Annotated in this window: 85 protein-coding genes (2 of these 85 only partly in view); 34 read left to right on the top strand and 51 right to left on the bottom strand. The window is 75.0% G+C overall.

What is annotated here, in order from left to right; translation table 11 throughout:
• From NRO40_RS23480 to ngcE, 5 genes are all read right to left on the bottom strand, one after another.
• A protein-coding gene (locus NRO40_RS23480; RefSeq protein WP_058941396.1) for a substrate-binding domain-containing protein crosses the window boundary here: on the bottom strand, window positions 1-752 show its 5' portion. 349 nt of this gene lie to the left of the window's left edge; the window shows 752 of its 1101 coding nt (coding positions 1-752); the start codon lies at window positions 750-752; its stop codon lies beyond the left edge, outside the window.
• 122 nt (window positions 753-874) lie between these two features.
• Window positions 875-2086, bottom strand: a complete 1212-nt coding sequence (locus NRO40_RS23475) for an ROK family transcriptional regulator (RefSeq protein ID WP_058941397.1) — start codon at window positions 2084-2086, stop codon at window positions 875-877.
• Between the two features lie 211 nt (window positions 2087-2297).
• On the bottom strand, window positions 2298-3194 hold the full coding sequence (locus tag NRO40_RS23470; protein ID WP_058941448.1) for a carbohydrate ABC transporter permease: 897 nt from the start codon (window positions 3192-3194) through the stop codon (window positions 2298-2300).
• 65 nt (window positions 3195-3259) lie between these two features.
• On the bottom strand, window positions 3260-4183 hold the full coding sequence (locus NRO40_RS23465) for a carbohydrate ABC transporter permease (protein WP_058941398.1): 924 nt from the start codon (window positions 4181-4183) through the stop codon (window positions 3260-3262).
• A gap of 211 nt (window positions 4184-4394) precedes the next feature.
• Window positions 4395-5882: an N-acetylglucosamine/diacetylchitobiose ABC transporter substrate-binding protein gene (gene ngcE / locus NRO40_RS23460; protein ID WP_079046929.1), complete on the bottom strand. Its 1488-nt coding sequence runs from the start codon at window positions 5880-5882 to the stop codon at window positions 4395-4397.
• Between the two features lie 422 nt (window positions 5883-6304).
• Between ngcE and NRO40_RS23455 the strand changes: the two genes are divergently transcribed.
• Entirely contained in the window at window positions 6305-10153 is a 3849-nt protein-coding gene (locus NRO40_RS23455; protein ID WP_257375496.1) for a GH92 family glycosyl hydrolase, read from the top strand.
• 173 nt (window positions 10154-10326) lie between these two features.
• On the top strand, window positions 10327-10941 hold the full coding sequence (locus NRO40_RS23450; RefSeq protein WP_058941399.1) for a DUF4291 domain-containing protein: 615 nt from the start codon (window positions 10327-10329) through the stop codon (window positions 10939-10941).
• Between the two features lie 99 nt (window positions 10942-11040).
• Here the strand turns inward: NRO40_RS23450 and NRO40_RS23445 are convergent, their stop codons facing one another.
• Window positions 11041-13881, bottom strand: a complete 2841-nt coding sequence (locus NRO40_RS23445) for an aconitate hydratase (protein ID WP_058941400.1) — start codon at window positions 13879-13881, stop codon at window positions 11041-11043.
• Window positions 13882-14350: 469 nt separating this feature from the next.
• Here NRO40_RS23445 and NRO40_RS23440 point away from each other — a divergent pair, with 469 nt between their 5' ends.
• The 3 genes from NRO40_RS23440 to NRO40_RS23430 all read left to right on the top strand — a co-directional run bounded on the left by NRO40_RS23440 (window position 14351) and on the right by NRO40_RS23430 (window position 16848).
• On the top strand, window positions 14351-14680 hold the full coding sequence (locus NRO40_RS23440) for a putative quinol monooxygenase (RefSeq protein WP_058941401.1): 330 nt from the start codon (window positions 14351-14353) through the stop codon (window positions 14678-14680).
• 133 nt (window positions 14681-14813) lie between these two features.
• Entirely contained in the window at window positions 14814-15752 is a 939-nt protein-coding gene (locus NRO40_RS23435; protein ID WP_058941402.1) for a UbiA prenyltransferase family protein, read from the top strand.
• A 7-nt stretch (window positions 15753-15759) separates the two neighbouring features.
• Window positions 15760-16848: a polyprenyl synthetase family protein gene (locus tag NRO40_RS23430; protein ID WP_058941403.1), complete on the top strand. Its 1089-nt coding sequence runs from the start codon at window positions 15760-15762 to the stop codon at window positions 16846-16848.
• A 624-nt stretch (window positions 16849-17472) separates the two neighbouring features.
• Here the strand turns inward: NRO40_RS23430 and NRO40_RS23425 are convergent.
• From NRO40_RS23425 to NRO40_RS23410, 4 genes are all read right to left on the bottom strand, one after another.
• Window positions 17473-19059 carry a hypothetical protein gene (locus tag NRO40_RS23425; protein ID WP_058941404.1) on the bottom strand — a complete coding sequence of 529 codons (1587 nt, stop codon included), beginning with the start codon at window positions 19057-19059 and terminating at the stop codon, window positions 17473-17475.
• Between the two features lie 189 nt (window positions 19060-19248).
• On the bottom strand, window positions 19249-20490 hold the full coding sequence (locus tag NRO40_RS23420) for an RNA polymerase sigma factor (RefSeq protein WP_058941405.1): 1242 nt from the start codon (window positions 20488-20490) through the stop codon (window positions 19249-19251).
• Window positions 20491-20506: 16 nt separating this feature from the next.
• Complete coding sequence (locus tag NRO40_RS23415; protein WP_079046931.1) at window positions 20507-20869, bottom strand: YciI family protein; 363 nt, start codon at window positions 20867-20869, stop codon at window positions 20507-20509.
• Window positions 20870-21120: 251 nt separating this feature from the next.
• On the bottom strand, window positions 21121-23553 hold the full coding sequence (locus NRO40_RS23410; RefSeq protein WP_079046932.1) for an MMPL family transporter: 2433 nt from the start codon (window positions 23551-23553) through the stop codon (window positions 21121-21123).
• Window positions 23554-23957: 404 nt separating this feature from the next.
• Between NRO40_RS23410 and NRO40_RS23405 the strand changes: the two genes are divergently transcribed.
• Together NRO40_RS23405 and NRO40_RS23400 are read left to right on the top strand one after the other, a co-directional pair.
• The gene (locus NRO40_RS23405) at window positions 23958-25487 is read left to right on the top strand and encodes a helix-turn-helix domain-containing protein (protein WP_058941407.1); all 1530 of its coding nucleotides are present in this window, start codon (window positions 23958-23960) and stop codon (window positions 25485-25487) included.
• Between the two features lie 271 nt (window positions 25488-25758).
• Complete coding sequence (locus NRO40_RS23400; protein ID WP_058941408.1) at window positions 25759-25959, top strand: cold-shock protein; 201 nt, start codon at window positions 25759-25761, stop codon at window positions 25957-25959.
• A 320-nt stretch (window positions 25960-26279) separates the two neighbouring features.
• On the opposite strand, the gene NRO40_RS23395 is transcribed toward NRO40_RS23400, so the two are convergent.
• Together NRO40_RS23395 and NRO40_RS23390 are read right to left on the bottom strand one after the other, a co-directional pair.
• A complete protein-coding gene (locus NRO40_RS23395) occupies window positions 26280-27098 on the bottom strand; it encodes an SGNH/GDSL hydrolase family protein (protein ID WP_058941409.1) in 819 nt (272 codons plus the stop codon).
• Window positions 27085-27654: a PadR family transcriptional regulator gene (locus NRO40_RS23390; protein WP_058941410.1), complete on the bottom strand. Its 570-nt coding sequence runs from the start codon at window positions 27652-27654 to the stop codon at window positions 27085-27087. The genes NRO40_RS23395 and NRO40_RS23390 overlap by 14 nt, the downstream gene beginning before the upstream one ends.
• Before the next feature lie 428 nt (window positions 27655-28082).
• Between NRO40_RS23390 and NRO40_RS23385 the strand changes: the two genes are divergently transcribed.
• The 5 genes from NRO40_RS23385 (at window position 28083) to NRO40_RS23365 (ending at window position 33675) form a co-directional block, all read left to right on the top strand.
• Window positions 28083-29918 (top strand): alpha/beta fold hydrolase, encoded by a 1836-nt coding sequence (locus NRO40_RS23385; RefSeq protein ID WP_058941411.1) that lies wholly within the window; start codon window positions 28083-28085, stop codon window positions 29916-29918.
• Between the two features lie 383 nt (window positions 29919-30301).
• Window positions 30302-30820 (top strand): toxin-antitoxin system HicB family antitoxin, encoded by a 519-nt coding sequence (locus tag NRO40_RS23380; protein ID WP_058941412.1) that lies wholly within the window; start codon window positions 30302-30304, stop codon window positions 30818-30820.
• 80 nt (window positions 30821-30900) lie between these two features.
• Window positions 30901-31743 (top strand): DUF4097 family beta strand repeat-containing protein, encoded by an 843-nt coding sequence (locus NRO40_RS23375; RefSeq protein WP_058941413.1) that lies wholly within the window; start codon window positions 30901-30903, stop codon window positions 31741-31743.
• Window positions 31744-31858: 115 nt separating this feature from the next.
• A complete protein-coding gene (locus NRO40_RS23370) occupies window positions 31859-32887 on the top strand; it encodes an ATP-binding cassette domain-containing protein (protein WP_058941414.1) in 1029 nt (342 codons plus the stop codon).
• Window positions 32884-33675 (top strand): ABC transporter permease, encoded by a 792-nt coding sequence (locus NRO40_RS23365; protein ID WP_058941415.1) that lies wholly within the window; start codon window positions 32884-32886, stop codon window positions 33673-33675. Before NRO40_RS23370 ends, NRO40_RS23365 begins: the two co-directional genes overlap by 4 nt.
• A 180-nt stretch (window positions 33676-33855) precedes the next feature.
• On the opposite strand, the gene NRO40_RS23360 is transcribed toward NRO40_RS23365, so the two are convergent.
• The 8 genes from NRO40_RS23360 to NRO40_RS23325 form a co-directional block, all read right to left on the bottom strand.
• Complete coding sequence (locus tag NRO40_RS23360) at window positions 33856-35484, bottom strand: flavin-containing monooxygenase (protein WP_257375495.1); 1629 nt, start codon at window positions 35482-35484, stop codon at window positions 33856-33858.
• Between the two features lie 136 nt (window positions 35485-35620).
• On the bottom strand, window positions 35621-36256 hold the full coding sequence (gene phzG / locus NRO40_RS23355; protein ID WP_058941416.1) for a phenazine biosynthesis FMN-dependent oxidase PhzG: 636 nt from the start codon (window positions 36254-36256) through the stop codon (window positions 35621-35623).
• Between the two features lie 26 nt (window positions 36257-36282).
• Window positions 36283-37146, bottom strand: a complete 864-nt coding sequence (locus NRO40_RS23350) for a PhzF family phenazine biosynthesis protein (protein ID WP_058941417.1) — start codon at window positions 37144-37146, stop codon at window positions 36283-36285.
• Complete coding sequence (locus tag NRO40_RS23345; RefSeq protein ID WP_058941418.1) at window positions 37146-39260, bottom strand: anthranilate synthase family protein; 2115 nt, start codon at window positions 39258-39260, stop codon at window positions 37146-37148. The genes NRO40_RS23350 and NRO40_RS23345 overlap by 1 nt, the downstream gene beginning before the upstream one ends.
• Window positions 39257-39880, bottom strand: coding sequence for an isochorismatase family protein (locus NRO40_RS23340; RefSeq protein ID WP_058941419.1), 624 nt, complete (start codon window positions 39878-39880; stop codon window positions 39257-39259). Before NRO40_RS23340 ends, NRO40_RS23345 begins: the two co-directional genes overlap by 4 nt.
• Before the next feature lie 248 nt (window positions 39881-40128).
• Window positions 40129-41301: a 3-deoxy-7-phosphoheptulonate synthase gene (locus NRO40_RS23335; RefSeq protein WP_058941420.1), complete on the bottom strand. Its 1173-nt coding sequence runs from the start codon at window positions 41299-41301 to the stop codon at window positions 40129-40131.
• A gap of 110 nt (window positions 41302-41411) precedes the next feature.
• On the bottom strand, window positions 41412-41900 hold the full coding sequence (locus NRO40_RS23330) for a PhzA/PhzB family protein (RefSeq protein WP_058941421.1): 489 nt from the start codon (window positions 41898-41900) through the stop codon (window positions 41412-41414).
• A gap of 339 nt (window positions 41901-42239) precedes the next feature.
• Window positions 42240-43454, bottom strand: coding sequence for a ParB N-terminal domain-containing protein (locus NRO40_RS23325; protein ID WP_079046934.1), 1215 nt, complete (start codon window positions 43452-43454; stop codon window positions 42240-42242).
• Window positions 43455-43950: 496 nt separating this feature from the next.
• Between NRO40_RS23325 and NRO40_RS23320 the strand changes: the two genes are divergently transcribed.
• The 8 genes from NRO40_RS23320 to NRO40_RS23285 all read left to right on the top strand — a co-directional run bounded on the left by NRO40_RS23320 (window position 43951) and on the right by NRO40_RS23285 (window position 51820).
• Window positions 43951-44343 (top strand): ArsR/SmtB family transcription factor, encoded by a 393-nt coding sequence (locus NRO40_RS23320; RefSeq protein ID WP_058941422.1) that lies wholly within the window; start codon window positions 43951-43953, stop codon window positions 44341-44343.
• Window positions 44340-44987 (top strand): SRPBCC family protein, encoded by a 648-nt coding sequence (locus NRO40_RS23315; protein ID WP_058941423.1) that lies wholly within the window; start codon window positions 44340-44342, stop codon window positions 44985-44987. Before NRO40_RS23320 ends, NRO40_RS23315 begins: the two co-directional genes overlap by 4 nt.
• A 123-nt stretch (window positions 44988-45110) precedes the next feature.
• A complete protein-coding gene (locus tag NRO40_RS23310; RefSeq protein WP_058941424.1) occupies window positions 45111-45464 on the top strand; it encodes a DUF3099 domain-containing protein in 354 nt (117 codons plus the stop codon).
• Window positions 45465-45765: 301 nt separating this feature from the next.
• On the top strand, window positions 45766-46986 hold the full coding sequence (locus NRO40_RS23305; protein ID WP_058941425.1) for an FAD-dependent monooxygenase: 1221 nt from the start codon (window positions 45766-45768) through the stop codon (window positions 46984-46986).
• Window positions 46987-47059: 73 nt separating this feature from the next.
• The gene (gene qcrB, locus NRO40_RS23300) at window positions 47060-48691 is read left to right on the top strand and encodes a cytochrome bc1 complex cytochrome b subunit (RefSeq protein WP_058941426.1); all 1632 of its coding nucleotides are present in this window, start codon (window positions 47060-47062) and stop codon (window positions 48689-48691) included.
• Window positions 48692-48926: 235 nt separating this feature from the next.
• A complete protein-coding gene (locus tag NRO40_RS23295; protein WP_058941427.1) occupies window positions 48927-50453 on the top strand; it encodes an FAD-dependent oxidoreductase in 1527 nt (508 codons plus the stop codon).
• 26 nt (window positions 50454-50479) lie between these two features.
• On the top strand, window positions 50480-50875 hold the full coding sequence (locus NRO40_RS23290; RefSeq protein WP_058941428.1) for a VOC family protein: 396 nt from the start codon (window positions 50480-50482) through the stop codon (window positions 50873-50875).
• A 3-nt stretch (window positions 50876-50878) separates the two neighbouring features.
• Window positions 50879-51820, top strand: a complete 942-nt coding sequence (locus NRO40_RS23285) for a M56 family metallopeptidase (protein ID WP_058941429.1) — start codon at window positions 50879-50881, stop codon at window positions 51818-51820.
• 56 nt (window positions 51821-51876) lie between these two features.
• On the opposite strand, the gene NRO40_RS23280 is transcribed toward NRO40_RS23285, so the two are convergent.
• The 7 genes from NRO40_RS23280 to NRO40_RS23250 form a co-directional block, all read right to left on the bottom strand.
• Complete coding sequence (locus tag NRO40_RS23280) at window positions 51877-52548, bottom strand: GntR family transcriptional regulator (protein WP_058941430.1); 672 nt, start codon at window positions 52546-52548, stop codon at window positions 51877-51879.
• A gap of 50 nt (window positions 52549-52598) precedes the next feature.
• Window positions 52599-53600 carry a proline racemase family protein gene (locus NRO40_RS23275; protein ID WP_058941431.1) on the bottom strand — a complete coding sequence of 334 codons (1002 nt, stop codon included), beginning with the start codon at window positions 53598-53600 and terminating at the stop codon, window positions 52599-52601.
• Between the two features lie 18 nt (window positions 53601-53618).
• The gene (locus tag NRO40_RS23270) at window positions 53619-54512 is read right to left on the bottom strand and encodes a dihydrodipicolinate synthase family protein (RefSeq protein WP_058941432.1); all 894 of its coding nucleotides are present in this window, start codon (window positions 54510-54512) and stop codon (window positions 53619-53621) included.
• Window positions 54513-54526: 14 nt separating this feature from the next.
• A complete protein-coding gene (locus NRO40_RS23265; RefSeq protein ID WP_079046935.1) occupies window positions 54527-56155 on the bottom strand; it encodes an NAD(P)/FAD-dependent oxidoreductase in 1629 nt (542 codons plus the stop codon).
• Window positions 56139-56459 carry a (2Fe-2S)-binding protein gene (locus tag NRO40_RS23260; RefSeq protein ID WP_058941433.1) on the bottom strand — a complete coding sequence of 107 codons (321 nt, stop codon included), beginning with the start codon at window positions 56457-56459 and terminating at the stop codon, window positions 56139-56141. The genes NRO40_RS23265 and NRO40_RS23260 overlap by 17 nt, the downstream gene beginning before the upstream one ends.
• 170 nt (window positions 56460-56629) lie before the next feature.
• Window positions 56630-57886, bottom strand: coding sequence for an NAD(P)/FAD-dependent oxidoreductase (locus NRO40_RS23255; protein WP_058941434.1), 1257 nt, complete (start codon window positions 57884-57886; stop codon window positions 56630-56632).
• A 57-nt stretch (window positions 57887-57943) separates the two neighbouring features.
• Window positions 57944-60412, bottom strand: coding sequence for a collagenase (locus NRO40_RS23250; RefSeq protein ID WP_257375494.1), 2469 nt, complete (start codon window positions 60410-60412; stop codon window positions 57944-57946).
• A gap of 202 nt (window positions 60413-60614) precedes the next feature.
• Between NRO40_RS23250 and NRO40_RS23245 the strand changes: the two genes are divergently transcribed.
• On the top strand, window positions 60615-62006 hold the full coding sequence (locus NRO40_RS23245) for an aminopeptidase P family protein (RefSeq protein WP_058941436.1): 1392 nt from the start codon (window positions 60615-60617) through the stop codon (window positions 62004-62006).
• Between the two features lie 183 nt (window positions 62007-62189).
• On the opposite strand, the gene argF is transcribed toward NRO40_RS23245, so the two are convergent.
• The 12 genes from argF to NRO40_RS23185 form a co-directional block, all read right to left on the bottom strand.
• Entirely contained in the window at window positions 62190-63209 is a 1020-nt protein-coding gene (gene argF, locus NRO40_RS23240) for an ornithine carbamoyltransferase (protein WP_058941437.1), read from the bottom strand.
• Between the two features lie 400 nt (window positions 63210-63609).
• The gene (locus NRO40_RS23235) at window positions 63610-64842 is read right to left on the bottom strand and encodes an arginine deiminase (RefSeq protein ID WP_058941438.1); all 1233 of its coding nucleotides are present in this window, start codon (window positions 64840-64842) and stop codon (window positions 63610-63612) included.
• A gap of 245 nt (window positions 64843-65087) precedes the next feature.
• A complete protein-coding gene (locus tag NRO40_RS23230; protein ID WP_058941439.1) occupies window positions 65088-68387 on the bottom strand; it encodes a hypothetical protein in 3300 nt (1099 codons plus the stop codon).
• Window positions 68387-70468: a hypothetical protein gene (locus NRO40_RS23225; RefSeq protein WP_257375493.1), complete on the bottom strand. Its 2082-nt coding sequence runs from the start codon at window positions 70466-70468 to the stop codon at window positions 68387-68389. The genes NRO40_RS23230 and NRO40_RS23225 overlap by 1 nt, the downstream gene beginning before the upstream one ends.
• Window positions 70465-73215 carry a hypothetical protein gene (locus NRO40_RS23220; protein WP_058941442.1) on the bottom strand — a complete coding sequence of 917 codons (2751 nt, stop codon included), beginning with the start codon at window positions 73213-73215 and terminating at the stop codon, window positions 70465-70467. The genes NRO40_RS23225 and NRO40_RS23220 overlap by 4 nt, the downstream gene beginning before the upstream one ends.
• Window positions 73212-76676, bottom strand: a complete 3465-nt coding sequence (locus tag NRO40_RS23215; RefSeq protein WP_079046936.1) for a tubulin-like doman-containing protein — start codon at window positions 76674-76676, stop codon at window positions 73212-73214. Before NRO40_RS23215 ends, NRO40_RS23220 begins: the two co-directional genes overlap by 4 nt.
• Before the next feature lie 45 nt (window positions 76677-76721).
• Entirely contained in the window at window positions 76722-79208 is a 2487-nt protein-coding gene (locus tag NRO40_RS23210; RefSeq protein WP_079046937.1) for a vWA domain-containing protein, read from the bottom strand.
• Between the two features lie 8 nt (window positions 79209-79216).
• Window positions 79217-79702, bottom strand: coding sequence for a Pycsar system effector family protein (locus tag NRO40_RS23205; RefSeq protein WP_232791007.1), 486 nt, complete (start codon window positions 79700-79702; stop codon window positions 79217-79219).
• Complete coding sequence (locus NRO40_RS23200) at window positions 79699-81336, bottom strand: hypothetical protein (protein WP_198549296.1); 1638 nt, start codon at window positions 81334-81336, stop codon at window positions 79699-79701. Before NRO40_RS23200 ends, NRO40_RS23205 begins: the two co-directional genes overlap by 4 nt.
• Window positions 81333-83690: an nSTAND3 domain-containing NTPase gene (locus NRO40_RS30615; protein WP_079046939.1), complete on the bottom strand. Its 2358-nt coding sequence runs from the start codon at window positions 83688-83690 to the stop codon at window positions 81333-81335. The genes NRO40_RS23200 and NRO40_RS30615 overlap by 4 nt, the downstream gene beginning before the upstream one ends.
• Window positions 83687-84601, bottom strand: a complete 915-nt coding sequence (locus tag NRO40_RS23190; protein WP_079046940.1) for a hypothetical protein — start codon at window positions 84599-84601, stop codon at window positions 83687-83689. The genes NRO40_RS30615 and NRO40_RS23190 overlap by 4 nt, the downstream gene beginning before the upstream one ends.
• A gap of 330 nt (window positions 84602-84931) precedes the next feature.
• Window positions 84932-85660, bottom strand: a complete 729-nt coding sequence (locus tag NRO40_RS23185) for a Crp/Fnr family transcriptional regulator (protein ID WP_058941443.1) — start codon at window positions 85658-85660, stop codon at window positions 84932-84934.
• A gap of 551 nt (window positions 85661-86211) precedes the next feature.
• On the opposite strand from NRO40_RS23185, the gene NRO40_RS23180 reads away from it, so the two are divergent.
• Both NRO40_RS23180 and NRO40_RS23175 read left to right on the top strand, forming a co-directional pair.
• Entirely contained in the window at window positions 86212-87840 is a 1629-nt protein-coding gene (locus NRO40_RS23180) for a 3' terminal RNA ribose 2'-O-methyltransferase Hen1 (RefSeq protein ID WP_079046941.1), read from the top strand.
• The gene (locus tag NRO40_RS23175; protein ID WP_058941444.1) at window positions 87837-90422 is read left to right on the top strand and encodes a polynucleotide kinase-phosphatase; all 2586 of its coding nucleotides are present in this window, start codon (window positions 87837-87839) and stop codon (window positions 90420-90422) included. The genes NRO40_RS23180 and NRO40_RS23175 overlap by 4 nt, the downstream gene beginning before the upstream one ends.
• Window positions 90423-90717: 295 nt before the next feature.
• On the opposite strand, the gene NRO40_RS23170 is transcribed toward NRO40_RS23175, so the two are convergent.
• Entirely contained in the window at window positions 90718-91641 is a 924-nt protein-coding gene (locus NRO40_RS23170; protein WP_058941445.1) for an LLM class F420-dependent oxidoreductase, read from the bottom strand.
• Between the two features lie 175 nt (window positions 91642-91816).
• On the opposite strand from NRO40_RS23170, the gene NRO40_RS23165 reads away from it, so the two are divergent.
• On the top strand, window positions 91817-92041 hold the full coding sequence (locus tag NRO40_RS23165; RefSeq protein ID WP_058941454.1) for a hypothetical protein: 225 nt from the start codon (window positions 91817-91819) through the stop codon (window positions 92039-92041).
• Between the two features lie 23 nt (window positions 92042-92064).
• Here NRO40_RS23165 and NRO40_RS23160 read toward each other — a convergent pair whose 3' ends face one another.
• From NRO40_RS23160 to NRO40_RS23145, 4 genes are all read right to left on the bottom strand, one after another.
• Window positions 92065-92697 carry a DUF6099 family protein gene (locus tag NRO40_RS23160; RefSeq protein WP_408057046.1) on the bottom strand — a complete coding sequence of 211 codons (633 nt, stop codon included), beginning with the start codon at window positions 92695-92697 and terminating at the stop codon, window positions 92065-92067.
• A gap of 125 nt (window positions 92698-92822) precedes the next feature.
• Window positions 92823-93191 carry a nucleotide pyrophosphohydrolase gene (locus NRO40_RS23155; protein WP_058941446.1) on the bottom strand — a complete coding sequence of 123 codons (369 nt, stop codon included), beginning with the start codon at window positions 93189-93191 and terminating at the stop codon, window positions 92823-92825.
• Window positions 93188-94510, bottom strand: a complete 1323-nt coding sequence (locus NRO40_RS23150; RefSeq protein ID WP_232791008.1) for an AAA family ATPase — start codon at window positions 94508-94510, stop codon at window positions 93188-93190. Before NRO40_RS23150 ends, NRO40_RS23155 begins: the two co-directional genes overlap by 4 nt.
• 78 nt (window positions 94511-94588) lie before the next feature.
• Window positions 94589-94987 carry a cell division protein SepF gene (locus tag NRO40_RS23145; protein WP_058941447.1) on the bottom strand — a complete coding sequence of 133 codons (399 nt, stop codon included), beginning with the start codon at window positions 94985-94987 and terminating at the stop codon, window positions 94589-94591.
• A gap of 234 nt (window positions 94988-95221) precedes the next feature.
• Here NRO40_RS23145 and NRO40_RS23140 point away from each other — a divergent pair, with 234 nt between their 5' ends.
• Together NRO40_RS23140 and NRO40_RS23135 are read left to right on the top strand one after the other, a co-directional pair.
• Window positions 95222-96634 (top strand): phosphoribosyltransferase family protein, encoded by a 1413-nt coding sequence (locus NRO40_RS23140; protein WP_058943579.1) that lies wholly within the window; start codon window positions 95222-95224, stop codon window positions 96632-96634.
• A 91-nt stretch (window positions 96635-96725) separates the two neighbouring features.
• Complete coding sequence (locus NRO40_RS23135; RefSeq protein WP_058943580.1) at window positions 96726-97346, top strand: CBS domain-containing protein; 621 nt, start codon at window positions 96726-96728, stop codon at window positions 97344-97346.
• A 596-nt stretch (window positions 97347-97942) separates the two neighbouring features.
• Here the strand turns inward: NRO40_RS23135 and NRO40_RS23130 are convergent.
• On the bottom strand, window positions 97943-98791 hold the full coding sequence (locus NRO40_RS23130; RefSeq protein WP_058943581.1) for a caspase family protein: 849 nt from the start codon (window positions 98789-98791) through the stop codon (window positions 97943-97945).
• Between the two features lie 269 nt (window positions 98792-99060).
• Here NRO40_RS23130 and NRO40_RS23125 point away from each other — a divergent pair, with 269 nt between their 5' ends.
• From NRO40_RS23125 to NRO40_RS23100, 6 genes are all read left to right on the top strand, one after another.
• Window positions 99061-99993 (top strand): DNA/RNA non-specific endonuclease, encoded by a 933-nt coding sequence (locus tag NRO40_RS23125; protein ID WP_079047273.1) that lies wholly within the window; start codon window positions 99061-99063, stop codon window positions 99991-99993.
• Window positions 99994-100008: 15 nt separating this feature from the next.
• Window positions 100009-101091, top strand: a complete 1083-nt coding sequence (locus tag NRO40_RS23120; RefSeq protein ID WP_058943582.1) for a lipase family protein — start codon at window positions 100009-100011, stop codon at window positions 101089-101091.
• Window positions 101092-101186: 95 nt separating this feature from the next.
• Window positions 101187-102314 (top strand): hypothetical protein, encoded by a 1128-nt coding sequence (locus NRO40_RS23115; RefSeq protein ID WP_157901904.1) that lies wholly within the window; start codon window positions 101187-101189, stop codon window positions 102312-102314.
• Entirely contained in the window at window positions 102295-105522 is a 3228-nt protein-coding gene (locus tag NRO40_RS23110) for an ATP-binding protein (protein WP_232791168.1), read from the top strand. The genes NRO40_RS23115 and NRO40_RS23110 overlap by 20 nt, the downstream gene beginning before the upstream one ends.
• Entirely contained in the window at window positions 105519-106643 is a 1125-nt protein-coding gene (locus tag NRO40_RS23105; protein WP_058943584.1) for a trypsin-like peptidase domain-containing protein, read from the top strand. Before NRO40_RS23110 ends, NRO40_RS23105 begins: the two co-directional genes overlap by 4 nt.
• A 176-nt stretch (window positions 106644-106819) precedes the next feature.
• Complete coding sequence (locus NRO40_RS23100; protein ID WP_058943585.1) at window positions 106820-107890, top strand: trypsin-like serine peptidase; 1071 nt, start codon at window positions 106820-106822, stop codon at window positions 107888-107890.
• A gap of 97 nt (window positions 107891-107987) precedes the next feature.
• Here NRO40_RS23100 and NRO40_RS23095 read toward each other — a convergent pair whose 3' ends face one another.
• The 4 genes from NRO40_RS23095 to NRO40_RS23080 form a co-directional block, all read right to left on the bottom strand.
• Window positions 107988-108692: a hypothetical protein gene (locus NRO40_RS23095; protein WP_058943586.1), complete on the bottom strand. Its 705-nt coding sequence runs from the start codon at window positions 108690-108692 to the stop codon at window positions 107988-107990.
• On the bottom strand, window positions 108689-110722 hold the full coding sequence (locus NRO40_RS23090; protein WP_232791169.1) for an RICIN domain-containing protein: 2034 nt from the start codon (window positions 110720-110722) through the stop codon (window positions 108689-108691). Before NRO40_RS23090 ends, NRO40_RS23095 begins: the two co-directional genes overlap by 4 nt.
• A 409-nt stretch (window positions 110723-111131) precedes the next feature.
• Window positions 111132-111866, bottom strand: a complete 735-nt coding sequence (locus NRO40_RS23085) for an amidohydrolase family protein (RefSeq protein ID WP_058943587.1) — start codon at window positions 111864-111866, stop codon at window positions 111132-111134.
• A complete protein-coding gene (locus NRO40_RS23080; protein ID WP_232791170.1) occupies window positions 111866-112696 on the bottom strand; it encodes an amidohydrolase family protein in 831 nt (276 codons plus the stop codon). Before NRO40_RS23080 ends, NRO40_RS23085 begins: the two co-directional genes overlap by 1 nt.
• Window positions 112697-112917: 221 nt before the next feature.
• Here NRO40_RS23080 and NRO40_RS23075 point away from each other — a divergent pair, with 221 nt between their 5' ends.
• Window positions 112918-113163, top strand: coding sequence for a DUF2283 domain-containing protein (locus NRO40_RS23075; protein ID WP_058943588.1), 246 nt, complete (start codon window positions 112918-112920; stop codon window positions 113161-113163).
• 382 nt (window positions 113164-113545) lie between these two features.
• A complete protein-coding gene (locus NRO40_RS23070; protein ID WP_058943589.1) occupies window positions 113546-114730 on the top strand; it encodes a Cmx/CmrA family chloramphenicol efflux MFS transporter in 1185 nt (394 codons plus the stop codon).
• A 102-nt stretch (window positions 114731-114832) separates the two neighbouring features.
• Here NRO40_RS23070 and NRO40_RS23065 read toward each other — a convergent pair whose 3' ends face one another.
• Both NRO40_RS23065 and NRO40_RS23060 read right to left on the bottom strand, forming a co-directional pair.
• A complete protein-coding gene (locus NRO40_RS23065; RefSeq protein WP_198549403.1) occupies window positions 114833-115009 on the bottom strand; it encodes a hypothetical protein in 177 nt (58 codons plus the stop codon).
• Window positions 115010-115204: 195 nt separating this feature from the next.
• Window positions 115205-115343: the final stretch of a GH1 family beta-glucosidase gene (locus tag NRO40_RS23060; protein WP_058943603.1), read on the bottom strand. Its footprint extends 1247 nt past the window's final position; only the last 139 of its 1386 coding nucleotides appear in the window; its start codon lies off the right edge, out of view; it ends in the stop codon at window positions 115205-115207.

Below are 115343 nucleotides of genomic sequence, written 5' to 3'. Positions count from 1 at the left end.
TGCTTCTTGAGGGCGGTGATGATGCCGCCGGCCATGCCGTCGTTGGCGGAGTAGACGCCCTGGAAGCCGTCCTTGCCGAGCGAGTCGATGGCGGCGCCCATCTTCTTGTTCGCCTCGTCCGGGGACCAGTCCGGGATGTCCTGCTCGTAGACGATCTTCCCGACCTGCTTGTCGAGGACGCTGTGGGCGCCCCTCTTGAACAGCGGGGCGTTCGGGTCGGTCGGCGAACCGTTGATCATGACGACGTCGGCGTCCTTCGCCCCGGCGCCCAGCGCCTTGACGAGGGCCTCGCCCTGGAGGCGGCCGATCTTCTCGTTGTCGTACGAGACGTAGGCGGCGATCGGGCCCTCGGCGAGCCGGTCGTACGCGACGACCTTGACGCCCTTCTTCTCGGCCTGCTGCACCCACGACTTGGTGGCCTTGTAGTCGACCGCGTCGAGGATGATCACCTTGACGCCCTGCGTGACGAGCGCGTCGAACTGCTTCTTCTGGGTCTCGGTGTCCTGGGCGGCGTTGTTGTACTTGACCTCGCAGTCCGAGCAGAGTTCCTTGATCTTCGCCTCGATGATCGGGCGGTCGAAGGTCTCGTAGCGCGTGGTCTTGTTCTCGGGCAGGAGCAGACCGATGGTCTTGCCGTCACCGCCGTCGCCGCCGGCGGAGCCGCCGTCTCCCGCCTTGCCACAGGCGGCGAGGGACACGGCCATGGACACCGCGGCCGTACCTATGGCGACGCGTCGCGTCATTGCGTTCATTGGGTTTGCCTCCCTGACGAGGCCGCGACACTGCGGCCGAGGTGGCTGTGAGTCAACTCGGGCCGCCACCTCGTCGTCAAGGAGTGAATTGTTAACGAGATGACAACGGTGCCATGCGTTATCTAAGTGAACGCAGGCGTAGTGGCCTTCCCGGCCGACTGGTGGGCGCCCTCCAGAAGGGTCGAATCACCCATTTCACTCAGGACGAGGGCGAGTGCTCCCAGCACCTCGGCGCGCCCGCCGAGGGCGCCCGGAGCGACGGAGAGGTGCCGGGCCGCGCTGGGGATCGCGTACCGCGAGACGGACTCCCTGATGGGCGTCAGGACCAGCTCACCGGCCTCCGCGAGGTCGCCGCCGAGGACGACCCGGCTGGGGTTGAGGAGGTTGCAGAGGTTCGCGACGCCGCTGCCGATGTGGCGGCCCACGTCGGCCACGACACGGCGGCAGCCGGGGTCGCCCTCGCGCGCCAGCCGGACCACCCGCTCCATGGTGAGGTCGGGGCCGTGGCCGGGCTGGAGGAGCGGCAGGACGTAGCGGGCCGCGGTGAAGGTCTCCAGGCAGCCGCGGTTGCCGCAGCGGCAGACGGGGCCCGACTCGTCGAGCGTGATGTGGCCGATCTCGCCGGCCGTGCCGCCGGGGCCCCGGTAGATCTGCCCGTCGATGACGAGCCCGGCCCCGACACCGCTGGCCACCTTGATGTACGCGAGGTCGCGGACGCCCCGGCCGGCGCCCCAGACGAGCTCGCCGAGGGCACCGAGGTTGGCGTCGTTGTCCACGTGGACGGGGACGCCGAGGCGGGCCGACAGCTCCCGGCTGGGGTTGATCCCGGTCCAGCCCGGCAGGATCGACGTGGAACCGAGCGTGCCGGACGAGACGTCGATCGGGCCGGGGACGCCGAGCCCCACCCCGATGACCTTGTCGGGGCCGATTCCGGTGGTCTCGATCAGCCGCTTGACCAGGTGTTCCGCCCGGTCGAAGCCCTCGGCGGAGGAGGCGTCCACGTCGAGCGGCTCGGCCTCCTCCGCGAGCACCTGGTGGGCGAGGTTGCCGACGGCGACGCGCAGGTGCGTATGGCCGAAGTCGACGCCGATGACGATCCCGGCGTCACCGCTGAGCGAGACGCTGCGGGCGCGGCGGCCGCCCGCGGAGGTCGGGGTGACCTCGACCGTGCCGCCGTCCTTCAGCTCCCGCACGATGTTGGAGACCGTGGCGGCGGACAGCCCCGTGGCCCGGGCGATCTCCGCCTGGGTGAGGGAACCGGCCATACGGACGGCGCGCACGACCCGCTCGAGGTTGGCGCGATGCAGAGACGTCTGCGACCCCGGAGTCTCCATCGACTCTCTCACTCCTGCCGTTTTCTCCAACATGTGAACTCTAAGCTGAGCCTTTCGCGTTGGTCTCCGTCAAGACCTTGAGCATTACGAAGCTCTGATGAGCGGGTAATGTCGCAATAAGACCGATATGTCGGCATTGGGACACAAAGAAACCGCCCTCCGGAGCCCGTGGGGCCCGGCGGGCGGTTCACGGCTCGTAGCCGCCGGACGGCTACTTCAGGGCGCCGGAGGTGAGCCCCGCCTGCACCTGCCGCTGGAAGACGGCGTACACCACCAGCACGGGCAGCATCGCGATCACCATGCCGGCCATGAGCGCGCCCCAGTCGTTCTCGTACCCCTGCTGCAGGGCGATCATCGCCAGGCCCTGGGTGAGGACGTACTTGTCCTCCTGCTGGTTCAGCACCATCGGCAGCAGGTACTGGTTCCACTGCCCCAGGAAGTTGAAGATCCCGATGCTGATCAGTCCCGGCTTCGCCATCGGCAGCATGACCTGGAAGAACGTCCGGGTGTGCGAGGCGCCGTCGATCAGCGCCGCCTCCGCCACCGACGTGGGCAGCGTCCGGAAGAACGCCGTCATGAAGAAGACGGTGAAGGGCAGCGAGTACGCGATGTAGACGAGGATCAGCCCGTGGTACGTCGCCAGCAGCGAGGTGCCGGGGAAGTCCCGCATCACGAAGAAGAGCGGGATCACCAGCATGAAGACGGGGAAGGACATCCCGGCCACGAACAGGTAGTAGACGAACCGGTTGCCGGGGAAGGTGAAGCGGGCCAGCACGTACGCGGCCATCGACCCCAGCACCATCGTGCCGGTGACGGAACCGCCCACGACGATCGCCGTGTTCACGAAGTAGCGGCCCATGTTCGCCTCGTTCCAGGCGTTGGACCAGTTCTCCCAGTGCAGGACCGTCGGCAGCCCCCACGGGTCGGTGAGGATGCCGCTGCTGTCCTTGAAGGCGCTCCACAGCACCCACAGCAGCGGGACGCCGACCATCAGCGCCCACAGCACGAGGATGCCGTGCGAGAAGACGTTGAGGACGCCGCCCCCGGACGGGCGGACCCCGGGGCGCCCAGGGCCCGCCGACGGGCGGGGGGTGCGCGGGGACGCCAGGGTGCCGGCGCCCGGTACCGGCCCGTCGGCCTTGCTGATCTCGTCGGTGGTCACGCGCCGCTCCCTCAGTACTCGATCCGCTCACGGCGCGCGAAGCGCAGCGTGAGCACGGCGAAGGCCATCGTCACGACGAGCATCGCGACGCCCATCGCGGCCGCGAAGCCGTACTGGCTGTCGCGGAAGGCCGTCAGGTAGAGCCTGAGCGGCATGACGTCGGTGGCGCCGTCCGGTCCGCCCATGTTCACCGACATGATCTGCACCAGGGCGAACGCGTCCAGGGCGATGATCCCCATGTACACCCAGCCGGTCTGCACGGTGTCCCAGAGCAGCGGCAGCGTGATCCGGAAGAAGGTGTGGGAGCGGCCCGCCCCGTCCAGCAGGGCCGCCTCGTACACGTCGCGGGGGATGGACGCCATCGCGGCGGAGAACAGGACGACGAAGAAGCCCACGTGCCCCCAGACCATGACCGCGCTGATGCACCACAGCGCGAGGCTCTTCTCCCCCAGCCAGGCGTTCTGCAGCCCCTCCAGGCCGACCGCGTCGAGGAGGGAGTTGAGCATGCCGTCGTCCGGGTCCGGGTTGTAGATGTTGAACCAGATGACCGCGATGATCGTGATGGAGATGACCTGCGGGAGGAAGAACACGAACGTGTAGAGGCGGGAGCCCGCCACACCGGCGACGACCTGGTTCGGCCGCCGCCTGCCGCCCACGTTGAGCATGAACGCGAAGAACAGGCCGAGGGCGAGCGTGACCAGCGGCACGAGGGCCAGCATGTAGACGTTGTGGCGCAGCGCGTTCCAGAACTCCTCGCTCTCCCACAGCCGGACGAAGTTGTCGGCGCCGACGAAGCGGGCCGTGCCGACCAGGCCCGACCAGTCCGTCAGCGAGATCTGGAAGGCCTGGACGAACGGCGAGACGACGAAGACGGCGTAGACGAGCAGAGGTGGGGCGAGGAAGCCCACGATGAATCGGTACTTGCCGTGTTGCATGGAGCGTGCGGCCCCTTCCCCTCATCCACCGGCCGACGACTGACGACCGGCACGGAACCGGCCGGCGCGGCACGGCGCCGTGCCGGCCGACGGGCGGCCGGTACCGGTACCGGTACCGGCGCCGGCCCGGTCGGCGCCGACCGGAGGCCCGGGTCCCGGCCCGGTGCCGGTCGTGGTCGCGGCGTCGGCCCCGCGCCGGTCGTGGTCGCGGTCAGGCGGTGCGCTTGAACTTCGTGACGGACGGGTCCTTGGCCACCTTGTCGGCCTCCGCCTGGGTCTTCCTGATCCAGTCGGCGGCCTTCAGCTCGCCGGCGAGCAGCTGACCGGTGAGGCCGCCGATCTTCTCGTCGGTGAGCGCCGGGTACCACTCCTGGAGCTGGAGGCTGATCAGGTGGTCGCCGGCCTCCTTGAAGACCTTGCTGGCCGAGGCGAGCCCCGGCGAGAGGGACATGCCCTCGGTGGCGTCGACCACGCAGGTCAGGGACTTCACCTTGGTGGCGAAGTTCTGCGCGTGCTTGCGCGACAGCATGATGCGCAGCAGCTCCATGCCGCCGACCGGGTTCGCGCCCTTCGCGGCGACGATGTACGGCTCGCTCGGCTCGGCGCGCAGGGTGCCGTGCGGCATCGCGTCGCCCGTGCCGTCGAAGAGCGCGCCCACCGCCATCCCGAAGCCGTCGGGGGTCGTCGGCGCCGACTCGTTCTCCACCCAGGAGCCGTTGGGGAGGAAGACGGCCTTCCCCCGGTTCCAGGCGGTCTGGGACTGGATGTGCGTCAGGCCCTGGCTGCCCTCCAGGAAGTACTTCTTCGCGGCCAGCTCCTCGTAGTGCTCGACGACTTGGCGGACCGCGTCGTTGGACGTCCAGGCGCCGGGCTCCAGGTTGTCGATGGCGGTCCACTTCTCCATGCCGCCGATCTTGGCGATCTGGGCGAAGAGGTTGAAGTGGACGTAGTACGGATACTTGCCGGCGTACGTCCAGGGCGCGATGCCCGCCTTCTTGATCTCGCCGCAGAGCGCGACCATCTCGTCGAGGGTCCGCGGGTACGCCCAGCCCTTCGACTCCAGCAGCTTCTGCGAGTACCAGGTGCCGTAGATGGTGAAGGCGTAGTACAGCACGTCGAAGGTGTCGCCGTGCCTGCCCTTCTCCACGGTGCTGGGGTGGATGGTGTCCCGGACCTTCTTCGCCGGGTCGTCCAGGGACGGGGCGTCCAGGAGGGCGGCGAGGTCCTGGAGCTGCCCCTGCGTGGAGAGCTTGTTCATGTCCAGGTGGTCGGCGCCGGAGTTGTCGATGACGTCGGGCGGGTTGCCGCCGGCGAAGCGCGGGGTGAGCTTGGGGCCCACCTGCTGGGTGCCGGTGTGCTTCACGTCCGCCTTGTACGTGGCCTTGTAGTCGGCCTCGGCGTCCTTCGCGTACTGGTCGCCGAGGCCGCCCTTGAAGATGAACGCCTCCAGCGGGGCGCCCTCCTTGACGCCGAGCGGGTTCTTCTCGGTCTTCTCGCCGGCGGGGGCGGTCGCGCCGTCGCCGCCGCCACCGCCGCCCCCGGTCGCGCAGGCGGACAGCAGGCCCGTGGCGGGTACGGCGATCAGGCCGAGCGCGGCGGACCGCCGCAGCAGTTCTCGGCGGCCGTGGCCCGCGCGGCCGCGGCCGCCCTCGGGAGTGGAACCGTCGTCGCCGTCGTTGCGGGCGGAGGTGGATCCCATGCTCAAGTCCTCGCCTTCTCCAGGACTCAGGCGGTGCGCCGGTCGCCCCGTACGACTCGCCAGAGGCGAAGGGCCCCGCCACCGCGGTCTCGTGCAGCTGGGTCGTGCCGGTTCGTGCAGGGAGCAGCGCACCGCCCGGCCGTTCGGGAACGGCCGGCGCGGACGCCGACAGGTATAGTCCACTTCAGGTCGACGGGGCAAGATCGATAACAGTATTCGGCAGGAGTCTTTCCCTAGTTGAGACCTCGGGGGAATTCCTTTCAGCGCGGCGTGAATCGAAGCTCGATTCGATCACCGGAAGGAATGAATCGCGCCGCACCACCCCGCCGGAACCCTTGACACCCTCTTCCACCTCGCTCCCTACTGGACCCCGCGCCCTTGAGTTGACAACGTTGTCCTGGCGCGATCGGAGGGAGCGTCGGATGCGGTTACGACCTCTTCGCACGGCCGTCGTCCTGGCGGCCGTCTCGCTGCTCGTGGCCGGATCGCCCCCGGCCGTACAGGCGTCACCGGCCCGACCTGCGGCCCCGGCACAGGAGTTCACCACCTCGTTCGAACCCGACGAGGCCCCGCCCACCTGGCGCGACACCGTCGAGACCGGCCCGGACGGCCGGGAGCGGGCCCGGGGTGTGGACGGCGCCTTCGCCGCGGGCATCCCCGGCGACGTGACGGACCGGGTCACCGGGGTGCGGGCCAGCGGGGAGCACGCGGAGGCCGGCGAGACGAAGGAGAATCTGCTCGACTCCGAACCCACCACGAAATGGCTCACCTTAGCCCCGACCGCCTGGCTCGAATTCACGCTGGAGGAACCGCTCCCGGTCGTCTCCTACGCCCTCACCTCCGCCAACGACCACGCCGCGCGCGACCCGCGCGCCTGGACGCTCCACGGCTCCGCCGACGGCACGCGCTGGACGCCCCTCGACACCCGCGAGAACGAGACGTTCCCGGAACGCTTCCGGACACGCACGTACCACTTCGCCAACACCACCCGGTACGCGCACTACCGGCTGGAAATCACCGCCAACAACGGCGCCCCCGCCACCCTGCAACTCGCCGACGTCCACCTCTCGGACGGGGACGGCACGGCCCCCGCGCCGCGGACCATGCGCAGCCACGTCGACCGGGGCCCGGCCGGCTCCCCCACCGCCAAGGCGCACGCCGGTTTCACCGGCCTGCGGGCGCTGCGGTACGCCGGGACGCACCGGGCGGCGGGGCCGGGGCACTCGTACAACAAGGTCTTCGACGTGCACGTCGCGGTCGGGCCCACCACGGAGCTGTCGTACCGGATCCACCCCTCCCTGCCCGCGGGGCCCGGCGGCACCGGGGCCGACCTGACGTACCCCGCGACGCACGTCGCCGTGGACCTGGCCTTCACCGACGGGACCTACCTCAGCGGCCTGCGCGCCACCGACAGCCACGGCGGGGTGCTCACGCCGCGCGGCCAGGCCGCCGCGAAGCGCCTCTACGCCAACCAGTGGAACCAGGTCACGGCCGGCATCGGCGCGGTCGCCGCCGGCCGCGTCGTGGACCGGATCCTGGTGGCGTACGACGCGCCGCGGGGACCCGCCCGCTTCCAGGGGTGGCTCGACGACGTCACGCTGAGCCGCGCGGCGCCCGAACCGGCGCACGTCCATCCCTCCGCGTACGTCTCGACGGTGCGCGGGACCCACTCCAGCGGCGCCTTCTCGCGCGGCAACACCTTCCCCGCGACGGCCGTGCCGCACGGCTTCAACTTCTGGACGCCGGTGACGAACGCCGCGTCGAAGAGCTGGCTGTACGAGTACGCGCGCGGCAACACCGCGAACAACCTGCCCGCGCTCCAGGCGTTCAGCGCCAGCCACGAGCCGAGCCCCTGGATGGGCGACCGGCAGACGTTCCAGGTGATGCCGTCGGCGGCGCCGGGGCCGGGGGCGCCACCCACCGAACGGGCCGCCCGCGCGCTGGAGTTCCGTCACGGCAACGAGTCGGCGCGACCTCACCACTACCGGGTCCGCTTCGAGAACGGCCTCACGGCGGAGATCGCCCCGGCGGACCACGCGGCGACGATGCGGTTCACGTTCCCCGGTGACGACGCGTCGGTGGTCTTCGACAACATCACGCAGGAGGGCGGGCTGACGCTCGATCCGGCGACGAGCTCCTTCACCGGCTACTCGGACGTGAAGAGCGGTCTGTCGACGGGCGCGACGCGGATGTTCGTCCACGGTGTGTTCGACGCGCCGGTCACCGCCTCGTCGGCGGAGGGCGTCCGGGGCTTCCTGCGGTTCGCGGCGGGCCGGGACCGGACGGTGCACCTGCGGATGGCGACGTCGCTGATCAGCGTGGAACAGGCGCGGCGCAACCTCGCCGCGGAGATCCCGGCGGGCACGCCGTTCGCCGCGGTGGCGGCCGCGGCGCGGGCGCAGTGGGACCGCCTCCTCGGCCGGGTGCGCGTGGAGGGCGCGACGCGCGACCAGCTCACGACGCTCTACTCCGGCCTGTACCGGCTGTATCTGTACCCCAACTCCGGCCATGAGCGGGTCGACGGCCGGTGGCGCTACGCCAGCCCGTTCTCCCCGCAGACCGGCCCGGACACCCCGACGCACACCGGCGCGAAGATCGTCGACGGGAAGGTGTACGTCAACAACGGCTTCTGGGACACCTACCGGACGACGTGGCCCGCCTACTCCTTCCTCACCCCGCGCCGGGCGGGGGAACTGGTGGACGGCTTCGTCCAGCAGTACCGGGACGGCGGCTGGATCTCCCGCTGGTCGTCGCCGGGGTACGCCGACCTGATGACCGGCACGTCCTCGGACGTGGCGTTCGCCGACGCGTACGTCAAGGGCGTCCGCTTCGACGCGGAGGCGGCGTACGAGGCGGCGCTGAAGAACGCGACGGTGCTCCCGCCGGGCCGGGGCGTGGGCCGCAAGGGCATGGCCACCTCCCCCTTCACCGGGTACGCCTCGACGGAGACGCACGAGGGCCTGTCCTGGTCGATGGAGGGGTACGTCAACGACTTCGGCCTGGCGCGGATGGCGCGCGAGCTGCACCGCAGGACCGGCGAGGCCCGCTACGGGGAGGAGGCCGCGTACTTCCTGGACCGGGCGCGCGGCTACGTGGCGCTCTTCGACGCGGAGGCCGGCTTCTTCCAGGGGCGCGACGCGCGCGGCCGGTGGCGGGTGCCGTCGGCCTCGTACGACCCGCGCGTGTGGGGGTACGACTACACCGAGACCAACGGCTGGGGGTACGCCTTCACCGCCCCGCAGGACAGCCGGGGCTTGGCCAACCTGTACGGCGGGCGCGCCGGTCTCGCGGCGAAGCTCGACGCGTACTTCTCGACACCGGAGACGGGCGCGCCCGAGTTCGCCGGCTCGTACGGCGGCGTCATCCACGAGATGACGGAGGCGCGGGACGTGCGGATGGGCATGTACGGCCACTCCAACCAGGTCGCCCACCACGTCGCGTACATGTACGACGCGGCGGGGCAGCCGTGGAAGACGCAGGAGAAGGTCCGCGAGGTGCTGTCCCGGCTGTACGTCGGCAGCGAGATCGGCCAGGGCTACCACGGCGACGAGGACAACGGCGAGCAGTCGGCCTGGTACCTGTTCTCCGCGCTCGGCTTCTACCCGCTGGTGATGGGCGCGGGCGAGTACGCCGTCGGGTCGCCGCTGTTCACCAAGGCGACGGTGCGCACCGACGACGGGGCGGTGCTCGTCGTCAAGGCCCCGCGCAACAGCCCCCGGAACGTCTACGTGCAGGGACTGCGGGTCAACGGCCGGCAGTGGACGTCGACGGCGCTGCCGCACGGGCTCCTCGCGCGGGGCGGGACGCTGGAGTTCGACATGGGGCCGCGGCCCTCGACGTGGGGCACGGGCGCGGACGCGGCGCCCGCCTCCGTCACCCGGGACGACCGCGTGCCCGTGCCGCGGCGCGACGCCCTGTCGGGTCCCGGCCCGCTGTTCGACGACACGTCGGCGACGGCGGGGCCGGTGTCGGGCGCGGTGGAGCTGCCGGTGCCGGGGCCGGTCCGCGCGGTCCAGTACACCCTGACCTCCGCGGCCGCGGCGGCCGCGCCGGACGGCTGGGTGTTGGAGGGCTCGACGGACGGCGCCCGCTGGCGGGAGGTGGACCGCCGGTCGGGCGAGGTCTTCCGCTGGGACCGCCAGACGCGGGTGTTCACGGTGGCCCGGCCGGGGGCGTACAGGGCCTACCGGCTGGTCGCCGCGGACGCGGGAGCGGGAGCGGGCCGGGAGCTGGCGGAGGTGGAACTCCTGGCCCGGCCACCCCGCGGGTGAGACCGGCGGGAGCGCGGGCGGGCACGCGCGCGGCGGGCGCGGGCGGCGCCAGGGCCTCGCGGCGGGCGGCGGGCGCGGGTGCGGCGGGACGTACGCCGGGCGGGTGGCGCCAGGGCGTCGCGGCGGGCGATAAATCGCTGGCCCGGGCCCCGCGCCGGCGGCAGCCTGGGGCCATGGAAGAACCGCACCAGCGCGTCCGCGCGCTCCGCACGGACACGACCGTCACCGTCTACCAGGCCTACTCCCCCGCCATCGGCCTGCCCGCCGCGCGCGAGGGGCGGTTCCCGGCGTCCTGGAAGCGGGACCGGATGACGTGGATCAAGCCGTCGTTCCTGTGGATGATGTACCGCTGCGGCTGGGCGGCCAAGGAGGCCCAGGAGACCGTCCTCGCCGTCGAGATCCGCCGGGCCGGTTTCGAGTGGGCGCTGCGCCACGCCTGCCTCTCGCACTACCGCGCCGGGCTGCACGCCTCCCCGGAGGCGTGGCGGCGGGAGCTGCGCGACGCCCCCGCCCGCGTCCAGTGGGACCCGGAGCGCGACCTGCACCTGCGCCCGCTGCCGTACCGGTCCCTCCAGCTGGGCCTGGCGGGCGAGGCGGCCCGGCGGTACGCGGACGAGTGGACGGTGTCGATCACCGACGTCACGCCGCTCGCCCACGAGGTCCACGCCCTGGTCCGCGCGGGCGACCTCGACGGCGCACGGCGGCTGCTGCCCCGGGAGGAGCCGTACCCGACGCCCGACGGACTGCTGGACCGGCTGGTCGGCACGGGCCCGGCGGTTGCCGCGTGAGCACCGCGGCCCTCCCCCCGCCACGGACCCCGTGACGGCGGGAGGGCCGCACCCCGTACGCGACGGGGTGCGGCCCTCGGCCGCGGGTGGGGTGGTGCCTCAGCCGCGGATCAGGTTGCGCAGCACGTACTGCATGATGCCGCCGTTGCGGTAGTAGTCCGCCTCGCCGGGGGTGTCGATGCGGACGACCGCGTCGAACTCGACGCCGGTGTCGGTGGTGACCTTCACCGTGCGGGGCGTGGTGCCCTCGTTCAGCTCGGTGACGCCCGCGATGGAGAAGGTCTCCTCGCCGGTCAGGCCGAGCGACTCGGCGGACGCGCCCTCCGGGAACTGGAGCGGCAGGACGCCCATGCCGATGAGGTTCGAGCGGTGGATGCGCTCGTAGGACTCGGCGATGACGGCCTTGACGCCGAGGAGCGCGGTGCCCTTGGCGGCCCAGTCGCGGGACGAGCCGGAGCCGTACTCCTTGCCGGCCAGGACGACGAGCGGGATGCCCTGCTCGATGTAGTTGCGGGAGGCGTCGTAGATGAACGACACCGGAGCACCTTCGTCGGCCCGGGTGAAGTCGCGGGTGTAGCCGCCCTCGGTGCCCGGCGCGATCTGGTTGCGCAGGCGGATGTTGGCGAACGTGCCGCGGATCATGACCTCGTGGTTGCCGCGGCGCGAGCCGTAGCTGTTGAAGTCGCGGCGCTCGACGCCGTGCTCCGTGAGGTACTGGCCGGCCGGGGTGTCGGCCTTGATGGCGCCGGCCGGGGAGATGTGGTCGGTGGTGACCGAGTCGCCCAGCTTGGCGAGGACGCGGGCGCCGGTGATGTCGGCGACCGGCGTCGTCTCCATGGTCATGCCCTCGAAGTACGGGGGCTTGCGCACGTAGGTGGACTGCGGGTCCCACTCGAAGGTGTCGCCGGTCGGGATGGACAGCGCCTGCCACTGGGCGTCGCCCGCGAAGACGTCCTGGTAGGACTTGTTGAACATGTCCTCGCCGATGGCGTTGGCGACGACGTCGTTCACCTCGGCCTCGGAGGGCCAGATGTCCTTCAGGAAGACCGGGTTGCCGTCCTGGTCGGTGCCGAGGGCGTCCTTGGTGATGTCCACCTTCATGGAACCCGCGAGGGCGTACGCGACGACCAGCGGCGGGGAGGCCAGGTAGTTCATCTTGACGTCGGGGTTGATCCGGCCCTCGAAGTTCCGGTTGCCGGAGAGGACCGAGGTGACCGCGAGGTCGTGGTCGTTGACCGCCTTGGAGACCTCCTCCGGCAGCGGGCCGGAGTTGCCGATGCAGGTGGTGCAGCCGTAGCCGACGAGGTTGAAGCCGACCTTGTCGAGGTACGGGGTGAGGCCCGCCTTGTCGAAGTAGTCGGTGACGACCTTCGAGCCCGGGGCGAGGGTGGTCTTGACCCACGGCTTGCGGGTCAGGCCCTTCTCGACCGCCTTCTTCGCCACGAGCGCCGCGGCGACCATGACGTACGGGTTCGAGGTGTTGGTGCAGGAGGTGATCGCGGCGACGGTGACGGCGCCGTGGTCGATCTCGTACGTCGAGCCGTCGGCGGCGGTGACGGTGACCGGGCGGGACGGGACCGCCTCGCCCGTGGCCTCGTCGTGCTGCGGGGCGCCGGCGCCGTTGTCGTCGTGGCCGTACGCCGGGGCGTCGGAGGCCGGGAACGACTCGGCGCTCGCCTCGTCGACGGGGGAGGCCACGCCGTGCGGCTGCTCCTGCTGCGGGACGCCCGGCTTGCGGTCGTCGCCGCCGGTCACGCCCGCCTCGACGTAGTTGAGGACGTCACGCTTGAACTGCTCGGCGGCCTCGGCGAGGACGATGCGGTCCTGCGGGCGCTTCGGGCCGGCGATGGAGGGGACGACCGTGGAGAGGTCGAGCTCCAGCTTCTCGGAGAAGTCCGGCTCGGCGGCCGGGTCCAGCCACAGGCCCTGCTCCTTGGCGTACGCCTCGACGAGCGCGACCTGCTGCTCGGAGCGGCCGGTGAGCTTGAGGTACTTCAGCGTCTCGTCGTCGATCGGGAAGATCGCGGCGGTGGAGCCGAACTCGGGCGACATGTTGCCGATGGTGGCGCGGTTCGCGAGGGAGGTGGCGGCGACGCCCTCACCGTAGAACTCGACGAACTTGCCGACGACGCCGTGCTTGCGCAGCATCTCGGTGATGGTGAGCACCAGGTCGGTGGCGGTGGTGCCGGTGGGCAGCTCGCCGGTCAGCTTGAAGCCGACGACGCGCGGGATGAGCATGGAGACCGGCTGACCCAGCATGGCGGCCTCGGCCTCGATGCCACCGACGCCCCAGCCGAGCACACCGAGGCCGTTGACCATGGTGGTGTGGGAGTCGGTGCCGACGAGGGTGTCGGGGTACGCCTGGCCGCCCCGGACCATGACGGTGCGGGCCAGGTGCTCGATGTTCACCTGGTGGACGATGCCGGTGCCGGGCGGGACGACCTTGAACTCGTCGAAGGCGGTCTGGCCCCAGCGCAGGAACTGGTAGCGCTCCTTGTTGCGGCCGTACTCCAGCTCGACGTTCTGGCCGAAGGCCTCCGCGGTGCCGAACTTGTCGGCGATGACGGAGTGGTCGATGACCAGCTCGGCCGGGGCGAGCGGGTTGATCTTCGACGGGTCGCCGCCGAGCTCCTTGACGGCCTCACGCATGGTGGCGAGGTCCACCACACACGGCACACCGGTGAAGTCCTGCATGATCACGCGGGCGGGGGTGAACTGGATCTCCTGGCTCGGCTGCGCCTGGGAGTCCCACCCGCCGAGGGCCCGGATGTGGTCGGCGGTGATGTTCGCGCCGTCCTCGGTGCGGAGCAGGTTCTCCAGCAGGACCTTGAGGCTGTACGGCAGGCGGGCGGAGCCCTCCACCTTGTCCAGCCGGAAGATCTCGTACGACTCGTCGCCCACGCGCAGCGTGCTGCGGGCGTCGAAGCTGTTCGCCGACACGACAGTCTCCTTCATCAATGTGCGCGTTCAACCGCATCCTGCCGCCAGGGCTTCTCGCCGATCCGCTAAGGTAAGGCTCAGTTAGGTGACCCTTACCCTCACGGGCGACCGCGGTGCGTCGTCAGCAGATATCTCGATGTCGAGATAACTCTAGTACATCACCGCTGCCCGGTCATGCCCGGGCGCGACCGGAAGGTGTCCCGGGCCCCTCCCGGCCGACCGAGCCCGGGCCCGGCGGCACCCCCCAGCGGCCGGTCGGTACGACGTCCGCCGGAGCCCGCAGGGCCGCACCGGCCCCCGCCGCGCCGCGGCGCCCCCGGCGGAAAGCCCGCCGCACACCCGTGACGCCCGCCGCGGCACACCACGGCGCGCGCCGAAACGGAATTCCGCGCACCGGGTCTTTGCGCGCATGGGCCGTGAGTCAACGCGGGCGTTGTCCGGGGCTTTCCGGCGTTGTTAGTTTCCGCGCATGACTGAAACGGTGATTCGCACGGAAGACAATCTGCTCACCCTCATCAACGTCTTCGAGGTGGAGGCCTCGAAGCAGGACGAACTCGTGGCGCTCCTCAACGAGGGCGTCGAGAAGGTGTTCCGGCACCGGCCCGGGTTCGTCTCGGCGACCGTGCTCGTCGGCAAGGACGGCACGAAGGTCGTGAACCTCGCCCAGTGGCGCAGCCAGGAGGACATCCAGGCGACCCTCGCCGACCCCGCCGCCCAGGAGTACGGCCGCAAGACGGCCGCCCTCGGCAAGCCCGCGCCGGGCGTCTACTCGGTGGCATCGGTCTTCGGCGCCGCCTGAGCGGGTGGGGCCGCCCGCCGGGACGCACCCCACACCTCCCTCCGACCGGAGAAGGGACGGACTCGTGTCGAGCACTGGCACCGCCACGACACTCGGTGCGAAATTCGCCGCCATTCTGACCGATCCCCGGGGTGTGCCCGGCGAGCGTGCCCCGCTGGCCGCGCGCCTGAAGTACGCGCTCGTCATCCGGCGCTACGAATTCCTCCCCGTCTATGTTCCGCTCGTCCTCACACCGGCCCTTCTGGGCGCGCGTTCCTGGGGGGAATTCGCGTCGCTCGACGCGGTGCTCGCCCTGGTCTACGTCATCTCCGGCCTCCAGGTCGCGAACATGACGAACGCCCTGGCCGACCGCGAGCAGGACAGACAGCTGAAGTCGCGGCAGTCGGACGCCGTGTACGGGCTGGGCGTGCCGCGCGTCGTGGCGCACATCGCCGTGTCGACGGCCGTCTGCGCGGCCCTCGCCCTCTACCTCACCGTGCGGGCCCAGCAGTGGGGGATGCTGCTGCCGGCGCTCGCCGCCGGGCTCATCGGCTTCCAGTACTCCCTGCCGCCGCTGCACCTCAAGAGCGCCGGGCTGTGGCAGCTGCTCGCGTTGCAGAACGGCTGCGTGTTCCTGCCGGGCCTGTTCGTGCTGTGGTCCTTCGGCCATCCGCTGGAGTGGGGGTCGGTCGTCGCCGTCCTCGGCTTCGCACTGGCCCTGACCTCCCTCTTCGTCACCAGCCACGGCGAGGACTACCTCGTGGACGGGCGCTTCGGCATCCGCACCTACGTGCGCGCCCTGGGGCTGGTCCGGGCGTTCCGGGTGCAGCTGGCGATGCTCGTCGCGGGCGGGGTGCTGATCCTCGTCTCCGTGCCGGCGACGTTCGGCTTCTCGTGGGGGCTGCTGCCGTTCCTCGCCGCCTGGCTGGTGAGCATCCGGTTCCTCGACGCCGTCGTGCGCGACGTGCGCCGGGCGCCGCTCCACGAGGCCGTCGCCGACCTGCACGGGAAGTCGCTCCTCGGGCCGTACCACTCCTCCCTGCTCAGCTGGGCGACGGTGGTGCTCGCCGCCTCCGTCCTGATCGGACGGTGACCCGCGCATGACCGTCGACCACCCCGAGGTCACGGCCGGCACGGCAGCCGTCGACGCGGCGCTGCGGACCTTCCTCGCCGAGCGCCGGGCCGGGGCCGCGGCGATCGGCGAGGGCTACGCCACGGCGGTCGCCGACCTGGAGGAGTACGTGCTGCGCGGCGGCAAGCGGGTGCGGCCGACGTTCGCCTGGACCGGCTGGCTGGGCGCCGGCGGCGACCCGGACGGCCCGACCGCCCCGGCGGTGCTGCGGACCTGCGCGGCGCTGGAGCTGCTGCACGCCTCGGCGCTGATCCACGACGACATCGTCGACGCGTCCCGCACCCGCCGCGGCTTCCCCTCGGCGCACGTCGCCTTCGCCGACCGGCACCGGGAACGGGGCTGGTCGGGCGACCCCGACGCGTACGGCACGGGCGCCGCCCTCCTCGTCGGCGACCTCGCCCTCGTCTGGGCCGACGACCTGGTCCGCACGTCGGGGCTGCCGGCGGACGCCATGACCCGCGTCGGCCCGGTCTGGTCCGCGATGCGCACCGAGGTCCTGTGCGGGCAGCTCCTCGACCTGGCGGCCGAGGCCCGCGGCGACGAGAGCGCCGACGCCGCGCTGCTCAAGGACCGGTACAAGACGGCCTCGTACACGGTGGAGCGGCCCCTGCACGTCGGCGCGGCCGCCGCCGGCGCCGACCAGGGCCTCGTCGCCGCGTACCGGGCCTTCGGCGCCGACATCGGCCTCGCCTTCCAGCTGCGTGACGACGTGCTGGGCGTCTTCGGCGACCCGGAGGTGACCGGCAAGCCGTCGGGGGACGACATCCGCGAGGGCAAGCGCACGGTGCTGCTGGCCACGGCCCTGCGACGGGCGGACGACCGGGACCCGGCAGCGGCGCGCTTCCTCCGCAGCAGGATCGGCACGGACGTCTCCGAGGACGACCTCGACTCGGTCCGCGCCATCCTCGTCGGCCTGGGCGCGGTCGCGTACGTCGAGCGCGAGATCACCCGCCGCCGCGACCGGGCCGTCGCCGTCCTGGAGCGCAGCGCCGCGACCCGCCCCGCGCGGGAACGTCTCGCGGCGATGGCCCTCAGCGCGACGCAGCGGAGCCGGTGAGGAGGGTGTCGCGGCCCACCGGAGGCCAGGCGGCCCCGGGGGCCGGGCCGGTGGCCGGGGGCCGGGTGGCCCCCCCCGGGCCTGAGGCCGGTGCCGGACAGCCCTGGGGGCAGGGTGGTCCGGGGGCCGGTGCCGGTGCCGGTCAGTCCTGGGGGCCGGGTGGTCAGGGGGCCTGGGGCCGGTGCCGGTGCCGTTTAATCCCGGGGCCGTTTAATCCCGGGGCCGGATGGCCCCGGGGCCGGATGGTCCCGGTTGTCGGGTAGCCCCGGGGCCGGATGGTCCCGGTTGTCGGGTGGCCCCGGGGTCGGGTGGTCTGGGGGCCGGTGGCCAGGGGTCGGGGTCCCGTCGGGTGATCCCAGGGGCCGGTGGCCGGGTGGTCCCGGGGCCGGTGATCGAACCGTCGGTGGTCTGGTGCTCCTTTCCCGGTGCCCCGGCGTCTCGGCGCCCCTCCATCGCCCCCGTGTGGCCCTGTCCGCCCCGGCGCGCCGGTGTGTCCCGGGGCCCCGCGGTCGGGCGGCCTGCGCGGCGGCCGGCCCGTCGCGGGGCCTGGGGTGCGGGGGGGGTGGGGTGGGGTGCCGGGGCGCGGCGGCGCCGGGCGCGGGGTCGTGTCGTACGTCGTCGTCGTCAGGAGGCGGCGCCGGGCGCCCTGCCGGGGCGCTCCGCTGAGTGGGCCGCTGCCGCGCCGCCCGCCACCGTCAGGTGGAGGCGGCCCGTCAGCACCCGGACCCGTCGGTGCAGCGCTGCCGGGTTGAGGCGGGCGTGGGTGTCGGCGAGGATCGCCTTGTCCTCCGCGCTCACCGCGGGGTGGCGCGCGGTACGCCGCAGCGGCGTGGCCGTGTCGTACTCCTTGCGCCGCCGCCCGTCCGGGCCGGTCACCCGTACCGAGTGCTGCTGCGGGGAGAAGTGGTTCGTCAGCTGTGACAGCGTCGCCCAGATCCGGTTGAGCAGCAGGGCCTGCGCGCGGGTGTCGTAGCGGTGGCCGGCGGTGACGGCGTGCAGCGTGCTCCAGTTCTTCTGCCCGACGTGGTGGTTACCGGCCCGGGAGGGGCGGGCGCGGGTGAGGGTGACCCCGCGCTGCTCGCACCATCTCAGCAGCATCTCCCCGGTCCGGGCGTCACCGTGGGCGCCTGACTCGATGCCGAGGACGGGGAAGGGGAGCGTACCGGCGATCTCGTCCAGCGCGTACGGCAGCCAGTTGACGGCGCGGACGGTGCGGTTCTCGGACCAGCCGGTGGCGATGTCGGTCGCGGACACGGTCAGGAGGTGGCCGCCCCGCTCCCCGTGTGCGTCCCGCTCCGGCTCCCCGTGCCCGTCACGCCCGCCGCCGGCGTCGTGGTGGACGACCGCGACCTCCAGGAAGCCGGGCCTGGAGTGGTCCCACTCCGCGAAGGTGAGCAGGGGCGGTTCGTCCCGCAGCAGCGAACCGGGCCGGATGCGTGCGACCGGGACCGGGTCGGACCGGCGGCGCAGCGGCGCCAGACGGCGGTCGATCGTCGCGGCGGACATCCCCGTCAGGAGCGCCGCGGTCTCGTCGTCGACGGCCAGCTCACCGTGGCGGCGCAGTACGGGCACCAGCTCGGGCAGTACCGGCGCGAGCCGCTTGCCCGCGGGCATGTCGAGGATCGTCCAGCAGAAGGTGAGCGCGGCGACGACGTCCGCGTCATAGGGGGTCCGCCCTCCCCGCGCGGGCCTGGCCGGCCGGGGTCGGGAGGCGTCCAGCAGCGCGCGGCGGGCGTGGCTGCGGTGCCATCCCGTGGCGGCGCACACCCGGTCGAGGATCCGTGACTTCTCCCGCTTGCCGGCGCGGGCGTACCGGGTGGCGTACGCGTGGGTGAGTGCCCGGCGCTCGGCGAGCGTGACGGCCCGCCCGGCGGGTGGCGCGGCGGGCTCGGCGGGCTCGGCGGGCTCGTCCGTCGCGACAGCCGCGGAGGCCTCGCGCGTCGGGGATACCGCGGTGGGTGGCGGGGTGAGACGGGGCTCCGTGGGGCGAGGCTCCGCGGGGCGGGGCTCCGCGGGGCGGGGCTCCCGCGCGGGCCGCCGGGGCGCGGCAGCCGATCCGGCAGCCCGGCCCGCCGGTCCGGCGGTCGGCTCCCCGGTGCGCCGCCCACCGGCGGTCAGCCTCCCGGCGGGCGGCTCCCCGGCGGGCGGCCGGCCGGCGGGCGGTGGGGCCGGCGCGGCGGTGGGGCCGCCGTCGACGGAACGCAGCGGCACGCGCGCCGGGACCCGTTCCCGGGGCGGTGGTGCTGCTGCCGGGCGTGTGTGCGTACGGGCCTCGGTCCTGACGGGGACCACGGCTTCGGCCGAGCTGGTCAACGCTCCCCCATACGGCTGGGGCCTCCCTCTGAGGCTCCTCACCCGTACGTCGGACGAGCGGACGCCCGGATCGACAATCCGGTGCGATCAGTCGCCGAGTTCTTCCAGGCGCGACTCCAGGAACTCGCGCTCGACGGCGTTCTCGGTGACGCGCAGCGCCTCGCGGTAGGCCGTCCGCGCCTCGCCGGCCCGCCCCAGCCGCCGCAGGAAGTCGGCGCGGGCGGCGGCGAGGTACTGGTAGCCGGCCAGCTGTCGTTCGGCGACCAGCTCGTCGAGCGCGGCCAGGCCGGCGGCGGGCCCCCGCGCCTGGCCGACGGCGATGGCCCGGTTGAGCGCCACGACGGGCGACGGCCACACCCGCAGCATCGTGTCGTACAGGTCGACGATGCGGGGCCAGTCGGTGGCCTCCCAGCCGGGGGCGCGCGCGTGGACGGCGGCGACGGCGGCCATGAGCGCGTACCGCGTGGGCGGCCGGTGCCGCAGGGCGGTCCCGGCCAGCCGTAGCCCCTCCTGGATCTGCGCGGCGTCCCAGCGCGTGCGGTCCTGTTCGGAGAGCGGCGCGAGGGAGCCGTCGGGGCGCGTGCGGGTGTGCCGCCGGGCGTCGGTCAGCAGGATGAGCGCCAGCAGCCCGGCCGGCCCGGACCTGCCGGGCAGCAGCTGGTGCAGGACGCGGGCGAGGTGCTCGGCGCGTTCGACCAGGTCGCGGCGTTGGAGCCGGTCGCCGGACGGGGCGGTGTAGCCGGTGCTGAAGACGAGGTGGACGACGTCGAGGACGGCGTCCACGCGCGCGGGCAGCTCCTCGGGCGGGGGCTCCCGGTAGGGGATGCGGGCCGCCTTGATCTTCTTCTTGCCGCGGGTGATGCGGGCGGCCATCGCCGGTTCGGAGACGAGCAGCGCGCGGGCGGTCTCCGCGGTGGACAGACCGCACACCAGCCGCAGGGTGAGGCCCACACGGGTGTCGACGTCGAGCGACGGGTGGCAGCAGGTGAAGATCAGCCGCAGCCGGTCGTCTGGGATGTCCCGGCCCGCGATGTCCTGGTCGGCGGGGGGCGCGGTGTCGTCCTCGGCGAGCAGCGGCAGCTTGTCGCGCAGGGTGTCGCGGCGGCGGACGACATCCACGGCGCGGCGCCGGGCGACGGTGGTGAGCCACGCCTCGGGCCGGTCCGGTACGCCGCCGCCGGCCCACTGCGTGAGCGCCTGGGCGTACGCCTCCTGCACGCACTCCTCGGCCAGGTCGAGGTCGCGGGTGACCCGTACGGTCGCCGCGAGCACGAAGCCCCACTGCCGGCGGTGGGCGTCGGCGACCACCGACGCGACGGTCGCGTCCATCGGGGGGTCGTCGATGTCAGGCGTCCGGTGTCGGCCGGACGGAGCGGATCGGGCGAACCTCGACGCCTCCGTGCGGTACGGGGACCTGTCCGGCGACGGCGAGCGCCTCGTCCAGGTCGGCGGCCTCGACGAGGAAGTACCCGGCGACGACCTCCTTGGACTCGACGAACGCGCCGTCGCTGATCCGCACGCCGCCGTCGACGTCCCGCCGGGCGGACACGGCCGCGGAGGTCGGCGCCAGTCGCCTGCCCTCGCGCACCCGGGTGGCGTTGCGCGCCATGAACCGCTGGAACTCGTCGACGAGCGCGGCGTCGTCCGCCGGCTCCAGGGCACTCGTCCGCGCCTCGTCCTCGTAGATCAACAGCAAGTACTCTGCCACCGCTCCGTGCCCTTCGCTGCCCCCGGCAACCGCCCGCTCACGGTACAACACCGGGCGTGCGGAGGGTCGCCGGCGAAAAGCGCGACGACGCCGCCCCTTTCTCCCACCCGGCGGCGGGGGCGGGACGGGAGATCACAGGATCTTCACCGGTGGGCGTGTCGTGGGAGCGCGGCCGCCCACGGGCCCCGGCCCCCGCGACGACGGCCACGTCATGCCGTGCGGAGGCGGGGCGGCGGGGCCGACCGGGTGGCTCAGCGGCCGTCGGTCCGTACGGTCCCGTCGGTACGGGCGGTCCCGTCGGTACGGGCGGTCCCGTCGGTCCGTACGGTCCCGTCGGTACGGGCGGCTCCGGTGGTCGGGTCGCCGGTGGGCGCCGGGGCTCCGGCGGACGCGCCGCCGGCCGCGGCGGGCTCGTGCCGGTCGGCCGGCGGGGCCGGGTGCGCCTCCTCCGTGAGGCCGATACGGGCGTGCAGCCGGCTCAGCGCGGGCGGCGCCCACCAGTTGAAACGGCCCATCAGCCGCATCATGGCCGGGGCGAGCAGGCAGCGGACGACGACGGCGTCCACCAGGACCGTCAGGGCGAGCCCCAGCCCGAAGAGCTGCATGAACGACACCTTCGACACGCCCATGCCGATCAGGACGATGGCCATGAGGAGCGCGGCGGCGGTGAAGACGCGACCGGTCCTGGCGACGCCCATCGCGACGGCGTGCGTGTTGTCCTCGGTGGTGGTGCGGCCGGAGGCGAGCCACTCCTCGCGGATGCGGGAGAGCAGGAACACCTCGTAGTCCATCGACAGGCCGAACGCCAGACAGAACATCAGGACCGGGATGTTGGCGACGAGGTAGCCGGTCGGCGTGAAGCCGAGAAGGCCGGAGAGGTGGCCCTCCTGGAAGACCCAGACCATCGCGCCGAACGCGGCGGCGAGCGACAGCGTGTTCATCAGCAGCGCCTTCACGGGCAGCACCACGCTGCCGGTGAAGAGGAACAGCAGCACGAACATGGTGAGCGCGATGAGCGCGGCCGCGTACGGCAGCGGCCCGGTGAGGGCGTCCAGCACGTCCTGGTTCTCGGCCGCGGCGCCGGCGAAGAGCGCCTCGCCCGGTCCCCGTACGTCGCGCAGGGCGGTCAGCAGCCGCTCGCCGTCGTCGGAGTACGGGTCGACGGCGGTGCCGACGCGGACGACGGCGCCCGCGTCGTTCACCATCCCGGCCGCGGCGGGGCCGACCTGCGCCCCGTCGGCGAAGGTGCCGCCGCCGCTCACGACGGTCGACACGCCGTCGACACGGGAGAGCGCCGTGGCGTACGGGGCGAGTTCGCGGGCCCCGCCGTCGAAGCCGGGCAGCACGACGGTCATCGAGGCGGCGGCGTCCTGGGCGAACTCCTCCCGCAGCAGGTCGCCGACCTGGCGGCTCTCGGCGGCGGACGCGGCGATCACCCGGTCGTCGGGGTACCCCCACTTGGACGACAGGAAGGGCGCGCCGAGCACCAGCAGACCGACGGTGGTGAGGACGGCGACGGGCACGGCGCGGCGCGTGACGGCCACGACCATCCGGTACCAGCGGCTCTCCTCCGGCGCGACCCACCGCGGCGGTTTCATCCCGAACCAGCGACGCAGCGGGACGCGGACGTCGTACCTGTCGACGCGGTGGCCGAGCAGGGTGAGGGCCGCGGGCAGCACCAGGACGGCGGCGAGGGCCGCGGCGAGCACGACGGCGACGCCGACGTACGCGAACGACTTGAGGAAGAACATCGGGAAGACGATGAGCGCGGCGAGGGCGAGCGCCACCGTCACCGCGGAGAACATGACGGTACGGCCGGCCGTCTGGACGGTGCGCAGGACCGCGGCGGGGACGTCGAGGCCGTTGCGCAGCTCCTCGCGGAACCGGCTCACCATGAAGAGGCTGTAGTCGATGCCGAGGGCGAGCCCGAGCACGGTGGTCATGTTGAGGGCGTAGATGGACACGTCCGCGAAGGTGGTGACCAGGCGCAGGATGGCGAGCGTCGTCACGATGGAGACCGCGCCGATGAGCAGCGGCAGGCCGGCCGCGACGAGGCTGCCGAAGACGACGACGAGCACGATGAGGGAGATGGGGAAGGCCACGGCTTCGCCGATGGTGGCGTCCCGGGTGACCTGACTCTCCATCTCGGCGGTGAGCGGGCCGTAGCCGCCGACCCGCACGGTGACCCCCTCCGGCCGCGGGAGGTCCGCCTTCACCCGCTCCGCGATCTTCGGCAGGTCGGTGTCGCTGGCGTCGATGCGCGCCATGACGAGACCGCTGGCGCCGTCCTCGCTGCGCAGCGCGGCACCGGCCTGCGGCCCGAGGGTCCAGTAGGACTGCACGCCCTCGATGTCGTCGCGCGCGCCCATCCACTCCGTGATCCGCGCGCCCGCGCGGCGCGCCGCGGCGCTGTCGACGCCCGCGCCCGCGGCCGCCCCGGCACCCGCGTCGGCCCCGGCGCCGGTGGTCACGGCGACGATGAGGTTGGGCTGGGCGCCGTCGAAGTGCTCGTTGACGAGCTTCGCGGCACGGGCCGACTCGGAGTCCGGCGAGGTGTACCCGCCGGCCTTCAGCCGATCCGTCACCGACGCACCGAAGACGCCGCAGAAGACCACGACCAGTAGCGCGCCGACGAGGACCCATTTCGGCCGATTGATGGCGAGACGGGCAAGTCGGGTCAACATCGCTGTATCCCTACCGGGTTTCCCCTGGCATGTTGCTTGTGGTGATGTTCCGGCATAACTTAGGTCGCTTGCCGTCCGTGAACCACGGGTGCGTTGCCGCACGCGATGCGCTTGTGAACGCGTGACGCGCCCGCCCGCCTCTCACCGGCCCCTCCGCGCCACTCCCTCGGCGGCACCCCTCGGCACCACCCCGAAGGCCATCCGTCCGATTCGGGCAACTTCGGGGGTTTTCCGAGAGAAGCCGGCGAAGCGGGGTACCCAGGGAGGGGTGACGCGGCCTCATCCGCCGCCGACAGCCAACCGGCGCCCGGTGCACAGGTCCTGACATGCGCTGATACGTCCCGCTGACGCGGATGGCGCAGCCCAACGAGAAGGCCATCTCATATCTGAGATAGCCTGCCTCTATGGCAGACGACTACCTCGTACGCATCGGCAAGCTCATCCGTGACGCCCGCCAGCACCGCGGCTGGACACAGACGCAGCTCGCCGAGGCGCTGGCCACCAGCCAGAGCGCCGTCAACCGCATCGAGCGCGGAAACCAGAACATCAGCCTTGAGATGATCGCCCGTATCGGCGAGGCACTCGACAGCGAGATCGTCTCGCTGGGCTACGCCGGACCCATGCACCTCCGGGTGGTCGGTGGCCGCCGCCTCTCCGGCGCCATCGACGTCAAGACGAGCAAGAACGCCTGCGTGGCCCTGCTGTGCGCCTCCCTGCTGAACAAGGGCCGCACCGTCCTGCGCCGCGTCGCACGGATCGAGGAGGTCTACCGGCTGCTGGAGGTCCTCAGCTCCATCGGCGTCCGCGCCCGCTGGATCAACGACGGCCGCGACCTGGAGATCGCGCCGCCCGCCGAGCTGAACATGGAGGCGATCGACGCGGACGCGGCCCGCCGCACCCGCTCGATCATCATGTTCCTCGGGCCGCTCCTGCACCGCGTGCACTCCTTCAAGCTGCCCTACGCCGGCGGCTGCGACCTCGGCACCCGCACCATCGAGCCGCACATGATCGCCCTGCGCCGGTTCGGTCTCGACATCACGGCCACCGAGGGCCTGTACCACGCCCAGGTCGACCCGTCGGTCTCCCCCGACCGTCCCATCGTCCTGACCGAACGCGGCGACACCGTCACCGAGAACGCGCTGCTGGCCGCCGCGCGCCACGACGGCACCACCGTCATCCGCAACGCGTCCTCCAACTACATGGTCCAGGACCTCTGCTTCTTCCTGGAGGCCCTGGGCGTACGCGTCGACGGCATCGGCACCACGACCCTCACCGTCCACGGCGTCCCCCACATCGACGTGGACGTCGACTACTCCCCCTCCGAGGACCCGGTCGAGGCGATGAGCCTGCTCGCCGCCGCCGTGGTGACGGAGTCGGAGCTGACGATCCGCCGGGTCCCCATCGAGTTCCTGGAGATCGAGCTCGCGGTCCTGGAGGAGATGGGCCTCGACCACGACCGCTCCACCGAGTACACCGCGGACAACGGCCGCACCCGGCTCGTGGACCTGACGGTGCGCCCCTCCAAGCTGGAGGCGCCCATCGACAAGATCCACCCCATGCCGTTCCCGGGACTGAACATCGACAACGTCCCGTTCTTCGCGGCCATCGCCGCCTCCGCACAGGGTCAGACCCTCATCCACGACTGGGTCTACGACAACCGCGCCATCTACCTGACGGACCTCAACCGGCTCGGCGGCCGCCTCCAGCTCCTGGACCCGCACCGCGTCCTGGTGGAGGGCCCCACGCGCTGGCGCGCCGCCGAGATGATGTGCCCGCCCGCCCTGCGCCCCGCCGTGGTGGTCCTCCTGGCCATGATGGCCGCCGAGGGCACCTCCGTCCTGCGCAACGTCTACGTCATCAACCGCGGCTACGAGGACCTCGCCGAGCGCCTCAACTCGGTCGGCGCCCAGATCGAGATCTTCCGCGACATCTGATACGCGAATGCCGCCGCACCCCGCCTGACCTCGGATGAAGCGGGTCGGGCGGCGGTTCGGCCGACGGGAGGCCTCGCCGTGACCGCCGGGCCCCTCACCGGCGGAGGAGTGGCGGAACCGCTGCCCGGCGGACCGTGGCGGGGCAACGGCGTGTCGTCCGTAGGATGATCCGGCCGAAGCGGGGTAGAACCACTGTGGCTCCTGATTCAGCAGGGGCCGGGGCACGTCCGACCATGGGCTGCTCCGTGCATGAGCGAAGGACGAATGCAGTATGGCCAGCGGCACCGTGAAGTGGTTCAACTCCGAGAAGGGCTTCGGGTTCATCGAGCAGGAAGGCGGCCCGGACGTCTTCGCCCACTACTCCGAAATCCAGGGCAACGGGTATCGCGAGCTGACCGAGGGCGAGCGCGTCACGTTCGATGTCGGCCAGGGACCGAAGGGGCCGCAGGCGCAGAACATCGTCCGAGGCTGAACTCCTCCGGACCGATCTCGGGGTGACGAAGGGCCGCGACACCTGTCGCGGCCCTTCCGGCGTGGCACCCGTCGATTCGGCGTGACACCCGTCGGGCGGGGAGGCCCTCGCCTCCCGGCATGGACACCGCCCGGCCACCCGCCCGGCCACCCGCGCGGCTGCCGTCCGCGCCCGCGGCGACGCGGGCCCCGCCCTCGGCACGATCGCCGGGGTCCGGCCGACCGGAACCAGGGGACGCGGCCCCGTACAGCGCGTGGTGACGCGCGGCGTCACCACGGATCCCCGGGTCCGGGGGCCGCGCCTGGGGGCCGATGCCGTCGCTACGGACCTTCCCGTCGCCCGGTGCCCGCCGAGGAGTCGGCGGTGGCGCTCACGGGCAGGAGCCGCGGGCGTTTCGCGGTACGGCCGTCGCCGGAGGACCGGCCGCGCAGACGGCGTCCGAGCCAGGGACCGAGGAAAGTGGCCGCCCAGCGCAGTTCGGCTCCTGCGGCGTGCCAGCCCGTGGCGACCCTCTGCGGCGGGAGGGGGCGTGTCCAGGCGTCGTCGCTTCCGGGCAGGCGGAGGGCCTGGGCGAGGGCCGCGGCGATCCGTTCGTGGCCGAGGGAGCTGGCGTGGAGTCGGTCCGCGGTCCACAGTCGTGGGTCGGTGGTGACGGCGTGCCGGTCCGTTTCGGCGACCGTGACCCCGTGACGGGCGGCCGCGGCACGGATGCGGGTGTTGAGGTCGAACACGCGGGACCTGATGGGCCGGGCAAGGGGCGCGATCTTCCCGAAGTCGGGGAAGGTCAGTGTCACCACGTGGGTCCCGGCAGCCGTCAGCGCGGCGAACATCTCCTCCAGGTGCCCGGCCGCCTCCGCGGCGTCGAACCGGGGCCGGAGCAGGTCGTTGACCCCGGCGACGACGGTGGCCAGGTCGGGGCGCAGGGCCAGGGCAGGCCCCAGCTGTTCCGTGCGGACCTGGCCGGCGGTACGTCCTCGGACGGCCAGATTGGCGTATCGGACACCGGGGTTGACGGCTGCGAGGTGTTCGGCGAGCCGGTCGGCGAAACCGCACAGGCCGACGGTGTCGTCCCCGTCCCCCATCCCCTCGGTCTGGCTGTCGCCCAGGGCGACGTAGCGCGCGTATTCACCACTCGGCACGGGTCGTCCGCCTTTCCCGCAGGACAGCGGCGATCCGCAGGCACCAGTCCCGGTGGCCCTGCTCGAAGGCGAGGCCGCGCAGGCAGGTCAGGTACGGCCCGATCCGCTCGCCCCGGCGCAGGAACTCCTCTTCGTCCGCGTCGCCGCGCATGTGCCGCAGCAGCTTGTCGAGGAGCTCGATCTTCCCCTCGGCCACGGAGGCTCGCTCTTCGAGCTGCTCGATCACCGACGCGGTACCGATGCGGTCGGCGACCTGGACCTTGACGAGCAGGTCGTCGCGGATGAACGAGGGCTTCGACGCGGCCGCGGCGAACTCCTCCAGCGTGGCGCGGCCCGCGTCGGTGACGTGGAACAGCCGCTTGTTGGGCCGGGTCTCCTGGACCACCTCCCGACCCGCGACCAGCCCTTCCTTCTCCAGCTTGGTCAGCTCGGCGTACAGCTGCTGGGGCAGTGCGTGCCAGAAGTTGGCGACGCCGACGTCGAACGCCTTCGCCAGCTGGTACCCGCTGTACTCGCCGTCCAGCAGCGCCGCCAGCACGGCATGTCGCAAGGCCATCGGAGGCACCTCCCTTTCTTCGCCCCTTCGCCGGATCATACTCAAGGAAATGAGTAATCACCTTCTGGAGTACCAGGGTCCGAGTCCGGGTCCGCGTCCTGGTCCGGGTCCTGGCCCTGGTCCGAGTCCGGGTCCTGGCCCTGGTCCGAGTCCGGGTCCGCGTCCTCGCCCTGGTCCTGGCCCTCGGACGCGGCGTCCGGGACCGGCTCGCCGAGCGGGGTGGAGCGACGACCCGCGCCCTCCGCCCGGACGGAGACGCGCGGGGGGCTCGGGGGCGCTCGGATCGCGTGGAAGGGCGGCCGCGCTTCCGAGCGCCCTGTGCCCTCGCCCCGGCGGCAGGGAGGATCCAGGAATCGCCGGGTTTCCGGCATACCGCACATGCCGACCGCGCCGCAGGTCCGGTCGGCGACAGCGAGAGGACGGGCTTCGTGAGCAACCCGCACGACGACGGGGTCAGCACCTTCACGGCAGCGCAGCTGAGCCGGATCGCCCAGCACGGCATCTACACCTCGCCCACATCGATCGACCCGGCCGCCGCCCACCTCGCCGAGGCGCTGATCGCCACCCTGGACGGCACGGCCGAGCAGCCGGCGCTGCCGCCGGACCTCCGGGAGCTGACGGAGCGGGCACGGCAGGCCGCGACCTTCTCCTTCCCGCACATCACCGCCCGGGACGGCGTACGGCTGTCGGCGTGCATGATCCGGCTCAGGACCGACGAGCCCCGTCCCGTGGTGATCGTCCCCTCGGGCTGGACGCCGTTCGGCTGGGGCCTGTTCGTGTACACCTACCTCCAGTTGGCGCTGCGCGGCTACCACGTGCTGGCCTACACCCCCCGGGGACTCGGCCTGACCATGGCCGTGCCGGGCCGGGGATACGTCGACGGCCCGTTCACCTCCGGGGGCACCATCGACGTGGCCGGACCGGCGGACTGGGCCGACGGCTCGACCGTCATCGACTACGCCCGACAGCACCTCGCCCCCCACCGGATCGCCTTCATGGGCGAGTCGTACGGTTCGGGGATCAGCCAGCTGGTCGCCGCGAAGGACCCGGACGGGCGCGTGGACGCGGTCGTGGCCCTGAGCACCTGGGGCGACCTGGCCACCAGCCTCCACCACGGCGACACCCGGCACCTGGCGGCCGTCGCCGCGCTGATCAACTTCACCGGCGGCCCGGTGGAGCGGAAGTTCGACGCGGACACCCGGCAGATCCTGGACGATTTCCAGGCGGGCCGGAACCTCGACGCGGTGGTGCGGTGGGGGAAGGAGCGGTCACCGGCCTCGTACGTCGGAACGACCAACACCCGCGACATCCCCACGTTCCTCTCCAACACCTGGCACGAGACGCTGTTCCCGGTCAACCAGGTCGTCGAGCACTTCGACGCCCTGACCGTGCCCAAGCGGCTGAACCTGTGGATCGGCGACCACGCCGCACCCGAGGGCGCCGGCCTGACCATCCCGTCCAGCGCGCCGAACGCACCGGTCGAGGAGGCGCTCGCCTGGCTGGACCACCACGTGCGCGACATCGACAACGACGTGCCCACCTGGTCCGCGGTGAGCAGCCAGATCATGTTCACGTACGAGACGCGGACGGATCCGCAGTCCGGGAAGAACGAGATCGTCACCCCGGCCGCCCGTGAGTCCAGGCCGTCCTGGGGCGCCGTCACCGCCTCCACCGAACGGTGGTACCTCACGGCCGCCGCCACGGAGGATCGTGACGGTGGTCTGGCCGGTGAGGCCGAGACGGGCTGGGAGCGGGAGTTCACCGCCGGGCAGCCGACGGAGGCCGTCGCGGTGGACGCCCTCATGACGACCGGCCAGGCCGAGTGGAACGGCACCCCGAAGACGTACGTCACGGACAAGTTCGACCGCCAGAACCTCGCCGTCTGGACCAGCGGTCCCCTCGCGGCGGACGGCCGGGGCGGCGCGGCGCGCCGGATCCGGGGCATCCCCGAACTGACCCTCACCGTCCGCAGCACGGCCCCCGCCACGACCCTGGTGGCCTACCTGTTCGACGTCCACCCCGACGACACCGCCCGCATCATCACCCACGAGCCGCTCACCCTCACCGACCTGGTCCCCGGCCAGGACCTCAATGCCACCTGGCGACTGCAGGCCGCCGGTTACGACCTGCCCGGGGACCACCGGCTGATGCTGGTCGTCACCAGCAAGGACCCGCTCTACTCGGACGCGAGCGTCGACGGCAGCACCACGACGATCAGCTCGCCCGACGGCAGCCCGGCGGTCCTGACCCTGCCCCTGGGCTGATCACACCGCAGGGCGCCGCGCCGCCCCCGCCTCGCCGGGAGGCTCCGCCTCCGCGGGGCGGGGGTCGGGCGGGCGGCGGATGACACGGAAGGCCGAAGAAGGAGAAGAAGAAGGAGGCGGGTGATGCCCGCCTCCTCCTTCACGTCGGGGCACCCGGCGCCACAGGGGCGCCACCTGACGCCGTATGGCGCCACGTGACGCCACCGCAGTGCCATCCGGCGCCAACCAGCCAGCCTGGAGACGTCGTCGCATGCGTGGTGCCACCATTGGCCAGCAGGGAGCCACCTCGTTTCCCCTGATCAGCGGGCATGCGGCCGCCCGACGGCCGCGCGGCGCGCCACCACGCCTTGCGCATGGCGCCATAGTGATGCCATGATGGCGTTATGGACCTCACCCCGTATGTCGACACCCTCCGCCGTGAGCTCGCGGTGGCCGCCGAAGCCGGCGGGGACGAAGCCCGCGCGCTGGCGGAGCGGCTCACCGCGCCCCTGGAGTCGGCGACCCGGCTGACCCTGCTGAACGTGCTCTCCGCCGCGATGGACGAGATCACCCGTGAGCTCGCCCCCGGCTCGGTCGACGTACGGCTGCGCGGTCTCGACCCCGACTTCGTGGTGACGCCGCCGCCCAGCGACGGTGGCGCGCCCGCGGAACCGGCGACCTCCGTCGAACCGCCCACCGGCGCGGCCCCGGCCGACGGCGACGAGGGCGGTACCGCCCGGGTCAACCTGCGGCTGCCGGCCCACCTCAAGGCACGCGCCGAGGAGGCCGCGACACGCGAGGGCCTGTCCCTCAACGCGTGGCTGGTGCGCGCCGTGTCGGCCGCGGTCGACGCCGGCACCGGGCCGCGTACGACGCAGAGGGCCCAGACCCTCGGACAGAGCTTCACGGGCTGGGTGCGCTGACCGCACCCTCCCGCACCACTTCACTCACACACGTCCCACCCGCAGGGACGTTTCCGAAGACCCAGGAGGACGGGACAGCCATGCCTTCTTTCGACACCCCCGAAGCGATCACGGCCACGGCGCACGTCGAGGCCGGTTCCCTCGTGTTCACCGCGGGCGACCGTCTCGACACCGTCGTCGAGGTACGGCCCCGCGACCCGAAGCGGGAGCCGGACGTACGGGCGGCCGACCAGACCGAGGTGACGTACGCGAACGGCGCACTGACCGTCAGGACGCCCAAGTCCGGCCTGTTCGGCCGCACCGGCACCGTCGACGTGGCGGTCGAGCTGCCCGAGGGCTCGCACCTCGACGTGACCGGCGCCTGGACCCAGGTGCTGGGCGAGGGCCGGCTCGGCGAGGTCCACGTGAAGACGTCCTCCGGCGATGTCCGCTTCGACGCGACCGGCCCGCTGCGGCTGACCGCGTCGCACGGATCGATCACCGTGGACCGGGTCGAGGGGGCGGCCGAGATCACCACCAGCTCCGGCAGCCTGCGCGTCGGCCTCGTCGACGGTCCCGCCGTCCTGAAGAACTCGCACGGCACCACGACCGTCGGCGCCGCGACCGGCGAACTGCGGGTGAGCGGCGCCAACGGCGACATCGAGATCCGGCGCGCCGAGGACTCGGTCACCGCCACCACCGCCCACGGCACCCTGCGCGTGGACGAAGTGGCGCGCGGGACGGTCCAGCTGGAGACCTCCTACGGCTCCATCGAGGTGGGCGTGCGCGCGGGCACGGCCGCCTGGCTCGACGTCCGCTCGGGCTCCGGGCAGGTGCGCAACACGCTCACCGCGTCCGAGACCCCGGAGGAGAGCGAGGACACCGTCAAGGTCCGCGCCCGCACCCGGTACGGCAACGTCGACGTCCGCCGCGCCAAGCCCTGACCCGGACGAACCGCCCTCCGCGCACGCCCCGGGGCGGCTCCCCGCACCACTTTCCCGCACCACCTTCCACGCCACTTCCACCTTCCGAACGGGAGGGCCCATGCCTTCTTCTGTCATGCCCACCTCAAGCCGACCGGGCGGTCGCCCCTCGCCGACCACCGGGCCCGCGGTCCGCGCCGTCGGCCTGCGCAAGTCGTACGGCGACAAGACCGTCCTCGACGGCATCGACCTGCACATCCCGGCCGGTTCCGTGTTCGCGCTGCTCGGGCCGAACGGTGCCGGCAAGACCACCGCCGTGAAGATCCTCTCCACGCTCATCGCCGCCGACGGCGGTCAGGCCCAGGTCGCGGGCCACGACGTCGCCACGTCACCGGACGGCGTGCGGGCCGCGATCGGCGTCACCGGGCAGTTCTCCGCCGTCGACGGACTGATCACCGGGGAGGAGAACATGCTCCTGATGGCGGACCTGCACCACCTGTCCAAGCGCGAGGGGCGGCGGGTCACCGCCGAGCTGCTGGAGCGGTTCGACCTCGTCGACGCCGCGAGGAAGCCCGCCCAGAGCTACTCCGGCGGCATGAGGCGCCGCCTCGACATCGCCATGACCCTCGTCGGCGGACCGCGGATCATCTTCCTCGACGAACCGACCACCGGCCTCGACCCGCGCAGCCGCCACAACATGTGGCGGATCATCCGCGAACTCGTCTCCGACGGCGTCACCGTCTTCCTCACCACCCAGTACCTGGAGGAGGCCGACGAACTCGCCGACCGCATCGCGGTGCTGAACGACGGCAGGATCGCCGCCGAGGGGAGCGCCGACGAGCTGAAGCGGCTCATCCCGGGCGGGCACGTACGGCTCCGCTTCACCGACCCGTCCGCGTACCGGCACGCCGCCGTCACGCTGCGCGAGGCCACGACCGCACGGGCCCCCGGTTCCGCTCCGGGCGCCGCCGTCGACGACGAGGCGTTGGCGCTGCAGATCCCCAGCGACGGCAGCCAGCGCGAGCTGCGCTCCCTGCTCGACTGGCTCGACTCGGCCGGCATCGAGGCGGACGAGCTGACCGTGCACACGCCCGACCTCGACGACGTGTTCTTCGCCCTGACCGGCTCCACCGTTCCCCACCAGCCCCGCAAGGACGTCCGATGAGTTCCCTCTCCCTCGCCCTGCGCGACTCCTCCACGATGCTGCGGCGGAACCTGCTGCACGCGCGGCGCTACCCGTCGCTGACGCTGAACCTGCTGCTCACGCCGGTCGTCATGCTGCTGCTCTTCGTCTACGTCTTCGGCGACGTGATGAGCGCCGGCATGGGAGCCGGCGGGGCGGACCGCTCACGGTACGTCGCGTACCTCGTCCCGGGCATCCTGCTGCTGACCATCGGCGGCACCACGATCGGCAGCGCGGTGTCCGTCGCCACCGACATGACCGAGGGCATCATCGCCCGCTTCCGCACGATGGCGATCCACCGCGGGTCGGTGCTCGTCGGGCACGTCGTCGGCAGCGTCCTGCAGTGCGTGCTGAGCGTGGCCCTCGTCGGGGCCGTCGCGGTGGCCATCGGGTTCCGGGCCACGAACGCCACCGCAGGCGAGTGGATCGCGGCGTTCGGACTGCTCACGCTGTTCGCCCTGGCGCTCACCTGGATCGCGGTCGGTATGGGCCTGTCCAGCCCGAACGCCGAGGCCGCCGGCAACAACGCCATGCCGCTGATCTTCCTGCCGTTCGTCTCCAGCGCCTTCGTCCCGGTCGACGCGATGCCCGGCTGGTTCCAGCCGATCGCCCAGTACCAGCCGTTCACCCCGGCCATCGAGACCCTGCGCGGGCTGCTCCTGGGCAGCGGGATCGGCCACAACGGCTGGCTGGCCGTCGCCTGGTGCCTGGGCCTGGCCGCACTCGGCTACGCCTGGTCCACGTCCCTCTTCGCCCGCGACCCGAAGTAGCGGGCGGGACACCGGCCCTCGGCTCGTCCCACCCCCGGGCGGCGCACTCCGACACCACGTCGGCGTACGCCGCCCGGTCGGCGTTCCCCTCGACGCGCACGGCGGTACGCCGCCCGTCCCCGTCCCGCATCGCCGCGGGCGGGGGCGGGGACGGGGACGGGGACGGGCGGTGGGGCGGGGTCAGGCGGGGACCGGGAGGGTGTGGGGGCTGTGGAGGGTGAAGCCGTCGTAGTCCGCGGCGGCTATCTCGCGCAGGCGGCGGCGGTACTCCGCCAGGCCGCCGAAGAAGAACATGACCGACCTCTTCTTGCCGGGGATGTTCGTCCCGAAGATCCACGAGTCGACCCGGGAGAAGAGGGAGTACGCGGCCGTCTCCTCGCAGGTGGCCGTCCAGCCCGCCTCGGCCTCCGCGGTCGCCTCGATCGCGGTGGCGTCGCCGTTCTCGACGAGCCCGATCAGCTCCGCGATCCACTCGACGTGGGTCTCGATGCCGGGCGGGAGGTTGCTGAAGGCGCTGTTCGGGCCGTACACCATGAACATGTTCGGGAAGCCGGAGACCGCGACGCCCAGGTAGCTGCTGGGGCCCTCGGCCCAGTGGCGCTGGATCGGTTCTCCGCCCCGGCCGCGGATGTCGATGACCTGGTAGCCGCCGTCCATGGCCTCGAAGCCCGTCGCGAAGACGAGGACGTCCAGCTCGTGCTCGACGCCGTCCTCGGTCACCACGCCCTTCGGGGTGATCTCCCTGATCGGGTTCTCGCGGACGCTGACCAGGGTGACGTTGTCCCGGTTGAACGCCTCGTAGTAACCCTCGTTGCAGATGGGCCGCCGGGCGTAGTAGTCGGTCGGCGTCAGCTTCCGCGCCGTCTCCGGGTCCTTCACGATCTCCTTGATCTTCGAGCGGATGAACGCGGCCGCCGCCTCGTTCGCGGCCGGGTCGACCGCGATGTCGCCGAAGGTGCCGAACATGAAGCGGAAGCCGTTGCCGACGCGCCAGCCCTCCTCGAAGACGCGGCGGCGCTCCTCCTCGGAGACGCTCATGGCGGGCGTCTGGCTCTCCTCGAAGCCGCAGCCCACCCGGGAGTTGCGGACCTGGTCCCAGATCCGGTCGTAGTCGGCCTTGACGCCGGCCACGTACTCCTCCGTCACCGGCCCGTTGCCGGAGGGGACGACGTACTGCGGGGTGCGCTGGAACACCGTCAGGTGCTCGGCGGTGCGCGCCGCGGCGCAGACGAACTGGGTGCCGGTCGAGCCCGTGCCGACGACGCCGACCCGCTTGCCGTCGATGGTCAGGTCCTCGGGCCACGCCCCGGTGTGCACCATGACGCCCTCGAAGGTGTCCCGCCCGGGTATGTCCGGGAGGTTCGTCTTCGACAGGGGGCCCAGGGCGGTGACCAGGTAGCGCGCCGTGTGGCTGCCGCCGTCCGTCGTGGTGACGGCCCACACGTCGCGGTCCTCGTCGTAGACGGCGGAGGTGACGCCGGTCTCCAGCTGGATGTCCCGGGCGAGGTCGTGGCGCTCCACCACGGCCTCCAGGTAGGCGAGGATCTCCGCCTGGGGGATGTAGCGGGTCTTCCAGTCCCACTCCTGGAGCATCTCCTTGTCGAAGGAGTACCGGTAGACGAACGCCTCGACGTCCGCCATCGCCCCCGGGTAGCGGTTCCAGTGCCAGGTGCCTCCGACGCCGCTGCCCTTCTCGAACGTGCGGACCCGCAGGCCCAGTTCGTCGCGCAGCTTGTGGGTCATGTAGATGCCCGCGAATCCGGCCCCCACGACGATCGCGTCGAAGTCCGTCCCGGTGTTGTCGGTCATGCGTCAGCCTCCATGTGTGTGTCACGCCCGTACGGGCTGTTCGTGCGCGGGCCGTCCGTCCGCGGACCGCTCCCGCGCGGGCGGTGCGCGCCTCCCGCGGTGGCCCGTGCGCCGGCCGTCCGCGGGCCGGGGACGTTCACGGCTGGAGCCGTACGGCCCGCCAGCCGGCCGGGGCGCTGTCGTAGCGCAGCCGCCGGTGCAGCCGGTCGGCGGCGGCGCACCAGAACTCGACCGCTTCCGGCCGCAGCCGGTACCCGACGAACCGCTCGGGCCGCGGCAGCGGCGAGCCGCCCGCGGCCAGCCGGTCCGCCTCCCGGCGCAGACCCTCGACGTCGGTGAGCGGGTCGCTCTGCCGGGACGCCGTCGTCATCGCGTGCAGCGGTACGGCCCGCGCCGCCCACAGCCGGTCCGCCTCCGCGCCGTCCAGGACGTCCACCGGGCCGGAGACGATCAGCTGGCGGCCCGTCTCGCGCCAGTAGAAGAGCCCCGACGCCCACCCCGTCCCGGCGATCTCGCGGCCCTTGCGGCTGGTGCTGTGGCTGGTGAAGAGCAGGCCCTCGGCGGAGACGTCGAGGACGGCGACGGTCCGGTTGGAGGCGCGGCCCCGGGCGTCGGCCGTGGCGAGGGCGAGGGCGAGCGGCTCGCGCACCCCCGCCTCCACGGCACCGGACACCCACGCCCGCACCAGCCCCATCGGCTCGCCGGGCGGCGCGTCGTACTCCGGGAACGGGTCGTCGACCGCTCCGGTCAGGCTCTCGAACTGGCTGCTCACTTCTCCCCCAGGGCGACGGTGGTCGGTCAGACGTGGATCGTGCCGCGTGCGAAGGGCACGCCGGCCCCGGCGACGCGCACCGAGGTCACGCGGTCGCCCTCGCCCTCCGCGAGGGCGCGCATCAGCGCGTGCCGGCCCATCTCGACGCCCTGGTGGACGTCGATCCACCGGCCGTACCCGGCGCGGCCGTGGCGGGCGAGGTGGACGGCGAGCGGGCCCGCCGCCGAGCCGGTCGCGGCGTCCTCGGTGACGCCGTAGGCCGGGGAGAACATCCGGGTGCGCCAGGTCGTCCCCGAGCCGGCGAAGCAGTTGGTCGCCATGTCCGGGAAGGCGGCCAGCGCCCGGTGGTCGGGGTCGACGCGCGACAGCGCCTCGACGCTCCCCAGCCCGACGAAGACGTGCCGCGGGCCGTTGGTGTAGATCTCGACGGGCAGCTCCGGCACGGGCACGCCGAGGGCGGCCAGCAGCTCGTCGGTACGGTCGAACTCCCGCCAGGTGGGGATCGGCTGCTCCATCCGGGCCGTCAGCGCTCCCCCGGCGGGCCGCTCCAGCTCGAAGGCGATGACGCCCATCGCCGTCTCCAGGCGGAGCCGGTCCCCCGGGTGGGTCTCGCCGAGCGCGACGGCGGTGCCGAGGAGCGGATGACCGGCGAACGGCAGTTCGTTGACGGGGGTGAAGATGCGGATGTGGGCGTCACCGCCCCGCTTCGGCGCGAGGACGAAGGTCACCTCGGAGAGGTTCATCTCCTGGGCGATGCTCTGCATCCGCTCGGCGGGGATGTCATCGGCGTCGAAGAAGACGGCGACGGGGTTGCCCCGCAGGGGGGTGTCGGTGAACGCGTCGATCACCACGTACCGGTGGGTCGTGCCGAGCACGCCGGCAGCCGTCATCAGGTCATCGCCCTTTCGATGAGGGAGCCGAGGATGCGCGGCCCGTTCTGGGTGAGCACCGACTCCGCGTGGAACTGGATCGAGGAGAAGCGCGGCCCGCGCAGCGCGTGGACCTCGCCGGTCTCGGGGTCGCGGCAGACCTGTACCGGACCGACGCCGTCGACCTGCCGAGTCTCCGCCTCGGCGCGCGCGGCGAAGGTGTTGTAGAACCCGACGCGCTCGGCCGTGCCGAACAGGTCGATCCGCTTCTGCAGGCCCTGGTTGGGCGTGGCGCGGCGGCGGATCGGGAAGCCGAGGCGGGTGGCGAGGACCTGGTGGCTGAGGCAGACCGCGAGGAACGGGCGCCGCGACGCGAGCAGCGCCCCGGCCGCGGCGTCCAGGGCGGCGATCTTCGGGTGGCCGGCGGCGCGCGGGTCGCCCGGGCCGGGGCCGAGGACGACGAGGTCGTACCCGTCGAGCGGCGGGACCGCGTCCCAGCGGCACACCGTCACCGCCGTGCCCAGCGTGCGGAGTTGGTGGTCGAGCATCGAGGTGAAGGTGTCCTCGGCGTCGACGACGAGCGTCTTGCGGCCGACGAGGCGGGCCGCGTGGCGTACCGGGCCGGTGGCGGCGGACCCCGTGGCGGGCCCGGCGGCGGGGGTGGCGGCGGCTCGGGGCGAGGGGACGGCGGTGGGCGAGGGGACGGCGGTGGGCGAGGGGACGGCGGTGGGCGAGGGGACGGCGGTGGGCGCGGGCGCGGCGTCCTCGGGGGCCGTGCCGGCGGTCGTGTCCGTGCCGAGCCAGAAGGCGGCGATGGTGGCGTTGCGCCGCTCCAGCGCGCCGCGGACGTCCGGGTGGTCGGCGAGCCGGGCCGGACCGCCGCCGGACAGCGCGGCGAGGAGCCCGGAGACCTTGGCGCGGGTCTCGGCGACCTCGGAGAGCGGGTCGGAGTGGCGGACGAGGGTGGCGCCGACGCCGATGCGGGCCCGGCCGGTCGCGTCGATGTCGGCGGTGCGGATGAGGATCGCCGAGTCGAGGGTGCGGCGGTCCGCCGCGTCACGGCCGACGAGGGCGAGGACACCGCTGTAGTAGCCGCGGCCGCCCGGCTCGTGCCGCCCGATGACCCGGCAGGCGCTCTCCAGGGGGCTGCCCGTGACGGTGGGCGCGAACATCGTCTCGCGGAGCGCGTCCCGGACGTCGCCGTCGCAGGCCCCCTCGATGACGTACTCGGTGTGGGCGAGCCGCGCCATCTCCTTGAGCCGCGGCCCGACGACGCGGACCCCCGGCTCGCAGATGCGCGCCATCATCTTGAGCTCCTCGTCGAGGACCATGTAGAGCTCGTCGGACTCCTTGCGGTCGGCGAGGAAGTCCATCACCCCGGGCAGGGTCGGTCCGGACGGCGGGTAGCGGTAGGTGCCGCTGATGGGGTTCATCGTGGCGACGCCGCCGGACAGGGTGAGGTGGCGCTCCGGGGTGGCGCCGACGAACGTCCGCGTGCCGGTGTGGACGACGAACGTCCAGTACGCGTTGATCTCCACTTCCAGCAGGCGCCGGAAGAACGTCAGGGCGCTGCGGGGCGTGTAGTCGTCGATGTCGGTGACGAAGGACCGCTTGATGACGAAGTTGGCGCCCTCGCCCTCGCCGATCTCCTCCTTGACCACCCGGCGCACGGTCTCGGCGTAGTCGTCGTCGGCCACGTCGAAGTGGCCGCCGGAGACGGTCACGGGCGCGTCCGGGAAGCGGTCGAGGACCTCGGCGGTCGGCACCGTCCGCTGGTCGCGGACCGTCATCGCGAGCAGCGGAGCGCCGTCGTCGACGCAGTCGAAGCCGCGTTCGCGGATCTGCCGGTACGGGACGAGGACGAGCACGTCGTGGCGCGGCCCGGCCTGCGCCGACTCCGTGCCGCCGGGGCCGGGGGCGGGACCGGGGCCCGAGTCGGAGTCGGAGTCCGGGAGCGGGATGTGGGCCAGGTCGGCCAGGGGGGTGACGTCACCGACGAGGACGTCCAGGATCCCCGGACCGTTCGCCTCCGGCCGGTGGAGCAGGGCGAAGGCGGGGGGCCGCTCCCCGAGGACGGCGTCGAGCAGTTCGGCGGTGGTCGGCCGCGACGGTGGCGCGGCGTGCGGGCCGGTCACGCGAACACCTCCTTCGAGGCGAGGACCACCGCGCAGCGGCCGGCGGCGTAGGTGAGCGCCATCCGGTGGTGGGCGGCGTCGAAGTCGGCGACGGCGTCCCCGACGAGGAACGTGCGGATGTCGTGGGTGAAGGCGTCGACGGCCGTCATGAGGACGCCGACGTGCGCGTACACGCCGCACAGGACGAGCTGGTCGCGGCCTTCCGCGCGCATGCGCTCCAGCAGGCCGGAGCGGAAGAAGGCGCTGTAGCGGAGCTTGTCGAGCATCCAGTCGCCGGGGGCGGGCGCGAGCGCGTCGACGACCCGGCGGTCCTCGGGGGTGGCGCGCATGCCGGGCCCCCAGAAGTCCTTCAGCAGACCGCGCACCTCGTCGCTCATGTCGCCGCGCTGGGCGGTGTAGGCGACCGGGACGCCGAGGGCGGCGGCGCGTTCGCGGACCTGGGCGGCGTTCGCCACCACCTCGGCGCGCAGGGTGGCCGGCAGGGGCGCGAGGAAGTACCGCTGCATGTCGTGGACGAGGACGACGGCGCGGGCGGGGTCGAGCGTCCAGCGGGCGGTGTTGGCCGGGAGTTCGCCCGCCGTGGGCAGGGGGTAGGGCTCGATGGCCGGGATACCGGGCATGGTCTTCTCTCCTGGTCGGATCGCGCGGAGGGGTCGCCTGGAGGGGTCGCCTGAAGAGGTCCGGGCAAGGCCGGGGGTGCGGCGCCCGGGGGGGCCCGGGGGTCCGGGGTGCGTCGGGTCGGTGCGCCCGATCGGACCCCGGGGCCGGGCGCCCGATCGTGTCGCCGGGTGGCGGCACCGTCGCGTCGCGTCGGGTCGGGTTCGGCGTAGGCGTCAGGCGTCAGGCGTCAGGCGTCAGGCGTCAGGCGTCAGGCGTCCCAAGCCGAGATCACCGAGGTCGCCTGCTCGACCGTGAGCCGCGGGTCGCAGTGGGAGGTGTACCGGTCACCGACCCGGGCGAGGTCCGCCGTGTCGGCCGCGCACTCGGTGACGTCGTCGGGGGTCGTCTCCAGGTGCAGTCCGGCGGGGACGCCGCCGGCGGCCCGTACCGCGCCGACGAAGTCGCGCACCTCCCGCCGGAGGGCCTCGACGAGGCGGGTCTTGCGGCCCTCCGGGGTCGTGACGGTGTTGCCGTGCATCGGGTCGCAGAGCCACAGTGCCGGGTGCCCCGCCGCCCTGACGGTCTCGACGAGCCGCGGCAGCCGGTCGGCGGCGAGGTCGGCGCCCATCCGTGCGATGAGGGTGAGGCGGCCCGGCTCGCGTTCCGGGTCCAACCGCTCGCACAGGGCGGCGAGTTCGTCCGGTGACGTCGACGGGCCGATCTTGCACGCGACGGGGTTGGCCACCGCGGCGAGGAGGGCGACGTGCGGGCCGTCCGCGCGGCGGGTCCGCTCCCCGATCCACGGCCAGTGCGTGGAGCCCAGGTACAGCGTCCCGGCGGCGCCGCGCCGGAGCATGGGCATCTCGTAGGCGAGGAGCAGTGCCTCGTGGCTGGTCCACACGGGCGGGTCGGCCGCGGGGCGGCCGGCCGGGCCGCGCCAGCCGAGGTGGTCCATGATGTCGCTCGCCGCCATGTACCCGGTGAGGATGCGCAGCGGGTCGGGCCGCCGGCCGTCCGCCGTCGGCTCGGGGCCGTTCACCATGTGGCCGCGGAAGACCGGCAGGGTGAGGCCGCCGACGCGTTCCGTGCCGTTGGAGCGCGGTTTGGCGAACTGGCCGCCGATGCGGCCCACGCGGAGCACCGGCGCGTGGGCGCGCATCCGCAGCGCCCCGGCCATGATGTCGAGCGCGGCGCTCTTGCGGGCGACGTGCCGCGGGGTGCACTCCTCGGGGTCCTCGGCGCAGTCGCCGGCCTGCACGACGAGGATCCGGCCCTCCGCCACGTCCGCGAGGAGCGCGCGCAGGGTGCGCACGTCCGCCTCGCGGACGAGCGGGGGGCGGGACGCCAGCACCTCGCCGACGCGTTCGACCTGGCCGGTGTCGCTCCACTCGGGCTGCTGCGGCGCGGTGGCCGTCCCGATCTCGGGCATGACGTGGTCCACGGTTCTCCATCGGTCGAGGGCGGGCGACTGGTGGGCGGGTTCTCGTCGGCGGTGCGCGGTGGTGCGCGGTGTGCGCGGCGGCGGTGCGCCGCGGGGCGGGCGTACCGCCGTCAGGTCGGAATTCCCTCACGCTTGATCTCGGGTACGGGAATTCCGAGGGCGCGCAGCTGCTCGAACGGGTTCATGAACTCCCGCTGCAGCCTGATCTTCCCGTTCTCCAGAAGGAAGGAGTGCAGGAAATGGTTCTCGTAACGCCCCTCGGGATAACCGGGGAAGCGAATGGCGCCGACTCCGTCGCACTCGACCCAGAAGAAGTTCGGGTCCTGTGTCTCGAAGATCTCGATGTTCGTCCATTCCCAGTCCGGGAAGCACTTCAGCGACCAGACCGCGTGCTCACCGAGGCGGTCGCGGCCGCGGATGGCGATCGGCTGTCCGGTGTCGTTGGTCCACAGGCCGCCGACGCCGTCCTCCGTGAAGAGCAGGTGACGCCGCAGGCGGTCCTCACCCCGGGTGTTCATGTAGGTCTCGACCGTGGCCCGGTTGACCTTCCTGAGCTCCGCGTCCTCGGCGGTCCCCGGGAAGTGAGCACTGCTGGACATGACTGGCCTCCGACTGCACGTGGCTGGTGTGGCGGGAAGGAGCACGGGCGGGAACGCCTCGTGGGGTGCGCGCGCCGGCGGCACGCGGAACACGGCCCACGGCATTCCGACCCACGACCGCGATCGCGGCGGGAAATGCGGCGGGCCGAATGACGGCGGGCCGTTTCCCGGCCCGCCCGCCGTTCGGATCGTCGACGCTTTTCTGCAATCCCCCGAGGCGGCTTCCCGAGCCGCTACGGCCCTTAGCTTTTACGAACGCCCCGTGCGTGTCAAGGCTGCGGTTGCGCACATGAACCGGATTTCCCGGGGTTCAACTGCCGCGCGGAAATGCGAAAGGGCTCACCGTGGGGAATCCGGGTCGGTGGGCACCGACTCGGCGAGTTTCCTCAGCTCTTCGCAGCGCCTGAGGAGCACCTCGCGGACGAGCGGCACGCAGTGGGCGGGGACCGCCTCGGCGATCTCCTCCCACCGGGGTTGGGCCAGCTCGGTCGCCAGGAGCATCCGCAGCAGCTGCCGGCCGGACTCGGTCGCGCGCAGCGCCGGGTCCCGCGCGAGCTTGCGCACGGCGGTGGTGGGGTCGAACGGGGCGCCGCGGGCCTCGCCCCGCGCCCGGCCCGTCTGGTCGGCCGGTGGCCGCGCCACCGCCGTCCGCGGGCCGGTTCTCGGTACGGCCGTCGGGGGCGTACCGACGGACGAGCCGCCGGCCGGCACGCCGGCGGGTCCGGCACCACCGGGCGGGGCCGCGCCGGACGGCCTTCCGCCCGGCGCGGCACCGCCGGGCGGGGCCGCGCCGGGGGGCGTCGAGGCCGGTGGCGGCGTGGCGTCCCCGCGCCGTTCCTCCGGGCCGCGCAACCGGTCGGGCACGATGTCGCGGCCCTTGACGAGGCGTTCCCTGACGTCCCGTACCGTCCCCACCGCCAGGCCCGTCCTGCGGGCCACCTCGCGCAGGGACATCCCCGGGTGCTCGGCGAGCAGGACGGCGGCGCTGCGCCGCCCCTCGATGCTGCTGAGGGGCCGTACCCTCCCGTCGCCGCCGACGCGCCGGGCGGGCCCCCCGTCGTACTCCCCCGCCCGTGCGCGGACCTTGGCCACGGTCTTGGGGCTGAGGCCGGTGCGCTGCGCCAGGACGCGGTCCGACCAGTGCGGGTGGGAGCGGATGACGCGGGCGGCGGCGGCCTTGCGCTCGTCGAGGGTGAGCGGCAGTCCGTGCCGGACGTTGAGTTGGACGGCGAGGACGAAGGCGTCCTCCTCGGTACCGTCGAAGAACTGGACCTCGACCGCCGTCCGGCCCCGCATGACGGCGGCGCGTAACCGGTGCGCACCGTCGATCACCCGCATGGTGGCGCGGTGCACGAGCAGCGGGTCGCAGGTTCCGCCGGTCTCCGCGAGGAGGCGGACGTGGGCCGGGTCCTCGCGCTGTTCGCGCGGAGCGAGCGACGGCATGAGCTCGTCGATGGAGACGATCTCGCAGGGCAGGTCGCGGAGCCGCTCGGGCGCGTCGAGGAGGGGGTTCTCCGCGATCCGGTCCGGCGGGAGTGCGTGGTGGAGTGTCACGGGCGGCAACTTCCTCGGTGGTTCCCTCGACTGCGCGCTCGGGCTCTGCCCGGGCGGCTCGGACGGTGGGGTGCTCTGTTCCACGGAGGTGTGCTCGCCTCGCCGGCGGTACGGCGCCCGGAACCCGCTCCTGCCGGCAGGTGTACCGGGTGGTGAACCGTCGCCGAAGCCGCATGCGTCGACCGACGGTCGGCACGCGTCGCCCCCCCGTGGGCTCGTCGGTCTCGTCAGGCTCGTCAGTCACGTCGTTGACTTCACGCGAGAACGCTAGTCAAGGACCTTCGCGGTCACAATCCCTCTTCCTACCGTCCGGTTCACCCGCCCCCGCTGGTCGGGCGGGTGGGGTGCGCCGGGAAAAACGTCGATCACCGGACGTTCCCGGGCCCTCCGGGCGGCCCGGAGGGCCGGGGAGCCCGGAGTGCCGGGGTCCGGGCGGTCGGCGACTTGTCTTGATTCAACCTTCTCTTACATAAGCGGCGGCCAATATTTTGAGGCCGTGCACGCCTTCGAGGTCCTCGCCGACCCGGTGCGACGGCGCATCCTGGAGCTGCTGGCCTGGGACGAGCAGTCGGCCGGGGAGCTCGGCACGGCCATCCGCGGGGAGTTCGGCATCTCCCAGCCCGCCGTCTCCCACCACCTGCGGGTCCTGCGGGAGACCGGTTTCGCCACCGTGAACCCCGAGGGCACGCGCCGCCGTTACGCCGTGTCCCCCGACCGCCTGCGGGAGGTCGACGACTGGCTCGGCCACTTCCGCCGGTTCTGGGAGCAGCGCCTCGACGCGCTCGGTACCGAACTCGTCCGGGGCCGGCGCGAGCGCCTCGACGGGGACGGAGCCGTGGCGCCGCCGGATGGCGGCGGGCCGCGGACGGACGACGGGAAAGAGCTGTGAGCGGAATCCTCGACCAGATCAACGCCGCCCACCGGGAGATCAGCGACGGCCCGGTGGGAGCGGGCGAGGGGCGCTCGCTCGTGCTCCGCAGGAGCTACGACGCCCCGGTCGACGAGGTGTGGAGCGCCTGTACGGATCCGGCCAGGATCCGCCGCTGGCTCGCACCGGTCAGCGGGGACCTACGGGTCGGGGGCGTCTTCCAGGTGGCGGAGCACACCCGCGGCAGGGTGCTGCACTGCGACCGGCCGCGGCTGCTGCGCGCGACCTGGGAGTACGGCCAGGGGTCCGTCACCGAGGTCGCGGTGCGGCTCACGGAGGACCCGGCGGGCGGCACGCTGCTGGAGCTGCGGCACGCCTCCCGCGCCGAGGTCGCCGACGAGCTGCTGCGCACGCGCGGACCTGCCGGCGCGGTCGCGAACGGCGCGGGCTGGGACCTGACGCTGCTCGGGCTGGGCCACTTCCTGCAGGGCCGGGACGTCGACGCGGTGCGGCGCGAGGACGCGCCGCAGATCCGCGAGTACGCGCTGCGCAGCTGCCGTGCCTGGGGCGCCGTCAGCCAGGCCGTCTGGGGCATCCGCGCCGACGACCTCGCCGGCATCGTGGAGACGGCGTTCCGCCGTGTCGTACCGGAGGTGTGCAACTGAGTACTTTCCTCACTTGCACGCCACCCGCCGACCCTCGAACACGGGGTCCCGCGGGCGTAGCGTGGCGTGGAGATCCGGTCCGGGGGAATCGGCCCCGGCGCACGAGTCGGGGCGGGGGAGACGGTGTCGCGGAAGCGGAACGGCAAGCAGAAGCAGGTGTTTCGGATCACGCAGGCCCGCCAGGGCCTCGCCGAGGACGTACGCGGCAGGCAACGCCGTTACGTGATCTCGATGTCACTGCGCACGGTCTCCGTCGTCGTGGCGGCCGCCCTGTGGAACACGGAGCGGTACGTCGCCGTGGTGGCACTGGTGCTGAGCGTGGTCCTGCCGTACATCGCGGTGGTGGTGGCCAACGCCGGCCGGGAGACCCCGCCGGGCCTCGACCGGGTGACCGCGCCGGTTCCGCCCGTCCGCCCCGCACTGCTGCCGGGCGAGGCCGCCGCGAGCGCGCCGGGTCGGGAACGGACCGCGCCGTGACCGCCGTAGGACACCGTCACGGACACTGTCCTGCGGCCCCGCGTGACACGCAACACCCTTGTGGGTGTGCAGAGTTAGGCACTTTGCACACCCGCGCCGAGGATCTCCCGACTGCTAACCTGGATCACCCGTCACGCCCGCACCACGACCTCTTCCTTCCGCACGCCGGGCTCACCAGCGCACAGGGCTACGGGACGACATGGGTACGCCCCGCTGATCCCGTTCAGCGGGGCGTACCCATGTCGACGCTCCGCCGTCCCCACGTTCCACGAACCGAACCGCAGGGAGCGCACACGTCACCATGGCAACCTCCACAGCAGACATACTGATCGCCGGGGCCGGCATCGGGGGGCTCACGGCCGCCCTGGCGCTGCACGCCCGCGGCATCCGCGCGACCGTGCTGGAGGCCGCCGAGGAGATCCGGCCGCTCGGCGTCGGCATCAACATCCAGCCGGCCGCCATCGCCGAACTCACCGCACTCGGCCTCGGCGGCGAGCTGGCGGCCACCGGCATCGCCACCCGCGAACACCTCTACGTCGACCACCTGGGCGCGACCCTGTGGAACGAGCCGCGCGGCGTGGCCGCCGGCCATCCGTGCCCGCAGTACTCCATCCACCGCGGCGACCTGCAGATGATGCTGCTCGCCGCCGTCCGCGACCGGCTCGGCGCCGACGCCGTGCGCACCGGTGCCAGGCTCACCGGGTTCGAGCACGTCGACGGCGGTGTCCGCGCCCGCGTCGAGGGCCGGGGCGGTGCCGACGGACCCGTACTGGAGGCGCCGGTGCTCGTCGGCGCCGACGGGCTGCACTCCGCGGTGCGCGCCGGGCTCCACCCGGACGGACCGCCGCTGTCCACCGGCGGGGTGCAGATGTGGCGGGGACTGGCCGAGCTGGACGGTTTCCTCGACGGCCGCACCATGATCGTGGCCTCCGACGAGCAGGCCACCCGGCTGGTCGCCTACCCGGTCTCGGCCCGGCACGCGGAGCGGGGCAAGGCCCTGCTCAACTGGGTGTGCCTGGTCCAGGACCCGACGGGCGGGAACCCGGCCGGCGCCGGCTCCCCGACCCTGCCGGGCGGGATCGACGACGTCCTCCCCCACCTGGCGCACTGGGACTTCCCGTGGCTCGACCTGCGCGAGGTGCTCGCCCGCAGCGAGCACATCCTGCGCTACCCGATGGTCGACCGCGAACCGCTGCCGCGGTGGGGCGAGGGCCGGGTGACGCTGCTCGGCGACGCCGCCCACCCGATGTACCCCATCGGTGCCAACGGCGCCTCGCAGGCCGTCCTCGACGCCGCGGCGCTCGCCGCCGAACTCGCCGCGCACGGTGACCCGGTCACCGCGCTGGACCGCTACGAGGCGGCGCGGCGCCCCGCCACCACGGCGATCGTGCAGGCCAACCGGGACATGGACCGGGCCGAACGGGCCATGGTGAGGCGTCCCGACCGGGACAAGACCGAGACCCTCGTGGCGGTGACCACCCGCTACCGGGCGACGGTGGAACGGCGGAACGCCTCGGGCTGACCCGTGTACTTCGGCCCTGCCGGCCCCGCGGTGCCCGCCGCGGGCCGGTGTCGACAACCTTCTGGGAGCGCGGATGAGTACCACCACGGAACAACCCCGCCGGGGGAAGGCACCCGCAGGTGAGCGGGTCGCCGACTGGGCGGACGGACGGCTGGGGATCTACTCCCTGGCCAAGACCAACATGCGGAAGATCTTCCCGGACCACTGGTCCTTCATGTTGGGCGAGGTCTGCCTCTACAGCTTCATCATCATCATCCTCACGGGCGTGTACCTGACGCTCTTCTTCCACCCGAGCATGAACGAGATCGTGTACCACGGCTCGTACGTGCCGATGCAGGGCGTGCGGATGACCGAGGCGTACGCCTCGACCCTGGACATCAGCTTCGACGTCCGCGGCGGTCTGCTGATCCGGCAGATCCACCACTGGGCGGCGCTGATCTTCCTCGCCGGCATGTTCGTGCACATGATGCGCGTCTTCTTCACCGGCGCGTTCCGCAAGCCGCGCGAGGTCAACTGGCTGTTCGGCTTCCTGCTGTTCGTCCTCGGCATGTTCACCGGCTTCACCGGTTACTCGCTCCCCGACGACCTGCTCTCCGGCACCGGCGTGCGGTTCGTCGAGGGCGCGATCCTCGCCGTGCCGGTGGTCGGGACGTACCTCCAGATGTTCGTCTTCGGCGGGGAGTTCCCGGGGACCGACATCATCCCCCGCTTCTACGCGATCCACATCCTGCTGCTGCCGGGCATCATGCTGGCCCTCGTGGTGGCCCACCTGATCCTCGTCTTCCATCACAAGCACACGCAGTACGCGGGGGCGGGGCGCACCAACAAGAACGTCGTCGGCATGCCGTTCATGCCGGTGTACATGGCGAAGGCCGGCGGCTTCTTCTTCCTGGTCTTCGGCGTCATCGCGGTCATCGCCGGCGCGTTCACCATCAACCCCGTGTGGGCGGTGGGCCCCTACCGGCCGGACCACGTGTCGACCGGCGCGCAGCCCGACTGGTACATGGGCTTCACCGAGGGAGCCGTCCGGGCGATGCCCGCCTGGGAGTGGGTGCTGCCGACCGGGCACACCCTCAACTTCGGCGTGCTCATCCCGATGCTGCTGCTCGTGATCGTGCCGGGCGTCCTCGCGGTGTACCCGTTCTTCGAGTCGTGGCTGACCGGTGACAAGCGCGAGCACCACCTCCTGGACCGGCCCCGCAACGTCCCCACGCGGACGGCGTTCGGCGCGGCGTGGATCAGCTGGTACTTCGTGCTGATGATCGGCGGCGGCAACGACATCATCGCCACCTACTTCCACCTCTCCATCAACGCGATCACCTGGTTCGTACGGATCGGGTTCTTCGTGGTGCCACCCCTGGTGTTCATCGTCACGAAGCGGATCTGCCTGGGCCTCCAGCGCCGTGACCGCGACAAGGTGCTGCACGGCCGTGAGACGGGCATCATCAAGCGGCTGCCGCACGGCGAGTTCGTCGAGGTCCACGAGGCGCTCAGCCAGGCCCAGCTGCACCGGCTCACCGCACACGAGCAGTACACGGTCGCGGCGCTCGGCCCGGTGGTCGACGAGAACGGCGTGGAGCGCAAGCCCACCCGCAAGGAGAAGCTGCGGGCCAGGCTCTCCAAGGGCTACTTCGGCGAGGGCAACCAGATCCCGAAGGTGACCGCGGAGGAGTACCGGGAACTCACCAGCGGCCACGGCCACTAGCACCACCCCTCCCGCCGGTCCGGAGGCGTCCTCGCCGACCGGACCGGCGGGACGCCGCGGCCGGCGCGGCCACCACCGGCGCCACCGGCCCGCGCGGTCGCCTCGCCCCCAAGGCCGCCTCGCCCGCACGGCCGCCGGCCCGCACGGCCCGCGCCGCCGGCGCCCCGACGCGGGGCGCCGGACCACTTCCGCGAGCGGAGCCCGACGCTTCCCACGCACCCAGGAGGGCCAGCACATGAGCCTCGACCCCACTTCGCGCGGCCCCGACACCGGTGACGGCCACGCCGTGGTCATCGGGTCCGGATTCGCCGGACTGACCGCGGCACGGGCGCTCGTGGACCACATGGACCGCGTCACGGTCATCGAACGCGACCGACTGCCGCGCGGCCCGCGGTGGCGCCCCGGCGTGTCCCAGTCCCGCCACACCCACACCCTGACCGACACCGGGCTGCGCGCCCTGGAACAACTCTTCCCCGGCGTCACCGGGGAACTCGTCGCCGCGGGCATGAGCCTCGTCCGCGTGCCGAGGGACGTCCTGCTGTACGGGCCGGGCGGCTGGCTGCCCCGCTTCGACAGCGGCCTGTCCGTCCTCACCGGCTCCCGCGACGTCCTCGACACGGTGGTCCGCAACCGGCTGCACGCCGACCGGAAGGTCCGCTTCCTCCAGCAGCACGAGGTGGTCGGCCTGGAGGGCGGCCGCAACGACACCGTCACCGGTGTGGTCCTGCGCCGGGCCGGCGACGACACCGGCCCCACCGGCGTGCGGCGGCTGCTGCGCGCCGAGTTCGTCGTGGACGCCTCCGGATACGCCTCGGCCACACCGCAGTGGCTGCGCGAACTCGGGTACGAACCGCCCCGGGAGTCCGTCGTCGACGCGGGCGCGAGCTACGCCACGGCGGTGTACGCCCCACCCGTCGGCCATGTCGACGACTGGAAGGGCCTGCTGCTGACCGCCACGCCGGACAACCCGCGGCACGGGGCGCTCACCCCGCTGGCCGGCGGGAAGTGGATGGTCTCGTACGCCGAGAACGGGGCGGCCCACGCCCCGTCCGGGCACGCCGACTTCCTGCTCGCCCTGGGGCGGCTGCGCCACCCGCTGCTGCGGGAGGTCGTGGAGAGCGCCACGCCCCTCGGGCCGGTCTACCGGTCCAACCGCACCGAGAACCGGTGGCGGCGTTACGAGTGGACACGTCGCCTGCCCGACCAGTTCGCCGTCATGGGCGACGCGCTGGCCGTGTTCCACCCCGTCCACGGGCAGGGGCTGACCGTCGCCGCGCAGTGCGCCGTCCTCCTCGACGCCATGCTGCGCAGCCACGGCAGCACGGTCGGCGTCGCCTACCGGCTCCGTCACGCGCTGGCCCGGCAGGTGGCCGGGGCCTGGCGGGCCGCGACCGCCACGGACCTCGCCTTCCCCTGCGCGGTCGCCGACGTCGACCCCCCGGGCCCGGCCGCGCGGCTCGCCCGGCGCTACCTCGACCGGGTGGCCCTGGCCGCCTCCGTCGACCGGGCCGCCGCCACCGCCACGCTCGAAGTGGCCCACCTGCGCGCCGGCCCGGCGGTGTTCCTGCGCCCCCGGGTCGTCGCGGCGGCGGTGCGCGGCGGGCGCCCCGCGGCGTTCGACGCGCCCAGCACCACACACGGACGGGGGGTGCGGCGGCGGCGCCCCCCGCTGACCACCGCGCCCTCGGTGGGCGCGTCCACCGCCGCCCCCCCGAGGAGCCGCGTCCCCGGCTCCTCCCCCACGCACCTGTCCGGCCGCTGAGTACGGCGCCGAGGAAAGGGCCCCCGATGATCACCAACCCGCGCCTGGCCGTGCTCTACGTCACCGACGTGGAGCGGACCCGGGACTTCCTCACGCGGACGCTCGGCTTCGAGCTCGCCGCCGACGTCCCGTACGGGGACGGCCGGCGCTGGGTCGAGGTCCGGCCGCCGCACGCGCACACCTGCGTGGCGCTCGCCGCCGTCGAACCGGCCCTGCTGGAGGTGCTGCACGCACGGGCGGGCCGGATGACGCACGGCTGGTTCGACTGCGACGACCTCGACGCGACCTGTGCCGACCTGCGCGCCCGGGGCGTGGAGTTCGTCGTGGAGCCGCAGGAGGCGCCCTGGCGGGCGGGCAGCCGGTGGGCGCAGATCGCCGGCAGTGACGGACACCTGTACGGGCTGACGGAACGGGGCCGCTGAGCCATGACCGTCGCCGTCGCCCTGCTCGCGCTCGGCGTGCTGATCGCCGCCGCCGGGCCCCGCGCCCTCGCCCGCGCCAGGTGGCTGGACCGCGAACCCGTCGTCGCGCTGTGGGTGTGGCAGTGCGTGGTGGCGGCGGTGCTGCTGTGCTGCGCCCTGTCGATGACGCTGAGCGCGGCGGCCGCCTGGCACACGGTCCGCGTCCCCCTCTTCTCCCCCGCCCCCGGCGCCGTCCCGGCGGCGTACGGCCTCGGCACCGGTGACGCGTGGGCGGCGGCGACGGCCTCGCTGCTCGCCGTCGGCGGCGCCTGGACGGCCGCCATGCTCGCCCGCGAGGTCCTCGGGGCCCGCGCCCGCCGCCGGCACCTGCGGGCCGGGCTGCGGCACCGCGCGCCCCTGCTGCCCGGGGAGGCCGCGGCGGGCGGTCCGCGCCTCACCGTGCTGGAGGACCCGCGCCCGCACGCGGCGTGGCTCCCGGGCGGCCGGCCCCGGCTGGTCGTCACCACCGGAGCGCTGCGGCGGCTGGACGGCAGCCGGCTGGACGCCGTCCTCGCCCACGAGCGGGGCCACGCCCGCGCCCGCCACGACTGGTTGCTGCACTGCTCGGGGGCGCTCGCCAACGGCTTCCCGGGCGTACGGGTCTTCACCACCTTCCGCGACGAGGTGCACCGGCTGGTGGAACTGGCCGCCGACGACAGCGCGTCGCGCCGCCACGGCCGGCTGGCCATCGCCCTGGCCCTGGTCGAACTGAACGAGCACCGCGGCGTGTTCGGGCCCTGCCCCACCCCGCTGTCGCCGGCGCGGCAGCGCGTCGACCGGCTGCTGACGGCGGCACCGAGGCTCACCCCCTGGCAGCGGCTGCGGCTCACGGTCACCGCCGCGCTCGTCCCCGCGGCGCCCCTGCTGGTCACGTTCCTGCCGGGGCTCGGCGCGCTGCACGGCTAGCGGTCCTCACCGCCGGGCCGGGACCCGGCCCGGCCCCGTCCGGGGGCCCGGGCGGGTCAACGGTCCTCCGCCGCCCACAGGGACCGCACGTGGCCGAGGTGCCGGGCCATGCACTCCTCCGCCCCCGGGGCGTCCCCGGCGAGCATCAGGTCGAGGAGCTCCAGGTGCTCGCGGGCGGAGGCGACGAGCATGCCGCGCTCGTCCAGCGCGGTCAGGCCGTACAGCCGCGACCGCTTGCGCAGGTCGCCGACGGTCTCCACCAGCCGGTCGTTGCCGTGCAGGGCCAGCAGGGAGAGGTGGAAGCGGCGGTCGGCGTCCAGGTAGCCGATGAGGTCGTGGGCGCGGGCCGACGCCACGATCTCCTCGGCGACCGGCCGCAGGGCCTCCAGGTGCTCGGGGGCGGCGGAGCGGGTGACGGCGCCGACCGTCGGCACCTCGATCAGCGCGCGCAGCTCGGTGTACTGGTCGAGGTCGTGCTCGCTGACCTCGGTGACGCGGAAGCCCTTGTTGCGGACGGGCTCGACCAGGCCCTCGCGGGCCAGGTCGAGCATCGCCTCGCGGACGGGGGTGGCGGAGATGCCGAAGTCCGCCGCGAGGGCCGGGGCCGAGTAGACCAGCCCCGGCTGGAGCTCACCGGAGATGAGGGCGGCGCGCAGGGCGTGGGCCACCTGGTCGCGCAGGCGCTCCTGCGCGGTGATGAGGTGGGGTTGCTTCAGATGGCCACCCATGGGTCTACCTCCGGGGCTGCTGTGGTGCGTGGGTTCGTTTCGCGGGCACCTCAGAGTAGGAAACCCGCCGGGAAGGGATCGTCGGGGTCCAGGAAGTACTGGGCCGTGCCGGTGATCCACGCCCGTCCCGTGACGGTGGGGACGACGGCGGGCAGACCGCCGACGGTGGTCTCGCCGACGAGCCGCCCGGTGAACCGGGTGCCGATGAACGACTCGTTGACGAAGTCCCGGCCGAGCGGCAGCGCGCCGCGCGCGTGGAGCTGCGCCATGCGCGCGGACGTGCCGGTGCCGCAGGGCGAGCGGTCGAACCAGCCCGGGTGGATCGCCATGGCGTGCCGCGAGTGCGCCGCGTCGGAGCCGGGGGCGGCCAGGTACACGTGCTTGAGGCCGCCGATGGCGGGGTCCTCCGGGTGGACCGGGCGGTCGGTGGCGTTCACGGCGCGCATGACGGCGAGGCCGGCCGCGAGGAGGTCGTCGCGGCGGGCCCGGTCGAAGGGCAGGCCGAGCCGGTCGAGGTCGACGAAGGCGTAGAAGTTCCCGCCGTACGCGAGGTCGTAGCGGACCGTGCCGTGGCCGGGGACCTCCACCTCGCGGTCGAGGGCGACGGCGAACGCGGGGACGTTGGTGAGGGTGACGGCCTTCGCGGCGCCGTCCTCCACGTGGACGTCCACCGTGACGAGCCCGGCGGGGGTGTCCAGCCGGACGGTGGTGACGGGTTCGGTGACGGCGACCATGCCCGTCTCGACGAGCACGGTCGCGACACCGATCGTGCCGTGGCCGCACATGGGCAGGGCGCCGGACACCTCGATGTACAGCACCCCGTAGTCGGCGTCGGGGCGGGTGGGCGGCTGCAGGAGGGCGCCGCTCATCGCGGCGTGGCCGCGCGGCTCGTACATCAGCAGGGTGCGGAGGTGGTCGAGCTCCTCCACGAGGTGGCGGCGGCGCTCGGCCATGGTGGCGCCGGGGAGGACCCCGACACCGCCGGTGACCACCCGGGTGGGCATGCCCTCGGTGTGCGAGTCGACGGCGTGGAAGACGTGTCGGGTACGCATCGGCGGGACCTCCGGCGGTCAGTCGAGGCCCTCGGCGAGGGCCTTCTCGGTGGCGGCGCGGACGGCGGCGGCCTGCGCCTCGGTGAGCGGGGAGCGCGGCGAGCGGGTGGGGCCGCCGGGGCGGCCGGCGATGTCCATCGACAACTTGATGGCCTGGACGAACTCGGTCCTGGAGTCCCAGCGCAGCAGCGGGTGCAGGGAGCGGTAGAGCGGCAGGGCGAGGTCCAGGTCGTGGGCGAGGGCCGCCCGGTAGAGGGCGGCGCAGGCGCCGGGCAGGGCGTTGGGGTAGCCGGCGATCCAGCCGACGGCGCCGGCGAGGGCGAGCTCCACGAGGACGTCGTCGGCGCCGACGAGGAGGTCGAGCTCGGGGGCGAGCTCGGCGAGCTCGTAGGCGCGGCGGACGTCGCCGCTGAACTCCTTCACGGCGACGACGTGCCCGTCGGCGTGCATCCGGGCGAGCAGCCCGGGACCGAGGTCGACCTTGGTGTCGTGGGGGTTGTTGTACGCGACGACGGGGACGCCGGCGCGGGCGACCTCGGCGTAGTGGGCGCGGACGGTCGCGTCGTCGGCGCGGTAGGCGTTGGGGGGCAGGAGGAGGACGGAGCCGCACCCCTCCTCGGCGGCCTGCTCGGCCCAGCGGCGGGCCTCGGCGGCGCCGTAGGCCGACACGCCGGGCATGACGCGCGCGCCGTCGCCGGCCGCCTCGACGGCGACGCGGACGACGCGGGCGCGCTCGTCGTCGGTGAGGGTCTGGTACTCGCCGAGCGAGCCGTTGGGGACGACGCCGTCGCAGCCGTCGGCGATCAGGCGGGCGACGTGCGCGGCGTAGGCGTCGTAGTCGACGGAGAGGTCGTCGCGCAGGGGCAGCGCGGTGGCGACCATGATGCCGTGCCAGGGCTTGGTGCGGGTCATGGGGAGGCTCCTCGTCAGGTGGTGGGGTGCTCGTCCCGCCCGGCCGTCCCCGGCGGGGGCGCGGCGGACGGGTCGTTCGGGGCGTGCGGGTCGTGCGGGTCGGGTAGGGCGGAGAGGTCGTCCGGGACGGCCGGGGCGGAGAGGTCGTCCGGGACGGCCGGGGCGGAGAGGTCGTCCGGGACGGCCGGGGCGGACGGGTCGTGCGGGTCGGGCAGGGCGGCCAGGTGGCCGAGGGGTACGGGGCAGGACAGCGGGCGCCGGTCGGGTGCCGGCGGCTCGCCCGCGAGGTGGGCGACGGCCTGGCCGCAGACGCGGCCCTGGCACCAGCCCATGCCGGCGCGGGTGAGCAGCTTGACGGTGCGGACGTCGCGGGCGCCGAGCTCGGTGACGGCCTCGCGGACCTGCGCGACGGTCACCTCCTCGCAGCGGCAGACCTCCGTGGCGCCGTCCAGCCGGTCGGCCCAGCCGGCGCCGGGGCGGTGCGCGGCGGCCATCACGTCGGCGAAGGCGCGCAGGCGGGCCCGGCGCCGGGCGAGGACGGCGGTGCGGCGCGGGTCGCGCGGGGTACCGCGCAGGGCGTGGGCCAGGGCCGCGGCGGCGATCTCGCCCTCGGTGAGGGCGAGATCGGCGCCGCCGACGCCGCCGGTCTCCCCCGCGGCGAAGACACCGGGCACGGACGTGGCCTGGTCGGCGTCGAGGTCGAGCGCGGGCGTGCCGTCGGCGGTGCGACGGGTGGCGCAGCCGAGGCCGGTGGCGAGTTCCAGTTGGGGGACGAGGCCGTGGCCGACGGCGAGCGCGTCGCACGGGACGCGGCGGGAGGTGCCGGGGACGGGCCGCCACGCCCGGTCGAGGCGCGTGACGGTGACGGCCTCGACGCGGTCGGTGCCGTGGGCCGCGGTGACGGCGTGCCGGGTGAGCAGGCGGGTCGCGCCGCGCAGGAGGGCCCCGCCGTGACGGGCGCCCTCGGCGAGCTTGCCGGGGTTGCGCAGCAGGGTGGGCAGGTCGCGGGCGTACGCGGTGTAGTCGGCGGCCTCGACGACGGCCGGCACGCGGGCGCCGGCGGCGGCGAGCGACCCGGCGACGGCGAGCAGCAGGGGCCCGCTGCCGGCGACGACGACCCTTCCCCGAGCTCTCGGCTCCGCTCCGGCGGGGGACGCCCCTGTGCCGGGCAGGACGAGGCCTGACTTGAGCATGGCCTGGGCGCCGCCCGCGCCCACGACGCCGGGCAGGGTCCAGCCGGGGAAGGGGAGTTGACGCTCGTACGCGCCGGTGGCGAGGAGGACCGCGCGGGCGGTCACCGTGGCCGGCGCGCCCTCGGGTCCGGCGACGGCGTGCAGCCGCCAGGCGGTGTCGGTGTCACGTACGACCGTCCACACGTGGTGGGCGGCGAGCCAGGTGATCCGGCCGGTCCTCCGGTGGGCGTCCAGGCGGCGGGCCCGGGTGGCGAAGCGGCGCCAGCCGTGGTGGAGGGCCTGCGGGCGGGCGGCGCCGAGGCCGGGCGCGGGGTGGCGGTAGTACTGGCCGCCCGGCCGCTCGCCCGCGTCGAGCAGGGTGACGCGCAGGCCGAGGTCGGCGGCGGTGACGGCGGCGGCGAGCCCGGCGGGCCCGGCCCCGACGACGGCGACGTCAGCGGGGGGTGTCACGGCCGGTCCCCTTCTGGGTGGTGACGGTGTCCCCGGGGCGTACCGGCACGAGGCAGGCGCGCTGGTTGGGGCGGCCGTTGACGGTGGCGAGGCAGTCGTGGCAGGTGCCGATCCCGCAGAAGGCGCCGCGCGGGGCGCCGGCGCCGCGGGTGGTGCGCCACGACAGGATCCCGGCCGCCCAGAGGGCGGCGGCGAGGCTCTGCCCGGGGAGCGCGGTCAGGGGACGGCCGTCGAAGGTGAAGGGGTACGGCTCCGTGGGCTCGGCGCGGACGAGGCCGAGCGGGTCGCGCGGGGCGCGGGCCATGGGGCGGCTCCTGGGGAGGTGCGCGGGGGCGGTTCGCTGTGGGTGACCGGAGGATCGGGGCGGGAGGTCCGGCGGGGGAGGTCCGGGCGGACCGGCCTGCGGGTGCGGTTCGGGCGGGGTCGGGTGCCGCGCGGACGGGGGTGCCGGGCGCGGCGTCACGGGGCGCGGCGTCACGAGGCGCCGTCCGGCGGGGGTGGCCCGGCCTGCGGGGGCGATGCGCGTGGGGGCGGGGCCTGCGGGGGCGGGCCGTCCGGGGGCGGGAAGCGGTCCGGGCGGAACGGGCCCGGGTCCAGGGGCGGCGGGGCGCCGGTGAGCGCCGCGGTGACGAGGAGGCCGGTCGCCGGGGCGAGGCCGATGCCGGCGCCCTCGTGGCCGCAGGCGTGGTGGAGCCCGGGGACGCGCGGGTCGGGACCGACGGCGGGGAGGTGGTCGGGCAGGTAGGGCCGGAAGCCGCAGTACGCGCGGATCGCGTGGACGTCCGCCAGGGCCGGGAACAGCGCCGTGGCCTGGGCGGCGAGACGGCGCAGGGCCGGGGTGGACAGGGTGCGGTCGAAGCCGACGCGTTCCCGGGTGGCGCCGATGAGGACCGGTCCCGCCGGGGTGCTCTCGACCACCGCCGACGACTGCAGGGCGGCGGAGTCGCTCGCGACGTCGGTGACGTAGTCGGCGGCGTACACCTTGTGGCGGACGGTGCCCGGCGGGAGCGGCTCGGTCACGAGGACGAAGCCGCGGCGGGGCAGGACGGGCAGGTGGGTGCCGGCGAGGGCGGCGAACCGGCCGCCCCAGGTGCCGGCGGCGTTGACGACGGCGGGGGCGTGGAGGTCGCCGCGCGCCGTGCGGACGCCGCGGACGGCGCCGCCGGGGCCGGTGAGGACGGCGGTCACCTCCTCGCCGAGCCGCAGCAGGGCGCCGGCGCGGCGGGCGGCGCGCAGCAGGGCGGCGGCCGCGCGGGCGGGCTGGACCTGGGCGTCGGCGGGGTAGTGGACGCCGCCGGCGAGGCCGGGCGCCAGGTGCGGTTCGAGTGCGTGCAGCGCGTCGGCGGGGACCTCGTGCGCCGTGACACCGGCGCGGCGCTGACCGCGGGCGAAGGCGTGGAGGGCGTGGAGGGCGGTCTCGTCGGGTGCGATGACGAGGCCGCCCTTGGGCTCGTACTCGATGGCGTCCTCCGGTGGGAGGGCCTCGGCGAGTTCCCGCCACAGCCGGATCGACAGCCGGGCGAGGTCGAGCTCGGGGCCCGCCTCCTTGTCGGAGACGAGGAGGTTCCCCTCGCCGGCACCGGTGGTGCCGCCGGCGACGGGTCCGCGGTCGACGACCGCGACGGAGAGGCCGGCGCGGGTCGCGTAGTACGCGCACGCGGCGCCGACCACTCCGGCGCCGACGATCACGGCGTCCAGGGACGGGGGCGTCTGCGGTCCGGGGTGTCTCATGGGCACCTCAGTAATATTTCACATACTACTGAGCGCCCACAAGACCCGTGATCGCGTTCACCGGCGGAGCGGGCCCTCGCAGGTGTAGTCGGCGCTGCCGGCCGTGCGGTCGGCCCAGACCTCCACCTCGCCGAAGGAGCAGTTCATGTCGGTGAGGTTGGGCGAGGCGGGCGCGGCCCGGTCGAGGAGGAAGCGGTCGACGGTCTCCGACATGTCGCGGAAGACCCGGTCGGCGCTGCCGGCGTCGCCCAGGCGGGCGGTGACGCGGCCCGAGCAGACGAACCGGGGCATCCCCGTGTCGCCGGTGGCCGTGCAGCGCGGGTCGGCCCCGGTCGCCCCGGCGAAGGCGGTGCGCACGGCGTCGGCCGTCGTCTCGCGGAGCCGGTCGTTCGGGACGTACGCGGTGTTCGGCACGAACAGCTCGGCGACACGCGCGATCTGCCGGTCGAGGAAGGCGTCGTACCCCTGCTGGACCGCCGGGTCGCGCGCCAGCCGCCCGCGCCAGGCGTCGAAGGCCGCGGGGTCGTCGGCACGCAGGTGCCGGTACATCTCCCGTAGCTGCGCGGGGCGTTCGGTCCACAGGTACTCGAAGAGCACGCCGGCGTAGCTGTAGAAGCGGAAGCCGTCGCCGGCGTAGGTGGCGTGCAGGATCCGGTCGACGCCCATGCGGGGGCCGCCGCCGGCGGCGTCCGCGATGACGCCCTCCACGAGCGACTTGCGGACCGCGACGCCGTCGCCGCGCGTGGCGCCGGCGAAGAACTCGGCGGTGCCCTCGTCCATGGCGGTGGTGCGGTCACCCTGGTACCAGGGGCCCTCACCGAAGAAGCCGGGCACGGCGAACCTGCCGTTGAGGTAGTGCACGTACTCGTGGCGGAAGAGCTCCTCCAACGTCAGCCGCGAGTCCTGCGGCACGCGCCGCTGGTAGGTGTAGAAGGTCGCGCCGCGCTCGATGTAGATGCCGCCGTTGTTCGTGTCCATGCCGGTCAGCAGCGGGTGGTAGTTCTCGTAGTCGGCGCGGGAGGCGTACAGCACGACGTTCAGGTCGGTGTTGGGGTCGCCGGCCAGCGGCGCCGCGGTGCCGAGGACCCGGTGGAACTGGGCCTTGACCTGCTTGCTCGCGTAGTACAACTGGTCGACGACGGCGCGGTCCAGGGCGGTGCGGACCTTGAGGGTGCCGTTGTCGTAGGTCTGGGTCCGCGGGAAGAGCAGCCGCTCGATGTCGTCCTTGCAGACGGCGTACGGCTTGCAGGCGCCGTAGTAGTCGAGCCAGGAGGCGAGCTTGGCCCAGGGGGCGCTGCCGCGGCCCCAGTCGGCGGTCACCGGGGTGAGGAGCGCCCCCAGGTCGGCGACGACGCGGCCGCGCAGGGACGGGACCTCCCCGAAGCGGCCGTACTCGGAGAGGGCGTCGCGCACGGTCCACTCGTTGGGCTTGCCCTTGAGGTGCGTGTGGCGCGCGAAGGCGGCGAACGCGGCCCGGTAGGCGTCGTTGCGGGCGACGAGGGTGCGGAACGACGTGTCGTTGTTGCCGGGGTACAGGCCCAGGTAGTTGACGGACAGGCCGGCGAGGACGGCGCCGCCCCAGGAGGGGTCGGCCGAGGTCTCGGGGTGGTACCGGTCCATGGTGGCCAGCACCCTGCGTATCAGGTCCAGCTGGGAGTGGCGCAGGCCCGGGGCGCTGCCGGCGTAGAGGGCCTCGCGGAGGGTCTCGGCGTTGGCGCGGGTGACGCGGAAGGTGCGGGCGGCGGTGCCGAAGTAGTGGATGGCGCGCCGCATGGTCTCGGCGGTGGGCGCGTCGGTGACGTCGATCTCGGCGCGCGAGAAGTCGTGGTACACGACCGCGTGGAGGTAGGTGAACATCTCCAGCAGGTGGCCGGAGTTGGTTCCGTCGTGCCCGGCGGCGAGGTCGGTGATCCGCCGCGAGACCGCCTGCACGTGGGCGTCGGACATGACGGGCGCGAGACGCGCGTCCCACGTCCAGACCAGGCCGCGCAGGCAGCCGTCGGCGGTGACGGCCGGGTCGGCGAGGAAGTCGGCGAACGCGCGCGGGGCGAGGCGGGTGACGCCGTCGAGGGTGCAGGGGACGCCCGACGCGGTGGCGACGGGGGCGGCCGGAGCGGCGGGGGCGGTACGCGCCGCGGTGGCGCCGGCGGTCGGGGCGCGCCCCGGGGTGCGGCCGCCGGCCCGGTGGTCGCCGGGGGCGTCGGCGGCGGGCTTGAGGGGGGCGGGGGCCCGGCCGAGGCGGAGCACCTCGTCGCCCGCGTCGTGCCCCTCGGCACCCCGCGGCGCCCCGGCCGGGGCGGGACCCTGGAGCGTGACGGCGCCCGGGCCGGGTGCGGGGCCCTGGAGCGCGGCGGCGCCACGGGCGGCGGTCAGTGGTGCCCGGTCGGCGGCAGCGGGGGTGGCGAGGGCGGTGGGGGCGGTGCCGCCCAGCAGCACGGCGGTGACGGCAGCGGCGGCGAGGCCGGTGCGCAGAGGTCTGCGTCCGGTGGGGCGCGGCGGTCGGGGCGGTCGGGGGTTCTGGAACACCTTTGCGGCTCCTGGTGTGTGTGGGAGGTGGCGGCCGTCCACACCCCCTCTTCGGGCGTGAACGGCCGTGCCGCAGCGGCGCGTTGCCCACACGCTTGAGGCATACATGCCACTGCAATGTGAGCTGTAACATAGTAATGTGAAATTGCACTGACAACCCCTCTGCTCTCCTTCCGTTCCGACGAACCCTCCGGGAGCCCCGATGGCCGACGCCCCCACCCGCCCCCGCACCGGCAGCCACGACCTGTCCGTCTCCACCGCGCTGGCCCGGTCGATGGCCCGCGACTGGGCGCCCTCGCCGCTGCCGCTCGACGCCCGGGTGACCGCCCGCGCCGTCACGCCCGCGCGCCGGGCGAGGCTGTCGGCCCGCTTCCCCGGCGAGCGGCTGGTGATACCCGCCGGCGAACTGCGCGTCCGCTCCAACGACTGCGACCACCGCTTCCGCCCGTACAGCGCGTACGCCTGGCTCACCGGCCTCACCGGCGAGGACCAGCCGGGCCACGTCCTCGTCATGGAGCCCTCCGGCACCCACGACCACGAGGCGGTCCTCTACCTGCGGCCCCGCTCGCCGCGCACCGACGACACCGGCCCCCACGCCGGCGCCTTCTACCGGGACCGGCGCTACGGCGAGTTGTGGGTGGGCCGCCGCCCCGACCTCGACGAGGCCGAGCGCCTCACCGGCATCCGCTGCGCCGACCTCGCCGAGCTGGGCGGCACGCTCCCCCCGGGACGCGAGCCGTCCGCGGACCCGCGGCTGGCGGCCGCCCTCGCCGAACTGCGGCTGGTGAAGGACGCCTGGGAGGTCGAGCAGCTGCAGCTGGCCGTCGACCACACGACGGCCGGCTTCGAGGACGTCGTCCGGGCCCTCCCCCGCGCCCTCGCCCACCCCCGCGGCGAACGCTGGATCGAGGGCGTCTTCGGGCTGCGCGCCCGCGCCGAGGGCAACGGCACGGGGTACGAGACGATCGCCGCCGCCGGCGCCCACGCCTGCGTCCTGCACTGGACGCGCAACGACGGCGCCCTCGACCCCTCCCAGTTGCTGCTCCTCGACGCGGGCGTCGAGACGGACACCTTGTACACCGCCGACATCACCCGCACCCTGCCGCTCTCCGGCCGCTTCTCCCCCGCCCAGCGCCGGGTGTACGAACTGGTCCTCGCCGCCCAGGAGGCCGGCATCGCGGCGCTGCGCCCCGGCGCCCGCTTCCGCGACTTCCACCTCGCCGCGATGCGCGTCATCGCCGAGGGGCTGGCCGAGTGGGGCGTCCTCAAGGACGCCGAGGGCGATCTGCACCGGCGCTACACCCTGTGCAGCAGCGGCCACATGCTGGGGCTCGACGTCCACGACTGCGCGCAGGCGCGCGCGGAGACGTACCTCGACGGCGTCCTGGAGGAGGGGCAGGTCCTGACCGTCGAACCGGGGCTCTACCTCCAGCCCGACGACCTCACGCTCCCGCCCGAGCTGCGCGGCATGGGCGTGCGCATCGAGGACGACCTCGTCGTCACCGCGGACGGCGCCCGTCTGATGTCCTCGGCGCTGCCGCGCACCCCGGACGCCGTCGAGGAGTGGATGGGCGCCCTGCTCGACGACGCGTAGGCGCCGGGCGCGCCCGACCCCCTCCGGCCCGTCCGGAGGGGGCACTTCAGGACCGCGACGCCGCCGAGCGCGACCGGGGCCCTCGCGCCCCCCCAGGCGGGAACGGCCGAAGAGGGCGACGGCCGGGTGGTCACCCGAGACCACCGAGCCCCGGGTGTCGCGCGGCGGGCGACCGCCGTCAGGTCACGGGTGGGCGACACGGTCCCCGGCGAGGGTGGCCACCAGGACGGCCTTGATGGTGTGGAGGCGGTTCTCGGCCTCGTCGAAGACGACCGAGTGCGCCGACTCGAAGACCTCGTCGCTCACCTCCAGTTCGGTGAGCCCGTGCCGCGCGTGGATCTCGCGGCCGACGGCGGTGCCCAGGTCGTGGAAGGCCGGCAGGCAGTGCAGGAACCGGACGTCCGGATTGCCGGTGGCGCGCAGCACGTCCATGGTCACGGAGTACGGGGCGAGGGCGGTGATCCGCTCGTCCCAGACCTCCTTGGGCTCGCCCATCGACACCCACACGTCGGTGGCGACGAAGTCGGCGCCGCGGACGCCCTCGGCGACGTCCTCGGTGAGCGTGACCCGGGCGCCGCTCCCGGCGGCGAGCTCGCGGGCGCGCGCGACGACGTCCTCGGCCGGCCAGTACGCGCGCGGGGCGACGACGCGGACGTCCATGCCGAGCAGTGCGCCGGTGACCAGGTAGGAGTTGCCCATGTTGTAGCGGGCGTCCCCGAGGTAGGCGAACGCGACCCGGTCGAGCGGCTTGTCGGTGTGCTCGGTGACGGTGAGGACGTCGGCGAGCATCTGGGTGGGGTGCCACGCGTCGGTGAGGCCGTTGTAGACGGGGACGCCCGCGTGCAGGGCGAGCTCCTCGACGGCCTCCTGGCTGTCGCCGCGGTACTGGATGGCGTCGTACATCCGGCCGAGGACGCGGGCGGTGTCCTTGACGGACTCCTTGTGGCCGATCTGCGAGCCCGACGGGTCCAGGTACGTCGTGGAGGCCCCCTGGTCGGCCGCCGCCACCTCGAAGGCGCAGCGGGTGCGGGTGGAGGTCTTCTCGAAGATCAGCGCGATGTTCCGGCCGCGCAGCGTCCGGACCTCGGCCCCGGCCTTCTTGGCCGCCTTCAGCCGGGCGGCCAGGTCGACGAGGCCGCGGAACTCCTCGGCGGTGAGGTCCAGCTCCTTGACGAAGTGGCGGCCGGTGAGATCGGGGGCCATGGGTACTCCTGGGGTCGGGCGACGGAAAGATTTGGAAGTGTATACGACACCCGACATTCTTATACGGTAGGGGGGTGGGAGCTCCCTCGGAGCGGTGGTGCGCCGTACGCGTACGACCCTAGGACGGGCGCGCGACCGACGCGGCGGCGGCTCGCGCAGGTCGCGGGCGTGGCGAGGGTCCGGCACGGCCCCGGCGGCACACGGCCGGGCGGTGACCGCACGGCTGACCGCGCGGCCGGGACGGGGGCCGCACGGCCGACTGCCACGGCTGGCTGCACGGCCGGGACGGGGTCGCACGGGCGGAACGGGGGTCGCACGGGCGGGACGGGACCGCGCGGCCGGGACGGTGGTCGCGCGGGCGGGGCCCTGCAGCCGGTGCCGGCTCCGGGGCCCCGTGCCGTCAGGCGGCGTCCCGCTCGATGGGGCAGCTCATGCAGCGCGGGCCGCCCCGGCCCCGGCCGAGTTCGCTGCCGGGGATCTCGATCACCTCGATGCCCTCGCGGCGCAGGTGCGTGTTGGTCGTGACGTTCCGCTCGTAGGCGACGACGACGCCGGGCTCCACGGCCAGGACGTTGCAGCCGTCGTCCCACTGCTCGCGCTCCGCCGCGTGCACGTCCTGCGTGGCCGTCAGCACGCGGATCGAGGACAGGCCCAGCGCCTGCGCTATGGCCCGGTGCATGTGCTCCGGCGGGTGGTCGCCGACCTTCAGCACCTGACCGCCCTCCCCCGGCTCGATCGTGTACGAGCGGAGCATGCCCAGCCCCGCGTACTGGGTGAAGGTGTCGGGCGCGACCATCGTCATCACCGTGTCCAGGTGCATGAACGCCCGGCTCTTCGGCATGTCCAGCGCCACGATCGTGTGCGCCGACCCGGCGGCGAACAGCCCCCGCGCGAGCATCTCCACCGCCTGGGGCGTCGTGCGCTCGCTCATGCCGATGAGCACCGCGCCGTTCCCCATCACCAGCACGTCACCACCCTCGATGGTGGACGGGTAGTCGTCCTGCCCCTCGGACCAGTGGTGGAACGTTCCCGCGTCGGGACCCGTGAAGAGCGGGTGGTGCTTGTAGATCGCCTCGAAGTGCACCGTCTCGCGCTGCCGCGCCGGCCAGCGCATCGGGTTGATCGACACCCCGTCGTAGATCCACGTGGACGTGTCGCGGGTGAAGAGGTGGTTCGGCAGGGGCGGCAGGAGGAAGTCGTCCAGGTCCATCACGTGGAAGCGGACGGAGGTCGGCTCGGCGTGGGCCGCGAGGTACTCCCGCTTCGTCACGCCGCCCACCAGCGCCTCGACGAGACGCGGCGTCTCCATCGCGTCGAAGGCGGAGCGCAGGTGGTCGGCGGCGAGGGGGCCGTACTCCTTCTCGTCGAAGACCCGGTCCAGGACGAGCTCGCGCGCGGCGGGCAGTTCGAGCGACTCGCGCAGCAGGTCGCCGAAGAGGTGCACCTCGACGCCGCGGTCGGCCAGCACGTCGGCGAACCCGTCGTGCTCCTGGCGGGCGCGGCGCACCCACAGCACGTCGTCGAAGAGGAGGGCGTCCTTGTTGCTGGGGGTCAGGCGCTTGAGCTCCAGGTCCGGGCGGTGCAGGATGACGCGGCGCAGCCGCCCGGTCTCGGAATCGACGTGGAATCCCATCCCCCCATCCTGGCCGAGCCGGTCGCCCGACGCACCGTCAGGGTCCGGACGGGAACGTGCCTTGCCGGCCCGGACCGGCGGGGCGGCCCCTGGGGGATCTTGTCGGTCAGGTCGGATCAGGGGGGTGTCCGGGGCGCGCGCCCGCACGGCAGGAGGGAGTCGACGCGGAGCGTCGGCGACCGACGACAACGCCGCGAGGGCTCGTGCCGGGCGCCACGAGCCCGACCTGATCGACAGGACGTCCCCTAGGAGCGCAGCGACACGACGACGAGCGCGGCGAGCAGCAGGACGATCACGGCCGCGCCGACACCCACGACGACGTACGGCCGCCGGTCGTCCGGCCGGGCCGGCGCGGGCGGATCGGCGCCCGTCGGCGGCGGTGACCCACCGGGCGGCCGGGGCCCCGCCCCGGACGGGCGCCCGGCATCACCGGCCGCCTGCCCCGACACGCCACCGACCCCCGACCCCCGCTGCTCCCGCCCGGGGCTTTTGGCGGCGCGCGCGTCTCGCGGGGCGGGCGGGGACGGCGGCTGCGGTGCGGCGGGCCGGAGCGGGCGCGCGGCGGGCCGGGCGGGGCGGGATGGCTCCGCGGCCGCGGGGGTGGAAGGTCCGGGGCCACCGCCCCGCCCTGGGGCGGCTTGCCGGGGAGTCGGCGGGGGCGCCGCGGCCCGGCCCGACCCGCCCGCCGAGTCGACCTCGTCAGCCCGCCCCCGCTCGCCCCACGGCCCACCCGCGTCAGCCGACCTGGGCCCGTCCGCCGGCTGCGGCCGGCTCGACCGAAGCCCGTCCGGCGGGCGCGGCTCGCCCGCCGGGCGCGGTGCCTCGCCGGACCGGCGCTCGCCGGGCGGGTGCGGCCCGCCGGACGGGTGGACCTCGTCCGGACGGCGGGTCGTGCCGTCCGGCCGGATCCCGTCCGTGGGACGGCCCGAGGCACCTGACCGCGCCTCACCCGTCGATCGCGACGTGTCGTCCGGGCGGGACGTCTCACCCGGCCCTGGTCTGTCCACCGGCTGCCGGTGGCCTGACCAGGGCCTGTCCGGCAGGCACGGCTCGCCCACCGGGCGCGGTGGCTCGCCGGACGGGCGCGGTGCTTCGCCGGACGGGCGCGGTGTCTCGCCCGCCCGGCGCGCGCCGGGCGGGCGGAGCCTGTCCGCGCGGCGGGGCGCGTCGTCCGGCCGGGCCCCGTCCGTCGCACGTGACGCCTCCCCCGGGCGGGGTGCGTCCCCGGAACGGGACGGGGCCGCCGGGCCGAACCCTTCCCTCGGACCGGGCTCATCCGCCGAAGGGGACGCACCGCCTGACCGGAGCTCGCCCGGCCGGGCGGCAGCGTCGGTGGGGTGGGGTGTACGCGGTGCGTGGGCGGCGTCAACCGCAGCGGCGCCTCCCGGGGCGGTGTTCGCGCGCACCGGGTCTTCGCCGCCGGCGCCGCGTGCGGTGCCGGCGGCGGCGGTCCCGCCCGTACCACCACGCCGGTCCGCGCCGGCGTCTCCGTACGGGGACGGGTCCCGGGCCCCGTACGCCGCGCGGTCGGGGTCGTCAGGGTCCGGTGGGGGCTTGCCCTCGCCGCCCGGCCCGCTCGTACCGCCGCCGCGCCCGTCCCGCCTCCCGTACGCGGCCCTGTCCGGGGCGTCGGCGCCGTACGCGTACGCGTCCCGTCCGTCGCGGGCGGGTGGGGGCGGGATCCCACGGCCCGGGGCCTCCCGGGGCCGGCGTGGGGGATCCGCCTGCGCGGGCCCGTCGCCGCGCGGGCGCGGCGGCCACTCGGACGGCTCGGCCGGGGCGAGGGGGGCGGACGGGCCCGGCGGAGCGGGCAGGCTTGGCGGTGTCGGTGGGTCTGCTGGGGTCGCTGGGGCCAGTGGGGCTGCTGGGGTCATAGTCGGTGGCCAGGGCCTGCCGCCCCCGCCCCCGCCACCCCCGCCCGCACCATCCCCCGCTCCCCCACCGCGGCCACCCCCGCCGCCACCGCCCGGGTGCGGGGTGCGGCGGGCGCGGGCGGTGCGGTAGAGCGCCTGCCACGCGGGCTCCGGCAGGCCCGGGCTCGGGCCGTCGGTGATCTGGCGCACGGCGGCGCGCGCCGCGCGGTACGGGCAGACGCTCAGGCGCGGCACCAGCTCGGTGACGCGGTCCGCGAGCGCCGGGTCGTCCAGCAGGGGCCGGACCGCCCAGCGGTAGACCGAGGCGGCGTTCGCGGCCCGCACCTCGTCGGCCGGCTGCCCGGCCCCGGCCGCCCGGTCCGTGACGAACAGCTCCTGCTCCAGCAGCACGGCGCAGAGGGCGGCGCGCTGCTCGCGGCCCCAGGCCGGCCAGCGGGCGGCGACCTCCGTCATGAGGAGCGTCAGCGCCCCGTACCCGGTGCCGCGCGCGGCGACGGCGCGCACCAGCTCGTCGTCGGGGGCGCCGGACACCGCCTCGCGGACGGAGTCCCCCGCGAACGGATCGTGCAGGACCGCGAGCAGGTCGCCGTGGCCCGGGCCGCGCCGCGGTCCGCCCCGCCACCTGAGCGCCCGCGGCCGGTCAGCGGACGGCTGCGGCCACTGCGGGGCCACCACGCGCACGCCGGGCGGGGCGGGCGGGGCCGGCGGGGCGGGCGGGCGGCCCCGGAGCGGGGCCGGGGGCGGGGCGGGGGGCCGGCGCGGGGGCCGGTCCAGCGGCGGCAGGCCGGTCAGGGCGGCCTCGGCGAGGGCCAGCAGCGTGGTCGGGCCCGCCTGGACGGCCCGGTGGCGGTCGGCCGCGCGCCGCAGGGCCTCGCCCACCTCGTACCCGTCCCGCAGCTGGTGGTGGACGAGGAGCTCGGCGACGGACTCGGCGTGGTCGCGGGAGCGGTCGGCCGGGTCGGCGCGCCGCCGGGCGCCGTTCGCGGGGGCCTCGCCGGGCCAGCGGCTGACGAAGACGAACCGCAGCTGGTCGGTCTCGGCGGTGTCGTGCGTGGCGAACGTCCACCGCCGGGCGACCTGGCCGCCGAAGAGGCCGTGCAGCCCCCACAGCACCCGGCACGCCGCCTCGCCCGACGGGTCGAGGAAGGTGAACCCGGCACCGGGGTGGCGCAGGAACGCGGCGACCGCGCCGGTCAGTTCGCGGCGGACGCCGTCGAGGTCGGCGGTGAGGAGCCGCTGCCCCTCGTCCGCCGCCGGCAGCAGCGCGGCCTCCGCGACGGGCGGGAGGGTGCCCCGCACCTCCGCCAGGGGCAGGTCGCCGCCCGCCCAGGACCAGGGGTGCAGACCGAGGCAGGTCGCCGGGTCGAGCACGGTGGCCGGGCCGACCAGGGCGTGGCAGACGGTGCTCGCGCGGCCACCGGCGTCGCGCCACGGCGCCCGGCGCACCAGCAGCGCCCGGTCACCGCTCTCCAGCCGGAGCAGGGCGGGTGCGGTCGCCTCGCCGGTGGCCCGCAGCACCGGCCCGGTCCTGCGGAAGACGGCGTCGGCCTGCTCGGGGGTGCACGAGCAGGCGACCGGACCGAAGCCGGTGGTGCCGGAGAGGTTGTCGGTGTCCCAGCGGAAGACGATCTGGTCGACCAGCCGGTCGTGGGGGGCCGTCGGACGGGCCATCAGATGCCCACCTCTCCCGGGTCGACTCCCGGCAGGAGCCCGCACATGGCGAAGAGCGACAGCAGGGGGGCGAGGACCCTGCGGGGCCGGACGCCGTGCGGGAAGCGGTCGTCCCGTGCCTGCCCGCCGGTCGCCGCGACGAAGTGCAGGGTGCAGCGGGCGCAGTCGTCGAAGGGACGCAACCACGCGGGGGACGCGTGCTTCGCCACGAAGGCGTGGACGTCGCGGCTCTCGGCGTGGACCTCGTCCGCCCGGTACGCGGGGGGCAGGGTGCGGCCGAGCCACTGGTCGACGGCCGGTTCGACCCGCACGAGGTCGCTCTTGTTGACGGCGACGACGGCCGGCGCGGCGACGTACGGGCCGTGGTCGCGGGGGACGCGGTTGAGGACGGTGGTGAACGCCTCGTCGCCGAGGTCGCGCCGCCGCAGCCCGTTGAGCGCCCGGACCGGGTCCAGGGACGGCAGGCGCAGGGCCCGCAGCGGGTCGACGACGAAGACGAACGCGTCGACGCCCGTCAGGAACCGGGTGACCTCCCCGTCCTGCGCGAGGTCCTCCCCCGCGAGGTCGAAGAAGACGACGGGCCGGGTCGGTCCCCGCCCGGTGACGAGCAGCCCGTCGGCGAACCGGGCGAACGTCTGCTGCCCGGTGCGGCCGAGCTCCCGGCCCTGCTGGAGGCTCTGCACGCGTTCGCGCAGGAAGGTGCGGTGCGTGTCCGGGTTCAGCGGCAGGCACTTGAGCCCGTACGGTTCGAGGCCGCCCTGCTCGACCTCGCCGAGCATCGCCGCGAGCAGGTGGGTCTTGCCGACGCCGGAGCTGCCCACGAGGGCGATGGTGAGGGGCCGGCCGTTGGTGAGGTAGGGGGCGGGCAGTTCGTGGAGGGTGTCCTCGTCGGCGTGGGGGCACGGCTGGTAGGCGGTGCGCAACAGGTCCCGCAGGTGTGCGGGCGGCAGTTCGCCGCTCAGGTCGAGGGGGACGCGCTCGCCCGTGGGGCCGATCGACACGAGGCGGGTCGGGTCGAAGGCGACCGGCAGCAGGCAGTGTGGGCAGAGGCGTTCCGGTGAGGTGGCCTGCGCCGCCGGCACGGGTGGCGGCGGGGGCGCCGCGGGCGGGTCGGGGTACCGGGTGGGCGCGCGGCGGGCGAACCACCGGGGGCGGGCGGCCGGCTCCGGTGGCCGCGGGGGCCGGTCCAGGCCCAGGTGGGACCGTTTGCGGGCGATCTGGGCGTCGTACTCGGCGCGGCCGCGGACCAGCGGGTCGGGACCGCCGGCGGTGAGGGCGAGCGGGTCGGGGACGTTCAGCAGGCGCATCAGCTCGGCCGGCGCGGGCCGCCCGGCGGCCTGCGGCGCGAAGGCCCCGCCGTGGTCGAGGGCAGCGAGGCCGCGGAAGCCGGCCAGGTCGGCGGGGGGTCCCCCGCCGCGGTCCGGACGCCCGGCGGCCAGGAAGTAGCCGACCTGGGCGACGGACCACAGGTCGTCGCGCGGGTCTGCCGTGCCGGTGCCGTGCCGCTGTTCGGGCGAGGCCCACGGCGCGGTGCCGTACGCCTCGCGCGGCTCGCCGGCGCGCAGCGCGGCGTGCGGCTCGGCGAGCCGCACGTGCCGGCCGTCCCAGCGCACGGAGTCCGGACCGACGGCGCGGTGCACGAGCCCGGCCTCCTCCAGGAGCCGTACGGCGAGGACGAGTTGGGCGAGGACCTGCTGCTGCTCCTCGACGCCGAGGGCGCCGCCGTACGCGGCGAGCGGCTCGCCGCCGGCGATCCGGTACAGGACGAAGGGCTCCGGGGCGTCGAGGGAGTAGCCGACGACGCGGGTGAAGACCTCCCCGAACCGCTCCGGGCCGTACCGGCGTTCGAGGGCGACGGCCGCCGCGGCCTCCCGTTCGAGGGCGGCGTGGGCGTGCGGGTCACCGGGGGCGACGCGGTACTGCCGCACGGTCCAGTCGAGTCCGAGGGTGACCGTGCGGGTGACCCGTCCCGGGCGGCCCGGGACCTCCTCGTCGGGGCCGAAGCGGGCGGCGAAGCGGACCAGGTTGCCCTGGTGGGTGAGGAACGACAGCTCCTCGTCGGTGTGCGCCGGGTACGTCACGACGGGCCGGCCTCCTCTCCGGGCGTCTCCTCGCGGACGGTGCGGACGGCGTCGGCGCGCAGCGGTACCAGGCCGAGCACCCCGGCGTGGCGGCCGGCGGGCGTCCACACGACGTCCTCGGCGAACCCGTCCTCGCCCGCGTGCCCGGCGCGCGGTCCGGCGGGGCGGTGTTCGTCGCCGTCGGCGGCCCCGCGCCGGAACGCCTCGGGGACGAAACGGACCCGGCGCACCTCCAGCGGGTCGGCGGACAGCAGCCTCCGGTGCTGCGGCCCGCACAGCGGGACGGTCGCCTCGGCGTCGCTGGCGGCGAGCAGTTCGGCGACGCGGTCCGGGGCCACGCCGGTCAGCCGGGCGGCGTCCGGACGGTCGCCGGGCCGGGGGGCGAACGGGGGCGGGGAGGTCGCCGCGTCGCGCACGAGGCGGTCGTGGACCTCGTCGAGGACGTCGCGCATGGGCCCGTCGAGCGGGGCGCGTCCGGCCCGTGCGGGGTCGCGTTCGATGCGCGCCCAGCAGGGGGTGAGGATCCGGCGGGTGCCGGCCGTGAGGTCGTCGACGAGGGTGGTGACCAGGTCGGGTCCGCCGTCGCCGCGTTCGCGCTCCAGCCAGGGCGGGTCCTCGGCGGGGCCGGCCGGCTGCCAGGTCGACCACCCCCCGTCCTCGTCCGCGTCGGCGTCGGCGTCGGCGTGGAAGGAGCCGACGGTCTCGTACGCGGGGCCCTGCACGGGCGGGACGGTCTCGTACGCCGGACCGTGCGGGGGCGCGACCGTCTCGTACGCCGGGCCCTGCCGGGGCGCGGCGGCGGGGAAGGCGTCGCCGGCCCCGTACGCCCCGTACGCCCCGGTCGTGCCCGCCGTGTCCGGTGCCGCCGGGTCGGGTGCCGGGGCGCCGTGCTGGGCGGGGCCGGTCGGTGCGGCGGGTTCGGCGCCGTACCAGCCGTCGTCGGCGGAGCTGTCGCCCCAGGTGTCCCAGTCCCACGTGTCGGTGGTGCCGTCCGGTTCGGCCGGGACCGTGGACCGGGCCGCGGGTCCCGGCCGGGGCGCGGGGACCGTCCGGGCGGTGGGGGCCGGGGGCACGGGCGGCGCCGTGGCGTCGCCGCGTCCGTGGGCGTCGGCGGTCGCGGCGAGGCCGCGCAGCAGGAGGCCGGCCGCCCGCGCGCCGTCGGAGCAGTGGTGGCGGGCGTCGGCGAGCAGCCAGTCGTGCACGGCCGTCTCGGCCAGCAGCCGGTCGACGCCGGTGAGGACGCGGGCGGCGTAGTCGGCGTCGGTGGCGCGCCACCACGCGTCGACGGAGACCGTCCAGTCGCGCAGCGCGAGGGCGAGGACGCCCGTGAGGGCCAGGGCGGCGGCCGCTGCCCCCGCCCAGGGGGGCAGGGCGAGCGCCGCCCCGGCCACGGCCCCGGCCGCGCCGCCCGCGAGGCCGCCGAGGAACCGCGCCGCCACCTGGGTGGTGGCGGGCCCGTCGAGGTGGCCGTCGGGTGAGCGGTTGGGCCGGTGGCGCAGCATCAGCAGCCCGAGGGCCGCCGCGGCCAGCCCGGCGGCGGGGCCGAGGAACCAGCCCGGGCCCGCCCACAGCCCGGCGACGAGCGCCGGCACCAGGGCGAGCAGCGCCGCCGCGACCGGTGTCCCGCCCGCCCGGAACGGCGGCGGGGCGGCCAGGTGGCGCAGGTACGCCGGGTCGCACACCTCGTCGAGGCGGGCCAGGCGCGCGGCGCTGCCCGCGGGCGCGGAGCGGTCGGCGAGCGCGGCGAGCCGGGCGGCCGTGGACCGCAGGGGCAGGCGCCGGTCGAGCAGCCGCTCGGTCAGCTCGCGCAGCGCCGGCACGACCCGGGCGCGGGAGGCGGCCGGCAGGTCCGGCAGCACGATGCCGCGTTCCAGGAGCCGGGCGCGCTGGTCCGCGGTGAGCCGCACGCCGTCGGCCTCGGCGAAGGCCCCGGCGACGGTGTCGCGGTACGCCTCCAGGGCCCGGCCGAGCGCGGCGAGCCGGGCGGGCGGGTCGGCGCGGCGGGCGCGGGCGGCGAAGAGCCCGGCGGGGCCCCGCGCGAGCCGGTGCCCGGCGTGGGCGTCCTCCAGCGCGTCGTCGCAGGCGCGCCGGCGGGCGGCGGCGGGGCGGGACGGCTCCAGCCACCGGTGGCCGGCGACGGCCTCGGGGAGGGAGTCGTCCAGCAGCAGGGCGAGGTCCGGTGGGACGGCGTCGCCGGGTACGGCGCCGCCGGGGGCCTCCTGGCCGGTGAGGGCGGCGAGGGCCTCCTGCCAGGCGCGGGTGCGGGCCTCCTCGGTCAGGTCGTGCTCGACGACGCGGACGGACGGCACCGCGACGTTGTGCACGACGTCGCCGAGGGAGGTCAGGACCGCGTCGAACACGTCGCGCTGGGCGAGGAGGTCGACGAGCGGGCGCAGCCCGTCGGGGTCGTCGCCGGTGTGCGGGTCGAGGAGCCACAGCACTCCGGCGGCGGGGGGCCGCAGGGTGAGCGGGCGGCTCAGGACGCGCTCCCTCGGGGAGCCGACCGCCAGGCAGACGATCCGCGCGGGGCCGTGCGCCTGGAGCCGCTCGTACAGGAGCTGGTGGGCGACGAGCCGGGCGGCGTCGTCGACGACCAGGAAGCGGGGCTCGCCGTCGTCGTGCCGGACCGCGTCGAGCGCGTCCCGCACGGCGTCCGCGCCGGGGGCGCGGCGCAGGTCGAGGCAGACGGCGTCGGCCGGCGGGCGGTGGTGTACGGGGGCCGTGGCGGTGGTGTGGCGGGTGCTCACTCGTCGTCACCGTCCAGGTCCCACGGGTAGGCCGGGGAACGGGTGGGGCCGCCGGACTGCGCGGGGCGCGGCTCGGCGGGCGCGGGCTCCGGGGACGCGCGGCGCGGTTCGGGGGGCGTGCGGCGCCCCTCCTGGGACGTGCGGCGCGGCTCGGGGACGGCCTCGTGCCGGGGTTCGGCCTCCCGCCGGCGGCCGTCACCGGCCGAGGGCCGCTGCCCGGGGGCCGGGTACCGGTATCCGTCGCCGGGCCGGGTGTCGGGTCCGTCGTCGGGTGCGGCGTCCGGTGCGGCGTGGGGGCCGGAGGGGCGGGGCGCGTACGGTTCGTCCTCCGCGTCCTGCCGGCGGTACCGCTCGTGGAGCGCGCGCAGCGTCGGGCGGGTGGGCCGGGCGGCGCCGTCGAAGCGCAGGGCGAGCGCGCCGGGCAGGGTCTCGGCCCAGAAGTGCCGCAGCGGGGCGAGCCACTCCTCGTCCTCGTCGCCGTACCGGCCGGTGAGCTCCTCGATGCGGGCGAGCTCGCGCGGCGCGACCTCCTCGACGAACGTCAGGAACAGCGGCGAGGGCGGCACGGGCGTGGTGGACAGGCCCTCCGGCTGGGTGCGCATCAGCCGCTCGCAGAACTCCTCGATGATCGAGCCCTCGTCGAGGAGCGCGGCCCGCTCGTACGCCCGCAGCAGTCCCGCCCAGCCGGAGAGCCGGCCGTCGTAGGACTCCAGGCGCAGCGACAGCGTCGCCGAGTCGCCCTCCTGGAGGCGGACGCGGACGAGGCCGGGCGAGGTGTCGCCGCCCTCGTGGACGGCGACCCTGCCGTTCCACATCGCGCACAGGAGGTGGTGGAGGATGCGCTGCCGGTCATGTTCGGTGCTCACCAGCCAGTCGTCGTTGTGGCCGAGCCGCTGCCGCCAGTGCAGGAAGTCCTCGGCGCCCGCGGCGTCCCGCGCCTCGGACCAGAGCTTGAGGACCTCGCGGACCTCGGAGATGTCGGTGAGGCTCATACCGCTGCGGAACAGCACCACGGTGATCGACTCGGTGTCGACGGCGCGGAACTCCTGCTCCGCGTGGGGCGGCAGGTACAGCTCCTGGGCGAGGTACTCGGCGGCGCGGCCGTCGGCCTCGCTCTCCGGGTGGGCGATGAGCACCTTGAGGGGGCCGCTGCCGTCGGGCGTGAAGCCCACGGGCAGCAGCTTGGCGAGCTGGACGCGGAACTGGTCCAGCCAGCGGCCGTCCACGGCGGCCGCGGCGTTCTCGTCGCCGGCCGCCGCGCGCAGCAGGAGCGCCATCGACGGCAGCAGGGGCCGCTCGTACAGGGTGTCGTCGGCCTCGCCGAAGAGGCGCTTCACGCGCCGTTCGACGACCTGCTTGACCTCCTTGACGGCGGCGCCGTGGGAGCGGCGCACGGCGTCCAGGGCGCGCAGCCAGTCCTCGGGCTGGACGATCGCGGCGAGGAGTCCGGCCGCGTCGGTGTTGTCGGGCAGCCGTTCGCTGCGCACGAGCCGGTCGACGACGTCGTCGTAGAAGGCGCGCAGCCCGTTCTGCGGGGGCAGCAGGTAGGAGACGCCCTTGCGGTCGTCTCGGTACAGCTCGCGGCGGCGGTCGCTGAAGAGCTTGCCCTCGTCCTCCTCGTGGGCGCGCAGGGCGCGGGCCAGTTCGTCGACCGCCTTGCGGGCCCGGGCCAGGGGCGGGCGCCACTGCGTCGCGCCGTCCCCCCAGGCCCGGTGCCACAGGGCGTTGGCGCGCCACCGGTACCAGTCGTCCTGGTCGGCGACGGCCTCGCGGACGTCGGGGTCGCTCCAGCGGGCCGGTACGAGGCCGCCCGCGCCGCCCTTGATGCGCGGGACCGGGGGTGCGGCGTGCTGGACGTGCGCGGGGCGGCGGGGATCGCTGCCGCGGTTGCTGAGCATGCCGGCGAAGCCGGCCTCGGCGACCCGGTCGGGGTGGCCGGGCAGTCCGGCGATGACGCGTTCCAGCCGGAACGGGCCGATGAGACCGAGGAGTTCCCGCGCTCCGGCGGCGGGCCGGAAGTCCTCGACGAGCCGGGGGACGTCGCGGGCGAGGTCGCGTTCGAGGCGGACGAGGAGGTCCTCCAGGTCGCCGCGCCGGTCGTGCAGGGCCTGGGTGACGGCCTTCGTGCCGCGGGGCGGCTGCTCCGGCTCGGGCGGGTCGGGGGCGCGCCGGGTCCACAGGGCGCCGATGCCGGAGCGCTCGAACATCTCCCGGACGCGGTCGCCGCCGTCCTTGGCGGGGTGGCGGGCCCGCTCGGCCATGCCGCGCACGGCCTGGGCGAGGAGGCGGGCGGCGACGATCTCGGCGAGGTCGTCCACGGGGACGGTGAGGGAGGCGGCGAGGCTGGTGGACATGGACCGGTAGCCGATGCCGGAGCGGGCGGTCTTGGACCGTTCGACGCTCTCGTTGATGAAGCTCGCGGCGAACGACTGGTGGTCGGCGTCGGACCGGCCGCCGCCCTTGTCGTCGGGCAGCTCGGTGCCGATGAGGGACGTCACCATCGCGGTGACGGAGCGGCGCAGGTCCTCGGTGCGGATCACCGACGGCTTGCTGAAGAGGAAGGCGGTCTGGACGGTGGAGGGGCGCAGCGCGACGACGGTGTCGCCGGGGTAGCGGACGCTGACGCGGGCGCGTTGCTCGACGTCACCGACGTCCGACTGGGCGTCGGGGACGTTCTGGTCGTCGACGAGCCGCGAGAGGTCCACGAGGGCGCGGGCGGCGTTGAGTTCGGCCTCGCGGCCGCCGCCCGCCTCCGGCGGGAACGCCGACGGCATGACGACGAGCGGGTAGATCTTCACGCCGGGCACCTTCGACCGGCGGAACTCGTGCCCGATGAGGTGGATGAAGTCGTAGAAGATGCCGGCGCCGGTGCCGCCGGCCACCGAGAACGCGACGAAGACGTCGCAGCCCCGGATGCGGCCGCCGCCGAGCCGCTGGAGGTCGCCGGCGGAGTTGCCGATGGCGCCGATGGCGGCGCGCAGCGGCCGCAGGACCGGCTCCAGGCCGCTGCGCAGGGTGGCGAAGAGCGCGGCCCGGCCGACGGTGGGCAGTTGCCCGGCGCCGTTGTGGAGCGGGGCGACGCGCGGCTGGCGGGCCTGCGGCGGCAGCCAGTCGCGGGTCTCCTCGTGCAGGGCGACGCGGAGCATCCGCGTCACGTCGGGCGAGCTGTCGAACTCGCCCGGCAGCAGGTCACGGACCATGCGGGAGGTCCGCGCGTACGCGGCGCCCTCCGTGCCCTTCGCGTGGAACTGCGGCTGGCGCAGCAGCTCCGCCTCGCTGAAGTCCGCGTACACGAACTGGAGGCAGTCGGGCAGCTGGAACGGGGCGCGGCGGCCGCCGTCGACCAGGTTCGTGCCGTCCGGACCGCCCAGTTCGCGGCGCAGGCCGCGTTCGAGTTCGCTGCCGATCCGTCCGCCGGTGCCGCCCAGGCCGACGAAGAGCATGGGCTGGTAGATCTTCATTGCGTCTCCCCTCGGGGCGCGGGCGCCCCGTCGTGCGGTCGTACGTCAGAAGTGCGGGTCCCAGGTGCTGTCGGTGCGGGACCTGCGGTCGCCGCGGTCGCCGTCCTCGGGTGCGGCTCCGGGGCCGCGGCCGGGACGGGACCAGGTGCCGCCGCCGTCGCCGTCCCGGGGGTCGCCGGGGTCGTCGCCGCGCGGACGGGGCACCCCGGCGCGGCCCGCGGGGTCCCGTGCGGGGCGCAGCCGGCTGAGGAAGCCGGCCCCGGCCGCGGCCCGGTGGGCGTCGCCGCCGCGGCGGTACGGAGCGGTGCGGGCCGTCCCGCCCGCGGACCTGCGGTCGTGGACGGCGACTTCCAGCCCCTCGTCGCCGCCGAGCGGGGCGGCCTCCCCGGGGCGCAGGGGCTGCTCGCGGCCGCCGTGGGGCCGCAGGCGCAGCTCGCCGCCGCCGGTGCGGTCCAGCTGGTGGGAGCGGGACGCGCCGGGCCGGGCCCGCTGGAGCGTCGGGGCGGCGCCGCGCGCCTGCTCGACGGTGAAGCGGAACACGCCGCCCTGGGCCTGGCCGCCGCGTACGGAGAGCCGGTCCAGGGAGCGGCCCCCGCCGAGCAGCTCCAGCTCGACGCCCGCGAGGTCGCGCCGCCGGCGGCGGGCGAGGAGGCGCACGGCGACGAACGCGCCGAGGAGCAGCGCGGCGGCGGCCGCGCCGACGACCACCCGCCACCACCGCTCCCACCAGGTGGGCGGAGCGTCGACGCGGACGTCCAGGAACGCCGTGTCGAGGACGCGCGCGGTGTCGCCGGTGTCGGCGACGGTGATCTGCCCGCCCAGGTCGCCCGGGGCGGTGTCCTCCCCGACGGTCAGCGTGAACGGGACGTCGCGCCGGCTGTTCGGGGCGGCGGTGACGGTGGCCGGGTCGAGGCGCAGCTGCGTGCCCCGCGCCTGGTCGGCGAGGGCGAGCCGCAGGGTGCGCGGGGTCCGGGCGTTGTTGGTGACCGAGAGGGTGCCCCGGACGCTGTCACCGGGGTGCACCGTCACCCGGTCGACGGTGAGCCCCGCGACGACGTCGGGGGTTCCGTGGGAGACGCGCGCGTGCAGGGGCCGCCGGTCGGAGGTGACGCCGGGCGCCGCCATGAGCGTGGTGAGCCGCAGCGCGCCCGTCGCGGTGGCCGGGACGGTGACGGTGCCGGTGAACCGTACGTCGGAGGCGGTGGCGTCCGGTCCCTCGCCGTCGTCGGCGAGGGCGACGCGGACGGGCGGGAAGCCGTCCCCGGCGAGCTGCGCGGTCACCTTGATGCCGGCGAGCAGCGCCGGGTCGGTGATGACGACGCCGCGCCGGGTCTGCATTCGCACCTGGACGACGGTCTCCTCGCCGGGCCGGGGCGACGCCGGGTCGAGGAGGACCTCGGAGCCGAGCCTGCCCTGCCAGATGGCCCGCACGGCGACCTCCCGGTCCCGGTGCTCCGCGGGCGCCTCGACGTGGGCCCGCCAGCGGCCGGGCAGCGGGTCGGACACGCGCAGGGCCTCCACGGGCCCGTCCTGGCCGCTGAGTTCGAAGCCGGACCCGTCGAGGTCGGTCCCGGGGGAGACGCGGCGGCCCCGCGGGTCGTAGTAGGTGACGGTCACGGCCGGGTCGTGCTTGGTGACGGTGATGGTGCCGTCGGTCGCCACCGGCGGGATCGTCACGTACAAATCGGCGGGGGGCCGCTTGGAGTCGCCCGGGCTGACGCCGGCGCAGCGGGCCGCGGCGAAGGTCTCCTGGAACGCCTCGTCGATGCCGGCCGAGTCGGCGACGACCCGCATCCGGGGCGTGGCGGCGGAGGTGTCGGCGCAGCCGGGCTGGTAGCCACCCCGCGCCATGGCGGTGAGCGCGGCCCGGTCGATGCCGCTGCCGAAGCCGAGGGGCCAGATCTGCACCTTCTCGCGGCGGGCGCGGGCCAGTGCGTCGGTGAGCCGCTTCGCGCCGTTGGCCTGCCGGGACGTGCGGTCCTTGCCGTACTCGGGGCTGTCGGCGACGTCCAGGCGGCCGTCGGTGAGGAGGAACACCACGCGGGGGGTGGCGGCGTCGCCCTTCTCGGTGAGGCGGTCGACGGCCTGGCGGATCGCCGCCGGGAAGTCGGTGCCGGGGCCGGTGCGGGCGGGGTCGCGGCGCGACAGCTGCTGGACGCAGTCGCTCAGTCGCCGGCGCCCCGCCGTGTCGGCGACGGTGGGCGGGCACACCTCGCGCACGGGTGACTGGCCGGGCTCCTCGGAGCTGCCGAAGCCGATGACCGTGGCGCGGGACCGCTGCGAGATCTCGCCCTGCACGAGGAGCGCCGCCGCCTCCACCTCGCGGGCCAGGTCCGCGGCGGAGAGGCTCTCGGACTGGTCGACGACGACCGCGAAGTCGAGGGGGTCGGCGCCATCGGCGGGCGCCGCGGGCGTGCTCGCCGCGGCCGCGGGGGCCGGGGCGGGAGTCGGGGCCGGGGTCAGGGCCAGAAGGCCCACGAACAGGAACAGGGCGGCGGCCCGGCCGGCCCGTCCGGTGCTGGTCGTTCGCATCGTCTCTCTCACCACAGTCCACTCAGGAGGGCCAGTGCCGCGCCGAGCGCGAGGCAGAGCGTGCCCGTGCGCAGCCAGCGGTACTTGGCGGCCAGGACCTGTCCGTGCACGCTCGCCTGGTCCAGGAGCCAGGAGGTCGTGTCGGCGCCCGCCTCGGCGAGCCGGTCGAAGAGCACACCGGCGGGGGCGCCGGAGGCCAGGTCGCGCAGGAGCGTGCGGTCCGCTCCGACGCGGGTGCGGGGCAGGACCACCGCGACGAGCATCAGCATCCCGGCGCCCCACAGGACGGCCCCGAGGGCGAGGAGGGTGACACCGGCGCCGGCCGTGGCCGGTGTGGCGGGGTCGCGGGTGAACACCACGGCCAGGAAGGCGAGGGCGCCGGAGAGGAGGATCGCCGCCTTGGTGTCGGCGCGGCCGATGTCCTCGCGGACCGTGGTGAGCATGCGCTCCGCCATGAGCCGGATCTCGTCCGGGGGCGCGGGGGTGCCGCTCACGCGTCGTCCCAGTCGTCGAAGTCGGCGCTGGGCCGGGCGGACCCGCCGCCGCCTCCGTGGGGGGCGTCGCGGTGGTCCCGGTCGGCGTGGCGGGCGCCGTACCGGTCGTCGTCGCGGCGGTCGGGGCCGGAGCGGTCGCGGTCGTACCGGTCACCGCCGTACCGGTCGCCGGCGTCGTGCCGGTCGCGGTCCTCGCCGAACCGGTCGCGGTCCCCGGGCCGGTCCCGCCCGCGCTCGCGCTCGCGGGCGGACTGCACGCGGGTCGGCTCGTGGACGTGGTGCGGTGCGTGCGTGAGGTTCGGGTCGCGGTCGCGCTCCCGGTCGTCCGGGGCCCGGTCGGTGTCGTCCCGGTACGGCTCGCCGTCCCGGTCGCGGTACCCGTCGTCGCCGCCGTCGCGGTCCCGGTCGCGGTACCGGTCGCGGTACCGGTCGTCGTCACAGTCCCGGTCGCCGCGCGGGTCCCCGCCGTCGCCGTGCCGGCCGCGGTCGGCGTCCCGGTCGCCGTACCCGCCCCGGTCTGCGTACCCGTCGCGGTCTGCGTACCCCTCGCGATCTGCGTACCCCTCGCGGTCCCGGTCGCGCCCCCCGTCGCGGTGGCCGGCGCCCCGGCCTCGGTCGGTGGGGTCCTCCTCCCACGGCGGGCGGGCCGGCTCGCCCCGGGAGGCGCCCTCGGTGAGGGCCCGGGGCGTCTCGTGCGGCAGGTCGAGGACCCGGTCGGCGACGCCGCCCAGGACGCCCCCGCTGCTGCTGCGCAGGTGCTCCAGGACCTGGTAGGTCATCTGGTCCAGGTCGTGGCGCTCGATGACGCCCGTGTCGATGAGCCGGTGGAGCACGGCGAGGAAGTCCGCCTTGCCCTCGCGCTCCTCCGCGCGCAGCTGCCGGCGGATCTCCCACTGCTTGTCGGGGTTGCGTGCCATGTGGTGGGCGATCTGGGCGAACTCGCCCTGCCGGAGCATGTTCTCCAGCTCCCGGGTCCGGTCGGCGAGGAGCTGCCGTTCGTACGCCTCCTTGCGCCGCTCGCGCTCGGCCACGCGCCGGTCGACGCCCATGCCGACGAGGGTCCGGTCCGCCTCGGCGAGCTGGCCCTTGACGGTGCTGTCGAGGTCGAAGAAGACGTGGACACGGGTACGCAGGCCCAGGTCGCGGCCCAACTGCAGGCGGCCGGCAGCCAGTTCGTCCCGGACGGCCTCGTCGGCGCGCTGCGCCTCGGTGAGGCCGAAGCGGCGGGAGACGGCGCGCAGCCCGTCCAGCAGGTCGTCGCGGAGCAGGTCGGCGACGTCCCACACCTGCCGTGTGACGACCAGGTGCGGGTCGTCGACCTCCCACTGCACGCTCGCCTTCGCCCGGAAGGACACGCCGTCGCCCGCGGCGGGCAGTTCGAGGTCGAAGTCGGTGACGTTGCGGCCGAGCACCACCTCGAAGACGGTGTAGGGGCCGCCGAAGAGGGGGACGCCGTGGTCCTCCTTGCGGTCCGGCCACATCACGCGGTGGCCGCCGTTGCGGTACAGCAGGACCGCCGCGATCGTGCCGGTCTCGCGCCGGTAGGGCGGCGGGCACTCGCGCCGCAGCGGTCCGCGCCGGCGTGCCCCGGGCTGGTCGTCGTCGGCCCGGCGGGCCGCGGGTCCGGGATTCATCGCCGGCCTCCTTCCGCCACGGCGTCCCACATGCGGCCCGCCGCGGCCTTGTCCAAGGGCTTGTCCCGGTCGCGTACGAGTCCCGTGAGGAGGCCGCGCAACCGGTCGCGGTCCCGGGAGGTGGCGGCGAGCCGCGGCAGGAAGCCGCAGACGTCGCGCAGGGTCTCGGGGTCCCGGGCGGCACGGCGCAGCAGCGCGGCGAGCCCGTCGAGGGCGGGTTCCCCGGAGCGGGGGGTGCCCAGGGCCTCCCTGACCAGGGCCGCCAGCGGGGCCGCGAGGTCGGGGCGGGTGGCGAGCAGCGCGAGGAGCAGCGGCCGCGAGCCGTACGGTTCGAGCGCGGGCACCTCGGTGAGCCCCCACAGGTGCGTGGTGCGCATGGTGAGGGCGCCGATCGCGGAGAGCAGCACGAGGTCGGCGAGGGAGCGGCGGCCGTCGTCCAGCCAGCGTCCGAGGCGGTCGACGACGGTGTCGGGCGCGCTCGACGCGAGGAGCCGCATGACGCTGAACGAGGCGGTGCCGAGGATGTCGGGGTCCGCCCCGTCGTCGGCCCGGACCACCGCGCCGAGGGCGTCGAGGGAGGAGCGGACGGAGCCGGCGGGCAGGACGTAGCCGTGGGCCAGGACGGCGGTGTCGACGAGCGCCGCGTCCCCGCTGCGCGCCCACTCCCGGAGGACGGCGGCGACGGCCGGCTGGACGCGCGGGTCGCGGGCCGCCTCGGCGAGCGCGGTGGCGGCGGCCATGCGCGGGACACGGCCGTCGAGGGCGGCCAGCGGCCGGACCAGCTCGCCGAAGCCGTACACCCAGTCCCAGGAGCACAGCACGCCGGCGGCGATCGAGGCGCGGACCCACACCTCGGGGCGCGGGTCGTCGCACAGGCCGCGCAGCCAGCGGGAGACGGGACCGCGGACGTTGTGGTGGCCGTTCCACACCTCGCGCAGGACGGCGGTGGCGAGGGCGTCGCCCTGGAAGCGGATGACGCGGGCGGGGACGCGCGCCGCCCCGAGGTCGAGTTCCCCGTCCTCGACGACGGAGCGGGCGACGGCGGGCCGGTTGTCGGCGTGGGTGCCGAAGAGACGGCGGCCGACGGGGTGCTCGGGGTCGAGGGTGACGGCGAGTTCCCAGGTGAGCAGTTCGGCGGCCTCGGCGGTGAGGCTGTAGGCGGAGCCGTTGAAGACGGCGACGGCGATGCGGAACGCCGCGGCGTTCAGCGCGGGCAGCGCCTCGGGGAGGCGGCCCGGCCGGTCGGCGCGGGCGAACCAGACCCGCGCCTGCGCCCGGACGAAGGCACCGCAGTCCTCGACGAGCTGCGCGTGGGTGAGTTCGCCCTTCTGGTGGCGGGCGAGGTGGTCGGCGAGGCGGGCGGCCTCGCGGGGGCGTAGCTCGTCCAGGCCGAGGGCGCCGACGACGTCCTCGTGGGCGGCGAGGGCGCACGCCGCGTCGAGCGCGCCTTCGGGTTCGCCGCGCAGCAGGATGCGCAGGTGGCGGTGGAGGACCTCGGCGGGCGACGGGGGCGGGCAGGTGACGCCGTACCGGCCCTGGAGGAGCCGGTCGGCGAGATCGCCGCTCTCGACGAGGACGATGCCGTACGAGGTCCTGGCGCGCAGTTGGCCGCTGAAGCGGTCCAGGTGGAGCTCGGTGAGGCGGCGCCGGGCGGGGTGGCCGCCGTGCGGGCCGTCGGGCGCGTCGGGTTCGGGGGCGGCGCTGTCCTCGGGCGGGAGCTCCAGCAGGTAGCCGTGGGCGGCGTGCAGGGCGTCGTCACCGATGGTGTGGACGGCGGTGGCCGGGTCGAGGCGGGTGACCTGGTCCTCGGTGAGTTCGGAGAGCAGGGCGAGCGCGGTGGCGGTGCGTCCGCTGCCGGGCTCCCCGGCGAGGACGATCAGCCCGTTGGCGCGCAGGGTCTGCTTCATCCGCTGGTAGCCGGTGGTCTCGCAGTACACGGCGGCGAGGTGGGCAAGGGTCTCCCGGGGGACCGCGCCCTGGACGGCGGGCGGCCCGGAGTCGACCCAGAACTGGTTGATGAAGGTGTTGTCCTCGAAGACCTGGCCGTCGCCGCGGATGTCGTAGCGGCGTTCGGCGCGGCCGTGTTCGAAGGTGGTGCGGGCGGCGTGGGCGGTGCCGGCGCCGCCGGTGCCGCCGGACGCGCCGAGCGGGTTGCGGCCCGCGTGGTCGAACGGGTTCGGCGGGGGCGGTTCGGGGGCGGGGGCGGCGTCCGCGCCGTCGCGGCCCGCGCCGTCGCGGTCCCTGCCCTGGTCCCTGCCCGGGTCGCGGGCGTGGTCGCCCGCCGGTGGCCGGCCGTCCCGCTGGTCCTGCTGGTCCCGCTGGTCCTGCTGCGGGGCGTCGTCGAGGTCGCTCATGCGCCGTCTCCCGTGCCACGGTCCTTGCGGATACCGGTGAAGCCGCCGTGGATGGTGTTGTGTTCGAAGACCTGGAGGTCGCCGCCGGCCCGGTAGGTGCGTCCGGGCCGCGTCGCGGCGGCCCGGGGCGGTGGGCCGTCCCTCCTGTGCGGCCCACCGCCGGTCCTCGGGGCGCCGCCCTGGCCGCCCTCGCCGTCCCGGCCGCCCTCGCCGTCCCGGCCCGCCGCGGCAGGGCCCTCCGCGGCGGCGGTGCCCGTACCCGTGCCGGACGGGACGCCCTCGGCGGGGTGGCCGTCGCCGGGGGCGCCGCCGGTGCCGGGGGGAGGCAGGGGCGGTGCGGCGCGCCTCGGTATGTGGAACCAGGCGGTCTCGTCGGTCTCCTTGGAGCGGACGCGGGCCGGCCGGTAGTGGCCGGGCTCGACGTACCGCCCGCCCTCGCAGACCACGTTGACGTACAGCCAGTCCGACACGACGACGAGCAGGTCGGCGTCCTCGGCGCGGGCCATCACGTCCTTCGCGGCCGGGCTGTCGGCCAGCCGGCAGGTCAGGTCGACGGCGCGGCCGACGAGCCCCCGGCCGTCGTCGAGCACCGGCCCGGCGTTCATGCCGACGCGGACGCGCAGCCGCCGCTCGCGGTCGGCGTTGTGCTCGCGCAGGCTCTCGTACAGCGTGTCGATCCACCGGCCGACCATCAGCGTCGGCGGCACGTCGGGCGGCACCGCGCAGAGGATGCCGTCGCCGCGGTCCTCCTGGTGGACGGCGCGGGGCGCGACGCCGACGGCGTCGTACGCCTCGCCGAACGCCCGGTACAGGGCGCCGCGCATGCGCTCCTTCGCGGCCATGCCCAACGTGGCGGACGCGCAGGCGTCGCCGAAGACGACCAGTCTGTGGATGGCTCCCGCACTGCTCACTCGGACTCCCTGGTGCCGTGATGTGCCGTGGTGCTGGAAACGTCGTGCTCGTGGGGGTGGCGCACCGGTCCGTACCGGTCGGTGCGCCGGGTGCCCGGGGGCCGGGTGGCCGCCGCGGCCGCTCGCCGCGGTTCCGGCGCGGCGGCACCGGGCCGTCGTGGTGGTTCGGGCTCTCGTGGGTGGTGCGGGCCTTCGTGGGTGGTGTCGCGCGGTGGTGCCGCACGGTCGTGCCGGGCGGTGTCGCGCGGTCGTGTCGCGGTGGTGTTCGTCGTGGTGTTCGTGGGTGACAGGGCCAGCCTCGTCGCCCGCCGGCGCGGGCGATGTAGCCGTTTACACACCCGGCGGGGATTTCTCCGCGGGTCCCGGGGCGGGGCGCGGGCCGCGCCCCTGCGCGAGGTGGAGGAGGACGGTCATGTCGGTGACGACGACCTGGCGCTGCCCCGTCCGCACGACCTTCTCCTCGCGGAGCTGCCGCAGGGCCTTGGCGACCGCCTCGCGGGTGGCGCCGATGGCGGCGGCCAGGTCGTGCTGGGGCAGGGGTATCTCCAGGACGGTGCCGCCCGGACCGGGGCGGCCGGCCCGTTCGGCGAGCTCGGCGAGCCGGGCCGCCAGGCGTTGGAGGACGGTTTCGGAGGCGAGGGAGCGGCGCTCGACGTCGGCGCTGCGCAGCCGGGCGCTGAGCTGCCGCATGATCAGTGAGGTGGCGTGCGGGCGGGCGGCGAGGAAGCGGCGGAACCGGTCGCCGGAGACGGACACGGCCTCGACCCTGCCGAGCGCCGTGACCGTGGCGCTGCGCGGCCCCTGGTCGACGGCGGCGAGGTCACCGACGACCTCGCCCGCGCCGCGCAGAGCGAGGATGAGGCGCGTGCCGCGTTCGGTACCGACGGAGACGACGGCCCAACCGGAGAGCAGGGCGAGGACGTAGGCGGAGGTGTCCCGTTCCCGGATCATGATCGCGCCGGGCTCGTAGACGCGGGGGACGCCCTCGGCGAGGAGGGCACGGCGGTCCTGGAGGGAGAGGGCCTCGAGGAAGGAGCGGTCCTGGCCGAAAAGACTCATGCCGCGCCCCTCCCCGCTCTTCGCGCACCCGCCCGGACGGACGGCCGCGCGTCGGCCGGACCGCATCGGAAGACCGCGCGCCGTCCGAGGCGCGCGTCGTCCCAAGTGACCTTGTTCGCAACAGTGTTGACGTTGCGTCACTCCTCTGGGGTGTGAAGAACGCTATGGGCTCGTCACAAGCCCGTCAACCGACGGCGAAGCACACAGGGCGCACCGCGCCACGAACCCGCGCTCCGTGCGCTCCGCATATGCGCCCCGCACTCTCCTCGCGCGCCCCCGTGCGCCCCACACCCGGCCCGTTTCCGACCCCCTCCACCGCCCCCTTCCGGCCCCGGCCCGCCCCACCCCTCCCGACCCGGGCCCGGACGGCTCGGACCCCGCCCGGGCCCCGCACCGCCCGGACCCCGCCCGGGCCCCGCCCCGCCCGGGCCCCGCACCGCCCGGGCCCCGCTGCGGACCCCGCCGAGGACCGTCCCGCGTGCCCGGCCTCCACTGGCCTCCCGCCGCAAAACCGCTGGAGGGAGGGGGGCCCGGACGGGATACTCGGACGGGTGTTCCTGACGATCAGCACGACCGGCCTCCCCGGACGACCCGCGACCGACCTCGGCTTCCTGCTGCACAAGCATCCGGACAAGGCGCAGGCGTTCTCCACCTCCCACGGCACGGCCCACGTCCTCTACCCCGAGGCGTCGGACGAGCGCTGCACGGCCGCGCTCCTGCTGGAGGTGGATCCCGTCGCCCTGGTGCGCCGCGCCAAGGGCGGCAGGGGCGGCCGGGACCGCAGCCCCGACACGGCGCTCGCCCAGTACGTCAACGACCGCCCGTACGCCGCGTCGTCCCTGCTCGCCGTCGCCCTGGGCAACGTGTTCTCCAGCGCCCTCAGGGGACGGTGCGACGCCCGCCCGGAGCTGGCCGGGGCGGCGCTGCCGCTGCGCGTCGAGGTCGCGGCGCTGCCCGCGCGGGGCGGCGCCGAGCTGGTACGGCGCCTCTTCGCACCGCTCGGGTGGGCGGTCACGGCCGACCCCGTGCCCCTGGACGGGCAGTTCCCCGAGTGGGGCGACTCGCGGTACGTGCGGCTCGTCCTGGAGGGCGAGCAGCGGCTGTCGGACGCGCTGCGCCACCTGTACGTGCTGCTGCCGGTGCTCGACGACGCCAAGCACTACTGGGTGTCCCCCGACGAGGTCGACAAGCTGCTGCGGGTCGGTGAGGGCTGGCTGCCCGACCACCCGGAACAGAAGCTGATCACCTCCCGCTACCTGGCGCACCGCCACGCCCTGGCCCGCGAGGCGACGGAACGCCTCGAACTGGCCCGGCTCGCCGCGGCGGACGACAGCGAGGCGGAGGACCTGGACAACGCCGTCGACGAGGACACCGACACCGAGGAGCGGCCCGTGCCGCTGGCGGTGCTGCGCCGCGCGGCGATCACGGCGGCGCTGCGGGAGGCGGGCGCCTGCCGGGTGCTCGACCTGGGCTGCGGCCAGGGCCAGCTGGTCAAGGAGCTGCTCGGCGACCCGCGCGTCACGGAGGTCGTCGGCGTCGACGTCTCCGCGCGGGCGCTCGGCCTCGCCGCCCGCCGGCTGCGCCTGGACCGCATGGGCGAGCGCCAGGCGGCGCGCGTACGGCTGCTGCAGGGCTCCCTCGCGTACACGGACGAGCGGCTGAGGGGGTACGACGCGGCGGTGCTCAGCGAGGTCGTCGAGCACGTGGACCCGCCGCGGCTGCCCGCGCTGGAGTACGCCGTGTTCGGCGACGCCCGGCCCGCCACGGTCGTCGTGACGACGCCGAACGCCGAGTACAACGTCCGCTGGGAGTCGCTGCCCGCCGGGCACCTGCGCCACGGCGACCACCGGTTCGAGTGGACCCGCGCGGAGTTCCGCGCCTGGGCCGGCGACGTCGCCGAGCGCCACGGGTACGCCGTGGTCTTCGAGCCCGTCGGGCCGGACGACCCGGAGGTGGGCGCACCGACGCAGATGGCGGTGTTCACCGCACGGCCCGCCGCACCCGCCGCAGGGGCCGGGCGGGACGCGGGGGACGCCGCGCCGGACGCGCACACCGTGCAGGACGTGCAGGCCGCGCAGGCCGCGCAGGCCGCGCAGGACGGCAAGGACCCGCGGGACCCGCGGGACACCGAGGACGTGAAGGACACGAGCGTGACGCAGAAGGAGGGGCAGGCCGCATGAGCACCACCGACGCCACCGACACCGCCGCCCCGGAACCCACCGGGCCCGCCACCGCGACGGGCCGCGTGCTGCCCGTCACCGACCTGTCCCTCGTGGTGCTCGTGGGCGCCACCGGCTCCGGCAAGTCGACCTTCGCCCGCCGGCACTTCAAGCCCACCGAGGTGATCTCCTCCGACTTCTGCCGCGGTCTGGTCGCGGACGACGAGAACGACCAGAGCGCCTCGGGCGACGCGTTCGACGTACTGCACTACATCGCAGGGAAGCGGCTCGCCGCCGGCCGGCTCACCGTCGTCGACGCGACGAACGTGCAGCCCGAGGCGCGCCGCCAGTTGGTGCGGCTGGCCCGTGCGCACGACGTGCTCCCGGTCGCGATCGTGCTGGACGTGCCGGAGGAGGTGTGCGCCGCGCGCAACGCGGGCCGCGCCGACCGGGCCGACATGCCCCGGCACGTCGTCCGACGGCACTGCCGCGAACTGCGGCGCTCCCTGCGCGGCCTGGAGCGCGAGGGCTTCCGCAAGGTGCACGTCCTGCGCGGCACGGAGGAGGTCGACGCCGCCGAGGTGGTGCTGGAGCGGCGGTACAACGACCTGCGCCACCTCACCGGCCCCTTCGACGTCATCGGAGACGTGCACGGGTGCAGCGCCGAACTGGAGGCGCTGCTCGCCCGGCTCGGCTACGTCGACGGCCACCACCCCGAGGGGCGCACCGCCGTCTTCGTCGGCGACCTCGTCGACCGGGGACCCGACAGCCCGGGTGTGCTGCGCCGCGTCATGGGGATGGTCGGGGCCGGGGACGCGCTGTGCGTGCCTGGGAACCACGAGAACAAGCTCGGCCGCTGGCTGGCCGGCCGCTCGGTCCGCACCACGCACGGCCTGGCCGAGACGATCGAGCAGCTGGAGCGGGAGGACGACGCCTTCCGGCAGCGGGTGCGCGACTTCATCGACGGGCTCGTCAGCCACTACGTCCTGGACGGGGGCCGGCTGGTGGTCTGCCACGCCGGCCTGCCGGAGAAGTACCACGGCCGCACCTCGGGCCGGGTCCGCGCGCACGCCCTGTACGGCGACACGACCGGCGAGACGGACGAGTACGGGCTGCCCGTGCGCTACCCGTGGGCGGAGGAGTACCGGGGCCGCGCCACCGTGGTGTACGGCCACACTCCCGTCCCGAACACCACATGGATCAACAACACCATCTGCCTGGACACCGGTGCGGTGTTCGGCGGCCGGCTGACCGCGCTGCGCTGGCCGGAGCGGGAACTCGTCGACGTGCCCGCCGAGAAGGTCTGGTACGAGCCGGCCAAGCCGCTCGCCGCCGAGGCGCCGGGCGGGCACGAGGGCCGGCCGCTGGACCTCGGCGACGTACGGGGGCGGCGGGTGGTGGAGACCCGGCACGCCGGCAACGTCGCCGTCCGGGAGGAGAACGCGGCGGCCGCGTTGGAGGTCATGAGCCGCTTCGCCGTCGACCCCCGGTTCCTGCCGTACCTGCCGCCGACGATGGCGCCGACCGCGACGTCGGCCCTCGACGGGTACCTGGAGCACCCCGCGGAGGCGTTCGCCGGGTACGCGGCCGACGGGGTGGCCCGGGTGGTGTGCGAGGAGAAGCACATGGGGTCGCGGGCCGTGGCCCTGGTCTGCCGTGACGCGGAGGCGGCACGGGAGCGCTTCGGCTCCGGGGCGGCGACCGGCTCCCTGTACACCCGCACCGGGCGGCCCTTCTTCGCCGACGGGGCGACGACCGAGGCGGTGCTCGACCGGGTCCGCGCCGCGGTGTCCCGCGCCGGCCTGTGGGAGGAACTGGACACGGACTGGCTCCTCCTGGACGCCGAGCTGATGCCGTGGTCGCTGAAGGCGGGTGGCCTGCTGCGGTCGCAGTACGCGGCGGTCGGCGCGGCCTCCGGGGCGGCGCTGCCCGGCGCGGTCACCACGCTGGAGGCGGCCGCCGCTCGCGGCGTCGACGTGGCCGGGCTGCTGGAGCGGCAGCGGGCGCGGTCCGTGGACGCGGCCGCCTTCACGGCGGCCTACCGCCGGTACTGCTGGCCGACCGACGGGCTGGAGGGCGTGCGGCTCGCGCCGTTCCAGATCCTCGCCGCGCGGGGCCGCAGCCTGGCCGGGCTGCCGCACGACGAACAGCTGGCCCTGGTGGACCGCCTGGTGGAGGCGGACACGACGGACCTCCTGCGCACGACGCGGCGACTGCTGGTCGACACCGGCGACGAGACGTCGGTGCGGGCCGGTGTCGACTGGTGGCTGGAGCTGACGGAACGGGGCGGCGAGGGCATGGTCGTCAAGCCGCTGGAGGCCCTCGCCCGGGACCGCCGGGGCCGGTTGGTGCAGCCGGGCGTCAAGTGCCGCGGCCGCGAGTACCTCAGGATCGTCTACGGCCCCGAGTACAGCCGCCCGGACAACCTCCGGCGCCTGCGCTCCCGCTCCCTCGGCCACAAGCGCTCGCTCGCCCTGCGCGAGTACGCGCTCGGCCTGGAGGCGCTGGACCGCCTGGCGGCGGACGAGCCGCTGTGGCGCGTCCACGAGGCGGTCTTCGCGGTCCTGGCCCTGGAGTCCGAACCGGTCGACCCCCGCCTGTGACCCACCGGGCCCGACTGCCACCGGCGGCGGGCCCGGCCGGCCTCCCCGGCCACCCCGGCGGCGGGCCCGGCGGGACCCCCCGACGGCCGCCCGGGCCCGGCGGGCCACCCGACGGCGGGCAGGCCCCACGCCCGCGGACCGGCGGGGGACGGCGCCGGGCGGAGACGGGCGTCCCGCCCCGCCCGGGCGGGTGACCCTCCCGGCGGGTGGGCAACCCCGGCGGATCGGGTACCGCACCCCGCCGGGGTGGGGTACTCCTCGCCGCCCCGGCCGGACCGTCAGTCCGGTGGGAACCTCAGCCCAGTTGGGACTGGACCTGCCCGGAGATCAGCTCCAGGTGGTCCAGGTCATGCAGGTCCAGCACCTGGAGGTACACGCGGGAGGCACCCAGGGCGGCGTACCGGCCGATCTTGTCGACGACCTCGGCGGGGGAGCCCGCGAGGCCGTTGGCCTTCAGCTCGTCGACCTCGCGGCCGATCTTCGCCGCGCGGCGGGCCACCTCGGCGTCGTCCTTGCCGACGCACACCACCAGGGCGTTGGAGTACACCAGGTCGTCGGGGCGGCGGCCCGCTTCCTCCGCCGCCGCGCGGACCCGCGCGAACTGACGCTCCGTGTCGGCGAGGGAGGCGAACGGGACGTTGAACTCGTCCGCGTACCGCGCGGCCAGCCGTGGGGTGCGCTTCGCGCCGAGACCGCCGACGAGGACGGGGACCTTCCTCTGGGTGGGCTTGGGCAGCGCGGGCGAGTCGGTCAGCCGGTAGTACTTCCCCTCGTAGCTGTAGGTCTTGCCGAGCTGCGTCCCCCACAGGCCGGTGACGATGTCGAGCTGCTCCTCCAGGCGGCCGAACTTCTCCTTGGGGAACGGGATGCCGTACGCCTCGTGCTCCTCCTGGAACCAGGCGGCACCCAGGCCCAGTTCGACGCGGCCGCCCGACATCTGGTCGACCTGCGCGACCTGGATGGCGAGGACGCCCGGCAGCCGGAACGTCGCGGCGGTCATCAGCGTGCCGAGCCGGATGCGCCGGGTCTCGCGGGCGAGGCCCGCCAGGGTGATCCAGGCGTCCGTGGGGCCCGGCAGCCCGGTGACGGAACCCATGTGGAGGTAGTGGTCGGAGCGGAAGAAGGCGTCGAAGCCGAGGTCCTCGGTGGCCTTGGCGACGGTCAGCAGGGTGGCGTAGTCGGCGCCCTGCTGCGGTTCGGTGAAGATACGCACGTCCATTCGTCCATCCTGCACGTCGAACACCGTCAACCACGATGCGCGTACGTGACCGCTCCGCCGGGGCGGTCGTCGGCCCGGCGGTGCCGGACCGCCCGGCCCAGGTGTCAGTGGCAGCCGCCGACGCGTCGCCGCGGTATCGCCCTCCGCCGGAAGGGCCGTGGCCGAGGAGGCCGCGATGTCCCAGGAAGCCGTGCCGGAACAGGCCCCGTTCGACCGGGCCGTGTCCGCGCCGGGCACGCCCGTGGAGCAGGGCGCGGGCGCCCCCGACGGTCTGCTCCGGCAGACGGAGGAGACGGAGGAGCCGATGGCGGCGCTGACGGCCGACCTGTCGCAGCTCGACGCGGACCTGCAGTCCTCAGCCGACCGCGCGGACGGGGACGACGGACACCGGGCGTCCTGAAGCCCCTTGCCACCAGCCGGCGGTCACGACCCCGCCGCGGAGTCCGCCGGGTCCCCCACGTCCACCCGCTCCGGGCGTGCCGTGTCGGTCGGGCCTTCGCCCACCGCGGGCCGCGGCACGGACGCCCGGGGCGCCGCCGCGCCGCCGCGCTCCGTCCGCACCGGGCGCGCGCCCCGCCGGTCCGGCGGGCGGGCCGCCCCTCCGGGAGGTCTCGCCCGGTCGCCGACCGTGAGCCGGCGGAGCATGACGCGGACCCGGTCGCTGGACTCGTCGGCGGCGTCGATCGCGTCGATGCACTGCCAGTACAGCCCTTCCTCGTCGGTGGCGCAGGCCACTCCGACGAGGGCGATGCCCACCTCCCCCAGCAGCACGCCCAACGCGAGTAACGCGCCGTGCGGGTCGGCGACCCCGGACAGCTGCGCCGCGCGCGCCACGGTCCGCCGCGCCGGGTGGTCCGGTCCGGGGACGCCGCGCCCGCCGATCTCACCCAGCCCGCGCGCATCGCCCTTCAGCTCCTGCGGCCCGAAGAGGGCCAGGTGGTCGCCGATCGCCTGGGCGAGACTCTGCGCCTGCCAGACGGACGCCATGACGTCCGGCACCCCCCGACTCTCCGCGAGGTCACTCCGGCTGAGGGAGATGAGCCGCTCCGCATCCATGTACGCCGCCCCCGTTCGTACGACTTTCCGCTCACTGACTCACTACCCAGAGTGAGGCCATCCGAGCCGAAACACCAGGGGAATTCGGAAATCTGTGGACACGAAGCTCAGTTTGAATAAGTCGATCACTCCGAAGAGTGACGATCTGCTCTCGCGGACCGGCCCGGCGGGCGCCCCACGGGGAAGCGCCGCTCGTTCCTGTCGATCTTGTCGGAGAGCGCCGCCAGCGGGTCGACGCCGAGCACTCCGCAGAACTGGAGCAGGTAGGCCAGCACGTCGGCGACCTCGTCGGCCACGCGGTGGGCGGTCTCGGGGTCGTCCATGACCCGGGCGGCCTCCTCCGGCGTCAACCACTGGAAGATCTCCAGAAGTTCGGCCGCCTCGACGCTCAGCGCCGCCGCCAGGTTCTTCGGGGTGTGGTAGGGCTGCCACTCGCGCGAGGCCGCGAACTCGGCCAGCCTGCGCTGCAGTCCCGCTACGTCCAGTTCCGTCACGGCGTCAGGTCTACCACCGTCGCTCCGGGGCACGCGCGGGCGGCCCCCGCACCGGTCTCCCCCACCGCGCCGATGAGCCGCATGTGTCCGTCGGCGCAGATGGCGGCGGCCAGCGCGGTCAGCTCGTGGGCCTGCCGGGCGTCGAGTCCCCGGTCGAAGCCGTCGGCGAGGACCGTGAGCGCCTGCATCGGTCCCGGCACCTCGGCCGGCTGGTCCACGGCGAGGACACCCGGCCCCGTCAACAGCACCAGGCCCAGCGCCAGGTAGCGCAGTTCACCGTCCCCGAGCCGGTCAAGCGGCGTACCGACCGGCCGGCCGCCGCTCCCTCCCGCTCCCCCGCCCGCGCCCCGCCCCGGGCCGGGGCCGCCGTCGCCCGCCGCGCCCCGCACCAGCAGCGCGCGTACCGTCCCGTCGGGCAGCACCTCGGCGTCCACGCCCCGGACCGGGCCCGCGCACCCGGCCCGCGCCAGCGCCACCAGCCGCGCGTGGCGGCGGGCGCAGTCGGCGCGGGTGCGGTGGAGCACCTCGGCGAGGTTGTCGCAGCCGCGCCGCAGCCGCCCCTCGACCGGCGCCACGGGGGCGCGCATGAACGAGGGGCGCGGGTCGCAGGGGAAGACCGACCGCAGCGCCATCAGCGTCTGTTCGGCCGCCGCCAGCACGCGCAACTGGCCATCGTCCTTTCCCGCCACGCGCAGCGGCAGCAGCGCGGTGGCCAGCCGGTCGTCGGGCAGCGGCGCGCGGGTCGCCGGGGCGGGCCCCGCCGTGTACCACTCGGCGTGCACCGAGCGGCGCCCCGGGTCGCGCAGCGCCGTGGCCAGCAGGGTCCGCCCGTCACCGCCCGTCAGCCGCTCGCCCACCACGCGCAGCCGCGGCTCGGCCTGGACGGCGAGGTCGAGCCGCACGGGCCCGGCCGGCCCGTCGGTGGTGCAGCCGATCCGGAAGCCGCGGCGCCCCTGCGCGTCCGCGGGGGCGCCCTCGGGCACGCAGCCCGGGGCGTCCGGGAAGACCGTGTCCAGCGCGGCGCCCGCGCCGAGCCCCGCCAGCGCCTCGTACGCCTGGAGCGCACCGGACTTGCCGCTCCCGCTCGGACCGGCGAACAGCGTCAGCGGGCCGATCGGGTACACCGCGCCCCGGTGCGACCGGAAGGCGGAGAGCCTCAGTTCGGTGACGACCGGGCGCACGGGACGGACGGCGGGCACGGCACCGTCCGGGCGGCGCGCCCCGGGTGACGGGCGGGTGGGACGGGCGGCGCGCACGGGGTGCCGGGCGTCGCGCGCGGCGTCCCCGGTGGCGTGGTCGCGCGTCGTGGTGGAGTCCATGGTCGGCCACCGTACGAGGGCGTGCCGAGGGCGTCCCGAGGGGAACCGTTCCGCCCGAACAGGCTTCCTACGAACGAGCTACGCGTGCGGGACGGCCGCGGCGGCCGCGCCCTCGACCTCCGTCCCCGCCGGGGCGAGGAGGAAGACGTTCCGGTCGACCCGGTGCATGGCGCTGCCGAGGCCGAAGACGACGCCGCTGCTGAAGTCCAGGATCCGCTTGGCGACGTCGGTCTCGGCACTGGTGAGGTCCAGCAGCACCGGGATCTGCGCGACGAGGTACTCGGCGACCTCCCGCGCGTCCGCGAAGACCTGGACGCGCAGCACCACCATGCGGCGCTGCGCGCCGGCCTCGGAGTCCTCGGGGAACGTGCGGTGGTCGACCCTCGACGGCCATTCGTCACGCCCCCGCAGCGGGACGACCTGCGCCAGGCCCTCCCACTGTTCGTCGGTGACGTCGTACCTCTCGTACCTACTCATGGGCCCATCCTCGCCTCCCTCACCCGTTCGGCCCAACTGCGACACGGCGCGTGTACGGCGTGTCGCCATACCGGTTCGGCGACGGACGCCGCCGGGGCGTGCTCCTGCCGCGCGCGGACGGCGTGCCTACGATGGGAAGGAACCAGAAGGAACCAGAAGGAACCGGCAAGAAGCAGAAGAAAGCGGAAATACGCGCTCCGGTGGCACCCCCGACAGAACGGGCGGGAGGGCGGCATGCGGTTCACGGACCGTGCGGACGCCGGCCGGCGGCTGGCCGCCGCCGTGGCGGCGGCGGACCCGCGCGACCCCGTCGTCCTCGGACTGCCGCGCGGCGGCGTTCCCGTCGCCCACCGGGTCGCCGAGGCGCTCGCCGCCCCCCTGGACGTCCTCGTGGTGCGCAAGCTGGGTGTGCCGTCCCGGCCGGAGCTGGGCTTCGGCGCGATCGGTGAGGACGGCGTGCGGATCCTCAACGACGCCGTCGTACGGGCCGCGGCGGTCGGCGAGCACGACCGGACGCGGGTGGAGGAGGCCGAGCGGGCGGTACTGGAGGCGCGGCTGCGGCGGTACCGGCGCGACCGCGGCGGGGTGCCGCTCCGAGGGCGCACCGCCGTACTGGTCGACGACGGGGTGGCGACGGGATCGACCGCCCTGGCGGCCTGCCGGGTCGCCCGGGCGCACGGTGCGGCCCGCGTGGTGGTCGCCGTGCCGGTGGCCCCGCGCGAGGCGGTGGCGCTGCTGCGGCGGGAGGCGGACGAGGTGGTGTGCCTGGCGTCGCCGGACGGGTTCGGCTCGGTGGGCCAGTGGTACGACGACTTCACCCAGACGAGTGACGAGGAGGTCGCCGAGCTGCTCGCGCTCCACGGCCCGCCCACGCCGGAGACCGGCAACGGAACCGGAAACGGAACCGTAAGCGGAAGCCCGGGCGAGGGGGGAAGCGGACGCGCGAGCGGGGTCCGGGGCGAAGGCGCCGCACACGGGGAGGGCGTGGCGGGCCCGGCGGTGGCCGATGGGCCCGTCGAGGTCGTGGCCGACGGCGTGCGCCTCGCAGGTGACCTGGTGCTGCCCGACCGGGCCCCGGGGGTCGTGGTCTTCGCGCACGGCAGCGGCAGCGGACGGCTCAGCCCGCGCAACCGCGCCGTCGCGCGGGCGCTCCAGCGGCAGGGCCTGGGCACGCTGCTGTTCGACCTGCTCACCGAGACCGAGGGTGAGGACCGCGAGCGGGTCTTCGACATCCCGCTGCTGGCCCGGCGGCTGGCCCGGGCGACGGCCTGGCTGCGCCGCGCCCAGGCACCGCCGGTCTGCTACTTCGGAGCCAGCACCGGCGCGGCGGCCGCGCTGACCGCCGCCGCGGAGCCGGACGCGGACGTGGCGGCCATCGTCAGCCGCGGCGGCCGGCCGGACCTCGCCGGAGCCCGGCTCGACGACGTGCGCGCGCCGGTGCTGCTGATCGTGGGCGGGGCCGACGCGTCGGTGCTGCCGCTGAACCGGCGGGCCGCCGGGCGGTTGCGCTGCGAGCACGCGGTGGAGGTGGTGCCGGGCGCGACGCACCTGTTCGAGGAGCCCGGGGCCATGGAGCAGGTCGAACAGCTGGCCGCCGCCTGGTTCCTGGGCCACCTTCCGCGGCCCGGGCCCGCACGTGCGGGATGAGAGGCGGAGGAGGCATGTCCGGCCCTCTTGCACCAGCCCCGGGAGGGCCCACAGTGGAAGGGAAGGCGACGCCGGAAGGCACCTTCCGGCGGTGACAGCCTGGGAGGCCGTCATGACGATGCACGCGCCGGCGCGGGACGCCCCCGGGCCCGCCGCCCGCGCCGAGGTTCCGGGCCCGGGCGGGGAGCCGCCGCCGGGAGCCGGGACCGTACCGCTGCTCGACCGGCGGGTCGGGGACGTGATGCGCACTCCGCTCGTCGCGGTCGCGGCCGGGGAGACGCTCCTCGTCTGCTGGGAACTGCTGGAACGGACCGGTGAACGGCACCTGCTCGTGGTCCTGCCCGACGGCCGCTGCGCCGGTGTGCTGGACCGGGCCGAGGTGGCGGCGGTGTGCGCGGCGCCCGCGGTGACGCTGTCGCGGCGGTACGCGGGTGGCCTCGTCCGCGGCCGGCGGTGCGTGGTGCTGCACGAGCGCGACCCGGTGCGCCGCGCGGTGGACGTGATGGACGCCAACGACTGCGACGCGCTGCCCGTGGTGGCGGACGGCGGGACGCTGGCCGGACTGCTCACGGCCGCCGACGTGGTCCGCGCGCTGGCCGGCCGCCGGACCGCCGCGCCGCCCGGCCGGGCCCCGGCGCCACCGGCCCCGTATCCGGTGCTGCCAGGGCTGGCGCCCCGACGTGACACCGGGCGGGTGTCGCCGGTGCCGTGACGGCGGGCCGGGGCGCAGGCGCGCGGGCCGGAAGATGTAGGGGGGCGAAGGAGGTGGCGCGGTGACGAGGACACCAGGACGAGAGCCGGAGCGGACCGGTCCGGTACCGGCGGCCGAGCGGACCGGACGACGGCCCGTGGCCGAATCCGCGGGATCCCCGCCCGCGGCCGAACGTGGCGGACCGGAGGAGCGGCGGACCGGACGCGGCCGCCCCGCGAGTGGCGACCGCCCCACGACGGGCGACCGCCCGGCCGCCGGTGGGCGCGGTGCTGCGGGTGGGCGCGGCGCTGCGGGTGGGCGGCTGCCCGCGCACGGGGCGGAGAGCGGTACGCGGCGGACCGGACGCGCGGCGTCGTGGCGGGAGCGGCCCGTACGGACGATCCGGGTCCGGTCGCTCTTCGGCTGAGGCACTCAGGCACTCATTCACGCGGGCACGGCGATCCCCAAGGCCGGCCGCACGGGCGGCGCAGGACCGGCGACACGGGCGTCCGCAGGACCGGCGATCGACGGCCGGCGGTCGACGGCCGGGCGGTCGGGCGGTCGGCGGTCGGCGGTCGGCGGTCGGCGGTCGGCGGTCGGCGGTCGGCGGTCGGCGGTCAGACCGTGAAGGGGCGTTCCGCGAGGAACGCCTCCGGCGGGTGGCCGGACACATGGAGGTTCGGGCTCTGGTTCGCGGGCATCCGGCGCAGGATCGCCCGGTGGAAGGCGCGGTGGTCGCCGCGGAAGGCGCCCCGGTCCCACACGTCCAGCAGCGTCCCGGTGAAGGCGCCGTTCACCCGGCCGTCCGAGGCGAGCTGGTTGTCCTGACAGGCCGAGATCAGCACCGCGTCGGCCGGGCGCCCGTCACCGGTGCGCAGCTCCCGCTGGAGCCCCTGGAAGAAGTCCTTGTCCCGTTGGTAGATCGCGCCCTGCCGGGCGAGGGGCATGAGCCGGGACGCCGCCTCGATGCCGGCGGGGTCCGCCGTGCCGAACTGGGCGTCCAGGGCCTCGGGTGTCGGCAGCTCCCGTACCTCGATGCCGCTGCCGCTGTGGCAGCAGTCGAGCAGGACCAGGATCCGCACGCCGTCGGCGCACCGGGCGAGTTCGCGGTTGAGCTCGTCGTCCAGGAACTGCCGGTCGTACAGCACCAGCGTCTCGTCCAGCGCGTCCGGCTCGTCGTCGGCGCCCGTCACGTCGGGGACCTGCCCGCCGTGGCCGGAGTACGTCAGGAGCAGCGCGTCGCCGTCGCGGAGCCGGTCCGCGGCGGCGCGCAGTGCGGTGGTGACGTTCTCGACGGTGCCGTCGGCGCCGAGCAGGACCGTGTCGGAGAAGCCGGCGGCACGGGCCAGGGCGGCCATGTCGTGGGCGTCGTTCTCGCAGGCGGCGAGCCGTCCGTCCCAGCCGTCGTAGCGGGCGGGGTCGACGGTGTTGAGGCCGATGTGCAGGGAAAGGCCGGCAGCGGCCATGGGGGCTCCTCGCGCGGGCGGTGGGCGTGGTCGTCCGCATCCCTTCCGTACGCGGCGGCCGGGCGAACCGCGGGTGCGGCGGCCGGGCCGGAAATCCCCCTGAACGGCCCGCCCAGGGGGTGCCCGCCGGATCGGCTCGACGCGGCGGGCGCGCACCTGGCGCCGCGAGCCCGACCTGTCCGGCACGACCCGCCCCATGGGTGCGCTGATGGGGTGGCGTGGGCGGCGGGTCCGTTGCGGGCGGGCCCCCGCGCGGTACTGGTCAGATCATGATCCCATCCGATGATCGGGACGGCCCGGAGGGCCACGGCGGGCAGGAGGGCCACGGCGGGCCGGAGGGCGGGGCCGCGCCGGAGGGCCGGGTCGGGGCGCTCGCCGACCGCACGGGGTACGACGAGGCGTTCCTGGGCCCCGTGGTCCCGCTGCCGCGCCTCGCCGCGGCCGGTGTGGAGACGGTCGTCCTGCCGTACACGCACTTCAGCGTGGTGCTGCGGCCGGACCGGCGGCTCGCGGCGGCCACCGCCGTGTGCGTCGACGGCGCGCGGCTGGTGGAGGACGTGCCGCGCGACGACGTGTGGCGGTACGACCCGCGCGTCGCCGAGGACTGGCAGGCCGGCCCCGAGGTGTACCGGAACAACTCCCTGGACCGGGGCCACCTCGTGCGTCGCCTGGACCCGGTGTGGGGCGCCGTCGCCGTGGCCCACCGCGCCGACGCCGACACGTTCCACTACACGAACGCGGCGCCCCAGGCCGACGTGTTCAACCAGGGCAAGCAGGTCTGGCAGGGGCTGGAGAACCACCTCCTCGACCACGCCGCGCGGCACGACCGCAAGCTCACCGTGCTGACCGGTCCGGTCCTGCACGACGCGGACCCGCCCTACCGGGGCGTACAGGTCCCGCTGCGCTTCTGGAAGGTCGCCGTGTTCGTCCACGAGGGGCGGCTGGCGGCGACGGCGTACGTCCTGGACCAGAGCCCCGACCTGACGCGGGACGCCGACCGGGCGCTGGCCGGGGCCGTGCCGGGCGCCCCGCCGCCGCTGGGCGCCTTCCGGACGTACCAGGTGCCGGTCGCCGACGTGGCGGTGCTCACCGGCCTCGATCTCGGGTCCCTGCCGGGCGCCGACCTGATGCCGGCGGCGCGCTCCCCGGAGGCGCGGTGGCGGCGCCTGGAGGCACCCGACGAGACCGTGATGGACATCTGAGGCGCGGGAGGCCCGATGCGACCCCGGATCGTGTACGTCCACGGCAGCGGCCCCAAGCCGCGTGCCGAACTGCTCAGGGCGCAGTGGGACCGGGCGCTGTTCGGGCGCGACGCGGGGAACGTGTCGCACCTGGCCTACTGGGCTCCGGTACTGCGGCCCGCCACCCTCCCCGACACCGCGTCCGACCCGCTGGAGGGACGGCCCGGAGCGGTCGCCGAAGCCGAGGCGGAAGCGGAAGCAGAAGCGGAAGCAGGGCCGGGCTCCGAAGCGGAGGACGGAGCGGAGTCGAGTGGTGCGGCGGGAGGGCCGGGCGCGGAGGTGCCGGCGCGGCCGGCCCTGGAGGACCCGGCCCACTTCGCGGCCCGCACCGCCGCCGCGGCCGCCGCGCGGACGGCCCGCACCAGGTCCGCCGGCCCGGGCACCGGCACCGGCTCCGGTGCCGCGCCGGCCGGCGCCGCCGGTGGGGCGCCGCTCGGCGCGTGGCTGCACGGCATGACGTACCTCGCGGAGGCGCTCGCCCTCGCCGAGGAACCGCGCCCCGGACGGGGCGCCGAGCCCCTGCCGCGGGCCCTGCCGCTCCCCCGGCCCGCCCGCACGGCACTGTTCCGGCAGCTGGTCCGGCACTCCTTCGAGGACGTGTACACGTACTTCTTCGGCGGCGTGGGGCCGGCGGTGCGGCAGGTCGTGGCGGACGCGCTGGCCGCCGCCGCCGACGCCCGCGACCGGGACGGCGGCGGCCCGCTCGTGGTGGTCGGCCACAGCCTGGGCAGCATCGTGGCGTACGAGGTGCTGGCGTCGCGGGACATCCCCGTCGACCTGTTCGTGACGCTCGGCTCGCCCCTCGCGATCCGTGAGGTGCAGGACCTGCTGGCGGTGCCGCCCGCCGTGCCACCGGGCACGCGGCTGTGGCTGAACGCCTCCGACGCCCGCGACCTCGTGGCGCTGGACCACACACTGCGGCCCGAGTACGGACCGCCCGGCCGGGTCACCGACCTGCTGGTCGTCAACGGCAGCGAGAACCACCACGGCGTGTGCGAGTACCTCGCCGACCCGCTGGTGCGGGAGCCGATCCGCCGGGTCCTCGACCGAATTGCATGACCCCCACCCCGGTGTGACCATGGCGGAAGGGGGCCGGAGGGAGGCGTGGCGGACGGGAGGGCGACCGGCGGGCGGCGAGATGTGGCAGGTGCTGAATGCCGTTGGAGACCCCCGAGTGGGACGAGGTCACCGAGTGGGCGCGTGAGTACCTCCTCGACTCGACCGACCCGCACGCGCAGCTCCGCCGGGCCGGTTTCCCGGCCGACTTCGTCGCGGACCTGCCCCTCACCTCCGTCAGTTCGCACAACGCCCGCGCCCTGGTGTACGCCTCGCGCAGGTCGATCGCCGGGCAGGTGCGGCTCCTGCGGGCACTGGTCCTCGACGACCGGCTGCGCAACCTGCCGGACGTGACGGTGGCCGAGGGGTTCCTCGCGCAGCTGGAACGGGACGCCGCCGCGCACGACGCGCAGGACGTCTTCCGCACCTGCGTGCTGCGCGGTGGCAGCGAGGTGTTCCTCGACCGCGACGACCTGCGGGAGACGCTGCGGGCGTTCGTCGCGGACGCCCACAAGTCGGTGCTCCTCGTCGACGGCGAGCCCGACAGCGGCCGCTCGTACACGTACTCCCTCATCCGGCACCTCGCGCAGCACCGCGGTTTCCGCCCGGCCCGCATCATGCTGGAGCCGACGACGACCGCCACCAAGGTGGTGCGGCGCCTCGCCGCGTTCGTCGCCGACCCGCGCGCCGGGGTCGCGCCGCCCGTCCCGACCGGGCTCGACGACCTGCTGCCCGCGCTCGACGAGGCGGTGCACTGGGTGGTGTGCCAGGCGACCGGCGCGGAGGACCTGTTCTGGTTCGTGCTGGACGACTGCGACCGGCTCGATCCGGGCTCCGACGTGTGGGACCTCATCGGGCAGCTCGCCCTCGCCATCTACGAGCACGAGCCGGTACGGCGCGAACAGGCGCCCCGCCTGGTCCTCCTCGGCTACGGCCCCGCCATGCGCCAGCTCCCGCACGACCTGCGGCACAGCCTGTGCTGGGACCGGGCCCGGCCCGCCGGACCGGTCGACGTGCGGGCCTTCTTCGACCGGTACCTGCGCGAGCAGCCGCCGCCCTCGCTGGCCGCCCTCGCCGCCGGGGAGCGGGACGCCGCCCTGGCCGCGCTGGTCGACGTCGCCGTGGAGGAGGTCCTCGCGGCGGCGGCCGGCGGGGCGGGCGAGAGCTACATGCGCCGGCTCGGTACCGCGGTGGAGGGAGCGGTCCGTGTCTGCCGGTCCCTCTGACGGCTCCGGCCGGTCGGTGTCCACCGGCGCCGCCGGCCCGTGGGCCCCGGGCCACAACGGCTCCGGGCCGGCACCAGCGGGCCCCGGGCCCACCGGACTCCGACCGGACCCCGACCCCGAGGCCGCCGGCCACCGTCCCGCCACCGGTTCGGCGTCCGCCGGTCCCCGTACGGCCGCCGGCCCGCGTCCGGACCCCGGTGCCGCCGCCGCGCTGAGCGAGCTGTTCCGCTCGCGGCTGCGGGAGGAGCTGCGCCCCGCGACCGGCTCCCCGGACGCCGTGCCGGACGCCCGGCTCGGCTACCGCCGGGCGGCCTGCCTGCTCACCTCGTTCGACCCGAGGCGGCTGCGGCTGCCGGACGAGCGCGAACCGACCGGGCGGGCCCTGACGGAACTGACCGCGGACTGCACCGCGACCGGCGTGGCCGACCGCCCCGAGTGGTCGCTGAAGCCGCAGGTGAGGGAGGAGGCGCTGCGCTCGCTCGCCGGGCCCGCCGAGGCGCTGCGCGTGCTGGAGGAGAACCTCGACGCCGCCGACGCCGCGTCCGGGGAGCCCGGGCCCGAGGCGGTCTGCCGGGACGTGCTGCGCGGGCGGGCGCCGCGCACGGCCGGGGTGGGGCCGGACGAACTCGCCGACGTCCTCCAGGCCGTGCTGTGGCTGTCGCTCGTGCCGGGCGTCACGGGGCTGCCGGATCCGCACGTCATCCGGCGGGAACTGGAGCTCGCCCGGCTCCTCCAGCCTCTGGAGCGCCTGGCGGGCGTGCCGTTCGTCGGACGGACGGCGGAGCTGGAGGAGCTGCGCCGGTACGTGCACGAGCCCATCGGCGGGCCGGGCGGCGAGCCGTCCGTACCGCCGCCGCTGGTGGTGCACGGGCCGGGCGGCACCGGCAAGAGCACGCTGCTCGCCCGGTTCCTGATGGACGGCCTGCGCGGTGGGGCGGCCGAGGGCGGCGCGGGCGGCGGGGTGCAAAAGTTTTCCTTCCCGTTCGCGTACGTGGACTTCGAGCGGCCGACGCTGTCGGTGCACGAGCCGGTGACGCTGGTCGGGGAGATGGCCCGCCAGCTCGGCGTGCAGTACCCGGCGCACCGGGCGGCCCTGGACGCGATCGCCGACGAGTGCCAGGAGGCGGCGCGCGGGCAGCGGGTGGACGAGGAGCGGGTCGTCGAGCTGAACCGGCTGGCGGCCACCCGGGCCGGGGCGGGCCGCCGCTCGTCGCAGCAGTTCATGGTGACGGCGAGCGAGCGGGAGAGCGGGCTGTCCCGCCGCGTCGGGGAGGTGCTGCGGCGGGCGGTGGCGCCCGGCGACCCGCCGTTCGTGCTGGTCATCGAGTCCTTCGAGGAGGCCCAGTACCGGGGGTCGCCGGCGCTGGGCCGGATGTGGGCGGTGTTCCTCGCGCTGTACGGGGCCTACCCGCGGGTGCGGGCCGTCGTCTCGGGCCGGGCGCCCGTGCCGCACCCGGCCGCCGGGGCGCGGCCGCGGGAGATCGAGCTGGGCGACCTCGACCCGGCGGCGTCCGTGGACCTGCTCCTGGCGTGCGGGGTCCGCGACCCGGAGCTGGCGCGGGTCCTCGCCGAGCGGGTGGGCGGGCACCCGCTCAGCCTGCGGCTCGCGGCGCGGGCCGCCGCGCTGGCGGGTGGCGACGCCGCGGGCGCGCGGGAGTTGGTCGGCAGCCTGCCGGCGCGGCGGCGGGACTTCTTCCGCCGCGTCGACCGACTGCTGGTGCAGGGCGTCCTGTACGAGCGGGTCCTCCAGCACGTCCCCGACGCCGACGTACGGCGCCTGGCCCGCGGGGCGCTCGTGCTGCGGCTCGTCACGCCGGAGGTCGTCCAGGAGGTGCTGGCCGGGCCGTGCGGGGTCGAGGTCGCCGGACCGCAGGAGGCGCGGCGCCTGTTCGCGGCCCTGTCCCGCCTGGACCTGGTGGAGCCGGCGGGCCCGGCGGCGCTGCGGGTGCGGTCGGACGTACGGGCGATCATGCTGCGGCTGGCCGCGGGCGACCCGGCGTCCGTCGCGCGGGACGTGGAGCGGCGGGCCGTGGCCCACTACGCCGGGCGGGAGGGGCTGGAGGCGCGGGCCGAGGAGATCTACCACCGGCTACGGCTCGACGAGGACCCGCGCACCGTGGAGGAGCGGTGGCTCCCGGGCGTCGAGCGGCTGTTGGAGGGGGCGCAGGACGAGCTGGGTCCGCGCGCGGCGGCGCTGCTCGGGGCGCACCGGGACCGCGGTGGGGCGTCGGAGCTGGTGATGGCCGAGGCGGACCAGGAGGACTGGGAGCGGATCGCCGCCCGCGAGGTGGGGGACCTGCTGTCGCAGGGGTTCACCGACGCGGCGCTGGCGCGGCTGGCCGAGCGCCGCCCGTGGACGCCGTGCAGCGCCCTGCACCCGTTGCTCGCCGAAGCCCTGGGCGCGGCGGGGCGGCGTGCCGAGGCGCGGCGGGCGGCGTCCGACGCGGCCGACGCGGCGCACGGGGCGGGCTGCCCGGAGCGGGAACTGGAGCTGCTGCTGCTGTCGGCGCGGCTCGCCGAGCGGGACGGCGACATCGACAGCGCCGACCGGGAGCTGCGGCTCGCGGAGGACGTGGCGATCGGGCTCGGCCACGACCTGGAGGCCGTGGGCACCCTGCTCGCCCGGGCCCGGCTCGCCGACGCGGCGGACCTGCCGGACCGGGACGCGGACGCGCGGCTGGCGCGGCGGCTGCGCCAGGTGCCGGACGAGGTGCTGGCCCACCAGCCGACGCTCGTGCGGGAGGCGGCGTCCCAGGTGTACGCGCTGGACGAGCGGGCCCTGCACCACGCCCTGGAGCTGGTGGGGCTGCCGGAGGGCGACGAGGTGGTGCGGGTGCTCGGTGAGGGGCTGCGGCGCGCGGTCCGGCGCGACCCGGGGCTGCTGCCCGCGCTGATGGGGGTGCTGCGGACGGCGGCGGGCGCGCCGCAAGCCCCCCGGGCCACGGGCCCGGCGCGCGCGTCCGCGCCCCCGTCCACCCCCACCGCGGGTACGGCCTCCGGTGGTCCGCCGCCGCCACCGCCACCCCCACCGGCGTCGCCGTCGCCGTCGCCGATGGACGTCACCGGCATCCTCCGGCTCGTACGGGAGCGCGGCGCGCTGGACGAACTGGCACGGCGGCTGCTGGTGCTGCGCGACGAGGGCGGCGAGATCGCGGCCGCTGTCGCCGCCGCCCTGCGGGTCGGGGCCGAGGGAGGTGGAGGAGCGTGACCGCTTACCTGTCACCGGAAGAGCTGCTCGCCCTGCGGGACGCGGCCGTGGACGCCGGGCTCGCCGACCCATCGGTGCGGCCCCTGCTCTTCCAGGGGATCATGCCCCGCTACCGGAGCACCCTGCCGCTGCTGGCCGCGCCGGGGCTCCAGGTCCAGTCCGACCTGGCGGAGATGAACCGCGTCGAGCGGCTCGTGGACGGTTCGGTGCCGCTGGAGACGTGGCTGCGCAACGCGGTCGCGCAGAGCACGGCGGCGGCGCCGGTCGCCGTGTTCCAACGGGCCCTGGACGACGTGGCGCGCGGGGCGAACGGCGAGCCGGACGTCCTGGCGGGCCGACCCGTGCCGGAGATCAAGGAGGAGATCGTCCACCGGGACGACACCGTGCCGTTCGGGTTCCTGCGCGGTGGCGACGCGGCGGGCGCGGCGGTGGCCCGGCTCAAGGTACCGCCGTACGAGGGGGGCCGGCCGCTCCAGCCGAACGGCTTCCCCCACGCGGGCACGGGCTGGCTGGTCGCGCCGGACCTGATGGTCACCAACCACCATGTCGTCAACGCCCGGTCGGCGACGGGCGGCGCCCGCGTCGTGGCCGGCCCCGACGACCTGCTGGCGCAGGCGCGCCACACCCGGGCGAGGTTCGACTACGAGAGCGAGGACACGGAGACGGCGGAGATCGCCGTACGGGAGCTGGTCGCCGCCGACGCCGAGCTTGACTACGCGGTGCTGCGGCTGGCGGAGGCCCCGGGGCGGCCCCTGCTGCGGCTCGCGGGGCGGACGCTGCGGGTCGCGGCGGGCGAGGTCGTGGCCGTCAATATCATCCAGCACCCGGGCGGCGCGCCGAAGCGGGTCGCGCTCCGCAACAACCTCGTGTTCGACGCGGACGACCGGGACCTGCGCTACTTCACGGACACGCGCGGCGGTTCGTCCGGTTCCCCGGTGCTGACGGACGACTGGCTGGTGGTGGCACTGCACCGGGGGACGCGTCGTGTGGAGGACGTCCACTTCCAGGGCCGGGACACCGCGTTCGTCAACGTCGGCACGCAGATGACGGCCGTCATGGCCCACCTCGCGGGACACGCCCCGACGGTGCACGCCGAGATCGGCGCGGCCCAGCAGGGCTGAGGCCGCGCACCGCGGCAGGAGACCGCGGGGAGAAACGGAACCCGGGCGGGAGACGGAGCGAGCCGCGAGGGCGGCAGGGGGAGGGGACCCAGGAGGACGGGCCCCGAGAGGAGGAGCCCGGAGAGGAGGGGTTCGCAGATCGGAGAGGAGGGGGCGGGAGACGAGAGGAGAGTGACATGGGCAGCCGTAGCGGGTCACCGGTCGCGGCCGGGCCGGGACAGATCTTCGCCGACCCGGGCGCCGTGGCGGAACGGGTGCGGCGGCGACTGGCGCAGGAGGTGCCGGAGTCGGCGTACGAGCCGACGGCGGACGAGGCGCCAGGCGAGCACGTCGCCCGGTTCGCCGAGCGGGAGCGGGAGCGCGTGCTGGAGGCGGGGGCGCGGGGGCTGGAGAAGCTCGCCACGGGACGGGACGACGAGATCGGCGACGACGAGTCGTTCGGCATGGAGGCGATCGTCCTGCTGGAGGGCCGTCCGGCGATCCTCGTGCAGGGCGCGGACTTCCCGCCGCAGGAGGGCGACTGGGCGGTGCTGAACGGCCATCGGACGGCCATCCGCACGTCGCTGTCGCGCGTGGGCCGGGTCGACGTCTCCGGGCACGTCAGCCTCGACTGGGTGGGCACGGCGTTCTTCGTCGGGCCCGACGTCGTCATGACCAACCGGCACGTCGCCCTGGAGTTCACCGCGGCCGGCGACCGGCGGGACGCGTGGACGTTCCGGCCGGGCCTGGGCGCGGCGCTGGACCTGACCCGGGAGTACGGTGCGCTGCCGGGCGCCGGCGGACCGGCGTACACGGTGACGGACGTCGTGGGCGTCCACCAGGACGTCGACCTGGCGCTGCTGCGGGTGGAGCCGGGGCCGGGCGGTGCGCCGCTGCCGGCGCCGCTGGCCGTCGCGGCGGACGCCCCCGCCGACCTGCCGGGCCGCCCGGTGTACGTGGTGGGCCACCCGGCGTGGGACGGGCGGCGCAACGAACCGGAGTCGATGCGGCGGATCTTCATGGACGTCTACAACGTGAAGCGGCTCCAGCCGGGCACGGCCAACGAGCTGGTGGCGGAGCGGAACGTGCTGACGCACGACTGCTCGACCCTGGGCGGCAACAGCGGCTCGCCCGTGTTCGACCTGGCCGACCACCGCGTCCTGGGCCTGCACTTCGGCGGCCGGTACGGGTTCGGCAACTACGCGGTACCGCTGTGGTCGATGCTCGACGACCCCCTGGTGCGGCAGGCGGGCCTCAACTACGTGTGAACGTCCCGCCCGGGCCGGGCACCGGGGCCGGGGGTGGACGCACCGCGCCCCGGAGCCGGGCGGCTCCGGGGCGCGGCGGGGAGGGCGGCCGGCCGGTTCAGCGGCCCGCGCCGCCGGTCCCGGCCCTGCGGCGGCGGGCCACGGTGGCGCCGGCCGCGGCGACGCAGGCCACCGCGGCGGCGGTCGCGGCCATCGCCGTACCGGACCCGCCGGATCCACCGGGCCCGGCGGAGTCACCGGCCCCGTCCGTGTCGGACGCGGTGGTGCTCGTCGCGGCCGTGCCGGAGGCGGCCGTGCCGGAGGCCGGGGTTCCGGGTACGGCCCGCTCCCCGCCCGCCACGGGGGCCACCGCGGCCGTGCCGGCGGCCGGCGCCGCCGGGGAAGCGGGTGCCGCCGGGGAGGCCGGGGTGCCCGCGGGCACGGTGACCTCCCGCTGGGCACGGCCCAGCCCCGGGTGCCCCACCTCGACGGTGACCTTCCAGCGGCCCGGCGGCAGCGCCTCGACCGTCGTGTACCCGGTCGGCGTACCGACGGCCCGGACGAGCCGCCACGGGCCGAGCGCGGTCCGGCCGTCGCCGCTGACGGCGTTGACCGTCGCGGCCACCCGCTCGTCGACGGGGTCGCCGTCGCCCGCCCAGGTGACGTCCGCGGTGACGCGCCCGGAGGACTGCCCGGTGACGTCGACCTCCAGGGCGCCGCCGTGCGCGAGGGCGGTGCCCGTGCCGGTCAGCCACAGGGCGGCCCCGGCCAGCGCGGTGACCGCGGCGGTACGGCGGGTGCGCGGGGTACGGGTGCGGGTCACGGCTGCTGCACCGTCCACACCTGGGCGGCGGCGCCCGACGCGTGCTGCAGCTCGATCAGCCAGGAGCCGTAGTACGGGCGGTTGCTGACGCCCAGGACGTACCGGCTGTCGCCCGCGGTCACGGTGACTCCGCTGCCGCTGCGGGTGATCCGCCACTGCTGGGACGCGACCGCGCGGCAGGGCTGCTGCGCCACCCAGGTCCCGGCCGAGGCCGTGCCGCCGAGTTGGAGGCACTTGCCGGAGACGGCCGAGCGGATCCGGGTGTACCCGGCGCCCGCGTCGTCGAAGAACCACTGCTGCTGGGCGTAGCCGTTGCGGGGCGAGCCGACGAGGACGGTGCCGTCGGCGGTGCGGCCGCCCCAGATCTCGGCGGCGTTGCCCGTGGCGCCGTTGGCGAGGACGTAGCGGGTGCCCGGCGTCGGGGTGGTGCCCCCGCCGCCGGCGGTGCGGAACGACGCGGCCCTGCCGGGGGCGGTGTCGCGGCCGGAGGCGTCACGCACGGAGACGGCGACCGTGTGTGCGCTGTTCGGCTTCAGGTTGTACAGGCGGGCGCTGGTCGTGTCGACCCAGCCGACGGGCCGGCCGTCGAGGTGCACCTGGTACCAGGCGGCGCCGGCGACCGCGCGCCAGCTGACGACGGCGGAGTCCTGCGCGATCTGGCCTACGGTGACGTCCGGGCCGGTCGTACCGCCCGTGCCGCCGGTCGGGGACGGCGTGGGGCTCGGGGTCGGGGTCGGGTGGGGTGTCGGGCCGGGGCCGTTGCCCTTGTGGCCCATGAGGAACTGGTTGTCGGCGATGTTCCAGTGGGTGGCCAGGTAGCTGCCGGGCTTGGGACTGGTGTGGAAGTAGTCGTCGTGGTTGCAGTCGAGCCGGTTCTCGTACGCCCGGTCGCCGCACACGGTGCGCATCTTCGGGTAGTACGGGGTGTCCGAGTAGCACATGACGTCCCACTCGTCGGTGCAGTGGGCGCCGCGGCTGGTGTTGGGCGCGCTGTTGTTCACCGCGCCGAGGTTGTGGCCCAGTTCGTGGGCGGCGGTGTGACCGCCCCAGCAGCCCGAGTCCGTACGGCCGTAGGACGGGCCGAAGTTGCTCAGGTTGCTCTGGCCGGGGCGCTCGTCCCCGGCGAAGGTGCCGATGCCGCAGTAGACCTGCGAGTCCGCGAAAATCATGTACTTGCGGTCGCGGCGGTCGAGTCCCTTGGCGGCCAGCGCGCGGTTGGTGGCGCTGAACTCGGCGAGGGCGGAGGCCGGTACCTCGATGTTGAGGACGGTGGGGGTGCAGTCGGCTGCCGTCACGTAGCGGATGTGACGGACGCCGCCGGTGTCCCGGGCGCTCTCGGAGTAGATGAGGTCGGCGTCGGCGGCCCACTTGCGGAAGGACGGCAGGTACTGGGCGTACCGGTCCTGGCCGGGGGCGTGGACGTAGACGACCTGGACGCGGTTGCCCGTGGCACCGTCCCCGTCGCACTGGACGGTCTGCCCGGCGGGCCCCTGTGCCGCGGTGCGGCCTCCGGCGGAGGAAGGGGTGGCGGCGGGCGGCTGCGGGTCCGCCTTGCGCGGCAGCGCGGCGGCGTCCAGGGCCGGAGTGGTCACGGCCTTCTCACCGGCCGGAGCCCCGTCCGGGCCCTCGGCGCGGGCCGGGTCCTCGGCGGGGGCGGCGGCCTTCACCGCCGGCGGGGTGTCCTTCTTGATGTCGACACCGGGCGGCGGGGCGTCGGGGCCGTGCGTGCAGTGGCCGCTCGCGGTGCGGTAGACACCCTCGCAGGTGTCGTCCTTCGGGGCGGGCTTGAGCCCCTTGTAGACGAGGCCCTTGGCGGGCTCGTCCTTCGGCACCTCGGTGATCGGCTCCGGCTCCTCGTCGCGGGTCGGCTCGGCGGCCGGCTCGGGAGCGGCGCTCGGGGAGGCCGCCGCGGGCGCCGCGAGCGCCGGTGCGGCGGCGCCGCCACCACCCGCCGGCGTGCCGTCGGGCGCGTACACCCCCTGGTACGCGACGGCTCCGGCGGTGGCCATGAGGGCGACGGCGGCGGTCACGAATATGAGGCGGCGTGGCTTTCGGGCTGGGGTCTTCTTCATTCTTCGACGTCCGGACACGTTCGTGCACCTTTCCTTGGTCCCTGGTCAGAGGACGGTGCGCGGAAGCCTGCCAGAGGAGAATTCCGGCAAACGAGACCAGCGGAACGAGTCCATTCCGTGACCGGGACGCAGGAAATGACGAACCCTCAAAGGCCGCGCCACACAAGGCAGTTACGCGCGTCACCCACGAGTGGTTGAGCCCTGAACAAGAAGGTCGTTACTCAATCGAGATAGAGGCTGCCGCTATTTGAATACGCGTCAGCGGAATGGGTCACTCCGCCGGCGAGCGGCGATTACGGGCCGTGCAGGAACTCCGGGTATTGGTTCAGACCTTCGGACCTTCGGACCTTCCGACCTTCCGAGACCCTCAGACCTTCAGTCCGAAAAGCTCGGCGGCGTTGCGCCACAGGACGCGCTCGAGTTCGTCCGGCGCGAAGTGCGCGTCACGGATCACGCCGAGGGAGACGCACGGGTCGATGAGCGTCGAGTCCGTACCGAAGAGGATGCGTTCCACGGGCACGCCGGTCTCCCTGGCGTACGCGATGCGGCCCGCGTCGGTGGCGGTGCGGCAGTGCTCCAGGTACAGCCGGTCGCAGGCCGCCGCCGCCCGCGCGGCCTCACGCCAGGCGTCACCGCCGGCGTGGCCCACGATGACGCGCAGGCCCGGCCGGGCCTCCACCAGCTCCGGCAGGAGGGTCACCTCACTGCCCCACGTGTGCAGCAGCAGCGGTACGCCCGCCTCGGCGACCAGGTCGAACGCGGCGGCCATCTCCGGCGACCCGGGCAGCCGGCCCGGATAGTGCGTGTGGATCTTCACTCCCACGAAACGCCCGGTGTCGAGGCAGCGCCGCAGGTCGGCGGCGCTCTCGTCGATGCGGTTGGGATTGACGACGGCGTAACCGTGGAGCCGCGGCCGCGTGGCGAGCGCCTTGTACAGGGCGGCGTTGCCCGCGACCGCGTCGTACACCACGGCCTCCGAGGCGGAGACCAGTTGGTGGTCGATGCCGTACCGGTCCATCTGCCGCAGGTTGGCGTCCGCGTCACCGGCCGTCAGGTGGAACTGCCAGCGACCCACGTGGGCGTGGACATCGATGATCGGCATCAGGCGAGCAGCTCCTCGACGTTCCTCGTGGCGATCGCGGCACGGTCGTCGGCGGGGATCCGCGCGTACCGCAGCTTCAGCGTCTGGGGCGAGAGGTCCATGAAGGGCGTCCGGGAGCCGAAGACGAGGTGGCGGGAGCCCACCGACTCCACGACCCGTTCGATCGAGTCGGGCGCGGAGAGCATCCGGGTGGTCGCCCGGAAACCCGGCTCGTCACGGGCCAGGAGGAGGAAGTCGGCGAGCAGGTACGCGTGGAGGTCGAGGAAGACGACGTCGGCGCCGCACCCGGTGAGGGGCGGGCCGAAGCGGCGCGGGTCGCCGTCGTGGAGGAGCGCCATGCCCCGTTCGACGGCGAGGCGCACGACCCTGCGGTACCCGGGGAAGTCCGGCTCGGCGCCCTGGTCGACGGTGAACAGGCGCAGGAACCGCACGCCCGCGGCGCCCAGCTCGTCCAGCCGCGCCTCGGCGGTGAGCGCGTCCCGCAGATCCACGGTGCCCACGGGCCGCAGCTCGGGGCAGTCGGCGAGGTCGCGGACCGTCTCGGCGTTCCCGCCGGCGTCGTCGTAGAGCACGCCGCGCGTGGAGAGGGCGAGCGCCCCGGCGACCGGCGAGGCGGCGAGGTGCGCGCGGACCTCGGCGAGACCGGTGTCGCGGTCGTGGCGCGGCCAGGGCCCGTACAGCACGTCGACGTCCCAGCCGACGTACTCCTCCGACGTGGGCTCCAGCCACGGGTACGCGCCGACCGGCCTCGCGGAAGCGGTGGCGGAGGGGGCGGTGCCGGTCGGCGTCGCGGGGAGGGGGGCGGCCTGCGGCCCTTCGCGTGGGGGCATCGGGGCCGTCCTCTCTCGTCGGGGCCACTTGCGGTCCGGACCGAAACTAGAACGGTGACGCGGCGCCGGTCAATGAGGCGGGGCCCCGGGCGCGTGACGGACGCCCGGCAGCATGCGTACCCGGCGGGTCCGGCGCAAACCCCGTTGCGGTACCACCCGTGCCACCCGCATCGTCGGGACGGACCCCCTCCGTTCGACCACAGCCAAGGAGCACGCCGAGGATGACGCACCCCAGGGTCGCCTACGACAGGGCGGCGGACGCGGCCTACGTGTACCTCACCGACCCCGGCACCCCGACGAAGGCGGCCCACACCCTCGCCTGCGATCCGGTGGGAGTCGACGGCACCGTCAACCTCGACTTCGACGAGGAGGGCCGCCTCGTCGGCGTGGAGGTGCTGGGGGCCGCCTCGACGTTGCCCGCGCGCCTGCTGGAGTCGGCGGAGCGCCTGGACACCCGAGGCGCCTGAGCACCCCGGCCCTCGTCCACATCGACCTCCACGCCCACGTCCACGGCCACGTCCACATCGACGGCCAGTCGATCCTCCTCGGCGGCCCGACCCCGACCTCCGCCACGGCCCGGCCACGACCGCACCCGCCGACCCGGCCGATGCGCTCCGCCCGGCGAGGAAACCGGGCTGCCCCGGCGGGGGCCGGTCGGGTACCGTGCGGGCCATGTCGAGTCCTGAGTCAGCCGAGGTGGGGGCTTTCGGTCACGCCGTCAGCCCCCTTGACCCCTGAGTTCACGGTCCGCCGTCCCGCCGCGCTCCGCGGCCGGACGAGTGCGCCCCTGGGTGCTGACCGCGGTGACGAGATGACCTCTCGTGCTTCTCCTCACCTCGGAGCCACTCGATGCCCTTCCCCCTGTACCTGCTCGCCCTGGCCGTCTTCGCCATGGGCACCTCGGAGTTCATGCTCGCCGGCCTGCTGCCGGACATCGCCTCCGACCTCGACATCACCGTCGGGACGGCGGCCACCCTCACCACGGCGTACGCGATCGGCATGGTCGTCGGCGCCCCGCTCATGGCCGGGCTCGCCCGGAACGTGCCCGGACGCTCCGGCCTGTCGGCGTTCGTCCTCCTCTTCCTCGCCGCCCACGCCGTGGGCGCGGTCACCGGCAGCTTCCCGGTCCTGATCGCGACCCGGGTGGTCGCGGCACTGGCGAACGCCGGGTTCCTCGCCGTGGCGCTGACGACCGCCACCGCGCTGGTCCCCTCGGACAAGAAGGGACGGGCGCTCGCCGTGCTGCTGTCGGGCACCACGGTGGCGACGGTCGCCGGGGTGCCCGGGGGGTCGGCCCTGGGCGCGCTGTTCGGCTGGCGGGCCACCTTCTGGGCGGTCGCCGTTCTCTGCGTGCCCGCGGCCGTCGGCATCCTCGCGGGAACGCCGGCGAGTCGCCCACGGGAGTACGCGGCTGACGGGCCGGCGGCGCTGCGACCCGAGCTCGCGCAGCTCAAGAGGCCGCGGTTGCTCCTGGTGATGCTGGTCGGCGCGCTGGTGAACGCGGCCACCTTCGCCGCTTTCACCTTCCTCGCCCCGGTGGTGACCGACGTGGCCGGGCTGGGCGAGCTGTGGGTGCCCGTCGCGCTGGTGCTCTTCGGCGCCGGTTCCTTCGCCGGGGTCACCGTCGCCGGCCGGTTCTCCGACCGGCGTCCCGGCTCGGTGCTGGTGGTCGGCGGTCCGCTGCTGCTCGTCGGCTGGCCGGCCCTGGCCCTGGCGGCCGACGAGCCGGCCGCCTTCCTCCCCCTCGTGTTCCTCCAGGGCGCGCTGTCGTTCGCCCTCGGCGGCACGCTGATCACCAGGGTCCTGTACGAGGCGTCGGGAGCCCCCACCATGGGCGGCTCCTACGCGACCGCCGCGCTCAACGTCGGCGCCGCCGTCGGACCCCTCGTCGCCGCGACCACCCTCGGTACCCCGCTCGGGCACCACGGGCCCCTCTGGGCGAGCGGGTGCCTCGTCCTGCTCGCGCTCCTCGTCGCCCTCCCCCTGCGCGGGGTGATCACAGCGGGCCGCGACCGGAGGGGGGCGTCGCGGTGACCGCACGATCACCGGCAGGTGCCGGCCGAGGGCGGGCGGGGGCCGGCGGGATCGGCGGTGTCGGCCGCGGTCCGGCGGGCCGGGCGTCGGGGGTGGGGACGGCTAGCGCTCCTCCGGTGCGGGGTCGGTCCGTACGTCGGCGGGCGCGTCGGCGGTCCGCTCCCCCTCCGCCTGGGAGGGGGTGGACCGGGCCACGTCGGGGTGTTCGTCGGTGCCTGGCTCCGGCTCCCGTTCACCCTCCGCCTGGGAAGGGGTCGGGTAGTCCCACGCGTCACTCATGGTGGTGCCTCCGCAGTCCGTGCCCGCCCCGTCCGGGGCGGGAGTGACGGGTACCCGGGAGATCCCGCCACTACCGCACCGCCGCCAGCGGTGCGGTAGTGGCGCCGCAGGCCGGACCGGCCGGGGACCGGGCCTGCGGAGATCCCCGGGCCCGCGGAACGCCCGGGCCGTCGAAGCCGGCGGGCGGCGCCGGGCTCAGCGGGCGCGGCGCTGGGCGGCGATCAGCCGCCGGTACCAGTGGAAGCTGTCCTTCGGGGTGCGGCGCTGGGTGGCGTAGTCGACGTGCACGATGCCGAAGCGCTTGCCGTAGCCCTCCGCCCACTCGAAGTTGTCG

It is taken from the genome of Streptomyces changanensis, assembly GCF_024600715.1.
GTDB classification, from domain to species: Bacteria; Actinomycetota; Actinomycetes; order Streptomycetales; family Streptomycetaceae; genus Streptomyces; species Streptomyces changanensis.
Note: the sequence above shows the minus strand (reverse complement) of the source record. Positions and strands in the feature narration are given on the sequence as shown.

Bases quoted from the DNA above. Each gene is read 5' to 3' on its own strand.
- NRO40_RS23475 (WP_058941397.1), bottom strand. From the start codon at position 2,086: ATGGAGACTCCGGGGTCGCAGACGTCTCTGCATCGCGCCAACCTCGAG.
- NRO40_RS23465 (WP_058941398.1), bottom strand. From the start codon at position 4,183: ATGCAACACGGCAAGTACCGATTCATCGTGGGCTTCCTCGCCCCACCT.
- ngcE (WP_079046929.1), bottom strand. From the start codon at position 5,882: ATGGGATCCACCTCCGCCCGCAACGACGGCGACGACGGTTCCACTCCC.
- NRO40_RS23455 (WP_257375496.1), top strand. From the start codon at position 6,305: ATGCGGTTACGACCTCTTCGCACGGCCGTCGTCCTGGCGGCCGTCTCG.
- NRO40_RS23450 (WP_058941399.1), top strand. From the start codon at position 10,327: ATGGAAGAACCGCACCAGCGCGTCCGCGCGCTCCGCACGGACACGACC.
- NRO40_RS23440 (WP_058941401.1), top strand. From the start codon at position 14,351: ATGACTGAAACGGTGATTCGCACGGAAGACAATCTGCTCACCCTCATC.
- NRO40_RS23430 (WP_058941403.1), top strand. From the start codon at position 15,760: ATGACCGTCGACCACCCCGAGGTCACGGCCGGCACGGCAGCCGTCGAC.
- NRO40_RS23420 (WP_058941405.1), bottom strand. From the start codon at position 20,490: ATGGACGCGACCGTCGCGTCGGTGGTCGCCGACGCCCACCGCCGGCAG.
- NRO40_RS23410 (WP_079046932.1), bottom strand. From the start codon at position 23,553: ATGTTGACCCGACTTGCCCGTCTCGCCATCAATCGGCCGAAATGGGTC.
- NRO40_RS23405 (WP_058941407.1), top strand. From the start codon at position 23,958: ATGGCAGACGACTACCTCGTACGCATCGGCAAGCTCATCCGTGACGCC.
- NRO40_RS23400 (WP_058941408.1), top strand. From the start codon at position 25,759: ATGGCCAGCGGCACCGTGAAGTGGTTCAACTCCGAGAAGGGCTTCGGG.
- NRO40_RS23390 (WP_058941410.1), bottom strand. From the start codon at position 27,654: ATGGCCTTGCGACATGCCGTGCTGGCGGCGCTGCTGGACGGCGAGTAC.
- NRO40_RS23380 (WP_058941412.1), top strand. From the start codon at position 30,302: ATGGACCTCACCCCGTATGTCGACACCCTCCGCCGTGAGCTCGCGGTG.
- NRO40_RS23375 (WP_058941413.1), top strand. From the start codon at position 30,901: ATGCCTTCTTTCGACACCCCCGAAGCGATCACGGCCACGGCGCACGTC.
- NRO40_RS23370 (WP_058941414.1), top strand. From the start codon at position 31,859: ATGCCCACCTCAAGCCGACCGGGCGGTCGCCCCTCGCCGACCACCGGG.
- NRO40_RS23365 (WP_058941415.1), top strand. From the start codon at position 32,884: ATGAGTTCCCTCTCCCTCGCCCTGCGCGACTCCTCCACGATGCTGCGG.
- NRO40_RS23360 (WP_257375495.1), bottom strand. From the start codon at position 35,484: ATGACCGACAACACCGGGACGGACTTCGACGCGATCGTCGTGGGGGCC.
- NRO40_RS23350 (WP_058941417.1), bottom strand. From the start codon at position 37,146: ATGACGGCTGCCGGCGTGCTCGGCACGACCCACCGGTACGTGGTGATC.
- NRO40_RS23340 (WP_058941419.1), bottom strand. From the start codon at position 39,880: ATGCCCGGTATCCCGGCCATCGAGCCCTACCCCCTGCCCACGGCGGGC.
- NRO40_RS23330 (WP_058941421.1), bottom strand. From the start codon at position 41,900: ATGTCCAGCAGTGCTCACTTCCCGGGGACCGCCGAGGACGCGGAGCTC.
- NRO40_RS23305 (WP_058941425.1), top strand. From the start codon at position 45,766: ATGGCAACCTCCACAGCAGACATACTGATCGCCGGGGCCGGCATCGGG.
- qcrB (WP_058941426.1), top strand. From the start codon at position 47,060: ATGAGTACCACCACGGAACAACCCCGCCGGGGGAAGGCACCCGCAGGT.
- NRO40_RS23295 (WP_058941427.1), top strand. From the start codon at position 48,927: ATGAGCCTCGACCCCACTTCGCGCGGCCCCGACACCGGTGACGGCCAC.
- NRO40_RS23290 (WP_058941428.1), top strand. From the start codon at position 50,480: ATGATCACCAACCCGCGCCTGGCCGTGCTCTACGTCACCGACGTGGAG.
- NRO40_RS23285 (WP_058941429.1), top strand. From the start codon at position 50,879: ATGACCGTCGCCGTCGCCCTGCTCGCGCTCGGCGTGCTGATCGCCGCC.
- NRO40_RS23280 (WP_058941430.1), bottom strand. From the start codon at position 52,548: ATGGGTGGCCATCTGAAGCAACCCCACCTCATCACCGCGCAGGAGCGC.
- NRO40_RS23275 (WP_058941431.1), bottom strand. From the start codon at position 53,600: ATGCGTACCCGACACGTCTTCCACGCCGTCGACTCGCACACCGAGGGC.
- NRO40_RS23270 (WP_058941432.1), bottom strand. From the start codon at position 54,512: ATGACCCGCACCAAGCCCTGGCACGGCATCATGGTCGCCACCGCGCTG.
- NRO40_RS23260 (WP_058941433.1), bottom strand. From the start codon at position 56,459: ATGGCCCGCGCCCCGCGCGACCCGCTCGGCCTCGTCCGCGCCGAGCCC.
- NRO40_RS23255 (WP_058941434.1), bottom strand. From the start codon at position 57,886: ATGAGACACCCCGGACCGCAGACGCCCCCGTCCCTGGACGCCGTGATC.
- NRO40_RS23245 (WP_058941436.1), top strand. From the start codon at position 60,615: ATGGCCGACGCCCCCACCCGCCCCCGCACCGGCAGCCACGACCTGTCC.
- argF (WP_058941437.1), bottom strand. From the start codon at position 63,209: ATGGCCCCCGATCTCACCGGCCGCCACTTCGTCAAGGAGCTGGACCTC.
- NRO40_RS23235 (WP_058941438.1), bottom strand. From the start codon at position 64,842: ATGGGATTCCACGTCGATTCCGAGACCGGGCGGCTGCGCCGCGTCATC.
- NRO40_RS23230 (WP_058941439.1), bottom strand. From the start codon at position 68,387: ATGGCCCGTCCGACGGCCCCCCACGACCGGCTGGTCGACCAGATCGTC.
- NRO40_RS23215 (WP_079046936.1), bottom strand. From the start codon at position 76,676: ATGAAGATCTACCAGCCCATGCTCTTCGTCGGCCTGGGCGGCACCGGC.
- NRO40_RS23210 (WP_079046937.1), bottom strand. From the start codon at position 79,208: ATGCGAACGACCAGCACCGGACGGGCCGGCCGGGCCGCCGCCCTGTTC.
- NRO40_RS23200 (WP_198549296.1), bottom strand. From the start codon at position 81,336: ATGAATCCCGGACCCGCGGCCCGCCGGGCCGACGACGACCAGCCCGGG.
- NRO40_RS30615 (WP_079046939.1), bottom strand. From the start codon at position 83,690: ATGAGCGACCTCGACGACGCCCCGCAGCAGGACCAGCGGGACCAGCAG.
- NRO40_RS23185 (WP_058941443.1), bottom strand. From the start codon at position 85,660: ATGAGTCTTTTCGGCCAGGACCGCTCCTTCCTCGAGGCCCTCTCCCTC.
- NRO40_RS23175 (WP_058941444.1), top strand. From the start codon at position 87,837: ATGAGCACCACCGACGCCACCGACACCGCCGCCCCGGAACCCACCGGG.
- NRO40_RS23170 (WP_058941445.1), bottom strand. From the start codon at position 91,641: ATGGACGTGCGTATCTTCACCGAACCGCAGCAGGGCGCCGACTACGCC.
- NRO40_RS23165 (WP_058941454.1), top strand. From the start codon at position 91,817: ATGTCCCAGGAAGCCGTGCCGGAACAGGCCCCGTTCGACCGGGCCGTG.
- NRO40_RS23160 (WP_408057046.1), bottom strand. From the start codon at position 92,697: ATGGATGCGGAGCGGCTCATCTCCCTCAGCCGGAGTGACCTCGCGGAG.
- NRO40_RS23150 (WP_232791008.1), bottom strand. From the start codon at position 94,510: ATGGACTCCACCACGACGCGCGACCACGCCACCGGGGACGCCGCGCGC.
- NRO40_RS23145 (WP_058941447.1), bottom strand. From the start codon at position 94,987: ATGAGTAGGTACGAGAGGTACGACGTCACCGACGAACAGTGGGAGGGC.
- NRO40_RS23140 (WP_058943579.1), top strand. From the start codon at position 95,222: ATGCGGTTCACGGACCGTGCGGACGCCGGCCGGCGGCTGGCCGCCGCC.
- NRO40_RS23130 (WP_058943581.1), bottom strand. From the start codon at position 98,791: ATGGCCGCTGCCGGCCTTTCCCTGCACATCGGCCTCAACACCGTCGAC.
- NRO40_RS23125 (WP_079047273.1), top strand. From the start codon at position 99,061: ATGATCCCATCCGATGATCGGGACGGCCCGGAGGGCCACGGCGGGCAG.
- NRO40_RS23120 (WP_058943582.1), top strand. From the start codon at position 100,009: ATGCGACCCCGGATCGTGTACGTCCACGGCAGCGGCCCCAAGCCGCGT.
- NRO40_RS23115 (WP_157901904.1), top strand. From the start codon at position 101,187: ATGCCGTTGGAGACCCCCGAGTGGGACGAGGTCACCGAGTGGGCGCGT.
- NRO40_RS23100 (WP_058943585.1), top strand. From the start codon at position 106,820: ATGGGCAGCCGTAGCGGGTCACCGGTCGCGGCCGGGCCGGGACAGATC.
- NRO40_RS23085 (WP_058943587.1), bottom strand. From the start codon at position 111,866: ATGCCGATCATCGATGTCCACGCCCACGTGGGTCGCTGGCAGTTCCAC.
- NRO40_RS23080 (WP_232791170.1), bottom strand. From the start codon at position 112,696: ATGCCCCCACGCGAAGGGCCGCAGGCCGCCCCCCTCCCCGCGACGCCG.
- NRO40_RS23075 (WP_058943588.1), top strand. From the start codon at position 112,918: ATGACGCACCCCAGGGTCGCCTACGACAGGGCGGCGGACGCGGCCTAC.
- NRO40_RS23070 (WP_058943589.1), top strand. From the start codon at position 113,546: ATGCCCTTCCCCCTGTACCTGCTCGCCCTGGCCGTCTTCGCCATGGGC.
- NRO40_RS23065 (WP_198549403.1), bottom strand. From the start codon at position 115,009: ATGAGTGACGCGTGGGACTACCCGACCCCTTCCCAGGCGGAGGGTGAA.